Below are 115,343 nucleotides of genomic sequence, written 5' to 3' on the forward strand. Positions count from 1 at the left end.
ATCCTGTAGGAGCTGCCGAAGGCTGCGATCTTTTGATTTTGCTTTTAAAAGCTCAGATCAAAAGATCGTCCGATCGCGGCCCGAGCCTTCGGCAGCTCCTACACAAAGCGATCCTCCAGTGTTTCATTGCTGTAACACCCTGAAAAATAGTTGCTCTTGTCCCGCAATCTTCCTAAAGCCTGGCCGATACAGCTAACAGGCGCGCACATAACTTCCTAAAACAGTGACGCCGGACTGAGCCCGCCCCCCTCGGGCCAGTGATGACGCATGGACGCTCGTAGTTTCTATCTTTCGAGAGCTCAACTATGTCCCTGCGTAACCTGAATATCGCGCCCCGTGCCTTCCTCGGTTTTGCCTTTATCGCCTTGCTGGTGATCGTGCTCGGCGTGTTCGCCGTCAACCGTATGTCGATCATCCGGCAGGCGTCCGTCGAGATGGATTCGACGCAACTTCCCAGCGTGACGCAACTTGCCGTAGTGACAGAAAACGTCCTGCGTTTGCGGATTCTGTCGTTCCGCGTGCTGGTCAATCGCGAAGCGGCCGGGTTGCAGGAAGCGCAGACCCGCATCGGCGTTCTGGTCGACAAGGTTCGCGCCGCCCAGGCCCGTTACGCCGCACTGCCGGCAAGTCCGGAAGAGCGGGCGTTGTACCAGACCTTCGCGACCACGCTGGACAACTACCTGCAAGCGCAGAATCAGATGATGGAGCTGTCGCGCCAGGACAAGCTCGACGAGATGCGCAGCCTGATCAACACGCGGATCAAGGACGGCACCGACCAGATGGGCGAGCAGCTCAATAAACTGATCGTCATGAATGCTTCAGACGCGAAAACCGCGTCGATTCAGGCCGGCCAATATTATGACAGCGCCATCACCGGCATCATTATCGTCGCTGTTTTCGCAGCCTTTGCCACGGTGCTACTGGCCTGGTTGCTGACCCGCAGCATCGTCACGCCGCTGAACCGTGCCGTGCAGGCCGCGCAAACCATTGCTGACGGCAACCTCACCAAAGTCATCGAAGTCGATGGCAAGGACGAAGCGACGCAGTTGCTGCAGGCGCTCGCCACCATGCAGACCAACCTGCGCAAAACCATCGAGCAGATCGCCGGTTCCGCCACGCAACTGGGCGCTGCTGCCGAAGAACTCAGCGCGGTGACCGAAGAAGCCTCCCGTGGCTTGCAGCAGCAGAACAACGAAATCGAACAAGCCGCCACCGCCGTCAACGAGATGACCGCCGCCGTCGAAGAAGTGGCGCGCAACGCTGTGTCGACCTCGGAAGCCTCGAACCAGTCGACCCACGCCGCCCGCGAAGGCCGCGATCAAGTGGTGAAAACCGTCGACGCGATCCAGACCATGACCCACGACGTGCAGAACACCGCGCACATGATCGAAGGCCTCGCCGCACAGGGCCGTGACATCGGCAAGGTGCTCGACGTCATCCGCGCCATCGCCGAACAGACCAACCTGCTGGCGCTCAACGCGGCCATCGAAGCGGCGCGCGCCGGTGAGGCCGGACGTGGTTTTGCCGTGGTCGCGGACGAAGTGCGGGCATTGGCCCATCGCACCGCACAGTCGACTCAGGAAATCGAAAAAATGGTCGCCGGCATCCAGAATGGCACCGGTGAAGCCGTTTCCTCGATGCAGCAAAGCAACCAGCGCACCCAGACCACCCTGGAAATGGCCCGCGCCGCCGGTGTGGCGTTGGAGCAGATCACCCAGTCGATCCAGCAGATCAACGAGCGCAACCTGGTCATCGCCAGCGCCTCGGAAGAGCAGGCGCAAGTCTCGCGCGAGGTCGACCGCAACCTGGTCAACATCCGCGATCTGGCTACGCAATCGGCCGCCGGGGCCAATCAGACCAGCGCTGCGACCCATGAACTGTCGCGTCTGGCGGTTGATTTGAATGCGATGGTGGCGCGTTTTGTGATTTGAGATACGGTGAAGGCTGGAGACCGCGCAATCAGGAGACGTACATGCGCTATTCAGCCTTGACCCAACGAATCGCCGGAGAAGGAGCCGCCGCCTGGCAGATTCACGACCGAGCGCTGGAGTTGCGCGCCGAGGGTGTCGATATCCTGCTGCTGAGCATTGGCGATCCGGATTTCGATACACCTCTGCCAATTGTTCACGGCGCGATCGACAGCTTGTTGGCCGGCGATACCCATTATTCCGAAGTGCGCGGTCGTTTGGCGCTGCGCACGCTGATTGCCGAACGCCATCGTCGGCGCAGCGGGCAAGCGGTCGATGCCGACCACGTGATCGTCATGCCCGGTGCGCAATGCGCGGTGTATTCGGTGGCGCAATGCTTGCTGGATCCGGGCGATGAAGTGATCGTCGCCGAACCGATGTATGTCACCTACGAAGGCGTGTTTGGCGCTTGCGGCGCGACGGTGGTGCCGGTGCCGGTGCGCCCGGAAAACGGCTTTCGCGTCGACCCGGCCGATGTCGCTGCGCGCATCACCCCGAAAACCCGCGCCATGCTGTTGAACAGTCCGAACAATCCGTCTGGCGCGAGCCTGTCACTGCTGATCTGGCAAGAACTGGCGGCACTGTGCGTTCGCCATGATTTGTGGCTGATCAGCGACGAGGTTTACAGCGAGCTGCTCTATGAAGGTCAGCACGTCAGCCCGGCGAGTTTGCCGGGCATGGCCGAACGCACGGCGACCATCAACAGCCTGTCGAAATCCCACGCCATGACCGGGTGGCGCATCGGCTGGATGATCGGGCCGAAATCGCTGGCCGAGCATTTGGTCAATTTGTCGTTGAGCATGTTGTTCGGGTTGCCGGATTTTGTGCAGAAGGCCGCGCAGATAGCATTGGAAACCGATTTGCCGGAAGTGACGCAGATGCGCGAGGAATATCGCCTGCGTCGCGATCTGGTCTGCGAGCGTTTGCAGGGTTGTCCGGGGTTGTACCCGATTCGCCCGGATGGCGGCATGTTCGTGATGGTCGATGTGCGCCAGACCGGGCTCGGTGCCCAGGCGTTTGCCGAACAGTTGCTGGAGGGTTATGGCGTGTCGGTGCTGGCCGGTGAAGCGTTCGGGCCGAGTGCGGCGGGGCACATTCGGATTGGTCTGGTGCTGGACCGGGTGAAACTCGCGGATGCGTGTGCGCGGATTGCCTTGTGTGCGGCGCAGCTTCTGCAGGCGCGCAGTGCCTGATAGTTTTGCAGCGCCTTTAATGGCCTCTTCGCGAGCAGGCTCGCTCCCACATTGGTTTTGTGAACACTGAAGATCCAGGTGGGAGCGAGCCTGCTCGCGAAGGCGGCATTACAGCCACCGATTAATTCAGCCCTGCCATGCCGATGGATTCACCAGATTCGCCGGTTTCTCCCCAGCCAGCGCCGCCAACAGATTCTCCACCGCACACCGCGCCATCGCTTCCCGCGTCTCATGCGTCGCCGAACCCATGTGCGGCGTCGCCACCACATTATTCAGCTGCAACAACGGCGAATCATGATTCAGCGGCTCACGCTCAAACACATCCAGCCCCGCCGCACGAATCCGCTGATGACGCAGCGCATCAATCATCGCTGCTTCATCGACCACCTTGCCCCGCGAGATGTTGATGAAGATGCTTTCCGGACGCATCAGCGCAAATTGCTCGGCGCCAATCAAACCCTCGGTTTGCGCCGTCAATGGCAAGGTCAGGCAAATGAAATCAGCCTGCTGGAGCAGATCTTCAAGGCTGCGATATTGCGCATCGAATCGCGCCTCGACCGCCGGTTTGCGCGACTGGCTGTGATAGAGCACCGGCATTCCAAACCCGAAATGCCCACGCTGCGCCAGCGCTTCGCCGATGCGGCCCATGCCGATGATGCCCAGCGTCTTGCCGTGCACATCGGTGCCGAAATGCGCCGGGCCGATGTTGCGACTCCATTGGCCGCTGCGCACCATGTTCGCCAGTTCGACCACACGCCGCGCGGCGGCGAGGATCAGGGCGAAACCGGTGTCGGCGGTGGTTTCGGTGAGTACGTCCGGGGTGTTGCTCAAGAGGATCTTGCGTGGGCTCAGGTAATCGATGTCGTAGTTGTCGACACCTACCGAAACGCTAGCGATAGCTTCGAGTTGCGGCGCCAGATCAAGCAACGCGGCATCCAGCTTCAGGCTGGCGCCGAGTAAACCGTGGGCGCGGGGCAGGGCATCGCGCAGTTGCATCAGACCGTCGGCGTCGAGGCTGTTGATCAGCGTCACCTCGCATTGTTCTTGCAAACGCGCCATCAGCGCAGGCGAAAGTTTCTTGTACAACACGACCTGTTTTTTCATGGCAGAAGTCTCTTCAGGAATGCGCTGGCACGGCACGCGTGGCAACGGCTTTGGCGACGACGCGATCACTGGCGCCGGGCTTGAGAAAAATCGTCAGCACCACGGACAGCAGCAGCGCGCCACTCATCAACAGATACGAAGCGCCGGGCGAACCGGTGGAGCTGTTCAGATAACCGACCAGATACGAGCCGCCGAACGAGCCGAGCGCGCCCATGCTGTTGATCAGCGCCATGGCGCCACCGGCAACGTTGGCCGGGAGAATCTCCGGGACGATGGCAAAGAACGGCCCGTAAGGTGCGTACATGCAGGCGCCGGCAATCACCAGCAGTGTGTACGACCACCAGAAATGCTCAGCACCGAGTGCGTAAGAACCGTAAAACGCGATGGACGCGATCAGCAGCGGCGGCCAGACAAAGCGTTTGCGCTTTTGCAACTTGTCCGAACCCCACGACACCACGAGCATGCCGATCACCGCCGCCAGATACGGCAGCGCCGACAGCCAGCCGGCCTCGATCATGTCCATTTGCGCGCCGGCCTTGAGGATCGACGGCAGCCACAGCACAAAGCCGTAAACACCGATGCTCCAGCAGAAAAACTGCAGCGCGAGAATGATCACCTTCGGCGAACGGAACGCCTCGGCGTAGTTTTTCACCGCTTTCATGCCGACCTGTTCGGCGGCGAGCGCGCTCTCCAGATCCTGCTTTTCCTGGTCGTTGAGCCACTTGGCCTCGGACGGACGATCATCGGCCAGGCGCCACCAGATAAATGCCCACAGCACCGCCGGCAAACCTTCGATGATGAACATCCAGCGCCAACTGAAATGCTGCACCAGATAGCCCGAAACCACCGACATCCACAGCATCGTCACCGGGTTGCCGAGAATCAGAAAAGTGTTGGCCCGCGAGCGTTCGGCACGGGTGAACCAATGGCACAGATAGACCAGCATGGCGGGCATGACAGCGGCTTCGACCACGCCGAGCATGAAGCGAATGACGATCAGCCAATAGGCGTTGGAGACCACGCCGGTCAACGTGGCGAGACCGCCCCAGAGAATCAGGCTGACGAAAATCAGCTTCTTCACGCTGTGTTTTTGCGCGTAGATCGCACCCGGCACCTGGAAGAAAAAGTAACCGAGGAAGAACAGCGCGCCGAGCAGCGAAGAAAGGCCCGGGGTGATCATCAGGTCTTCGGCCATGCCCGATGCGGCGGCGAAGCCGTAGTTGGCGCGATCGAGATACGCCAGGCTGTAGGTGATGAACACGATCGGCATGATGTACCACCAGCGGCGGGTGGCGAGGGTTGCGGTTTTCATGGGTCTTGCTCCTGAGCTTGTTGTTTTTGTCGCAGCAGGTTCAAACAACTTCTCGTTCCCACGCTCTGCGTGGGAACGCCTCTAAGGACGCTCCGCGTCCTCTGTGACGCGGAGCGTCACGGTATGCATTCCCACGCTGGAGCGTGGGAACGATCGATCAAGTTCTGCCCGGGTCGGCAACCCCTCCATATCCCCGCGACTCTGCACCGCCCGACTGCCAATCCAGTTCGCCCGCTGCACTGCCTCGGCAAAACTCTGATGCTCGAGCAGGGCGCTGATCATCCCCACCGCAAAACCGTCACCGGCACCGACCGTGTCGACCACATTGGCCACCGGCACGCCGGCAACAAAACCCTGATCCAGTTGCGTGCGGTAGTAGGCGCCTTGCGGGCCAAGCTTGATCGCCACCGCTTCGGCACCTTGATCAAGATAAAACGCAGCAATGTCCGCAGGGTCTTCGAAACCAGTCAGCAAACGACCTTCACTCAACCCCGGCAACACCCAATGGGCGAGAGCGGCGAGGCGGTTGATCTCGCCGATCATTTCGCCCTCGCTGGCCCACAGGCTCGGGCGCAGATTGGGATCGAACGAGACGCTACGCCCGGCATTGCGCATGCGCGTCATCAGTTCGAAAGACATCTCCCGCGCCGAGGCCGAGAGCGCTGGAGGAATGCCGGTGGCGTGCAGATGCCGAGCACTCAGCAAACTGGCCGTGATCGACTGCGGCGACAGATGACTGGCCGCCGAACCGCGTCGGAAATACTCGACCTGCGGGTCGCTGCCATCGTCGTTGCGCGATTTGAACTGGAAACCGGTCGGGTGCTGTTTATCCACGTCAACGTGGCTGCAATCCAGACCTTCCTTGATCAAGGTCTCGACCACAAAGCGCCCGAGCGAATCATTGCCGACCCGGCTCAGCCACGCGACGTTGAAACCCAGACGCGACAGCCCGATCGCCACGTTGCTGTCAGCCCCGGCGATGCGTTTGTGAAAGTGTTCGACCGTTGCCAGATCACCGGTCTGCTCGGCGACCAGCATCGCCATGGTTTCGCCGAACGAAAGAATATCGATCTCAGACATGGGCAGGCTCCAGACGGGATCGGCCGAGGCGGGCGAGGGCGGCGACATGCTCGGTGGTCAGTTGCACCAGATCGTCACCCTGCAACGGGTATTCGGCCGCGCGCATAACGCCTTGGGCCATGTGTCGCAACAGTTGTTCCCACAGATGCAAATCGCTGACGGCGGGCGGCACCGCGACCAGTTTGCCGTCGGCGCGACGGGCCACGGCTTTACAGTGCACATAGCCGACATGCCGGCCGAGTAGGCGGGCGGCGCTGGTGGCGGACTGGTCCTGCCACTGCCAGTTGCCGATGTCGAAGGTCATCTTGATCGCCAGGTTGTGCTGCTCGACGGCGGCGAAGAAGCGCTGAAATGGCTCGATGCGCCCGCCCTGTAAAGTCTGGTCGTTTTCCACCAGCAACTGCACCGGGCTGTGTTTCAAACGTTCGGCCAAAGCTTGCAGATCATTGTTGTCGGTGAAGTAGCCGAGGGAGACTTTCAGCCATTTTGAACCGAACGCTTCGGCCTGTTTCAGCGCGGTGATCAACTCGGGGTTCGGCTGCGCCTGACCGGCCAGCCACAGTTCGGTGGGCGAGGAATAGATGCTTTGCAGGCCCTGCGCCTGAGTGGCCTCGGCCAGTTGTGCAGGGTCTTCTCGCGTCAGCAATTCTTCACGCCATTCGATGCGATTCGCCCCGGCGGTGGCCAGCACATCGATGAAGGATCCTTGACCGCGCTGGCGCACAAGCTCGGCACCGTAGCTGGACAGGCTGATGGAAACGTCGGGTTTATTCATTGTTATTGACCTCTGAAACCGGTTTCATTTTTGTTCAAAAAAATATCAGACCGTGATGTATTGTTTTTGCGGGCCCCTTCGCGAGCAGGCTCGCTCCCACATTTGGAACGCGGTCACCTGTGGGAGCGAGCCTGCTCGCGAAGGCGTCAGATCAAACACCACCAACCTCAAGGGTCGATCCACGCTCAACCAGCACCGGCGCAAAATCCACCACCCGCGCCACCTCCTCATCCCCACGCAAGCGCTTGAGCAGACACGCAAACGCCCGCGCGCCTATCTCTGCCGTCGGCTGAGCCAGCGCGGTAATCCCGCTGCCCACCAACGGATACCAATCCAGATCATCCAGGGCAATCAGCCCGACATCCTCGAACAACCGCGAGCCCATCGCCCGCAATGCCGTCGTGGCTGCCAACGCCGCCACGCCATTGGCGCAAAACAGCGCTTTCGGACCGTTGCCAGGAGTGTTTAAAAAGGTGCGAAGTTGGCTTTGCAGATCATCGCCGGTTTCCAGTACCGCCCCAGCCAAATCCGAACGCTGGGCAATCTGCGCCTGAAAACTGCTGACCCGCTCGATCCGCGAACTGGTGCCGTCATACGGTTCAGTCACCAACACCAGATCCCGATAGCCACGTTGCTGCAGATGCGTAAGCGCCATCTCGACAGCCTGCGGGTTGTTCAACCCAACCATGTCGCTGTCGAGACCGTCGACCTTGCGATCCACCAGCACCAGCGGCATCTCGCGGCGCAACTCGTGCAGTTCGTCACGGTGATGGCCCAGCGTGTTCACGATCAGCCCTTCGATGTTGTACGAGCGCAACAGCGCCAGATGCTGGCGTTCCTGCTCGTCATCGCGGTCGGTGTTGCACACCACCAGGCTATAGCCGTGGGCACGGCAGGCGGTTTCCACGCCGTGCATCACGGCAATCGAATAAGGGTTACGGATATCGGCCACCAGCATGCCGATCAGGCGGGTACGCCCGCGTTTCAGACCGCGAGCCATCTGGTTGGGGCGGTAGCCGAGTTCGCTGATGGCATGTTCGATGCGCAAGGCAATGGCATCGGAGAGCAGGGCGCGGTCATCGCCTATGAAACGCGAGACGCTGGCCTTGGACACGCCGGCGCGTTCGGCGACGTCGAGCATGGTCACGCGGCTGCGCTGGGCGGCGGAGAAGTCGTTCACGGTCTGAAACCTTGTTATTGGATTTATAGGTTCAATGTCTGCAAGCAGCGCTGAAACCGGTTTCAGGAAACACCAAAAACAAATCTTCCGTCAAGTGAATGATCACCTGTCAGCGACTGGCAGCCGACGGGCGGGGCTCCGTCAGCCGAACAAACCGGCAGCGATGTTGATCGAAAAGCCCAGAATCGCGGTGTTGAACACGAAGCCGATCAACGATTGCGCCAAGACGATTTTGCGGATGTCGCGGGTGGCCACGCCGACATCGGCAGTCTGCACGGCCACGCCGATGGTGAACGAGAAGTACAGGAAGTCCCAATAATTGGGAGTGGTCAGCCCTTCGGCGAAGCGCAGCGCCGGTTCCTTGCCATCCCAGGTGTAATACAACCTCGCGTAGTGCACGCAGAAAATCACCCCGATCAGCAGCCACGAACCAATCACCGTCAGCGCGGTGAAACCGTAATGCATGAGCTTGCGCGTAGTTTCCAGGTCCTTGCTGCCGGCCAGTTCGAAGGTGATGGTCGCCAGACTCGCCAGCGCAGCGATGCAGACCACGAACAGCACCAGCCCGGCGTTTTCGTCTTCGACTTCAGCGATGCGTTTGACGTCCGGAGCCTTGGCGCGCACGGTCAGCCAGAACATCAGGATCAGGTAAGTCCAGACGCCAGCGTTCCAGCCAATGAGGATTTTGCTGACGATGGAATCGGCGGGGACGAGGAGTCCGGTGGCGAGGCCGAGGAGGGCGGCGGCAGACAGGCGAGGGTGGGTGCGGGCGAGGAAGCGCATGGGGACTCGATGGGCCAAGGTGGTTCAGACACCTTAGCCCAGCGATGGCGGATATGACCACTGGCTCAAGTTTATGACGATCCATGTGGGAGCGAGCCTGCTCGCGAAGGCGTCCGGTCAGTCAACATTGATGTTGAATGTACCGACGCCTTCGCGAGCAGGCTCGCTCCCACAGTTTGGATCAGCGGGGTTTGGTGAAGCGTTGTACGAGTTTCATGACGACCACGAAGAACACGGGCACAAAGATCACCGCCAGCGTCGCGGTGATCATGCCGCCAATCACGCCAGTGCCGATCGCTTGCTGGCTCGCCGAGCTTGCGCCAGTGGCAATCGCGAGTGGCACCACACCGAGAATGAACGCCAGCGACGTCATCACAATCGGCCGCAGACGCAAACGTGCTGCCTGCAACGTCGCATCGATCAGATCGTGACCTTCGTCATACAGGCTCTTGGCGAACTCGATGATCAGGATCGCGTTCTTCGCCGACAGACCGATGATGGTGATCAGGCCGACCTTGAAGAACACATCGTTGGGCATGCCGCGCAACGTCACGGCCAGCACCGCGCCGAGCACGCCCAGCGGCACCACCAGCAACACCGAAGTCGGAATCGACCAACTCTCGTACAGCGCCGCCAGACACAGGAACACCACCAGCAACGACAGCCCAAGCAGGATCGGCGCCTGGTTGCCAGACAAGCGTTCCTGCAACGACAGCCCTGTCCATTCCTGACCCAGACCTTTCGGCCCCTGCGCTACCAGACGTTCGATTTCCGCCATGGCTTCACCGGTACTGTGCCCCGGTGATGGTTCGCCGGAAATCGCGATTGCCGGATAGCCGTTGTAACGGGTCAACTGCGCCGGGCCCTGAATCCAGTTGGCCTGCACGAACGCCGACAGTGGCACCATGTGCCCGGCGTTGTTGCGCACGTGCATTTTCAGCAGATCGGCGACCTGGCTGCGCTGATCACCTTCGGCTTGCACGACAACGCGCTGCATGCGCCCTTGATTGGGGAAATCGTTGATGTAGCTGGAGCCGACGGCAGTGGACAGCACATTGCCGATATCAGCAAACGACACGCCCAAGGCATTCGCCTGTTTACGGTCAACGATCAATTGCACTTGCGGCGCTTCGGCCAGCGCGCTTTCGCGCACGTTCATCAGCACCGGGCTTTTCTCGGCTGCCGCGAGCAGTTCGCTGCGCGCCTGCATCAGTGTTGCGTGGCCAAGGCCGCCGCGATCCTGCAAGCGGAACTCGAAACCGCTGGACGTACCGAGGCCATCCACGGGTGGTGGCAGCACCGAGAACGCCATGGCGTCCTTGATCTCGCTCAGCGCGATGTTGGCGCGATCGGCAATCGAGCTGGCGGAATCATCACTGCCACGCTGCGACCAGTCCTTCAGCGTCGAAAATGCCAACGCTGCGTTCTGGCCGCTGCCGGAGAAGCTGAAACCGAGAATCACCACACTGTCGCTGATCCCTGGCTCGCCGGCGTTATGCGCCTCCAGCTGTTCAGCCACGGCCACCGTCCGATTCTTGGTGGCGCCGGGCGGCAGTTGAATGTCGGTGATGGTGTAACCCTGATCTTCCACCGGCAGGAACGAGGAGGGCAGGCGCGCAAAGCACAGGCCCAGCCCGACCAGCAACACGACGTAAATCAGCAGGTAGCGGCCGCTGCGTTTCAGCGCATAGCCGACCCAGCCTTGATAACGATCGGTCAGGTGCTCGAAGCGACGGTTGAACCAGCCGAAGAACCCGGACTTCTCGTGATGCTCACCTTTGGCAATCGGCTTGAGCAATGTTGCGCACAATGCCGGCGTCAAGGTCAGCGCGAGGAATGCCGAGAACAGAATCGACGTGGCCATCGACAGCGAGAACTGCTGGTAAATCACCCCGACCGAGCCTTGCATGAACGCCATCGGAATAAACACCGCGACCAGCACCAGCGTGATGCCGATGATTGCGCCGGTGATTTGCGTCATCGCTTTGCGCGTGGCTTCCTTGGGCGACAAACCCTCGGTGGCCATGATCCGTTCGACGTTTTCCACCACCACGATGGCGTCGTCGACCAGAATGCCGATGGCCAATACCATGCCGAACATGGTCAGCACGTTGATCGAGAAACCCAGCGCGAGCATGGTCGCGAATGTGCCCATCAAGGCCACCGGCACCACTAGCGTCGGGATCAGCGTGTAGCGCACGTTCTGCAGGAACAGGAACATCACCGCAAACACCAGCAGCATCGCTTCGCCCAAGGTGTAAACCACTTTGGTGATGGAGACTTTGACGAATGGCGAGGTGTCGTACGGGATCTTGTATTCCACGCCCGCCGGGAAGTAGCGCGCCAGCTCATCCATCTTCGCCCGCACCAGCGTCGCGGTGTTCAGCGCATTGGCACCGGGCGATAGCTGCACGCCGACGGCGGTGGACGGCTTGCCGTTGAGGCGCGTGCCGAACTGGTATTCCTGACTGCCGATCTCGACCCGCGCGACGTCACCGATGCGCACGGTCGAGCCGTCGCGATTGGCTTTCAGCACGATGTCGGCGAACTCTTGCGGCGTCGACAACTGACCCTTTACCAGAATGGTCGCAGTGATTTCCTGGCTCGACGGATTGGGCAGGTCGCCGATGCTGCCGGCGGAGACCTGAGCGTTCTGCGCGACGATGGCTTCATTGACGTCAGCCGGTGTCAGGTTGAACGCGATCAGCTTCTGCGGATCGATCCAGATGCGCATGGCCCGTTCGGCGCCATACAACTGCGCCTTGCCGACACCGTCCAGACGCTTGATCTCGTTCATCACGTTGCGCGCCAGATAATCACTGAGCGCCACGTCATCGAGCTTGCCGTCACTGGACGTCAGGGTGATCAGCAACAGGAAACCGGACGAAACTTTTTCGACCTGCAAACCTTGCTGATTCACTGCCTGCGGCAGGCGCGACTCGACCACCTTGAGGCGGTTCTGCACGTCGACCTGCGCCAGTTCCGGGTTGGTGCCCGGCTGGAACGTGGCTTTGATCGTCGCGCTGCCGAGGCTGCTTTGCGATTCGAAGTACAGCAGGTGATCGGCGCCGTTAAGCTCTTCCTCGATCAGGCTGACCACGCTTTCATCGACGGTCTGCGCCGAGGCGCCCGGGTACACAGCGTAGATTTCGATCTGCGGCGGGGCGACGTCGGGGTATTGCGCCACCGGCAACTGCGGGATGGCCAGCGCACCGGCCAACAGGATGAACAACGCGACGACCCAGGCAAACACCGGGCGGTCGATAAAGAACTGCGGCATAGAAAAGCGTCCTGCTTACTGACCAGAGGTCTGGGCAAGTGGAAGAGGGGTGTCGTCGATCTGCACGGTTTCGCCGGGACGGGCGTGTTGCAGCCCTTCGATGACGATGCGGTCGCCGGGCTTGAGGCCGCCGGTGACGATCCAGCGATTGTTCTGCACCGCGCCCAGTTGCACCGGTTGCTCGGCGACGCGCATTTGCTCATCGATGGTCAGCACCTGAGCAATGCCGGCGCTGTCACGCTGTACGGCGCGTTGCGGCACGGTAATCCCGTTCTGAATGGTTGCCTGCTCCAGGCGCACGCGAATGAAACTGCCCGGCAGCAAGTCGAGATCCGGGTTGGGGAATTCGCTGCGCAGAATGATCTGGCCAGTGCCCGGGTCGACGGTGATGTCGCTGAAGAGCAATTTGCCCGGCAGCGGATACAGGCTGCCGTCATCCTGAATCAGTGTGGCTTTGACCTGATCCTGGCCGACTTCCTGCAGCTGACCGGAACGAAACGCACGGCGCAATTCGTTAAGTTCACGGGTCGACTGGGTGAGGTCGGCGTGAATCGGATTTAGCTGTTGAATCAGTGCCAGCGGCGTGGTTTCGTTTTGCCCGACCAGTGCGCCTTCGGTGACCAGTGCACGACCGACACGGCCGGAAATCGGCGCGGTGACGGTGGCATAACCCAGATTCAGTTTCGCCCGTTCGACGGCCGCCTTGTTGGCTGCAACGTCAGCGGCGGTCTGCCGGGCATTGGCGCGTGCGTTGTCATAGTCCTGACCGCTGATGGCTTTGTCGTCGATCAACTGGGCGTAACGCTGCTCTTGCAGTTTGGCCTGGAAGGCATTGGCTTCGGCCTTGCGCAGCGCGGCTTCGGCGCTGTCGAGGTCAGCCTTGAACGGCGCCGGGTCGATGCGGAACAGCACGTCGCCTTTTTTCACGTCGCTGCCTTCGCGGAAGGTGCGCTGCAAGACCACGCCGGCCACCCGTGCGCGTACTTCGGCGATGCGTGGCGCGGCGATGCGGCCGCTGAGTTCGCTGCTGATCGACAGGGGATGCGCTTCGATCGTCTCGATACGCACCGTGGCCGGTGGCGTCTGATCCTCTGCCTTCGAGGACGAATCACAGGCGCTCAGCGTCAGCGCCATCGCGATCAGGCCGAGCCCGGCCAGCAGTTTGTTCGACATGTACAACCCCCAATATTGATGTCCGCATCCTACGGGCAGACGCCGAGATTAGCGGTGAAGCTTTGTAGGCGCTGTGTGAAATTGTGTAAGGGTTTTGCTCAGGGATGGGCGAGGGCGTATATCCTTCAGGTCTTGAAATTTATTGCGACAGATAGATAGCTTTCGCGAGCAGGCTCGCTCCCACAGGGGATCGCATTCCAAGTGTGGGAGCGAGCCTGCTCGCGAATGGGCCTTATCGGTCGCCACAGCACTTTCTGGATCACCCCATGCCCAACATCCTCCTGGTCGAAGACGACACCGCCCTCGCCGAATTGATTTCCAGCTACCTGGAGCGCAACGGTTATTCCGTCAGCGTGATCGGCCGTGGCGACCATGTGCGCGAGCGGGCGCGAGTCAATCCGCCGGATCTGGTGATCCTCGACCTGATGCTGCCCGGCCTCGATGGCCTGCAAGTCTGCCGCTTGTTGCGCGCCGATTCAGCGACGCTGCCGATCCTGATGCTCACCGCCCGCGACGACAGCCACGATCAGGTGCTGGGCCTGGAAATGGGCGCTGACGATTACGTGACCAAACCGTGCGAGCCACGGGTCTTGCTGGCGCGAGTGCGTACCTTGTTGCGCCGCAGCAGCCTCGGCGAACCACTGACCGCCAATGACCGCATCCTCATGGGCAATCTGTGCATCGACCTGTCCGAGCGCACCGTGACCTGGCGCGATCAACCGGTCGAGCTGTCCAGCGGCGAGTACAACCTGCTCGTGGTCCTGGCCCGCCATGCCGGCGAAGTGTTGAGCCGCGACCAGATCCTGCAGCGCCTGCGCGGTATCGAATTCAACGGCACAGACCGTTCGGTGGACGTGGCGATTTCCAAGCTGCGCCGCAAGTTCGACGACCACGCCGGCGAAGCGCGCAAGATCAAGACCGTGTGGGGCAAGGGCTATCTGTTCAGCCGTTCCGAGTGGGAATGCTGAACTGATGTTTCGCATCCTGTTTCGCCTGTATCTGGTGACGATCGTCTCCTACAGCGCGGCGATTTATCTGGTGCCGGATCTGGTGGTCATGGCGTTTCGCGAGCGTTTCGTCACCTACAACCTCGACTATTCGCGCGGCCTGCAATCGCTGATCACCCGGCAGTTTCACGCGGTGCCGCAAGCGCAGTGGCCGGCGCTGGCGGCGTCGATGGACAAGGATTTCCAGCCGCTGCACATCGTTCTCGCGCGGATCGACGATGCCCAGTTCACCGCGATCGAGCAGGAGCGCCTACGGCGGGGTGAAAACGTCGTGCGCATTGGCGATTGGGGCTGGCGCACGCTGGCGGTGACGCCGCTGGACGACATCTCGGCCGTGCAAATGGTCGTGCCGCCGGACCCGATGGACGTCAATCTGTTGTACTGGAGCATCAACGTATTGGTCGGCGCCACGCTGCTCGCCTGCCTGCTGATGTGGTTGCGCCCGCACTGGCGTGATCTGGAACGGCTCAAAGGTACCGCCGAACGCTTCGGCAAGGGCCATTTGAGCGAACGCACGGAAATTGCCCCGAGTTCCAACATCGGCAGCCTTGCGAACGTCTTCGACACCATGGCCGGCGATATCGAAAATCTGCTCAATCAGCAACGTGACTTGCTCAATGCGGTCTCCCACGAGCTGCGCACACCGTTGACGCGGCTGGATTTCGGTCTGGCGCTGGCGCTCTCGGACGATTTGCCGGCTGCCAGTCGCGAGCGCTTGCTGGGACTGGTCGCGCATATCCGCGAACTCGATGAGTTGGTGTTGGAGCTGTTGTCATACAGTCGCTTGCAGAACCCGGCGCAAATGCCAGAGCAGGTCGAGGTATCGCTGGATGAGTTCATCGATAGCATTCTGGGCAGTGTCGATGAAGAGCTTGAGTCGCCGGAGATCGTCATCGACGTGTTGCTCCACGGTCAATTGGAGCGGTTTTCGCTCGATCCACGCCTGACCGCGCGGGCGATCCAGAATCTGCTGCGCAATGCCATGCGCTATTGCGAGAAACGCATTCAGATTGGCGTGCAGGTCAATGCCGAGGGCTGTGAGATCTGGGTCGATGATGACGGCATCGGGATTCCCGATGACGAGCGTGAGCGGATTTTCGAGCCTTTCTATCGACTGGATCGCAGCCGGGATCGGGCGACCGGCGGGTTTGGCCTGGGCCTGGCGATCAGCCGCCGTGCATTGGAGGCGCAGGGCGGCACGTTGACGGTTGAGTCTTCGCCGTTGGGCGGCGCGCGGTTTCGGCTGTGGTTGCCATCACTCGTCTGATCGAGTGTTGCCCAGCGCTGGCGATCCGATGAATGGTCGCAGTTTCGCTAAATACCTGTCAGATCTGACAGTTGCGGCTGCCAGTGCGGAGGTATCAGATGTCAAGGACAGGTTTCTTGTCCTTTTCAATCACGGATACCTGCACACCAAAGGACTGACTCATGGCCGCACCAACCCTCGAAAAGCCTGTGGTTCCAGGCATGAAGCAACCGGTTTCTACTCCTCAGGCTGCCGAGGTGGGATTGCCTCTGGCGCTGACGTATCTCTACCCCGAAGGCGTCAAAGTGGTCATTGACCCGCCGCCCACTGCGCAGGCGGACGACACACTGGTCCTGCGCCTGAACGGTGATGCAGTTGCCACTAAAGTCATCATGGCGGGCGAGGACAATCAGCATGCCAGTCTTTACGTGCGTGCAAAGCTTTGGCAAGACGGGCTCAACACGCTTGAGTACGGACTTGAGCGAGCCACTGTCGAGCTGGAAACCTCATATCCGGTGCGGATCTGGTTTCACAGCAAGCGCCCGGGCCTGGTGGATCGGTTTCCGGAGCAGGACGGGCACTCGGAATTGGCGCTGGAGATTGCGCAGTCGATTCGCGATGAAGGCGTGAATGCCAAGCGAGCCCGCGAGGGGGTCGAAGTCGCGTTGTTTTATCCATTGATGAGAGCGTTCGATACGCTGCTGCTCGATTGCAACGACGTAGTGTTGAGCCGTGTCGTGACCCAGGCTGAAGCGGACCTCGGTCAACCGCTGGTGATCACAATTGATGAGGCAACCTTTATCGCGGCGGGAGACAGCCCGGATTTTCGTGTGAGTTACACCGTGCTCGATTGTGTGGGCAATGGCCCGGATACGAACAGTCCAGACTCGGCGAGTCAGTTCCTTTACGTCAACCTCAAGGGCAATTGGTTCGAAGCGCCGATTATCAGCGAGGATCCCGCCGACGCCGAAGATGATCCGGATACCATTGACCTGCAAAAGCTCGATGGCAGGGCCGCCACTGCCCAGGTTTATGTATCTCGCAACTGGTTGAAAGGCGATGAGATCCAATTGCGCGCGCGCTTCCGTGATGCGAAGGGTAGCGAGGAGTCTTTGACACTGACCGAAACAGTGAAGAACACACCATTCATGTACTCGATTCCGGTGCCAAACAAGTATTTTGCTGATGCCGCGGGTGGCGCGGCAGTTTTTTATTTCACGCGGGTGAGTGGCGATATTTCACTGGATCGTTCAGAGGCGATCACCGTCAGTATTGTGGGGGCCGCGACATCAGACCTGCCGCCGCCGACATTGGTCGGCAGTGGCTACGAACTGGATCCGTTCGGTTTTGCAGAGGGCGTCTATGCGCGCGTCGAGTTTACGGATGCGCGCAAGGGCGATATGGCCAGGCTTGTGCTTGATGGCGTTCCAGGGCTTGGTTCGCCGCTTTTTCAACCGGTCAGGTTCAACAACAATCAACGTGCCAACTTCCTGATCAAACCGCAGGTGCTGGCGGCTAATCACGGTAAAACGCTGAAGCTGTCGTGGGAGTTGATACAGGCCGGAGGTACTCGAATGTCAGCCGTACGCAATGTCATCGTGCGGCGCATTGAACCCGCCGACAGGCGTCTGCCAAGCCCCGATATTCCTCAAAGTCTGGGTAATACGCTTGATCTGGGCGCATTTACTGGCCCCGGTCAGGCGACCTGCAAACCTTGGCCGGCAATGGCTGTCGGGCAATTGCGCTGGTTTCGCGTGTATGGCATCGGGCACGATAATTTGCCCTATGAAATTCCGATCGCCCGCGAAGCCCCGGTGACGGAGCCCGAAGTCAATGCCGGCCTGGACAATACCCTTCCTCGAGAACTGCTGCTGAAGTTCAAACCGGGCAGCATGCTATCGGTAGAGTTGATGGTTGCGTTTGCGGGGAACAAGGACGACAGCGACGCAGTGCTGTTCCAAAGGGTTGAGTACGAGGTTCTGAACCTGCCTGCCACGCTGTTGGAAGATTTCGCCCTTGCCCCGGCGCAAGCCGTGAAAAAGGGCGGTGTGATGGAAACCGCAAGCCTGCAGTTCACTTTCGTCTCAGGCGACGGTGAATGCGCAATCATGCCCCGTGACGAAATCGGTGAGTCGTTTGCGGGGCGGATTGACGGCCAGGTATTGAGCATTGGTCGCGATGCCTTCGGCACAGAACCGGTCGTGGTTGAGTTGGAACTCAAGAACGCCTGTACGCGAATCAGCTTCTGGCAGGTGAGTGTCAACTACGAGAACAGCGTTGTAGAGTATTTTTCTGCCGACAAGACATTGCTCGGCAGCAAGAAGCTGGGCTCGTCCTACGGCGTGCCGATGAGTGTGCTGTTTGCTGCGCCTGCAATCAAATCGATCAGGATCAACTGTCCCACTGCCGACTGGTTCTCCGTGGACCGCATCAAAGTTGATTACTGATCAGCCTCTGGGCCATGCCTTGCAGCAGTGATGGCGGGTTGTAACCGATCAGCACCAGGCTTTCGCCTTGACCGACGCGTTTGCGGGCAAGCACGCTCCCACAGGTTAGGTGGTTTTCACAAATTTCGTGTACGACACCAACATTGTGGGAGCGAGCCTGCTCGCGAAAGCGCTGGGTCAGTCGCCATCTTCTGCGCTCGGTGTACGCGATATCGAGACGGCGAAGGTCTGCAGCTTTCTTACGCTTTCAGTAGTTGTGAGCGCAGCAGTCCCGCATGCTGTTGCAGTTCCGGCGCAGAGTTACGTCCGATCAGCATCCACGCGTGCTCACGTTCAGTCCAATACACCACGTTCATCTCTCGACGACGCTCATGGGCCAACGGCTGACTGCCGCTGTTTGAGCGCGTGACACACAGCGCCAGTGGCCCGTGTTTCGCATCCAGATAAACGATCTGCGCAATGGGCACGCCGTCGTACTCAAGCATTTGTGCCCGTTTGAATTCGGCGCCCGGCAACTTCAAAGTGGCTGGCGAAAGATTCAGGCCAAGACGCGTATCGACCGTACGCAGTTGCGCTCGTTGGGAGGCGTCGTCGGTGGGCAGATGATCGAGCGTCTGCGGCACATACAGCGCCATGTAATCGCCCACCAGTGCGCGCCAGTTGTTCGATTGCGTGGCATGCCAGCCGAGGAATAACCGGTCGGCCAACACGCCACCGGCCAACAGCGCAGCGGCGGCGCCACCGATAAACCAGCGGCGATTGAAGCCCGGAGGCTGCGGCGCTGGAATGGCGTCCAGCCGCGCTTGCAGGCGATCCAGCGGTGCCTGTTGCGCCAGTTCGTCATAGGCGTTCTTGTACGGCAGGTTGCTGCGGCTGAGCCATTGCACGCGCAGACTGAGCAACGAGTCTTCGGCAATGGCGCTGTCGAGTTGATGGCGATATTCCTGCTCGAGTTCTCCGTCGAGGTAGGCGACCAGTTGCTCATCCGAAGGTGTGTTCATGAGCGGTCTCCTTCGGTGGGTTTCGGCACTGCCTGCAACGGCGGGTATTCGGCGAGTTTGAGGCGGGCGGTGGCCAGACGGCTCATCACCGTGCCGATCGGCACTTGCAGGATTTCGGCGACTTCGCGGTAGGACAAACCTTCGACATAGGCCAGATAGACGGTTTCGCGCTGGGTTTCGGGGAGCGCATCGACGCGGCGGATCACTTGCGCGGCCATCACGTGAGTCTGCGCGGCGTATTCACCATCGAACGCCAGTTGGCCATCGGCATCCACCTGGCCCGCGCCCTGACGCACGCGACGAGCGCGCACTTCGTTGAGCCAGATCGAATGCAGAATACTCAACAGCCAGCGATCCATGCGCGTGCCGGCCACATATTGAGCCGAACGTTCCAGCGCCCGCACACAGGTAGCCTGCACCAGATCCTCGGCCACATGCCGATTGCGCGACAGCAGCAAACCGTAACGCCACAAGCGCGCCAGATGCTGTCCGAGTTCTGCTCTGAATGGCTGATCGTTGACGATGATGGCGGCCCTTATAAGTGCTCAGGTTTTCGATGAATCGTTGATGGCTTCGGCCAGGTCCTGGTATTCCTCGCAAGACGTGCCGCAAATCGATTGGATCTGCTGCAACTGCTCCTGCGCCAGATCGACGCGACCTTTGATCACATAGGCCTCACCGAGGTATTCGCGCACTTGCGCGTACTGCGGATCGAGTCTCACCGATTGCAGGTAATAACCGATGCCCTCGTCAGTGCGCCCCAGTTTGCGCGTGGCGTAACCGCGATAGTTGAGAGCCTTGGCGGTGCTCGGTTGCTTCAGTGTGTCGAGCAGCGCCAGGGCTTCTTCGTAGCGACCGGCCTTGGCGAGGCGGTAGGCATAATCGGTACGGTCGGCATCCGAAAGAGCTTTGCTGACTTGCATCACACACTTCTGCGTTTTGCTGTCCCAGACCTGGCCTTTCGGGCATTCGGGCTTCTGCACTTCTTCTTCATCACCATTGGCCAAGGCCAACTGGCTGGCCATCGCCGCGACCAGCAGCAACGGGGCGGCGAACATAACGGAACGGATAGTCATGGGCAAGGCTCCACAGGGGCTTATGTTTCACTTTGAACACCACAGGGTGAATTTTTATTCATTGCTTTATCAGTGACTGTTCAAGTTCAGCGTAAATTCAAGCGCTATGCTCGGGAGCGTCTGCCGTCGATCCGATGTTTTGCCGTAAGGAGAGTTGCCATGACCGATCACGTCCATCATTCAGCCGCTGCCGGCTACAAAAGCGCTGCCGACACCTACGTCAAAGGGCGGCCGGACTATCCGCCGCAGGTCAGTGAGTGGTTGACTGCGACGCTGGGCCTGGATGGGCATAAAACGGTGATCGATCTGGGCGCCGGCACCGGCAAGTTCACCGGACGTCTGGTGGCGACGGGGGCGCAAGTGATCGCCGTTGAACCGGTGGCGCAGATGCTGGAAAAACTGTCTGACGCCTGGCCCGATGTGCTCGCGGTGAGCGGTACGGCGACCGACCTGCCGTTGCCGGACGCTTCAGTGGATGTGGTGATTTGCGCGCAGGCGTTTCACTGGTTCGCCAGTACCGAGGCGCTGAGCGAAATCGCTCGAGTACTCAAGCCGGGTGGCAAGTTGGGGCTGATCTGGAACTTGCGTGATACCGCAGTCAGTTGGGTGCCGAAACTGGATGCCATCGTGAACGCACTGGAAGGGGACACGCCGCGCTATTACACCGGCGCCTGGCGCACAGCATTTCCGCACCCGGCATTTGAGAAATTGCAGGTTGAACAGTTTCATCATGGTCATACCGGCTCACCGGAAGACGTGATCTTCAACCGCGTGCGCTCCATCAGTTTCATCGCCGCGCTGCCGGATGCGAAACGGGCGAAAGTCGATGAGCAGATTCGTGCGTTGATTGCCGCCGAGCCGGAACTGCGCGGCAGGGATGTGGTGACGGTGCCGTATGAAACCGCCGCGTTCATTGCCGTAAAAAAGGGCTGAATGCCACGACATTCCAGTGTAGGAGTGAGCCTGCTCGCGATAGCGGAGTGTCAGTCACCTCATCTTTGGCTGACACTCCGCTATCGCGAGCAGGCTCACTCCTACAGGGGTTTCAGGTGTTCATAGTATCTGGCTGCACTTTGCCACCGCCTTCTGTTTGCGCTCGCGAACCCCACGCACCACCAGATACAACAACGGCCCGATCGACACAAAAACCGCCGTCAGCAACAAATAAGGCACCACCGACCAGACCGACTGCCCACGCGATCGGGCATCCTTGACCATCCACACCCCGGCCAGTGTGGCCAGCAGATACAGGTCAATCACCACCTGCGCGGTGTCGGGCCGCGACATCAGGCTGATGCCAAAGTCGATCAACGACTGTTCGGCCTGGAGCATCACCGAAACGGTGTAACCGCTAAAAGCGAGCAAAGCCGCGAGGGGCAGGGCGATAGACATCATGCAATCCTTCCTTGGTGTGATGAGAGAGTCGCCAGACTAACGTCGCCACGCAAAATTGGCCATTGACTTGCCACTGGCGCGCAGGCTAATTTCCAGCCCATGACTTCGACTGTATCGCGTTGCCAGCCAATGATTATTACCGCCATTCCTCATTTGGCGGGCTAGCTCACGACTGCAGCACCCAACCCGCCCTAGAGGCGGGTTTTTACTTTCTGTCTCCGGGGTTCTGAAAAATGTCAGGAGACGACCATGCCGCACAGCCCCGACCAGCAAACCCTGCTTGAGCACTACGTGAAAAAGATCCTCGCCGCGCCGGTGTACGACCTCGCGGTGCGCACGCCTTTGCAAGCGGCGCCGGCGCTGTCGGAGGCGCTGGGCAACCGGATTCTGCTCAAGCGTGAAGACCTGCAACCGACGTTCTCCTTCAAGATCCGTGGTGCCTACAACAAACTGGTGCAATTCAGTGACGAGCAAAAGGCGCGCGGAGTAATCACCGCATCGGCCGGCAATCACGCGCAAGGTGTGGCGCTGGCAGCTCGCGAACTCGGGATTGCGGCGACCATCGTCATGCCGGCGACGACGCCGGAACTGAAAGTGCTGGGTGTGCGCAGTCGTGGCGCTGAAGCGCTACTGCACGGCGAGAGTTTCCCGTTCGCGCTGGCCCACGCGCTGCAACTGGCGGAACAGACTGGACGCACCTTCGTGTCTCCATTCGATGACCCGGAAGTGATCGCGGGGCAGGGCACCGTGGCGATGGAAATCCTTCGTCAGCATCAGGGCACACTGGATGCGATCTTCATCCCGGTGGGCGGTGGCGGTCTGATCGCCGGCATCGCGGCCTACGTCAAATACCTGCGCCCGGAAGTACGGATCATCGGCGTCGAATCAGAACACTCCGCGTGCCTGAAGGCTGCGCTGGAAGCCGATCAGCGTGTCGTGCTGCCCAATGTCGGTACGTTCGCCGATGGCGTGGCGGTAGCGCAGATCGGCGCGTTCGGGTTTGAGGTTTGCCGCTTTTGCGTCGACGAGGTAATCACCGTCAGCAACGACGACCTCTGCGCGGCGATCAAGAACATTTACGACGATACCCGCTCGATCACCGAGCCTTCCGGCGCCTTGGCCGTGGCCGGGATCAAGCAGTACGTAGCGCGAACCGGGGTGCGCGAGCAGACATTCGTGGCGATCGACTCGGGCGCCAATATCAACTTCGACAGCCTGCGCCATGTCGCCGAGCGCGCCGCGGTGTGCGGTGTCTCGGCATGATCAGGCTTACGGCAGCAAGGGGCGCAGGAAGCTGCGCTCGTAGCTGACGATAAACTTCTTCTCGACCAGGCTGGCCACCAGTGCGGTGCTCTCCGTATCGGTCAGCGCGATGTGCCGATAGCTTTCGTAATCCGTCAGCGACGGAAAACTGAACAGGCAATAAGCGATATTGTTCGCGCCTTCGGACGGCAGGAAGTAGCCGTGATGAGTGCCGCCCAAGCGCTCGACGATGCCGAGCCAGGCCTTGGCGTAGGCCTCGAACTCAGGCAATTGGTACGGATCAATGACATATCTGACGTGGCAAGTAATCAAGCAGCGAACTCCTTGTTCGGGTTATTCCTGCAGGGCTGTACCGACTTTGTCCGACGCCGACCAGATGCGATAGCGCACTTCGACCTCCGACGGTGCGTACACCACGACCGGCAACTTGCTGTTGTACCGCAGCATGAAGCCGTCACCGACGACAGGCACGAACGCGCGTTTCTTCTGGCTGCCGGGCGGGCAGGCCATCATCGTACTCATCGGCCCAATGACCTTTTCCAGTCGATAGAACGGATAACCCCAACCTTCAAGATTCTTCTCATCGAGAACACCGCCCAAACGCTGGCGGTTGCAGTCCACTTCCAAAGTTTTGCCGGCGAGGATTTCAACCTGGAAGTTCTCTTCCTGCTCTTGCTTGGGCAAGTGAATGACCTGACGGGTGAACCCGGCTTCAGCCTTCGGGTACGGCGCGACGTCTTCAAGCTTGGCGGCGTGGGCGAGTGTAGACAGGCAGGCGATGAACAAGCCGGTGGTCGCGTAGACGCGTAAAGAACCCATGGAAGCCTCCGTGCGGGTGTAGGGTGGATAACGGGCATTCTTACCGTCATGGGCCGTGATTGCAAACCAGCGTCGAGTTGCAAATTGCAGTACCCGTCGAGGCCATTCTTGCAATTTGCAAGTAGCCAAATACTGGCACCGCCGCCAAGTGCTTGATTTCATGAGGGTGAAAATGAACCGATGAAAGGCACGCTTTATGCGTCTTTTCAGTGCGGCGCACCGGCCTTGGGCGCCTACACTCCAATGGGCATTTCGCAGTACCACCGCTTGTCGCGCCAGGGAAACAGCGGGGACACACCCGTGCAGGGGCAGCAACGGTCAGCGTGAATACTTGATTGGCATCTCAAAGTAAGGAGAGGGTTTCGCCATGTTTCTGTCTGCCTTGGAACTACGCAATATCATTGAAAGCAGTTTTCTGCCAAAACGCTGCCAGTGCACGCTGTCGCCGGACTTGTCGATGACCGTCAAGGTTTTCGGCGATCACCAGACCGATCAGGTCGATCTGCTGGTCAGTGGCATCGACGCCAGCCATCTCAATGGCTGTCGTGAAATCAACGAACTGATCGCCGGGCTGCGATCCGATCTGAACCAGCAAACTGTGCAACATCACTACAGCCCACGCTCCAGAGTCGTCTAACGCACCGTTTCACCCAGTTCGACCGTCACGCGCCGGGCCTGCACAAAACCAAGGCCCAGCGCGAACTCGACCAGCACCGCGAGCAAAATCCCGGGGCCGGCATGACCGTTCAGCCATTCCGCAAAACCCAGCACCGCCAAACCAAAACAACCGACGATAAACCCGTTGCTCAGCGCATTGCGCCCCAGCGACGGCGGTGCATTGCGCACCAGATAAAACATCACCCCCAACGCCGCAAACAGCACCGCACTGCGCCGCGCGACAAACCCGGCACCTTCGGAGTACTCGATGCTCCAGATCGCCAGCAGGCTCTGCGGGAAAACGCCCCAGGCCAGCGCCAGCAAAAAACACAACGAACACGTGAAGCCCGACAACGTGCGAAACGACAACTGCATGGCGAATCCTTGCGGCAGTGAGGAGGGCTCCGAGCATAACCGCCGAAACACCCCACGCCTACCGCAAACCCGCAAATCAGACGTTTCTGTCAGTTCTGGAAGTTGCACGCGTCAGACAATTTCCGGTAGCTGATTTCCTCAGGCTTACCGGCGTTGTCGATGTACTTCATGTCGGCCGTCACCACTTTGCACGTTTGTGTTGGCGGCTCGGTCAACGACACCACTTTGGCCACATGCAGCGGCATGCCGTACTCATACGGCACGGCTTTGGACGTGGCAGAGGTGTCATTGGCCTGGGCCAGCGCGGCAAACGCGGTGCAGGCGAGGGCGGCGCTGAGCAATAAAGGACGAATGTTCATGAAAGGACTCCCGTGTGGCGGTTCTAGAGTTCGGCGTGATTCAGCCGAACCTGCCGCACTGGGCAACAGCCAGAATGGTTGAGGGCGTGCGGTTCAGTAGAGTTTTTGACCGCGGCGTTAAGGGATGGTTAACCAAGCTGAACGCCGGCTGTCAGGGAGTGGGGTGGTTTTCTCAGGAAGGTTTGGCGAATTCCTACAACGGCTGGTGCCTTGTCTGCTTTCGGCGGCTGGAGGGGGCGGTTATTGTCGGTTGCCGCTGCAAAATCAGTGGTTCGGGTTTGGTCACCTGAGAAAAGTTCATTGCATATGTGCCATCATTCGCACCGCTCGGATTTCTTGATCCGTGGAGTGCATTGCTATGGCGGCTGTGTGCAGGACGCCTTCGGGCGAGCTGAGTTTTGAACTGTTCTCGGTTGACCAAGCCTGTACACGGCCGCCTCCCACCGTTTGGTCACGGCTATGGCGGTTACCTTCTAATACAGTTGAGTAATCAGAATGCCAATAATTAAACTGCTACAAAACCGCTATCTCCCCCTCAGCAGCAACGTCACCGAAACCCCGACATTGCTCATCGACACCCAAGCCAACCCGAAAGACATCCTCGAAGCCGCCGTCCAGCGCATCCGCGCCGCCGCCGACCTGCTCGAAACCCTGCATTGCATGTGCTTCAAGCACGCCGACGTGCAGGACATTCCACACATCACCCATGCGCTGTACCTGCTGACGCAGGATGGCAATGATTTGCTGCAGGTGGCGCAGCAGCAGATGTTGAGTTGGAAGGCGCCGGTTTGATGAGAAATTGAAAGGACTCAGCCACGGGGCGGAGTGAGAAACGACCCGTGTTTCAGCGTGGTAAGGATTCCGTTGAGTGAGGACGCGGATCCAGCACCGTCGATGCCCACTCCAACTCGATACGATTGTTCGGCAGAAAATAGACATGCAACGTGTCATCGCCACGGTTGCGTGAAGGCAAGTGCACTTGCACTTCGTGTCTTTCGATCTTCATTCCCAGATCCTCTTGAGCTTTAGACATGCTCAGAACCCACGCAACCTTAGCGGTGTTGCCATTGATGCTCCAACAGCAGGTCACCCCTCCATTACCGCCCCAGTGACCATTTACCCAATAGCTGCCGATGGGACGATCAGTGTAATTGTGGGATGTAAGGGCAGCACCGGGCGTACGAACACGGTCATGAATTAGAGATGTCACAAAAGCGGCCAGCAGCACTGTCGCGCAGATCAATATCTTCGAGCGACTGGACATGGGCGTCTGACTGAATCGCATATTCTTACTGCGCCTCACTGTTTTCCGAAACAGCTTTGGTTGGTCGGGGTTCAAATGGGCTAAACAAGTCAGGACTCCATCCGAGCCGTACTTTATTACCCGGATCAAAGCGCACATGCAGGTACTGATCGTGTGGGCCACGCTGGGGAAGCGAAAGCTGAACTTCATGGCGCTCTTCTACCGCGCCCTGTATTTGCTGCTGTTTGGTCATGTCCAATATCCAAGTGACTTTGGCTGTGTCTCCCTCAAATTTGGAGCAGCACATTATTCCACCGCCGCCGTTGGCAAAAAGGTTCCCACCCCAAAATCCATTGACCCAGAAACTGAAAATCGGTCGCACCATGTGGTTTTCCGAAGTCATCATTGCACCTGGCGTGCGGAACAGTGCGAGGATTTTGGGGGTGGCGTAGCTAAGCAGCAATGCCAGTACAGCTAGGGCTATTCGTCTTCGTCGCCATGTGTGTTTCCGGCTGGCGTCCGCAGCAATATCTATCACGCGCATAAGGTCCAAAGCAGAGAGTTGTACTTATATTCTACGGCTGGATTCTGTTTTGAGAATGACAATGCCGATCAGTTAAGGACCGGTCGTACTCGGTTCAGAATCAAATGGGCTGATCAAGTTAGAACTCCATTTCAGCTCAACTGCGTTTCCGGGTAAAAAACGAACGTGCAGATAATCATCGCCTCGTGCTCGATGAGGTAGAGGCACGTTTAACTCGTGATATTCTTTCTGCACACCTTTCCTTAGCTGATCGCCAGTTCGGCCGAGAGTCCAGGTAACCCGAACCGATTTCCCTTCGATTTTCCTGCAACAAACAATCCCTCCGCCGCCCATTGCAGAAAGATTGCCACCCCCAAAATCATTTACTGAAAAGAAAGAAATTGGGCGATCCGTGTAATTCGATGACGTCAGCATGGCACCAGGAGTACGTAGTAGCTCCAGAATTTTCGGGGTGGCGTAGCAAAATAGTAAAGCCACCACACTAAGAACTATTTTTCGTCGTCGCCAGCTTTTTCTGAGGTGTGTATCTTTCAAAATATCGATCATGTAGCCTTCGGGTTCCTGGCTTGAGATCTAGAAACTTAGTATTTTAGATGACGCTTAATTATTTCTTGCTTGAATTTTTAATATTTCAACCATTTTATCTGCCAAGTTTCTCTGGAAAGAAGGAGAGCGGTGGGTGAGTGGTTTTCCATTCCTCAGCGACAGCTGTTGAGCTTTCTATCTGTTGAGATGTCATTTTGCTTCCAATTTCTTCGAGAGTATCTTGAACGAAATCTTGAATAGCGCCTCCACCATCCAGCTCTTTCAGCAAGCTAATCAGTGCATAACCTTTAACAAGGTCTAGGGTATAACCAACTTGGTCAGGCGCATGGGCAATGTAAGAGCCATAACTGCTAATTGCTTTTTGATCGCCCGTTTCAGCTGCTGCCTGAAGCCAATGGCGCACCCCTTCAAGATCGCCTTTCTTATACAGGATCTCAATGTATTCCATCATTGCTTTTGGGTTGCCGCCTTCAGAGGCAGCTTTCAGCCATTTGCTGATGGCCTCATCACGTTTTCCAGGTATAAGAAAAAATCCCTCACCTTGTCGATCACCGACGGCCATCCAATATTGCGCGAGCGCATAACCTGCGTTTGCAGATTTTTCCAACCAAGTACGATCGGAAGTTATTTCATACATTAAATACAAAGACTCAGGGGTGTCTGTGCTTGATGCTATTTTTTTAGCCTGAATCAACCAATCGGCGCTTGATTTTTTACTCGCGGGACAATTGGTCATTTTTCTGCAGAGGTCATCGTTTTGGCGGCCTAGCTGAATCATGGCAAATATAGAACCATTATTCGCAGCGGTTTCGTACCATTGCTGCGATTCAGCAGTCATGTACCGGCTTCGCTTTCGAAGTGCCTCGGCAAAGTAATACTGTGAATTCACATTTCCCGAATCGGCCTCTTTTTTTAGCTCGCGAATCGCCAAGTCTAATTTTAGCTGGTTGTATAACACCACTCCCAGGGTTGATTCATTTGTTTGCGAATGTGCTGAGCTGTTTGCAGAAAGAGCGGCGATCAGCATTACTATAATAATTCTAAATGCTCGCACTGCTATCAATAACCTAGCTTGTCAGGGTAAAACGAGAGAGGCGAATGGTTGGCCTTCCACGTTTTTGCGAGCTCTTTTGCTTTTTCTATTTGCTCTTTTGACATGTTTTTTTCTATGCCGGTTAATGTGTCATTGACGTCTCGTACTACATTGCCTCCACCATTAAGTTCCAGCAGATTTGACAGTAAAGCATATGATTTTATTGGGTCGAATGCGAAACCGTATTTTGAGTTTTCTTCGCCTATGTAGGATGCATATCCAAATACACCTTCTACGTAGCTCGAGTCAGCTGCTTTTTCGTTCCAGGTTCTGAACGAGGCTAAATCATTTCTTTCGATCATGATTGCGGCTAACCCCATCATTGCAAGTGGATAACCATTTTCAGCAGACGCCTTCATCCATCGTTCGATAGCTTGGTTGCGTCTCGAGGGTAGTAAAAATGAACCACTTCCTTCTTGGTACTTCGTCGCCAGACGGAACTGCGCAAATGCAAATCCGTTCTCTGCTGACTTCTCCAGCCAGTCATCATTGCCTGTCATTTCATATAATAGGTACATTGATTCGCTATCTCCCTGCGTTGCGCGTTGAATTGCAAGGCTTTTAGCTTTAATTACCCAGCTGCTAGGAGAGTCTTCACCTGGTGGACAGTTTTTCATGGTTGAACACAAGTCGTCTTCAATTCTCCCAAGGCGAATCATAGAGTAGATATTCCCCTTTTTTGCGGAGCTTTCGTATGCTTTTTTAGCTTCCGGAGTCATGTGGCGGTTATTTTTTCTTAACGCTTCGCCCAGATAGTAGAGCGCCTCGTCATCTCCGCCGTCAGCGGCGGTTTTCAAAAAATCGATCGCAGAAATGGCTTTGTATTGATTGTAGAGTTCAATGCCCTGGATTTTTGCCTGAAACTGTTCGTGCGTAAGAGCAGATGATTCGGTTGCTATTATAGTTAACAATGTTAACGCCGCAGTCATTAGTTTTATTGGTATCTTTGCTGAATTCATGGGTGGTTGTTTCTTCTCTGCGGAAGTAAGGGGGGCGGTTAGGCTTCGATTAAAATTCGGCGGTCCGCGCCTCCCTAAAGAAATACCAAAAAACCGGAGTCAGTCGCTAAGTTTTTCGGGGAAAAAAGAAATCGGTGGATGGGTGGCTTTCCACTCTTGCGCAACGATTTTTGACTGTTCAATTTGTTTTGGTGTCATTTTTTCAGCAATCTTTTCAATTTTACGGTCAACATAATCTTGCACTCCACCGCTGTCGCCGAGCTCCTTTAACAAAGAAAAAATAGCGTAGCCTTTAACTAGGTCCAGTGGGTAGCCAACTTTGTCGGGAGTATGTGAAATGTACGCTCCATAGTTGCTCAGAGCTGCTTGCTCGCCGGTTGCTGCGGCCACTTCAAGCCAGTGCCGAGTGCTCTCCATTTCTCCTTTTACATACAGTGTTTCTAGATATTCCATCATCGCTTTTGGGTTGCCACCCTCGGAAGAGAGAAGTAGCCATCTTCTTACTGACGCATCACGTCCTCCAGGAATGAAGAAGTAACCTTCACCTTGTCTTTCACTTACAGCCATCCAATATTGCGCGAGTGGATATCCTGCATTTGCAGATTTCTCTAGCCACTTATGATCCAAGGTGATTTCGTACATTAAATACAGAGATTCTGGATCGCCATCATTTGCCTTCGGCAAAGTGATTTTCTTGGCTTCCACGAACCACTCGGCTTGAGTTTTTTTAGACGGTGGGCAGTTTTCCATTATTGCGCAAAGATCGTTTTTTGCTCTGCCCAACTGAATCATTGCGTATATGGAGCCATTCATCGCCGCCGTTTCATACCAGTGCTGTGCTTCTGGCGTCATATATCGGTTGCGCTTTCTTAGCGCTTCGCCTAAGTAGTATTGCGACTCCACATTTCCAGATTGCGCTTCTTTTTCTAATGAGGGAAAGGCTGCGTCAAATTTTAACTGATTATATAACGCAATGCCTGCAGAAACTTCGCGCGCTGATTTTGACGCAAAAGCAGGCGTGGTACTTATTAAAAATGTTGCGACAAAGAAATACCTGAATAGCCTCATTGGCGTTAATATCCTAGCTTGTCAGGGAAAAACGAAAGAGGCGGGTGGTTGGCCTTACACGTTTTTGCGAGTTCTTTTGCTTTCCCTATCTGCTCTTTTGACAGGTTTTTTTCCACTTCTGGCAAAACATCGTTAACATTGTTTATTACGTTTCCACCACCATCAAGCTCTAGTAGATTTGATAGTAGCGCATATGACGTCACTGGGTCTGAGGTGAATCCGTATTTTGGTTCAACTTCGCCTATATAAGAAGCATAACCAAAAACCGCTGATACGTAGCCTGAATCAGCGGCTTTTTCATTCCAAGTTCTAAACGATGAAAAGTCGGCTTTTTCAAGCCTGACAGCGGCAAATCCCATCATAGCTGGAGGATAGCCATTCTCTGCAGACGCTTTCATCCACTTTTCGATTTCATCTGATCTTCTGGAGGGCAGTAGGAACACTCCGCCACCTTCTTGATATTTAGTCGCTAAACGAAATTGCGCCAATGCGAAACCTTTTTCTGCAGATTTTTCTAACCATTCATCGTTCCCTGTTATTTCCCATAACAAGTACATAGACTCAGCATTTCCATGAGATGCCTGATCAGTCGCAAGCTTCTTAGCTTCATTTATCCAGCCTTCAGGCGATTGCTCAGAGGGGGAACAATTTTTCATAGTTACGCACAAGTCTTGGTCCGCTCCTCCGAGCCGAATCATAGAATAAATATTGCCTTTTTTTGCTGACTCCTCGTAAGCCCTTTGTGCTTCCTGAGTCATGTATCTGTTATTTTTTCTTATTGATTCGCCTAAGTAATAGAGTGCCTCATCATCGCCACTATCAGCGGCGATCTTCAAAAACTCAATGGCAGAAATGGCTTTGTATTGATTGTATAGCTCGATGCCCTTTATTTTTGCCCGAGATTGTTCATGCGTAAGCGCGAATGACTGAGTTGACGCTAGGGCTAACAACATGATCGCAGTGGCCATCAGTTTCATTGGTGTTTCTGCCGAGTCTATGGAAGCTGGTTGCTTCGTCCGGGATGTTAAAGGGTGGTAGCCCACCACCATGAAATCCGGAGTGCGCCACCCTGAAAATACGAGACAATCGAATCAGTTACTCAGTTTGTCGGGGAAGAACGAAAGCGGCGGGTGAGTGGCTTGCCACTCCTGCGCGACAACTTTTGATTGTTCAATTTGTTCCGTTGTCATTTTTTCAGCAATGCTGTCTGATTTTTTTTCGACGAATCTTTTTATTCCTCCGCCTCCATCAAGATCTTTCAGCAGCGAGAAAAGCGCATAACCTTTAACTAGATCCAGGGGATAACCCAGCTTATCTGGTGTATGCGAAATATAAGCGCCATAACTGCTTACTGCTGCTTGGTAACCGGTGTCAACGGCTAATTCAAGCCAATGGTGAATATTCTCGGTGTCGCCTTCTCTATGTAAAATTTCCAAGTAATCCATCATGGCTTTTGGATATCCGCCTTCCGACGAAAGCAAAAGCCATTTTTTTACAGACGCATCGCGTTTTCCTGGAATCAAGAAGAAGCCTTCGCCCTGTCGTTCGCTGATCGCCATCCAGTACTGCGCAAGCGGGTATCCTGCGGTTGCGGATTTCTCTAACCAATCACGATTCAGAGTGATTTCATACATTAGATACAAGGATTCGGGATCGCCTTCCTGCGCCTTTGGTAGCGCTAATCCTTTAGCTTGTGCAAACCATTCTGCTTGGGTTTTCTTGAATGGAGGGCAGTTGCCAATCTTCTGACAAAAGTCATTTTTGTGTCGGCCCAGTTGAATCATTGCGTATATATTGTCTTTTTCTGCTGCCTTTTCATACCAATGTTGCGCTTCGGGTGCCATGTAGCGACTTTTTTTTCGAATGATTTCTGCTAAGTAATATTGAGAATCGGAATTCCCATCGTTGCTTTCAATTTGGAGTTGTTGAGTCGCTGCGTTTATTCTAAGTTGATTGTATAAGACCAACCCTGAAATTTTTTCGGGTTCGCTGTCTGTCGCTAGGCTTAGATCTACCCAAAAAAATATAACAATTAATAAAGGCCGCATAGAAAATTTAGACACTACTATTGCCTGCCTAGTTTTTCCGGGAAAAAGGAGAGTGGAGGATGTGCCGCTTTCCATTCTGAAGCGAATTTCTCGGCGCTCACAAGTTGTGCTGGAGTCATTTTCTCTGCAATCTCTGGAAGTACTTCATCTACATAAGATTGCATCCCTCCACCTTCATCTAGTTCCTTCAGAAGTGAGGTTATCGCATATCCTTTTACCACATCAAATTCGAATCCGAACCTTTCAGGAGCATGTGCTAAGTACGCGCCGTAACTGGTGACGCCGCTCTCATATCCGCGTTCGGCGGCGGTTCTAATCCAATGGCGAGCGGTTTCAAGATCACCACTATTTTCATGTAGATAAGCCGCATACTCCATCATCGCGCGGGGATTTCCACCTTCGGCCGATGCTTTCAACCAATTACCTACGGATGCGTTGCGCCTGCCCGGAAGGAAGAAACCTTCGCCTTGTCTATCGCCAATAGCCATCCAATATTGCGCTGTTGCATTTCCAGCAAGCGCTGATTTTTCCAACCAGCTACGATCTAACGTTATTTCATACATAACATACATCGCCTCAGCGTCACCGTGTTCAGCCCTAGGCTGCGCTAGATCACGTGCATTACGAAGCCAATCGACTGGAGCTTTAATAGAGTTTGGGCAATTGTTCATCCTTTTACATAGATCATCACCACTACGCCCTAACTGAATCATTGCGTAGTAGTTCCCTTGCTTTGCAGCAGCTTCATACCATTTTTGCGCTTCAGAGGTTATGTAGCGATTTCTCTTTCGTAAAGCTTCTGCTAAATAGTATTGTGCTTCATCATTTCCGGCTTCAGATGCGGATTTTAGATAAGGAATCGCTGATGAAATTTTAAGTTGGTTGTAAAGAACCACTCCCTTTTCTGCTGGAGAAGGTTGCACTTGGTTGTCGCTCGCTATTGCAATTGCTGGCACTAAAGCGATAAATGTAACGAAAAAACTTCTCAATAAGCTCATTTGTTATTAGCCTGTATTAGCGAGACGGCTCGACGTATGTGGCTCGGGGCGAAGAGGTATAGGTTCTGCCTTGAAAATTACTACGCTGGCAAGTTCCATCTAGATTTGCACCAAGTAGCTTCACGTGTTTTTTGTAATTTTCACGCATCCTGTCGTTTGCTGGGCTCATTAAGCTAAGTACGGGGGTGCTCATGAATCTATCTAAAATTAATCGATTACTGCAGTAATTTTGATTGGAGTCTTTAATTTCTACTCCGAAACCGTTCATGCGGATGCAGGCTCGTTCAAACTGCTTTTGCGCTTGACTAACGGTGTTTTGCTGCTGAGCATTTTTTGTAATCCAGTTAAGTATTCGCTCTATTGCTCGCTGTTGTATCAGATGTGACTCCGAGTCATTGTATTCGCGTTTTTTGCTTTTTAGTGTTTCGTTATCGCCGTTGTTTAGAGCGACTGTAAATGATTGTGGCGAGCTTGTAAGGGTCAGTAGTAAGGGGCCAAGTGCCTCTGGAATAGCATTTACGCACCACTCTTCTAACTCTCTCTGATCTGCGTATTCGATAATCGCATCCGCAATCGGACCTCCCTTGCCCCCACTAGTTAATGCTTCATACAAACTCATTACTACGTCTAAACGCATCATGTATGCCATGGACACGTTCAGACCAGCAGCGCCAAGTGTATTGAGCGCCGCGGCATACTCACTTGCGTCCTGCTCCATCCATTCGATTTTTCTGCCTTGCGCCTTATGCAACTCTTTGCGATACAGGTTGATGAGGTCAACGACTGCCTCATAGCCAACTTCGAATTTAAAGCTACCGTTAGCACCCGGACCCAGCACTACCGCGGCCTTCAGGTTCAGAATAAACCGCCCCTTATCCAGAGACACCTGCGCTGTTCCCTGAAAGCCCGCACCTAAGGCCACGCCAACGGAGCCGCTTAGCTTGGCTAACGTCAGCCATGGATTTGCGCTTTTCGCGTCTTTAGCGCTGCCAACGCCCATCGTTGGCGCGGTGCGCAGGGCGACGAGTTCCTTTGGCGGTGCCCAGTTCAGCGCTCCGGTGAGTTCGATGGCGGCTTGCAAGCCTCCAAACACATTGAAGCTGGCTTTTGCGCCGTTTTCGACTTGCACTTTGGCGAAGCGGCCGCCTCGCAGTTGGTCTGTGCTCTTGGAATCGGCGTAGGTGCCGGATTTCGATTTGTGTTCAAGATCGGGAGTAGGGCTGTCGTCACCGCTGTCGGCCTTGGCTTGCTTGGCGGCGGCGTGATCGGAGCGTTCTTCTTTTGCCGAAGCATCTTCACGCTGTGCGCGTTTTACCGGGCTCAGTGACGCCCCATACTTGACGTTGCCGAAGATCGGGCTCAACTCGACGCTGCCGGCTAGCAGCAACGATGCTCCGGCGTAGCCCCATGCCTTCACACCAAAGTGGAAGGAGAAGCGGCCGAAATTCATTTTTTGCGGGCTGCCGTCCAGGAAGTAATCAAGCGTTATTTCTTGAGCACTGGCTTTGGCAGGCATGTCGACTTTCATCAACTGAACTTCGCCACGGGCCAGGTCCAGGCTTAAGCCCATCTCGCCAGATATCTGGAAGCCCTCGGCGGCGGACATTTTCGGGCCTTCGAGCTTTACTTCGCCGTGAATGTTTGGCTGTGGAGGTGTCAGGCAACGGACCAATTGCGCCTGAGGGCTGGCATCAAAAAGTCTTACTTTGCCGCGCACACTTTTCTTGAACACCAGTTGCTGAAGGTGTTCGCCCCAGTTGGTCAGGGTCGCGTCGTCTTCCAGTTCAGTGACCTCATAGCCTTGCTTTTTCAAGTAAGCATAAAAGTCTTTGGCTTTGAACCAGCCTTTTCCATCGAAACAGTCGCCGACCTGATCGCTGAATTTTATTGCGCCCTGATCTAGAAGCCATTGGCGGAACGAGTTGATTTCGCTGTTTTTATCGGAGCCTTCGGTAGCGTCCGCGGGCAAACTTTCAGTTACCTTTTTTATTGAACCGACTGCTTTTTTTGAATCCTCTTTCAGGATCTTTTTTGCGTCTTTCAGGTTCGCCATGCTGAACCAGCCCAGGGGCGTACCCTTGGCATCCGAAAGACTGACTTCACGCAGCGGAAAGCCCGGTTTCACCATGCGGTCGACCGGTTTTGGCTGGAACTCTTCCGGGTCCCAAATCAGATAACGCGCAGGCTTGCTGTTGCTGACATTGCTTTGGGCTTTTGCTTGAAGGTCGTCTTTGGTCTTTTGCAGGCTATCCCATTTGGTCCGTTCCACATCAACCAGGCCCGCCGGCGCTTGGGCGTTCTGGCCTGTTGCCTCGATCCAGCGTTTGTATTTCTCTTGAAGCTGCGCTGTAACTTCCGCCTGCTCTTTCTCGGTATCCAGATACAGTTTGAACTGCTCGATACCGGAAGGAAGGCCGTCACTGATCAAAGCGAATTCTGGAAGTGCAATGCCGTATTCAGACGCTTTGATAATGGATTCAGTGTAAGCATGGTAATCAAGCGCATCGGCGTTTTTGTGGAGCGTCAAGACATACCCGACCAGATCGGCGGTGCAGTCATTCATGCCGCTGCAGATGTTTTCGTAACTTTTCTTCTTTTCCGCCAAAGCTTTGGCCACGTCCTCCAGCGGAACCTGCTTGAAGTCTTTGTTGCCGAGGAATTTTTTGCGAGCCTCCAGATAAGCTTGCACGCGTGCGCGCGCTTCAATCGCCTCCTTGGAGTACAGCGAGCCGCTTTCGTAGGTGTAGCCTTCCAGCTTCGCAGCCGCTACCGCTTCTTTTTTCAGCGCATGCCATTCGGCCCTCCGCTTGTAAAAGTCGGCATAGGCTTTGTGGACGTCCTGGTCAGTAGCCAGGTCTGCCGTTAGACGGTCCATGCGCGATTGCGCGGTGTCCTCTTGTGGAGACTGTGCAGGAGCCGCTGCCGGTTTGTTTCCGTTAACTTCGTTTTGCCTCTTTTTGGCGGTGGCGGGATCGATTTCGATCTCATCCCCCATCGCTTCAAACTCTTCCATCCGCGTACGCTTCTCGCCCGTGAGGAAGTTGCTCAACTTGGGCTCAAGGAAGTATTCCAGTAAACCAGATTCCTGCAGCCCGTTCAGGCGTGCATCACGTGGTTTGCTGGGGGCAATCATTTTATCCAGCGCGAACATCGATTCTTTGATGGCAGACTTTGCCCGCTCAGGGAGCAGCCAGAACTCTTGCTCCTCAGTGGCATAAATCGCGCTGGCAAACTTTTTAGAACACGGAGGTGCGTGGGGTTTGAAGGTCTTTGAACTCTGATCAGGAGCGTCCTTGACCGGATCCAGTTCAACCAGATCCTCAGCGGAGCACTGAGTGGGCGCTTCCGGGGCTGCCTGCGCAGGCGCTTGCGACGCGGCGGGCGGCTGAGCGGTAGGCGTGGCGGCCGCTTGAGCGCTTTTGGGGACGCTCAGGTTCCAGCCGACTTTGACGTTGTCCGGATTGGTGATGAAGGGGTTGAGCTGGCGAAGTTGCGCCACGGTGCTGTTGTAGCGCGAAGCGATCTGGCCCAGGGTTTCGCCGGGCATGACGGCGTGATTCGTGATTTCCATGGTGATTCCGTTCTGTTGTCGCGTCGCCCTAACGTTGGGCGACGGCGGCTGATTCCAGGAGCCGATCTACTTTGATAAACGACTCGTCCTTAGATTGCAGGATCGCCATGATCTCAGGCTGTGTTTCGAATAGCGGGCCGTTCACGGCGTGGCCAAGCTTGAGCAGGTGATCACCGTCATAAATATTGCTTTTGAGCAGCAGGTCGAGGTTGTCAGCGATATCGTTCAGGCGCTCATCGTCTGGTTCTTCAAACGCTGCGTATTCCTCATCAATCCAATAAACCCATCCCAGGCGCGCTTGAACTTGCGCGGCTGCCTCGGGAAGGTTGAACGCCGCTTTGTCACCAAGCCACGTCGATTCCTCGTTGGCTTTCCAGGCCAACCATGGACCGCGCTGCTGACCGAAATGTATCGGCGCAGGGCAGTAGATGGCGTTCCAGCAACCCAGCAACTGATCGAAGGTTTTCCCAGCTGTATAAGTCAGCGCTGCCCACAGACTCGGTTTGTGAAAGCTCAACAAGCTCTGCCCACCGGAACCGTCATTGGCTCTGAGCAACCAGCGCGCATGAGCCAATGCTTGTTCAGGATCAGGTGTTGAGATCGCTATTCCCGAAAAGCGTTCCTCACAAAGTTTTGCCGCTACGTTTGCCACTTTGCTGCCCCGAGGAGCCACCAGCCACAACGGGCCATCAGGAATCTCTGCGAAGTCAGTGCCGAAAAACAGCCCTTGGGAAACCACCGGTTCGCCTACTCGGTAGAGTTGACTCAATGCTTCTGGCTGGAGTCCCTGGTCGATGATGAAACAGAGCGACTCGCTCGCGGCCGGCAGGTCAGAAAAGTTGTAGCGAGGCTCTGCGAGCAGAGCGCTCAGCGCTTTTACATGCATGTGCAATCCTTACGGCTGCAAGCGCCGTTACTCTGTTTTCCGCACAACGGTGTGATGCCAGACTCATTCAGACGGGCGGGGAGTGGTGCTTTACCAGCCTTGTCCGCATCCGCTACTTTCATCGGTCCCGGCAGCAATGGTGCCGCAGGCGTCCCAACCCCAGGCGAGCCGCCGGTATTGATCTTTACCTCCGCGCCGCTGATGGTCACACCACCTGCATCCACCTTCACAAAACTCCCACCAGCCTTGGCCGTGAGCTCCATTGCGCCTTCGACCACAACCTTCTGGCCGGCGTAGTAATGGATTTCTGACCCGGCCTCAACAAACTGCGCAGTCCCCACCTTCAGATGCTGCGTCACACCCACCGTCAAGTGATCATCCGCACGCATCTCGCTGATGCGATCCAGATGCGTAATCCGGTGCTCTTCAACCTTGAACTCACTGAGCGTGTTGGCTTCAACGGTGTCATGCCGCTCATTGCCGACGCGAATCTTCTGGTCGTGCTCGATGTTTTCGTCCCAGTCGCGCTGGGCGTGGATGTAGATCTGCTCGGCGCCTTTCTTGTCTTCGATGCGGAATTCGTTGTAACCCTTGCCACCCGGTGAACTCAGGGTTTTGAAGGTGCTGCGGGTCTTGTTGGCCGGCAGGTCGTAGGGGACGACGTTTTCCTTGTGGTACAGGCAACCGGTGACCAGTGGCTGATCGGGATCGCCTTCGAGGAAGGTGACGAGGACTTCCATGCCGATGCGCGGGATGGCGATGCCGCCGTACGCTGCGCCGGCCCAGCCGCTGGCGACGCGCATCCAGCAGGTGGTTTTGTCGTTGGATTGCCCGTCGCGGTCCCAGTGGAATTGCACTTTGATCCGGCCGTACTGGTCGCAGTGGATTTCTTCGCCTGCGGGGCCGGTGACGACGGCGGTCTGGCTGCCGAGGACTTGCGGTTTCGGGTGTTCAAGGGCAGGGCGGTAGTGCGCGTCCCAGGGTGTGGCGAGGAAGCTGTTGCGGTAGCCCTGGTGGAAATCGCTTTTGTTGTCGGTGACGTCGCTGGTGACGTTTTCGCCGAGTACTTGCGGTTGTTTGCCTTCGTGGAAGACTTCCAGCAGCAGCCACAGGTCGTTCCATTCGGCGCGCGGATGTTCGGCCAGCGTCAGAAAATGGCCGCTGGTGAGGGTTGGTTCGTCACCTTTGCCTTCGGCGAGTTTGTAGTCGCTGCGATGGCGTTCGAGGGCGCGGGTGGAGAGGAACTTGCCGCGCTCGCGGGTGGTGAAGCGGCCGGGGTAGTCGTAGTCCTCGAGGTCCGGGGCGAACTCGGTTTTCACCGCGCCTTCGGGAAGGATCTTTGGTTTCTCAAAGTCGTAATCGCGGCGGCTGACGCGGGTGGTGCGGGTTTCCAGGCGCAGGTTGAAACGCTTGATCACCGGTTTGTCGGCGGCCATGCCGGAGTCTTGCTGGTAGCTGACCGGTTTCAGCTTGCGGAAAACGGTCTGGTCGTCGCCGAACACCAGTTTGTGGCCGCTGCTGCTGTGCTGGAAGTGAAAGTGAATACCTTCTTCTTCGCACAGGCGCTGGATGAAATGCAGATCAGATTCGTCGTACTGCACGCAGTATTCGCGTTCCGGGTACTCGGCGCCGAGCTGGAAGCTGTAGGCGTCGGCGAGGATGCCGCGATCCTCCAGCACCTGGGCGATGATCTTCGGCACGGTCAGTTGCTGGAAAATCTGCTGATCGTGGTTGTGCCGCAGGTAGGCCAGTTGTGGCACCAGGCTGAGGCTGTAACGGGTCAGGGTCTTACCGGAGTCGCCTTGCTCGATGCGATAGACCAGACCGTGGATCTTGCCTTCGCCGGTCGGGCCGAAAGTCAGGACGCCGGGCTTGTGCAACAGCTCTTCGAGTTTGAGGTCGGGGCGGGCGCTGACGAGTTCGAGGTCGAAACGGAACGGTTGGTTGAGGGCTTCGCGACCGGTGAAGCTGAGGACTTGCAGGTCGGCGTTGGCGCCTTCAAGCGTGAGGGGGATGTGGGTAGCGTTGGCGTCCAGCATGCCTTGAATTCCGTCCGTTGAATAAGCAGGGGACGGATGATGGAGGATTAAGCGGCCTCGTTCAAGGCACAAAAGCCGTAGGTCTGGCTGGTTTGCGGTATAGGGAAAACCCTTAGATGGGGTGTTTGGCCCAATGAAACCGGGCGGTTTGTGCGAATCGGTGCTCACTGCCGGCAACTTTTCCCACGACCCTGAGTAGAAGAATCATCAGTCAGATTCAGACTAAAGTCGCCTGTAGCACGTCAAAGCCATCTGCCATCATTGCCGCTCACCCCTGCGTGTTCACTTTCTCCTGGTTCAATTCGACCCGGGACGGGAGCTATTTTTCTGGCTTGTTGCGCGATTGCGCAAACGCTGCATTGTTGGAGTTTTTCATGCGTCCCCCATTTCCCCTCATCACCCCGCGCCAGTCGTTTGGCTTCGGAGCCGTTGTGCTGTGCGCAGGTTTTACCGCACAGGTTCAGGCCAGCGGATTCTTTGAAGACACCACCGCGAAAATCGAATCGCGCACGGTGTACTTCAACCGCGATTTCCGTGATGGGAGCACCTCGAACGCTCAGGGCGCCTCCAAGCGTGAAGAGTCGGCACAGGGCTTTATTCTCAACCTGCAATCGGGCTACACCGAAGGCACCGTGGGTTTTGGTATCGATGCGCTGGGCATGCTCGGCTTTCAACTCGATTCCAGCCCGGACCGCAGCAACAGCGGCTTGCTGCCTTCCAGCGGCAACGATCCGCGCGGCTCGAAAAGCCAGTACGCGAAAATGGGCCTGACCGCCAAAGTGAAGGTTTCGGACACGGTGCTGAAGTACGGCGCACTGATGCCTGATCTGCCGTTGCTGAAATACAACGACGGTCGATTGCTGCCGACGATGTTCAACGGCGCCATGCTGACCTCTAAAGAGCTGAAAGACCTGACCTTCATGGCCGCGCGTCTGGACAAGTACACCGCGCGTGATTCCACCGATTCGCAAGACATCCGCGTGCACTGCAAGAACAAGCGCTACGCCTGCAACACCACCGCCGACCATTTCGACATGTACGGCTTCGATTACAAGATCAACGATCGCCTGACCGCGCAGTATCACTACGCCGAACTGGAAGACATTTATCGTCAGCACTTTGTCGGGCTGTTGGGTAATCAACCGTTAGCTGGCGGTGTACTTAAAGCGGATCTGCGTGTGCTGAAAAGTGCCGACAGCGGTGATGCCAAGGCCGGTTCCATCGATAACCGCGCGTTGAGCGGCATGTTGTCGTATGCGCACAGCGGTCACACGTTCAGCGCCGGTTGGCAGCGCATGAACGGCGACAACTCGATGCCGTACCTCGATGGCAGCAATCCGTATCTGGTCAACTACGTGCAGGTCAACGACTTCGCCGCTGCGCAGGAACGTTCGTGGCAGTTGCGTTATGACTATGACTTCAAGGCCATTGGTATTAATGGTTTGAGCTTCCTGACCCGTTATGTGAACGGTGACCACATCAAGGTGTTGGGCAGTGATCAGGAAGGCAAGGAGTGGGAACGTGACAGCGAGTTGAAGTATGTGATTCAGACGGGCACGTTCAAGGATGTGAGTCTGCGTTTGAGGAATGCTACGTATCGCACCAATTATGAGAAGTTTGCCCGGGATGTGGATGAGACACGGTTGATTGTGAGTTATAGCTTTTCGGTGTTGTAAGGCGTGGAGTTGTAGCGTCTGATCGACTGCTTTCGCGAGCAGGCTCGCTCCCACATGGGTTCAATGCCGGACACAACATCTGTGTTCACTGAAGATCTATTGTGGGAGCGAGCCTGCTCGCGAAGGCGTCCTTACAACCAATGCCAGAACCGGCTCCAGAACCCCCGATTCAAATCCTCCTTGCACCCGGCATACTGCCGCGCATACACATCCGAACGGTTCTGCACTTTGCGCGCTGTCGGCATCAGCCAGGCTTTGCTCGCGTAGGTCTTGTTGCGGAAGCCGCCCCAGCCTTCGTGGTAGTTGAGGTACTGGTTATAGGCGTCGTACTTGTAGACGCCGTTGATCGAATAGGTTTTGTCCATGTACCAGCCGACAAAGTCGATGGCGTCGTCGAAGTCTTCGCGATCGGCGCCGCTGCGGCCGGTGCTTTTCTGGTAATCGGCCCAGACTTCATCCTTGGCTTGCGCATAACCCGAGGCGGTCGAGACGCGGCCCCACGGGATCACCCACAGCAGGTATTTGCGCGGGGTCTTGGCGTCGTAGCGGTAGCCGGATTCCTGATACATGATCGCGAAGGGCACCTGAATCGGTACGCCCCAGCGTTTTTGCGTGACTTGCGCAGCGTCGTACCAGTCGCTTTTTTCGCGGAAGATTTCGCAGATGTCTTCCGGCGAACGGGGCGGCGAGGTGCCGCACCCGCTCAGTAGCGTTGCCAGTGTCAGTAGTCCAAGCGTCTGCCTGTAATTCAAAAGCCGTTATCCCGTCGTGCGCAAAAAGGCCAACAGTCTACGCGCTCAGCTCAATTGATGACGATAGGGCAGATCCGGACCGGTCTTGCTGCAGGTCAGCGCGGCGGCTTGCACAGCGAACTTGAGCATGGCGTCGATCTGCTCGCGAGCGAGTTGCTGCACGCCTTCGACCGAATCCAGACCGTGCTCGGTCAGCCAGGTGATCAGCGCGGCCTGGAAGGTGTCACCGGCGCCAACGGTATCGGCGATCTTCACTGAGGCCGCCGGCACCGACCAGTTGCCATGCTGGCGGCTGAACACACTGGCGCCGTCGCCGCCACGGGTGAGGAAGACGATCTGGCAGCGATGTTCGAGCCAGCCTTCGATCACGCGTTGCGGGTCCTGTTCGGGGTAGAGCAGGCTCAGGTCTTCGTCGCTGACCTTGATCAGATCGGCCAGTGGCACCAGCGTCGCGATGCGTTCGCGCCACAGGTCGATGTTCGGCTCGGGATTAAGGCGCACGTTCGGGTCGAGGGTGATCAGGCGTTTGCCGCTTTCGCGCTGTACCAATGTCAGCAAGGTGTCGCCGATCGGCTGCACCACCAGCGAGAAGGAGCCGATGTGCAAGCCGCGCACCTCAGGGCCCAACACCGGCAGATGCGCAAGACTCAGTTGCCGATCGGCACAGCCTTCACCACGAAAGCTGTAGTGCGGCGAGCCATTGGCACCGACGGCGACCATGGCCAGCGTGGTCGGCGCGGCGAAATCCACCAGATAGTCCGGGCGCACACCTTCATCCTGCAGCACTTGCTGCAAGCGGCGGCCAAGGTAGTCGGTGGACAGTCCGCCAAACAAGGCCGAGTCCACGCCCAAACGGCGCAAACCGACGGCGACGTTGAACGGCGAGCCGCCGGCAATCGCCTTGAAATTCACTTTCGAAGCCAGACCGCTGGCGTCGTCTTCGCTGAAGAAATCAAACAGGGCTTCGCCACACACCAAATACATAATTGTTTGCTCTTTATAGGGTTGCGACATGCTGTTGATAGCGTTCATAAGCGTGTTGGAACGCCGCGACGTTGGCGGCAATCGGCAGGGTTTCACTGCTGGAATCGAGTTTCACGCAGCGCTGGCACAGGTCGGCGAGGCTGTCTTCGTGGCCGTTCGACCAGGATTTGCACCACGCCGCTTGAATCGCTGCGCCAAGGGCGGCGGCTTCACTTTGTTCGGTGCAGATCACCGGGGTGTTCATGATGTCGGCGACGATCTGCCGCCATACCGCGCTTTTCGAACCGCCGCCGATCAGGCAAATGCTGCGGCTTTGTAAACCATTCTGGCGGAGCAAATCCAGTCCGTAGCGCAAACCGAAGGTGGTGCCTTCGACGGCGGCGCGGCACAGATTGGCCTGAGTCAGGTTGTCCAGCGTCAAGCCGTGCAGGCTGCCGGTGGCGTGGGGCAGGGCGGGCACCCGTTCACCGTTGAGGAATGGCAGCATGCTCACGCCGTCGGCGCCGATGGGTGATTGCGCGACGAGGCGGTTGAATTGCTCCAGGTCCAGATTGAACAACTCGCGAATCGCGCCGGTGGCGTTGGTCAGGTTCATGGTGCAGATCAGCGGCAACCATCCGCCGCTGGACGAGCAGAACGTCGCGACCGAGGCGTCCGGGCTGACTTTCGTCACCTCGGAATAGGCGTACACCGTGCCGGAGGAGCCGAGGCTCATGGTGATCGCGCCGGGCTGAATATTGCCGGTGCCGATGGCGCCCATCATGTTGTCGCCGCCACCGCTGGAGACCTGCGCATTGGGGTTGATGCCGAGGTGTTCGGCAATCGCCGGGAGGATGGTGCCGACAGATTGATGCGCATCGATCAGCTCAGGCAGTGCGGCTTGCAGGCGCCCGCTGGCGTCGATGTCACGCAGCAGTTGCAAGTCCCACTGGCGGGTGCGCACGTTGAAATAGCCGGTGCCGGAAGCGTCGCCGTACTCACTGCACGCGCGGCCGGTGAGCCAGAAGTTCAGGTAGTCGTGGGGTAGCAGAATGCGTGCGATGCGTGAGAACACCACGGGGTGCTGTTCTTTGGTCCAGAGCAGTTTCGACACCGTGTAGCCCGGTGCGATGACCACGCCGAGGCGTTCCAGTGAGCCTTTTTCACCGCCCAGATGAGTGAGCAGACGGTCGTTCTCGGCGCTGGTTTCGGTGTCGCACCAGAGCTTGGCCGGACGAAGCACTTCACCTTGGTCGTCGAGCAGGACCAGACCGTGTTGCTGGCCCGAGACGCCGATGCCGAGGATCGACTGGCCATCGACATCCGCCGCCTGCAGTGCGCGGCGGGTGGCGAGGGTGAAGGCTTCCAGCCATTGCTGGGTGTCTTGCTCGCGACGGCCGTTGGCGCCGCTGATCATCGTGTGTGCGGCGGCGCCCTGGCCGAGGACTTGACCGCTGGCGGCGTCGAGGATGATGGCTTTGGTGCCTTGGGTGCCGCAGTCGATGCCTAGGAACAGTTGTTGTGTTGTCATGTGTGAACCCGTTGGGTTGCGGTGAAGATCAAGAGCTTACCCCCTCACCCCAGCCCTCTCCCCCAAGGGGGCGAGGGGGAAAGGGAGCCGATCGGGGGGCTGTTCAAAAGCTGAGTTCGACTCCGGTTCTCTCAAACCAGGGCTGTTCAAATCCTGAGTTCGACTCCGGACGTTCAGGTCGATGTAACTTGCACAAACCACTCGGTCAGTTCCCTCTCCCTCCGGGAGAGGGCTAGGGTGAGGGGCTTTTCAATCCAGAATCCGCTGCAAAGTCCGTGTCACACCCTCTTCGCGCAAGCTGTCGCAGCACCATTCAAACGCCGCCACAAACTCCGCCGAACGCGGTATCGCCGTGCCGAAAATCTCTTCAACCGCCAACAACCGCTGCGTAATTAAAGCATCGTCCGCCACCAACGCCTGACAAAACGTCGCGCGCGGATCCGGGATCGAATAGCTATCGCCATTCTCATCCACCCCCTTCAAATACAACGCCCATGCAGCGACCACCAGAGCCGCACGCTTGGTCTCCTGCCCATCAGCAATCAAGCGATTGATCGTCGGGATGGTGAACTTGGGAAACTTCGACGAACCGTCCGAGCACACCCGCTCCAGCTGATCGGCAATCGCCTGATTGGAAAACCGCGCCACCAATGTGTTTTTGTAATCCGTCAGATCAATGCCAGGCACCGACGCCAGTTGCGGGGTCACGTCCAGGTCCATATAAGCGCGCATGTAGCGCACGAACAGCGGGTCGTTCATGGTCTCGTGCACAAACCGGTAGCCCTTCAAAAAGCCCAGATACGTCAGCGCCAGGTGGCTGCCGTTGAGCAATTTGATCTTCATTTCTTCGTAGGGCGAAACATCATTGGTGAACTGCACGCCAACCTTTTCCCAGGCCGGGCGACCGTTGCCGAATTTGTCTTCCAGTACCCACTGCACAAACGGTTCGCAGACCACCGGCCAAGCATCGTCGACGCCGTGTTTGTCGGCCAGTTGCAAACGGTGCGCGGTGCTGGTCATGGGGGTGATGCGGTCGACCATGGCGTTGGGGAAACTGACGTTGGCGTCGATCCAGCTGCACAGATTGCTGTTGCGCAACGTGGCAAATGCCAGCAGCGCTTTGCGGGTCACGGCGCCGTTGTGCGGCAGGTTATCGCAAGACATTACGGTAAACGCCGGAATGCCCGCTGCCCGGCGCTTTTCCAGGGCTGCACACAAGAAGCCGAACACGGTTTTCGGGTCGTCTGGGTGGGCCAGGTCGTGTTGAATCTGTGGCAGGTGCGCCATGAATTCGCCGTTGCTGTCGTCGATGCAGTAACCGCCCTCTGTGATGGTCAGCGAGACGATGCGGATTTGCGGGTCGGCGAGTTTGTCGATCAACGCCTGGGCGCCGTCCTCGGCCAGCAGCATGTCGCGAATCGCGCCGATCACGCGGACTTCGGTGTCGTCGCTGTCGCCGAGTTCGAACAGGGTGAACAGGTAATCCTGCTCCTTGAGGTCGTCGCGTGCGCGGCGGTCCTCAGTGCGCAGGCCGACGCCGCAAATCGCCCAGTCAAGCGCTTCGCCGGTGTTCATCAGGGCATCGGTGTAATACGCCTGATGCGCGCGATGAAAGCCGCCGACGCCGATGTGGACGATGCCCTGGCGCGTGTCGCTAAGGTTGTAGGCCGGCAATTGCACTTCGGCGGCCAGACGATGGAGGTTCTGTTGGTTGAGTTTCATCGGGAATTCTCGAAATCAGGCCGCAGCGCGCAGCGGACGGGTCAACGCGACACCTTCGGCATCGAATAAATGGCAATGAGCAGCATCGAGGTGCAGGCTCAGTTGTTCGCCGTAACGGCTGGCCAGATCACCGCGCACGCGCATGGTCAGGGCTTCGCCGGCGTTGGTGGTGACGTGGCAGAAGGTGTCGCTGCCCAGGCGTTCGCTGACGTCGGCAGTGACTTGCAGGCTGCAGTCGCCCGGTTGCGCCAGTTCCAGATGTTCCGGGCGAATGCCGAGGGTTACGGCGCTGCCGACACTGAGGTTGGCAGCATTGAAGGGCAGGGTGATGCGCGTGCCGGCGTCCAGCGACACTTCGCAGCTCTGGCCGTCGACGCGGGCGATCTTGCCTTTGAGGAAGCCCATTTTCGGCGTGCCGAGGAACCCCGCGACGAAGAGGTTCGCCGGGTTGTGATACAGGTCCAGTGGCGAGCCGACCTGTTCGATCTTGCCGCCATTGAGTACCACGACTTTGTCGGCCATGGTCATCGCTTCGACCTGATCGTGGGTCACATAGATCATCGTCGCTTGCAGGTCTTTGTGCAGGCGCAGCAGTTCCAGGCGCATCTGCACGCGCAGTGCGGCGTCGAGGTTGGACAGCGGTTCGTCGAAGAGGAAGATTTTCGGATTGCGCACGATCGCGCGGCCGATGGCGACGCGCTGGCGCTGGCCGCCGGAGAGCTGTTTCGGCTTGCGCTCAAGCATCGGCCCGAGTTCGAGAATGCGCGCCGCTTCGCCGACTTTCTTCTCGACTTCGGCTTTCGGTACGCCGGCCAGATCGAGGGCGAAGGACATGTTTTTCTTCACGGTCATGTGCGGGTACAGCGCGTAGGTCTGGAACACCATCGCCAGATCGCGCTTGGCCGGGCTGACTTCGGTGATGTCACGGCCATCGAGTTCGATGGTGCCGTCGCTGACTTCTTCCAGACCGGCAATCAGCCGCAGCAGGGTGGATTTGCCGCAGCCCGACGGGCCGACGAAGACCACGAATTCCTTGTCGTTCACTTCAAGGTCGATGCCTTTGATGATGGAGAAGCCTTCGAAGCCTTTTTGCAGATTCTTGATTTTCAGGTTGGCCATGATGATGGGCCTCCGCAATTTATTATTGGGTTAAACCAGATCGGCTTTTCTGTGGGAGCGAGCCTGCTCGCGAAGGGGCCGTGTCAGTTGCCATCAGGGTTGAATGACACACCGCTTTCGCGAGCAGGCTCGCTCCCACAGGGAATCGCATTAGATTGAGGATGTTCATTTCACGGCGCCGAAGGAGAGGCCGCGTACCAGTTGTTTCTGGCTGATCCAGCCGAAGATCAGAATCGGCGCACACGCCAGGGTCGACACCGCCGACAACTTGGCCCAGAACAACCCCTCAGGACTTGAGTACGAAGCAATCAAAGCGGTCAGTGGCGCGGCTTTCGACGAGGTCAGGTTCAGCGACCAGAACGCCTCGTTCCAGCACAGGATCAGCGACAGCAGCACGGTCGAGGCAAGGCCACCCTTGGCGATCGGCAGCAGCACGCGGACCATTTCCTGCCACAACGTGGCGCCGTCGAGGCGGGCGGCTTCGAGGATGTCTTTGGGGATGTCCTTGAAGTAGGTGTAAACCATCCAGACCACGATCGGCAGGTTGATCAGCGTGTAGATCACGATCAGTGCGATGCGCGTGTCGAGCAGGCCGAAGCTTTTCGCCAGCAGGTAGATCGGCATCAGCACGCCCACCGGTGGCAGCATCTTGGTCGAGAGCATCCACAGCAGCGTGCCTTTGGTGCGCTGGGTTTCGTAGAACGCCATCGAGTACGCCGCCGGTACCGCGATCAACAGACACAAAGCGGTGGCGCTGAAGGAAATCAACACCGAGTTCCAGGCGAAACTGAAGTAATCGCTGCGCTCATTGATGTGCAGGTAGTTCTCCAGTGTCGGCGTGAAGATGAACTGCGGCGGCGTGGCGAAGGCATCGATTTCGGTTTTGAAACTGGTCATCACCATCCACAAGATCGGGAAGAAAATCACGATCGCGATGGCCCAGGCCAGGGTGCCGAGCAGCAGGCTTTGCAGCCGGCGGGATTGTTGAAGAGTCATGGCAGGCCTCAGGCTTTGTCAGTCAAGTTTTTGCCGATCATCCGCACCAGAATGATCGCGGCGATGTTGGCGATGACCACGGCAATCAAGCCACCCGCCGAAGCCATGCCGACGTCGAACTGCACCAGCGCCTGGTTGTAGATCAGGTAGGCGAGGTTAGTCGAGGCGTAGCCGGGGCCGCCGTTGGTGGTGGTGAAAATCTCGGCGAACACCGACAGCAGGAAGATCGTTTCGATCATCACCACCACGGCAATCGGCCGTGCCAGATGCGGCAGGGTCAGGTGCCAGAAGATCGCGATCGGCCCGGCACCGTCGAGGCGCGCGGCTTCTTTTTGTTCCTGGTCGAGGGACTGCATCGCGGTCATCAGAATCAGGATGGCGAATGGCAGCCATTGCCACGAGACAATGATGATGATCGACAGCAACGGGTAGTGCGCGAGCCAGTCCACCGGTTGCGCGCCGAACAGCTTCCAGATGTAGGCGAGGATCCCCGAGACCGGATGGAAGATCAGGTTCTTCCAGATCAGCGCACCGACCGTGGGCATGATGAAGAACGGCGAGATCAGCATGACCCGCACGATGCCGCGACCGAGGAATTCACTGGCCTCCAGCAATGCGCTGATCAACACGCCCAACACCACACTGATCAGCAATACGCTACCGACCAGCAACAGCGTGTTGGTGGCGCCGGGCATGAACCCCGAGTCGGTCAGGAAATAGCTGAAGTTCTCAAGCCCGACGAATTCGTTTTCGCCGGGGTACAGCAGGTTGTAGCGGATCATCGAGAAGTAGATGGTCATGCCCAGCGGCACGATCATCCACAGCAGCAACAGGGCCACCGAAGGGCTGACCAGAAACCAGCCGGGATTGCGTACGCGGACCTTGCGCGCAGGTTGCGACAGGTCGAGGTGGGCTTTGGCAGTTGAAGTATTCATGGCGATCACAACCGAGTCATACAGACCTATGGAGATCTAATGCAGGAGTGAGCCTGCTCGCGATGGCGGTGTGTCAGTCACCGTCTGTTTCAGATTGAAAACCGCCATCGCGAGCAGGCTCACTCCTACAAAAGGCAGGAGCGAGCTTTGCGGGTTACTTGGGATAACCAGCGCGCTTCATCTCGCGTTCAGTGGTTTGCTGCGCGGCAGCCAGGGCTTGATCCACCGTGGTCTGGCCGATCAGCGCCGCTGAGAACAGCTTGCCCACCTGGGTGCCCACGGCCTGGAATTCAGGAATGGTCACCAGTTGAATGCCGATATAAGGCACTGGTTTCAGCGTCGGTTTGCCCGGATCGGCCGCTTTCAGCGATTCCAGCGTGACCTTGGCGAACGGCGCCGCGCTCATGTAAGCGTCGCTGTAGGTCGAGGCGCGAGTGCCCGGCGGTACGTTGGCGATGCCGTCGGTCTTGGCGACCAGCTCGCCGTACTCTTTGGAGGTCGCCCAGGCGCTGAATTCTTTGGCGGCGTCCTTGGCTTTGGAACTGGTCGGAATCGCCAGCGCCCATGAGTACAGCCAGGCCGAGCCTTTGTCGGTCACTTGATGCGGTGCGAAGGTGAAGCCGACGTGATCGGCGACCTTGCTCTGGGTCTTGTCGGTGACGAACGAACCGGCGACGCTGGCATCGACCCACATTGCGCATTTGCCGCTGTTGAACAGCGCGAGGTTTTCGTTGAAACCGTTGCTGGAGGCGCCCGGCGGGCCGGATTTCTTCATGGTGTCGACGTAGAAATTCAGCGCGTTTTTCCACTCGGGGCCACTGAATTCCGGTTTCCACTGCTCATCGAACCAGCGCGCGCCGTAAGCATTGGCGACGGTGGTGATCAGCGCCATGTTCTCGCCCCAACCGGCCTTGCCGCGCAGGCAGATGCCGTACTGCTCTTTGTCCTTGTTGGTGAGTTTTTCGGCGAAGCCGGCGATCTGCTCCCAGGTCGGCCGCTCGGGCATGGTCAGGCCGGCATCCTTGAACAGGTCGGTGCGGTAATAAGTGATCGAGCTTTCTGCGTAGAACGGCAGGGCGTACAGCGAACCCTTGACTGACAGGCCTTCACGCACCGACGGGAATACGTCGTCGAGGGCGTAACTGGCCGGCAGATCCTTCATCGGTTCCAGCCAACCCTTTGCGCCCCACAGTGCCGCTTCGTACATGCCGATGGTCAATACGTCGAACTGACCGCCCTGAGTGGCGATGTCGGTGGTCAGGCGTTGGCGCAGAACGTTTTCTTCCAGCACCACCCAATTGAGCTTGATGTCCGGATGCTCGGTCTCGAAGGTTTTCGAGAGCTTTTGCATGCGGATCATGTCGCTGTTGTTGACGGTGGCGATGGTCAGGGTCTGGGCGCCAAGGCTGACGCTGCTGAGGGTCATGCAGGTGAGGGCAAGCAGAGCTTTTGCAGTGGGTTGCATCGTGCACTCCTTTTCTGCACCCAAAGGGTTACAGAAGGACAGTTATTGTTTTTGTGTCTTCCGACGACTGGAAGAATGTGCACTGATTACAGCCTTCAATCGCAGGGCTGACAAATCATCCCTAGCACTTTTATCGATACTTTTTTGCACTGGGCTTTTGTGGGGGCAACGCAGGGCAGGGCTTTGCAGCGGGGAAACGCTATCGAATCCGTACAGGTTTCCGGAGTGGCATCGCAACTTGTAGGAGTGAGCCTGCTCGCGATAGCGGAGTGTCAACCAACATATCTGCAAGCTGTCACACCGCTATCGCGAGCAGGCTCACTCCTACATGGATCAATGGTGTCAGTGGTGGTTTTGCTCGGTCAGGCGCTGCACCGCGAGCCGGCGGTAATGCGACGGCGTCATGCCCTTGAGCTGCTGAAAGCGCCGATTGAAATTGGAAATGTTGTTGAAGCCGGATTCAAAGCAAACCTCGGTCACCGGTTTATCACCGTCGGCCAGCAGCTCGCAGGACTTGCTGATACGCAGGCGATTGACGAACTCGATGAAATTGCGCCCGGTGGCCTGTTTGAACACCCGGCTGAAATAGGTCGGCGTCATGCCCAGGTGCTCGGCGACTTCCTCCAGCGAAATGTCCCGGGCGTAGTGACTGAAGATGTAATCGACCGCCCGGTTGGTGCGATCAATATTGTGCTCGTCGGCCAGTTGCGGGGTGTTGGCGCCGGACAACAACTGGAAATCATCGCTGGCCGCGAGCAGTTCCATCAGGATGAAAAAGTGCCCGAGTCGAGTGATGCCTTTGCTGTCGGCGATGCGTTGCATCAGCGTCATGGCCTGGCCAATAGTGCGTTTGCAGCGAAACTCGATGCCGTACTGCGCGCGCTCCAGCAACGGCGCCAGGGTCTTCAGTTCGGCAAACACCTGGTGGCCACTTTCGAACAACTCGTCGGTGAAGTTGACCAGCATGTCGCGCTTTTCTACCACCTCGTCTTCCGCCACCTGACTGATCCAGTTGTGCGGCAGGTTGGGGCCGGTCAGGAACAAGGTCTCGGGGTGAAAGTTGCCGATATAGTCGCCGATGAATACCTTGCCGGAGCTGGCGACGATCAGGTGCAGTTCGTATTCCTTGTGAAAATGCCAGCGCACCAGCGGGCACGGAAAGCCATGCTGGCGGTAGATGATGGACAACCCGTTGTGGTCATCCATCAACTCGTATGAAGGGTCGGTCAAGCGCGCGGTTCGGGTCATGGCGAGCTACTTTTTTGTTATCGCCTGCCGATCATGCCTCGTTTCTCGGGACTTGCGCCAGCTTCACTCAAGCGGTCTGCTCGCGGACGCTGCTTCTGGACTTCTCGATGGCTTTTTCCAGATTGGCCATCTGGCAAAAACGTACAATCTTCGAGTTTTTTATAAAGTCGAAATTGATGATGTTGCACTTTTTAGCCCAGTCGGATCGGGTCGGGTCAAACCAGTTGTCGAGTTCTTCCAGAATTCGCTTAGGACCGCCGCCTAGCGAAAAACTGGTCGCCGACAGCGACCACGGGCGAAGTGTGCTGATGGGCGTGCTCAATACTTTTGTGATGTACACCTGCAGCTCGAGCGGAGTGACAAACCTTTGGTCTATCCACTTGTGGTGGATTTTTCCAAGAATCCGGTGGTCCTCGGTTTCCCAGGTCATGGAGGCTGCCACCATGATTCTCTGCAACGGGCTGATCGCCTTGAGCTGGCCTAGAGTCAGGTGCAGATTGCGGGTAGGGATCATCCGTTCACCCAGATGCTCCAGCATCAATGCCTGAAATTCCGAATGATCGAAGGCGACCTTGTCTTCTCCCAGTTCATGAAAGTCCAGAATGATGAATTCATCGATGTTTCTTTCATAGAAAGCTTTTACGTCACGGACAAGATCTGCAAGCGTACGGGAAGAACGGTAACCGCCATGATGGAAACTGAACCTGGCGAGGCCTTGCGCTTTATTGTCAGACGTCAGGCGTATATCGAGCGCACGGGCGCCGCGATTCAATTGTGAATAAAAGGATACGTCCTGACAGGCAACCCAGTTTTTACCGGGTATCAGCGCATAACCCGCTTCCCAGTCGCAGCCAGCATTATGGGCACCCGGCAAGCTCAGTTCGAAAAGCGACAAGTTGTCGATTTGCGGCGAATCAGCCATCCATTGATGAGGCTGGAAGTTATCAATATTGTTCATGTTGTACATCCTGCGATTGAAGGCGAAAGTTATAGAAGTTGCGCGCGCAGGATGTTTATAACGGTTGTCGGGTGATCGGCAAAGTTGGCTTTTAATGCAAGTCGTGTAGTAACAGTTATTTATATGTCTGGTGGCTGTTGAGGCTGCCTGTTTTTAACTTCGATCCATTGCGCCATGTACTGAGTACTTTTGTGCGAGTGATGACGGAGCATGCTGCCAATGAAGTTCCTGGCCCTCAGCTTTTGTAAGTTTTGTTGGCAATAACGCAGTTTCTCTATCAGTGCCAGACCATGCACTGACTGCGGGTAGCGTTGATTCAGCAGCGTGTATCCCGCCATGCGGGCTTCCTGCCAACGAGCCTCGTCCTTGTAAAGCGCAACGGCACTGTTGGCAAACTCGATTGCGCTGCTCGTCACAGCGCCGGGCCACGCGTGATCGCCGTGCATGGCTTCTGCTCCGATCGGTGTCGTAACGCTGGGCGTGCCACACAACATGGCGTCGACCAGTTTGCCCTTGATACCGGCACCAAAACGCAACGGCGCCAGGCAAACCCGCGCGGCGGACATGACCTGCAACGCATCTTCGGCCCAGTTCATGATATGGAAACCTTCGCCGGCGTTATGCAGCGCGGTGGCTTTGGGCGGCGTGTAGGCGCCGTAAATATGCAGTTGTGCCTGCGGCAACTGTTGGCGAATCAACGGCCAGACCGTGGTTTTCATCCACAACACGGCATCCCAGTTAGGTGCGTGGCGGAAATTGCCGATACTCAAGAAGTGCGCCCGCTCTGCAAAGTTTGCAGGTGCGGCCGCAGGCGGGTCGATCATCAACGGGCACCAGTGCAGCAATTGCCGGGGCAAACCGAACTGTTCGATCAACAATTCGATTTCCACTTCGGAGATCATCAGGTTCAGATCGCAACGATACAGCGCGGCAATTTCACGCTTGGCCAGATCGGTCTCGGCCATCAACTCGAACTCGTCGCGCAGGGCCGGAGCAAATACATCACTGAAGTCATTCTGGTCAGGATTGACCTTGAGGCGCGACTTGAGCCGCTGGTGACGAGCGTGGCGCAGGCTCTGCAGGTCTGAAGTTTCCAGCACACGCAGTGCCTGCGGGCAGTGTTTTTCCACCCGCCAGCCGAACTGCTCTTCCATCATGAATTGGTCGAACAGCACGATATCCGGCGCCAGTTCAGTGATGAATGCATCGAAACTGCTGTTGTTGAGTTCGATCGGTACCTCACGGATACCGAGCGCGGCAAGATCTGCCTTGTGTTCGCCGGGGCCGGCCGGACTGCTGAAGGTGATGTCCCAACCTTGTTGCACAAAGGTCTCGAGGATCTGCATGACATGGCCGCTGGCCGCTGAAGAACGCGGCTCGGGCCAGACGTAACCGATGACCAGGACTTTGGTGATGCAGGACGGGGTCATGGGGCAGATCCTTTAAAACAGGTGAGAAAAAAGGGCGCAATTAAACCACAGCAATAATGCTCGGATGAGCCCTGTTTCTCTTCAAATCGGTTTGGCCAGGTTAAGTAGTAGCGGTCCCTGGATAAAATCACCGGGGGCCGTGTGTTTTAGTGCATGTTCCATGGTCGAGAGGTTGAATTGAAATGCTGCCGGCGCTGTCCTCTGCTGGTCCAGTAGCGAGACAGCCAGAGCATAGGACTCTGCATTCAAGAGTGGAGGATGATCTTGAACCACTGTCGGCAGTTCGTCCTTGATTCGCTTGAATTCCTGGTACTCCTTGCGTTTGGCAAAACGAAAATGGGGGTTGCTCAGATTTTCAGGGTTGGCCTTGTGGGCGTCCCTGGCAAACTCAAGCAATCCGACGGCGTCGAATTCTGCGGGCGTTACGCCGGCAAGAACTTCGCCGTAGTACAGGTCCAGTGTTCCCGGTGCTCCGTGCGACATTTCATGGACGAGGACATCTCCAATACTGCCATCGTCATACTTGGACACTTGGTAGAACTCATCGAGATTATCCGGGTAGATCGCCAGAAACTGGCCCGCGGGCTTATCGACTTTAACGCCTGCTACTATTCCCGCTTTCCAGTTTTTGTAAGTGTCGACACGCAGTGCCGCGAGCACTTTCGGCTCATGCGGCCGGAACACCATATTGGTGACATCCACGAAGTCAAGGTCCTTGCGCATTGAGCGCAAGTTGTTGGTGATGTATTCGATGGCTTCGTTGGAGTCCGTACCAAATACATGCTTGAGCAGCGAGCGTACCTGGTAGTCGTCCTCGCGTATGTTCGTGAGCATGTCGATCGTGTTGTCCAGTTTGCTCTTGGCGTGGGGAATGGCTTTGGTCAGATATCCCCGCGTGTAACTGAAGGGTTTGGAACGCACGAACAATCGTTTCAACGGCGAGAGATTCCCCATATTGAGAAATTTCAGGCGCGGCCCCCACGCTCCGCCAACTTTTAGATTGAGTGCGTGCCACCGCTTGTAGCGTTCCAGTACGGCAATATCAATGACCTGACCTGCACCGTCAGCCCCGCGCCAGGTTGCCTGGCGTATATCGGTGAGCCGCTCGACTTTGATCAAGTCATGGGCCTGTGCTCCATTGATAAGTTTGCGCAATTGCGCATTGGCGGTTCTCGCGGCACTCAGACCGTTTTCACCCACGAAGAGCAGGCCACGTCCCGCGAGTCGCAGCCCCTTGCGTGCGAGTGTCGGCAGCCCATCCAGGGGATTGATCAATGACACGGCTACACGGGCCACCGCCCTGGAAATGCTCAATACTTTGAGCGTGGTTGATCCGGTCTTGGCGACGATACCTGCCACTGTCGAACCCAGGCCAATCAACAATCCGATGACCGACAGACCATCCAGTACACATCCCCCGATTCCTTCGGATACCCGGTCAGTGCGTCCTGAACGTATGTCTTCAATACACTGCTTGAACGGGACGATCACGTTGATTGCCAGGCGTTCAATGGTTTCTTTTGTACTGCGCCATTCTTCCAGTTCTGTCTGTACATTCAGCGAGGCGTACAACTCGGCACGGCTGGCCACGGGATGGTTGGTCAATATGCATTCGGCGATGTCATTGACCTGCCGGGAAAAGAACAGAGAAACCGGGCGAATGTCGGTGACATCCGGATTCAGGTACCAGAGCTTTTCCACCACCACGCAAGATGTCACGCCATTTCGGGGCTCGCTGCCCTCGCGGTAGGCGGCGAAATCTAGCGGCCAGTCCTGAGCCTGGTTTTTTGTCTGGAAATCGTACTGGCTGCCGGTGTAGGAGAGTGTCGGGCGAGCGTCGATAATTTGCCTGCTTTGCAATAAATCAACCAAATCGGAGCGTTCGCGACACAGGCCGCGCAAGGTGAAGAATTCATAGGTGCGCAGTGCATTGCCATTTTTGCAGCACAGAATGATGCCGTAGCGACCTTTCGCTTCATCGCGCGCGAATTGGGTTTCTTCCTGCGGGTTAAGCGGATTGACTTCAGTCCTGACGGTGTAAAGCGTCAAGTGGCCGTGGGTCAGTGCATGGCGATCACGCTCCGGCATGTTCGAAATAGCCATTTTTATGACCGAGGACATTCCTTCGCGTACGTCTTGGTAATAGTTTTCAAAGGCTTGATTGAACAGTACCTCAGGCGAACCGAGTTCGGATAAGCGCTCAAATGCTGTAGCGGGTGGGTTGAAATGACTTTGTCGCTGGAAATTGTCCGTCAACTTTCCATCTTTGACCAGGTCGCCAGACAGGTAGAGATCCAGTATCGAAAAGCGTAATCGCAGCAGTTTGTTTATCGAGTACTCGCTGTTATCGGTAACGCTTAGCAGCACATCATAAAATTCGCTGAGAATGCCGACCGGATGTGCGGCCTTCAGGCTCTCAAGCCAGCTGCGGTCTTTAAAGCTGTTCAGGTATTTCAGGGAAAACGCTTTCTTTTCGATATAGCTGCCTTCGGGCATCACTTTGTGCAGTGCCTCAAGGGCCGTTTTTCTGCGATCGGGTGGCGCTCGTGACAGGCCCGTTTCAGATTGGCTGAGTGCCTCCATGTACCGCGAAAAATACGATGTCGCTTTAACCAGCGCGAGCTTGTCGTAGTCTCTGTTGGCTCGGTAGTCGATCACGCCATTGAGTACCGCCCAGTTGATCGTCGGGGCAAATCCAGCCGTCTCGTGCTGTTCAATTTGCTCGGGAGAGCGCGGGGCCAGATCGGCAAACGCCTTGATCTGTGCGTACGTCATCAATCGGGATGATCCCGGCGAGGCGTATTCGATCAACGCCACAGACTGAACAATGACGACCCAGCCGGGCTTCTCCAGAGTCAGTTCGGCCGGAATGTCTGGAATCAGAAATTCAGCGGCAGCGCCGGCCAGAAACAGGTGCGCTGCCAGTGGCGCGCAGTCTGGTTCAATCAAGCCTTCGGTAACCAGATGCTGCTCCAGGTTTTCCCGCACTTGTGCGGCATGGAGAGTCGCATTGGCAGGTTGATACAGGTCGTAACGGGTGAGAATCGGCTGGTTGGTCCGCGCTTCGATGTCGATGATCAGTGCAGCCATGAGCATTTCGCGCAGCTGATTGGCGCGCACTTGCTGGTCGTCCGGCTCCAGGTGCCAGTCGAGGCGTTCATGGAGTTTTCGGCCCAGGTCGCTGGCAATGCCATGGCCCAGGCAGTCATCCAGGATACTGTCCGCGTGTTTGCGTTTATCGGCAGCGGAGCCCCGATTGAAATCTGCGCGGGACAGTTGCTGCAGCAGAGTGGTCTTGCCTTGGGTCGCTTCCTGAATGACTTGGGTGATGATTTCGCGCTTGGCACGCGATAAATGAAACGGTGAATCCGCATCACTGTTGAGGAGTTCGTGATAGTCGCCGCAGGCGGGTGGGGCGGGAAGTTCGAAATTCAGATAGGCAATCAGCTGTTTGATGTCACCGATGGTCTGCGGCAGACTCAAGCCTTCAAAGGCCAGCCATTGTTCAATGCCGATGACGTATCCCGAATACACATAACCGCCGGTTAACTTCGCAAACTCTGCCAGCATCGCCGTCTGGTCGTCACCCTCAATGGGCAGTTCATGTCTGGTGTGTTTAAAGACTCCGAAAACATTTGCCTTGTCGTCGACACCGATTCGAGCATTGGCCGGAAAACCATGGGCCTTGCAAAGAGACGAGAATTCTTCGGTTTCAATTATCCTTTGCAATGCATTGCGTGCCGGCTCATAGACATCATCCAATGTGCTACCGGCAACGTAGGGGATAAACAGATTCTGCAGGCTTAACCTGGCAGTGTTCGGCAGGGACGCAGTTGCGCTGTACTGCCCGGCTGTAAATTCGGGGTTTGAACGCAAAACGGCGGAATTTAACGCTAGGGCGATATCCGCTCTTTCCTGTTTGTCTAAAATCGTGCGATCGACGAATGAAGTGTTATTGATTACTGCGGGGCGCATGCCTTCTATCCTGAGTCGGGTGAGCTTCAAGGGCCTTTAGTGATAGCGCTGGGTTGTCAGGCACCAGAGACTAAAGAATTGACTCAGGATAGAACTGCGGTGATGCGTGATTACAGCGTGGGTACGTTGCAAATTGTGCTTGGATATAACAAGTTGCTTCGGTCGTTAGTTCGGCGGTTAACCTTTCAATATGTCTTTTACCTTGTCGCGCAGTTGATCGATCGAGAACGGCTTGCCGATAACGTGCATGCCCGCCGGAACATCAATTGATTCTGCGTAACCACTTGCAAACAAAATCGGCAGGGCGGGGCGCAGTTTGCGTGCTTCGGTGGCCAGTTCGCGGCCATCCATGCCCGGCAGACCGACGTCGGTCATCATCAGGTCAATGTGTTTGGTGGCGTCCTTGAGAACCTGCAGAGCCTGTTCGCTGCCGTCAGCTTCGAGCACCTTGAACTCCAGCTCCTCGAGCACATCGACAATCAGCATGCGCACGATGTTGTCGTCTTCTACGACCAGGATGGTGGAGGTGGGGGTAGACATATTAAGGCTCTCGAAAGTCAGTTCAGGGTCGCCGGTCGATCAAAAGTGCCGGGCTCTTTCATCAGTAAGTGGCGCAGTGCCACAAGTTCCCCGGCCGACACAAAAAAAGCATAGCCGCAGACGGGGCCGCAAGGATAACTGTTCGGGCCCGCAAACACGCCGGCGAGTGTAGGAATTTGCTGCCAAAAGTGTGAGAAAAATGGATCCATGCCGCCGTTTTGGGGCAAACTGCCTGTTTTTCAACAGTTCGACAAGGCTGCCCCATGTCCTCTCCGTCTACGGTTGATGAGCAACGGTTTCGTAAACTCCTGAGTCGCAACATCAGTCTGCCTTTGGGCGTCGGTGTGCTCAGTGCCGTGTTCTTCGTCTCGCTGATCACTTATCTGCTGTCGGTGATCCAGTGGGTGGAGCACACCGACCGGGTGATCAATAACGCCAATGAAGCGGTAAAGCTCACCGTGGATCTGGAAACCGGCATGCGCGGCTTCCTGCTCAGCGGCGACGAACACTTCCTCGATCCGTATGAAACCGCCAAGCCGCGCATTGCCGTGGCGCTTAACACCTTGCTCGAACTGACCGCCGACAACCCGGTGCAAACCGATCGCTTGCGCCGTCTGCAAGCCTTGCAGATTGAATGGGCCAATTACGCGCAGTCGATGATCGATCTGCAGCGTTCCAGCGGCGATTATCGGGGCGCGGTCAAGGCCGGACGCGGCAAGCGCCTGACGGACGAAATCCGCAAGCAATTCGAAGATGTCATCGAAACGGAACAGGTCCTGCGCACCACGCGCAATGAAGACGTACGCCGCACGACGATCTGGAGCATCAGCCTGTACTTGCTGTTCATCGCCGGTATCAGTGGCTTGCTCGCCTATATTGGCCGGCGCGATCTGGTCAACCTGTCGACCAACTACAGCGCCAACATGGCCGCACAGCAAGCCAGTGCCGAGCGCCTGGAGCAACAGGCGTGGTTGCGCAATGGTCAGACCGAACTGGCCGAGCAGGTACTGGGGCAACTGACGCTGAATCTGTTGGGGCGCAATATTCTGCAGTTCTGCGCGCAATACCTGGGTACCGCCGTGGCCGCGCTGTATGTGCGTGAAGAGCACGGCGGCCTCAAACGTGTTGCCACCTATGGTTTCTCCCGTGAGCAGGAAGAGCAGGAACAGTCGATCTACAGCGGCGAAGGCATCGTCGGCCAAGTGGCGCAGCAGGCGCGGTTGATTCGTCTGGATTCAGTGCCGGCCGATTACTTCAAGGTCAGTTCCGGCCTGGGTGAAGGCTTGCCGCACAGTGTGATGGTCGTGCCGACCAGTGATGACGACCGCGTCAACGGGGTGATCGAACTGGGTTTCCTGCGCCCGCTGACGGATCGTGATATCGAACTGCTGGAACTGATCGCCGGCAACATCGGCACCTCCATCGAGGCTGCGCGCTACCGTCAGCGTCTGCAGGAAGTGCTGGCCGAAACCCAGCAGCTCAACGAAGAGTTGCAGGTACAGCAGGAAGAGTTGAAAACCGCCAACGAAGAGCTGGAAGAGCAGTCGCGGATTCTCAAGGAATCCCAGGCGCATCTGGAAACCCAGCAAGTCGAACTGGAACAGACCAACGAGCAGCTCGCCGAACAGGCGCAGACCCTGGCCGAGCAACGCGATGCCATGGACCTGAAAAACACCGAACTGAATCAGGCTCAGGTACAGCTCGAAGAACGCGCCGAAGAGTTGCAGCGCTCGAGCAAGTACAAGTCCGAATTCCTCGCCAACATGTCCCACGAACTGCGCACGCCGCTGAACAGTTCGCTGATTCTGGCCAAGCTGCTGGCGGAAAACCCGCAGGAAAACCTCAGCGCCGAGCAGGTCAAGTTTGCCGAGTCGATCTACTCCGCCGGCAACGATCTGCTCAACCTGATCAACGACATTCTGGACATCTCCAAGGTCGAAGCAGGCAAGCTTGAAGTGATTGCGGAGAACACCAGTGTCGCGCGTCTGGCCGATGGTCTGCGCAATGTCTTCGAGCCCTTGGCAGCAGACAAACAGCTGACCTTCAGTGTCGATTTGCAGCCTGGCGCCCCGGGCATGCTGTACACCGACCGCCAGCGTCTGGAGCAGGTGATCAAAAACCTGTTGTCCAACGCCATCAAATTCACCGAAAAGGGCACTGTCAGCCTGACCATCGCCGGTCAGCCGGAAGACCGGATTGCGTTTATCGTGCGCGATTCGGGGATCGGTATTGCCGCCGATCAGCAGGAAAGCATTTTCGAAGCCTTCCGCCAAGCCGACGGCACCACCAACCGCAAATACGGCGGCACCGGTCTGGGCCTGTCGATTTCGCGGGATCTGGCGACCTTGCTCGGCGGTTCGATCAGTGTCAGCAGCGCGCCGGGGCAGGGCAGTGTGTTCACACTGGTGCTGCCACAGCAGTTCGACGAGTCTAGCGACGTACCATTTGCGCCGTTGACCTTTACCCCGCCAGCCACGATGGTTAGCGCGCCACTGGCACCGGTGGTTTCGCCGTTGGCGCCGGTGCACATTCCGCGCTTTGCCGATGATCGCAACAAGGCGCCATTCGCCACGCGTTGCATTCTGGTGGTGGAAGACGAGCCGAACTTTGCGCACATCCTCTACGATCTGGCGCACGAACTCGGTTATCAGTGTCTGGTGGCCCACGGCGCGGACGAGGGTTATGACCTGGCCAAGGAGTTCGTCCCGGATGCAATCCTGCTCGACATGCGCCTGCCGGACCACTCTGGCCTGACCGTATTGCAACGCCTGAAAGAACACGCCGAAACCCGGCACATTCCGGTGCATGTGATTTCCGTCGAAGACCGTGTTGAAGCGGCCATGCACATGGGCGCGATCGGTTATGCCGTCAAACCGACCACCCGCGAAGAGCTCAAGGACGTGTTTGCCCGTCTCGAAGCCAAGCTGACGCAAAAGGTCAAACGCGTGCTGCTGGTTGAAGATGACGATCTGCAGCGTGAAAGCATCGCGCGGCTGATCGGCGACGAAGACATCGAAATCACCGCCGTCGGTCTTGCGCAGGACGCTTTGGAGCTGCTGCGCACGACGATCTACGACTGCATGGTCATCGACCTGAAATTGCCGGACATGCTTGGCAATGACCTGCTCAAGCGCATGTCTACCGAGGATATTTGCTCGTTCCCGCCGGTCATTGTCTACACCGGGCGCAATCTGACTCGTGATGAAGAGGCTGAGCTGCGCAAGTATTCGCGCTCGATCATTATCAAGGGGGCACGTTCGCCAGAGCGCTTGCTGGACGAGGTCACACTCTTTCTGCACAAAGTCGAATCGCAGTTGTCCCATGAACGGCAGAAGATGCTCAAGACCGCGCGCAGCCGCGACAAGGTCTTCGAGGGTCGCAAGGTGCTGCTGGTGGACGACGATGTGCGCAACATTTTCGCCCTCACCAGCGCGCTGGAGACCAAAGGTGCAGTCGTGGTCATCGGCCGGAACGGGCGTGAGGCGATTGAAAGACTCAATGAAGTCGAGGACATCGATCTGGTGTTGATGGACGTGATGATGCCGGAAATGGACGGTTTTGAAGCCACCATTGAAATCCGCAAGGATCCGCGCTGGCGCAAACTGCCGATCATCGCGGTGACGGCCAAGGCCATGAAGGACGATCAGGAGCGCTGCCTGCAGGCGGGCGCCAATGATTACCTCGCCAAGCCCATCGACCTGGATCGTCTGTTCTCGCTGATTCGCGTGTGGTTACCGAAGATGGAACGCATTTAGTGGAACGTAGTAGTCCAGCCGAACGAAACAGCGAAATTGAGCTGCGCTTGTTGATCGAGGCGATTTACCTCAAGTACAGCTACGATTTTCGCGATTACTCCGGCGCTTCGATCAAGCGCCGGGTGCAGCACGCGCTCAGCCAGTTCGAATGCGCGACTATTTCCGCCTTGCAGGAAAAAGTCCTGCATGACCCGACAGCGTTCATGCAGTTGCTGCAATTGCTGACGATCCCGGTCAGCGAGATGTTTCGCGATCCGTCGCACTTCCTTGCCATTCGCAGGGAAGTGGTGCCGTTGCTGCGCACCTATCCGTCGATCAAGATCTGGATCGCCGGGTGCAGCACGGGCGAGGAGGTCTATTCGATGGCGATTCTGCTGCGCGAAGAAGGCCTGCTCGATCGCACGATCATCTATGCCACTGACATCAACCCGCGCTCGCTGGACAAGGCCAAGCAGGGGATTTTCTCCATGGAGAATGTTCGCGCGTACACCGCCAACTATCAGCAGGCCGGTGGTCAGCGATCGTTTGCCGACTACTACACGGCAGCGTACGGTTACGCGATTTTCGACAAGAGCCTGTGCGAAAACGTGACCTTCGCCGACCACAGTCTGGCGACCGACAGTGTGTTCTCCGAAACCCAATTGATTTCCTGCCGCAACGTGCTGATCTACTTCAACAAGAAGCTTCAGGATCGAGCGTTCGGGCTGTTCCATGAATCGCTTTGCCATCGCGGTTTTCTGGTGCTCGGCAGCAAAGAGACGCTGGATTTTTCCAGCTATGCCAACCAGTTCGAAGCGCTGGTGAAACAAGAACGGATCTACCGCAAAAAATGAACGAGGCCGTGGATTTACCTCGCGTCGAGGCGATTGTGGTCGGTGCTTCCGCCGGTGGCGTTGAGGCGCTGTTGAGTCTGCTCGTGCCGCTGCGCCGAGGCTATGCATTGCCGATCATTGTTGTTCTGCATCTGCCTGAAGAGCGTCGCAGTCAGTTGGCCGAGGTCTTCGCCCGGCGCGTGGAACTGCCGGTGCACGAGGCTGCCGACAAGCAGGACATCGTTGCCGGCAACGTGTATTTCGCCACGCCGGGTTATCACCTGTCGGTGGAGCAGGATCGCAGCCTTTCGCTGAGTCTTGAGGAACGCGTGCACTATTCCCGGCCTTCGATTGACTACCTGTTTGAATCGGCCGCGGACGCGTACGGTGCATCACTGGCCGCTGTCCTGCTGACCGGTGCCAATCACGATGGCGCGCGCGGGCTGGCCGAAGTCAAACGTTGCGGCGGCTTGACCATTGTCCAGGATCCCGAAGAGGCGCAAGTCGCCACCATGCCGCTGGCTGCACTGAAAATTCAGCAGCCGGATCATGTCCTACCCATTCACGGCATCGGCCGTCTGCTTGTCGAGCTGGAACGAATCGCATGCTGAGTAATATCCAAGCCAAACTGCTGATCGTCGACGATCTGCCGGAGAACCTGCTGGCACTCGAAGCGCTGATCAAGCGTGAAGACCGTACTGTCTACAAAGCGTTGTCGGCGGATGAAGCGCTGTCGTTGCTGCTGCAACACGAATTTGCCATGGCCATTCTCGACGTACAGATGCCGGGCATGAACGGCTTCGAGCTCGCCGAGTTGATGCGCGGTACCGAGAAAACCAAGAACATCCCGATCATTTTTGTCAGCGCCGCTGGCCGTGAACTGAACTACGCGTTCAAGGGCTACGAAAGCGGGGCGGTGGACTTTCTGCACAAACCGCTGGATATCCATGCGGTGAAGAGCAAGGTCAATGTCTTCGTCGACCTGTATCGCCAGAGCAAGGCAATGAAGCAACAGGTCGAAGCGTTGGAGCAGGCCCGTCGCGAACAGGAAGCGTTGTTGCAACAACTGCAAAGCACCCAGTTGGAGCTGGAGCAGGCGGTGCGTATGCGCGATGACTTCATGTCGATCGTTGCCCACGAAGTGCGCACACCGCTCAATGGTCTGATTCTGGAAACCCAACTGCGCAAGATGCACCTGGCTCGGGACAACGCTGCGGCGTTCACCCTCGACAAGATGCACGCCATGGTCGACCGCGATGAGCGGCAGATCAAAAGCCTGATTCGCCTGATCGAAGACATGCTCGACGTGTCGCGCATTCGCACCGGCAAACTGTCGATCCGGCCGAGCCGTTTCGATCTGGTGCAATTGGTCAGCAACCTGCTGCAAAACTTCGCGCAACAGATTGAAGCTGCCGAAACTGAGGTGTCGTTTACCGCGCCAGCCCCGGTGGAAGGTAACTGGGACGAATTCCGTATCGAGCAGGTGGTGACCAATTTGCTCACCAACGCCCTGCGCTATGGCGGTCGGAGCCCGATTCAGGTGCGAGTTTACCGTGAGGGCGATGAAGCACGGGTCGAGGTGCAGGACCGTGGCATCGGCATCAGCCAAGAGAACCAGAAGCGTATTTTCCAACAGTTCGAACGGGTTTCCGCCAAGACGGTAGTGGCCGGGCTCGGGCTGGGTCTGTTCATTTCCGAACAGATCATCGCCGCCCATGGCGGCTCCATCGTCGTCGAGAGTGAAATCAACGAAGGCGCCCTGTTTCGCGTTTGTCTGCCAATTCAGGAAAACGGCACATCCGACGCAACCTCTGATTGACCGTACGGTCGTATCAGCAGCTATTGACCGAACAAAGGCTTCCCATGAGCGTAGATGCACAAGATGTAGTACTCGTCGTCGAGGACGAACCGGTTATCTTGATGGTCCTGACGGATTACCTGTCAGGGCAGGGGTATCGCGTGTTGCAGGCGGAAAACGGCGAGCAGGCGTTCGAGATTCTTGCGAGCAAGCCGCATCTGGACATGTTGATCACCGATTTCCGTCTGCCGGGCGGGATCTCTGGCGTGCAGATCGCCGAACCTGCGGTAAAACTGCGACCTGATCTGAAAGTGATTTTCATCAGCGGTTATCCGCAGGAAATCCGCGAAACGGGCAGCCCGATCACGCGCAAGGCGCCGATCCTGGAAAAGCCGTTCGACTTGGATGTGTTGCAGGAAAAGATTCAGGAATTGCTTGCCTGATATCCGTGTAGGAGCTGCCGAAGGCTGCGATCTTTTGATTTTGTTTTTTACGAACAACATCAAAAGATCGCAGCCTTCGGCAGCTCCTACAGTTTCAGCGTTTCAGCTTTTGATCATCTCCCGCACCTTGGCGGTCAGCAGATCGAACGTGAACGGTTTGGTGATCATCTGCATTCCCGAATCGAGGAACCCGCCACGCACTGCCGCGTGCTCGGCGTATCCGGTGATGAACAAGACCTTCAAGCCAGGCCGATATTGACGGCCAACCTCGGCCAGTTGCCGGCCGTTCATGCCCGGCAGGCCGACATCACTGATCAGCAGGTCGATGCGCTGTGTCGAGTTCAGAATCGGCACGGCGCTGTCGGCATCCCAGGCTTCAACAAAGGCATAACCCAATTCACCGAGCACCGCACAGACCAGCACGCGCACGGCCGGGTCGTCCTCGACGATCAGCACGGTTTCGCCGTCCAGCGCATCCGGAGCCTGTTGAATGTCTGTGTCGGGACTTTCCAGTTCTTCACCGCGAAAACGTGGAAGGTAGAGCCTGACCGTGGTGCCCTCATCGATTTCACTGTCGATCGAGACATGGCCACGTGACTGCTTGCTGAACCCGTAGATCATCGAAAGGCCGAGGCCCGTGCCCTGGCCAATCGGTTTGGTGGTGAAAAACGGATCGAACGCACGGTTGATGACACTCTGCGGCATGCCGCTGCCGTTGTCGGTGACACTGAGCATCACGTAATCACCGGGTTCGAGATTGCTGTAGGCCTCGGTGAATTCGCGCTTGAGCACCTGATTGCTGGTCTCGACCACCAGTTTGCCGCCGTCGGGCATGGCGTCGCGGGCATTGATGACCAGGTTGAGCAGGGCGCTTTCCAGCTGATTGGGGTCAGCCTCGGCGACCCACAGCTTGTCGTTGAGGCGCATGTCCAGTTGAATGCTTTCGTTGAGGCTGCGTTGCAGCAGTTCACCCATGGACAGCACCAGGGTGTTCATCTGCACGGCTTTTGAGTCGAGCGATTGCCGGCGCGAAAACGCCAGCAGACGGTGGGTCAGGCTCGCAGCACGGTTGGCCGACGTCACACCCAGATCGATCAGGCTGTCGAGGTCGTCCAGACGCCCACGGGCCAGGCGCCGACGCAGCAACTCGAGGCTGCCGATGATGCCGGTCAGCATGTTGTTGAAGTCGTGGGCGATACCGCCAGTGAGCTGGCCGACCGCTTCCATTTTCTGCGACTGACGCAGGGCTTCTTCGTTGTGCCGCAGTTGCGCGGTGCGCTCTTCGACCTGCTGCTCAAGGGTTTCCAGCGTCGACTGCAAACGCCGTTCGCTTTCACTGAGATCGACCAGCCGATCGCGGGCTTCGTATTGTCGTCGTCGGCCACGCAGGGCGGCGGACACCATACTGACCAGTGTTGCGGGATGAAACGGGCGTTCAAGGAAGGTCACGTTGCCGAGCAGATCGCTCAGGCGCGAGGAGGGGCCTTGTTCCTGACCGCCGTGGTGGGTCAGCAGCACAATCGGCAGATCCGACCAGGCGGGTTGCTGTTCCAGATGCAGGAACAGCGCTTCCAGTTCCGGCCCGCGCAACGCTTCGGCGGCGACCAGCACCAGACCTGCACCCAGTTCCAGTTCGGTACACAGCGATCCCAGACCGGGGGTGACCAGCCCTTCGTAACCGGCTTCGTTGAGGATCATCAGCGCAATCTGGCTGTCGCGACCCACGGGCGCCAGAATCAGCGCCCGTTCGGCCAGCGGCACTTGAACCGTCACAAGTGCTCTTCCTGCAACAGCGGGTTACTCGCGCCGAGGTAGGTGGGCACGCCACGCAGTACGCCCTGAAAGGCTTCCAGCGGTTCACCGATGGTCATGCCTTGGGTGGAAATGCGGTATTCACGAATGGTCGATTCGTGGCTGCCGGTGCGTTTCTTGATGATCGAGATCGCGCGGCGGACTTTGCCCAGTGCTTCGAAGTAGCGCAACAGAATCACCGTGTCAGCCAGATAAGTAATGTCGACCGGCGCTTGCATGTCGCCGACCAGACCATGCTGGGCGACGGTCATGAATGTCGCCGCGCCTTTGCGGTTGAGGTACAGCAGCAGCTCGTGCATGTGCAGCACCAGCGCGTTTTCTTCCGGCATGGCGGCCTGATAGCCGTTGATGCTGTCGATGACCACGGTTTTGATTTGACCTTCATCGACGCAACGCCGCACGCGATGGGAGAACTCGCCCGGCGACAGCTCCGCGGCGTCGACCTGTTCGATCAGCAGATTACCGGTAGCCTGCAGCGCCTTGAGGTCGATGCCGATGTTTTTCATACGCTCGAACAGCAGGCCGAGTTCTTCATCGAAGATAAACAGCGCGGCTTTTTCCCCGCGTAGTACGGCAGCGGCGGCGAAGATCATCGAGATCAGCGATTTACCGGTACCGGCAGGGCCGAGAATCAGCGTACTGGAGCCAGTCTCGATGCCGCCGCCGAGCAGCGCGTCCATTTCCGGGATGCCGCTGGACAGCTGCAAACGCGCATAGTCGCCGCGATGTTCGGCCGCTACCAGACGTGGGAACACATGCACGCCATCGCCCATGATGGTGAAGTCATGGAAACCGCCGCGATATTTCTGGCCACGGTACTTGACCACTCGCACGCGTCGGCGCTCGGCACCGTAGTTGGGCGTCAGCTCCTCAAGGCGAATCACCCCGTGAGCGACACTGTGCACGGTTTTATCGAGGGACTCGGTGGTGAGGTCGTCGAGCAGCAGTACCGTGGCGTTGTAACGCACGAAGTAATGCTTGATGGCCAGGATCTGCCGGCGATAGCGCAAAGAGCTTTGCGCCAGCAAACGGATTTCCGACAGGCTGTCGAGTACCACACGCGTGGGCTTGAAGCGTTCGACCGCTTCGAAAATCTGCTTGGTGGCTTCGCCCAGTTCCAGGTCAGAGGAATACAGCAGGCTCTGCTGGTGTTCAGCATTGAGCAGGCTTTCCGGGGGCGTCAGCTCGAAGATCTTGATGTTGTCATCCAGCGTCCAGCCGTGGGACAACGCCCCTTGCCTTAGTTCGCGCTCGGTTTCCGAGAGCGTGATGTACAACGAGCGTTCGCCGGCTTTCGCGCCAGCAAGGAGAAAATGCAAAGCGACCGTGGTTTTGCCGGTTCCGGGTTCACCCTCCAGCAGGAAAACATGACCGCGAGACAAGCCACCGGCCAGGATGTCGTCCAGACCTACAATGCCGGTAGCGGCTTTCGCACTGATCAACTCGTTAGAAGTAGACAAAAAATGCCCTCTCATGACTAGGGGAAGCGAGGCCGTCGACTGAATCGAGTGGCCTGATTAACTTGACCCTTTGGCGTGATGGCAGTTCCGAAATTCCTTGCGAGATGTGTCGAGAGAGCTGTCGAAAATGGGTCAGAGGCCTTGTTGCAGCGCCGGATCATCTGGATTGAGCTGCTCTAGCTGAGCCAACAGAATCTGCACATTCTGCAGTTGGCCGCTTTCTTTCCAGTAATTGATCAGCAAGACCCGCGCCTTGCGGTCGGCGGGGTGACGCTGGACGATTTCCTGCAACTGCTTCTGCGCCGCTTCCAGTTCTTCGGCGCTGTGCAGGGTGGTGGCGAGGTCGTAGCGGTAATCCTTGTTGTCGGGCTCAAGCTCGACGGCTTTGGACAAGCCGAGCAGGGCGTATTCGCGCTGATCGTGATGCAACAGCCACAAACCCAAGGCATGTTGCAGATAGGCCGAATCTGGTTGTGCCTTGAGTTGCTGGCCCAGCAATTGCCGGGCGGCATCGCTTTGGCCCTGGCGGTCGAGGACATCGATCTGCATCACCAGTGCCTGCAGATTGCCGGGTTCCAGGCGCAGGGTATTGTCGAGTGCGACCTGGGCCTCTTTGAGTTCAGCGTTGTGGATATGCAGGCGAGCCAGTTGTGCATAGTTGGCGGCGCTTTCGGGCTGTGCCTTGAGGGTCTGTTCCCAGCCATCAATCGCTTGTTGCAGCGGTGCGAAATACAGACCCAGTTCATCCGGCGTCAAGCCGAGCAGGGCGTTGATCGCGGCAAAACGCACGGTTTGATCTTCATCTTCCAGCATCGGCCCGAGCAACAGGCTGCGCTGCCCGCCCGGCACCAGTCCCACCACGCTTTTGATCGCCGCCAGCCGCACGGCGGGGGATTCGTTCTGCAGGTCGGTGTCGGCCAGCTTCAATGCCTGTGGACTCGGGTAGTTAGGCAGCTCGCCATGCAGCCACACGCGGCGCTTGACCGAGATGTCCGGCCGGCCCAGTTGTTGATACAACTGCCGCGCCGCGCCCGGCTCACCCGTGCGCGCGGCATTCAACGCTTCGCTGTAGCCGTGTTTAATCGCGTCGGGAATGACCGGGGAGGTGCTGCGCACGGACAACCAGGCCACGATGATGACAAGCACAAGGCCCAGGCTGATAAACAGGTAGCGGCGAGACTGAGGCATGCAGGTTTCCGAAACAGGCGTACTTGAGCAGAGCGGCAAGCTTCGGTCAGCTCGGCCCACGAGTCAAACCCTGTGCATGCGAATCGCCCTACACGCTGCGTCGACTCTGTTACCCGTCAGGCTTTCGATGCAGTGTCTACGCTTGCAGAAGTCGTTGCGATGAGTGTACCCATGCAAGCCCTGGTCAATTATTTCAAGGCGGTGATCCATCCGGGTCAGGCCGTCCTGCTGTTTGCCCTGCGAACCATTGTGGCAGGGTTGCTGACATTGTATCTGGCGTTTCTGTTCGACCTCGATCAGCCCAAGTGGTCGATCATGGCGGTGGTCATTGTCAGCCAGCCGCTGGCCGGGATGGCGCTGGCGCGCAGTTTCGGTCAGGTGATCGGCACGACCCTCGGGGCGGCGGTGGCGGTGTTGATCATGGCGATCTTTCCTCAGGCACCGCTGCCATTCATTACCACCCTGGCGCTCTGGCTGGCGCTGTGCACGGCAGGTGGCACGTTGCTGCGCTACACCAGTTCGCAGGCGTTTGTACTCAGCGGATACACCGCTGTGGTGGTGGCATTGCTGGCGATTCCGGATCAGGACGGCACATTCCTGCTGGCGGTTACCCGCGTCACCGAAACCTTGCTGGCCGTGGCATGCGTGTGTGTGGTCAGTCTGCTGACGGCCCGCCCGCAAGCCGTGGCCAAGGGTTATTTCGCCAAGGTCGATCAGGTCATCAAACTCGCTGCCAGTCACGCTGCGGCGGTGCTTCGTACCGAAGAAAGCGAGGCTGACTTCCAGCGCCGGCAAATGCAGCTGCTCGGTGAAATCAGTGCACTTGAGGGCTTGCGGCGGCATTTGTATTTCGATGCGCCGCGTTTGCGCAGCGCCAACAACCTGGTGCTGTTGCTCGGCAATCAGTTGATGTTGCTCACCTCGCGGCTGACGGCGTTGCGGCATCAGCGGCAATTGCTTACCGAGCGCTGGGAAGGCGAGCTGCCACTGGAAGTCCAGCGGCTGCGCGCCGAAGAGCTCGCGGTTCTTGATCAATTGGCGGAGCAGGGACGTTCGGTATCGGCCGATGCGCGTCATCGTTTCATCACTCTGCAGAAGCAATTCGATGACCTGGCCTATGAGGCCGAACAATTGACCGAGGACATGAGTGCCACGCTGCGTTCCCTGGCGTGGGCGTTGCGCTGGGAGCAGGCGCGGCTGCTGCAGCAGCTCGAACAGATCCTTGAGTTGAGCGATGCCATTCAGGAGGGGCGAGAAGCCAGTTGCCTCTATCGCGGTCAGGCGAGCCCGCTGCACCTGGATTTCACGCTGGCGTCGATGAACGCCATCCGCGCCTTCACTGCGTTGCTGGTAGCGGGGCTGATCTGGATCGAAACCGCGTGGGACGGCGCGCGGGGCGGGATGATTCTGGTGGGCATCCTCTGCTCGCTGATGGCGACGTTTCCGCGACCATTGCTGGCGGCGCAGAGCTACGCACGGGGGTTGGGATTGGCGTTGCTGGTGTCGGCGCTTTATCAGTTCATGCTGGTGCCCTCGATCAGTGACTTCGAACCGTTGGCGCTGATGATCGCGCCGTTGTTGTATGTCATCGCGGTGGGACTGGCCAGCCCTGCGACGGCCGGCATCGGCATGGGGCTGGGCTTGTCGAGCTTCCTGATGATCGGTCCGCAGAATGTCGGTACCGGGCAGAACACCGCCATTCAATGGTTCGAGTTTGCCGGCGCCTATGTCAGCGCGGCGATGCTGGCGTTGATCGTCTACGCATGGGTTTTTCCGTTCCGCCCGGCGCTGCGCATTCGTCGTTTGTACAACGAAGCGCGCGAACAGGTGTATGCCTTGAGCAAGTTGCCGGCCACCGATGAACAGCAATTTGCCTTTGAAAGCCGCATGGTCGACCGCTTGACCAGCATGCTCGGTCTGCTGCCGGCGGCGAACAGCCGCGCCATGCAGCAACTGTATGAAATAAGCCTGGCATGCGTAGCACTGGGTGTAGCGATGCATCAATTGCGACAACAGGCACAGAACAACGCGCTGCTGACGGACACCTTCACTCAGCGCCTGGCTTCGGCCCTGCGCAAGACCGGGCGTTTTGTGGCCGGGCGGCAGGACGTTCAACTGGCCCCCTTGCTCGACACACTGCACGTATTGGGCGATGAACTGGACGAGTTGCACGTCGCCAGTCATGAGCATGTCTGGTCGCTGTTCCGTATGCGCGTGGCCTTGTTGATCGTCGTGTCATTTCTGCAGCGCCATGGTGAAACCCTCCAGCGTTCTGTCCCGGAAGGAGAAACAGCCCTTGCCCATTGATTTCGAGATCGGCGGCGTCTACCTGCCGCCCATTGCCCAGGCGTTATTGTTGGCCATACCGATATTCATGGTGCTGGACTGGGGGTTGCGGCGCTTGGGCGTACTGCGACTGGTCTGGCATGAAGCGCTGTTCGAAGGCGCCTTGTATGCCTGCGTCTGTGCCACGCTGATTTTGCTGATGGGAGCCTGAGCCTTGAAAGTGTTACTCACTCGCTTGATAACGTTGTCGGTGGTGTTGCTGGCGATCGTGCTTGGCTGGTTTGCCTGGGAGCATTACACCCGCGCACCGTGGACTCGCGATGCCCGGGTGAGGGCGGATGTGGTGACGTTGTCGGCGGATGTCTCCGGGCGCATTGTCAGCCTCGCGGTGCAGGACAACCAGCATGTCGACAAGGGCCAACTGCTGATGGAGATCGACCCGGCGCGTTACCGCCTGGCAGTGGAGCACTCGCGCCGCGAGGTGGAAGTGGCCAAGGCAACGCTAGGTCAGTCGCAAGCGGCGATCGTTGCCAGCGAAGCCTTGCTCAAACAGCGGCAAAGTGAAGAGCGTCGGCGGCGTACGCTCAAGCAGGGGTTCGCGATTTCCGGGGAGGAATGGGAGAAATCCAGTACCGACGTGGCGGTGGCTCAGGCCGACCTGTTACGCAACCAGGCGAATCTCGGCCTGGCCGAGGCCAACGTACAACTGGCGATTGCCGCGTTGACCCAGGCCGAACTGGATTTGCAGCGCACTCGCGTCGAGTCACCGGTCAGTGGCTATGTCACTAACCTGCTGACTCGCGAAGGTGACTACGCGGTGAGCGGCGGGGCTTTATTGGCACTGGTCGACAGTGACTCGTTCTACATCAGTGGTTACTTCGAAGAAACCAAATTGCCGCGAATTACAGAGGGCGATCAGGTGCGCGTGCAATTGATGAGTGGGGAGACCTTCGGCGGCAGGGTGCAGAGCATCGCCTTCGCCATCGCCGACCGGGAGAACGCGCCGGGCAGCCGGTTACTGGCCAACATCAACCCGAGCTACACCTGGGTAAAACTGGCCCAGCGGGTGCCGGTGCGGATCGAGATTGATGGCGACTACGCCGGCAAGAACCGCCTGCGTGCGGGTACCACGGCCACCGTCACCGTGCTGGAAAACCGCCATTCTGAAGAACACCGTTAACTCTGTGGGAGCGAGCCTGCTCGCGAAAGCATTGGATCAGCCCTGATGGTGTCGCCTGACACACCGCATTCGCGAGCAGGCTCGCTCCCACAAGATCTCATTGATCAAAAAGCATAAAAAAACCCCGCGACCGAATGATACGCGGGGCAAAAAATTTGGTTGGTTGCGGCCAACCAAAGGAGCTCTTTAACAATCGATTACTTGCTGGCCACTGTCTCCGGTTGCCAGCCACCGCCAAGGGCTTTGTAGATCGCGACGATGCCGCGATACAGGTCGACTTCGGCCTGGGCCTGGCTGTCTTCGGCGTTCAGGCGCTCACGCTGGGCGTCGAGCAACACAAGGAAGTCGGTCGTACCTTCGCGATAGCGGATTTCCGCCAGGTCGGCAGCCTTGCGGCTCGATTCGCTCTGACGGATCAGCGAGATCAAGCGTTGCTGACGTTTGCCGTAATCACTGAAAGCGTTTTCCGATTCTTCCAGGGCCAGCAGCACTTGTTGCTCGTAGGTCGCCAAGGCGCCTTCGGCATCGGCATCGGCGCCACGCAAACGGGCGCGCACGCTGCCAAGATCAAATGCTGCCCAAGTGATGCTCGGGCCGAGTGCCCAGGCGTTGGCCGCCGAGGAACCAATCTGCGAACCACGCCCGGCCGTCCAGCCGAGGAAGCCGCTGAGGCTGACCCGTGGGAACAGATCGGCTTTCGCCACGCCGATGCGCGCGGTGGCCGAAGCCAGTTGGCGTTCAGCGCTGAGGATGTCCGGACGACGTTGCAACAGTTCACCCGGATCACCGATTGGCAGAGCCTTGGCAATCGCCGGCAAGTCTTTAGGACTCAGATCGACGGTCAGCTTGTCCGGACGCTCGCCCAAGAGGGTAGCGATACGGTTTTTCTGGCGAACCTGTTCTGCCTGCAATTGCGGCACGCTGGCTTCGACCGAGGCCAGACGCGCATCGGCGCGTTCGACATCGAGCTGATCGCCAACGCCTGCGTCACGCAGGCTGATGGTGATTTTGCGCGACTCCTGCTGGTTGTTCAGGTTGGCCACGGCGATCTTCTCGCGCAGCTGAGCGCCACGCAGTTGACCGTAAGCGTCGACCAGTTCGGCAATCATGGTGACTTGCAGTTGATACAGGTCGGCTTCCGCAGCTTGCTGATCGGCGTCGCTGGCTTCCAGGTTGCGCTGGATGCGGCCGAACAGGTCCAGCTCCCAGGCCATGTCCAGACCGAGGTCATAGCGTTCGCTATTGACCCGGTTGGTGGTCTGGCCGGGGATTTGCCCCTTGGCCAGATCACTGCTGGCGCGGCTGGTGATGGTCGGCATCGCATCGTTGCTGGCGTCGTCGCGGATCGCCCGGGCGGCTTTCCAGCGGGCGAACGCCACGCGCAGTTCACGGTTGCCTTGCAGCGACTGGGTCACCAACTGGTTGAGGGTTGGATCGTCGAATTGCTGCCACCAGATGCCTTCGAATTTCGAACGGTCGAAGTTCTTTTGCCCGGCGGCGCCGTCGGTGGCGGCCGTGATATTGGCCGCCTCCGTGGCTGGGGTCTTGTAGTCGGGGCCGACAGCGCAGGCGCTGAGGGCCAGCACCAGCAGACTCGGCAGGAAGACTTTCAGACTCATTGTTGCGCCTCCAGTTTCAGAGCTTTGGCCGCTTTGCGGGCTTCGCCGCGTTCGACAAAGTTACGGATCAGTACGTAGAACACTGGCGTCAGCAACAGACCGAAGAAGGTCACCCCGAGCATCCCGGAGAACACCGCCACACCCATGGCGTGACGCATCTCGGCACCGGCACCGCTGGAGAACACCAGTGGCACCACACCCATGATGAACGCGAAAGAGGTCATCAGGATCGGCCGCAGACGCAGACGGCAGGCTTCCAGTACCGCGGCGAGCGGGTCGAGGCCTTCTTCCTGTTTGTCCTTGGCGAACTCGACGATCAGAATCGCGTTCTTACACGCCAGTCCGACCAGTACGATCAAGCCGATCTGGGTGAAGATGTTGTTGTCACCGCCCGAGATGATCACCCCGGTAATGGCCGACAGCAGGGTCATCGGTACGATCAGGATCACCGCCAGTGGCAGGCTCCAGCTTTCGTATTGAGCGGCCAGTACCAGGAACGCCAGCAATACGCAGAGCGGGAACACGAACAGCGCGGTGTTGCCGGACAGAATCTGCTGGTAGGTCAGGTCGGTCCACTCGTAGGTCATGCCGTTCGGCAGTTCATCTTTCAGCAGTTTCTCGATGGCTTTTTCCGCCTGGCCGGAGCTGTAGCCCGGGGCAGCCGCGCCGTTGATTTCTGCGGTGATGAAGCCGTTGTAGTGCATCACGCGATCCGGGCCCGAGGTGTCGCTGACCTTGATGAAGGTCGCCAGCGGGATCATTTCGCCTTTGTTGTTGCGGACTTTCAGCTGGCCGATCTGGTCGGATTCGAGGCGGAACTGCTGTTCGGCCTGAACGTTGACCTGATAGGTACGCCCGAAGCGGTTGAAGTCGTTGGCATACAGCGAACCCAAGTAGATCTGCAGGGTGTCGAAGATGTCGCTGACGGCCACGCCGTGGGTCTTGGCTTTTTCACGGTCGATGGCGGCATCGACCTGCGGCACGTTCACGGTGTAGCTGGTGAACAGGCCAGCCAGTTCCGGCACGCTGTGGCTCTTGTTGATGATGTTCATGGTTTCTTTGTACAGCTCGTCGTAGCCCAGGTTGCCCCGGTCTTCGATTTGCAGACGGAAACCACCAATGGTGCCCAGACCTTGTACTGGCGGTGGCGGGAAGATCGCCATGTACGCCTCTTGAATGTTCGCGTACTGGCCGTTCAAGGCACCGGCAATCGCACCGGCGGACATGCTCGGGTCTTTACGTTCGTCGAACGGTTTCAGGGTCACGAAGACGATGCCAGCGTTCGGGCTGTTGGTGAAGCCGTTGATCGACAGGCCCGGGAACGCTACGGCGCTTTCCACGCCTGGCTGTTTCAGTGCCAGGTCGGACATGCGCTTGATCACTTCTTCGGTGCGATCCAGGCTCGAAGCATCCGGCAGTTGTGCGAAGGCCACCAGGTATTGCTTGTCCTGGCCGGGTACGAAACCGGTCGGCGTGCTGGAGAAACCGAAGAAGGTCAGCACCATCAGGCCTGCGTACAACAGCAGGGCGATGCCGCTGCTACGGATAACCCGGCGCACGGTGCCGACGTAGCCATGGCTGGCACGATCGAAGAAACGGTTGAACGGACGGAACAGCCAGCCACCGAAGATCTTGTCGAGCACTTTGGAGAAGCGGTCTTTCGGTGCGTCGTGGCTTTTCAGCAATACAGCGGCCAGTGCTGGCGATAGGGTCAGCGAGTTGAACGCCGAGATCACCGTCGAAATGGCGATGGTCAGTGCGAATTGCTTATAGAACTGCCCGGTGAGACCGGAGATGAAGGCCGCCGGAATGAACACCGCACACAGCACCAGCGCCGTGGCAACGATCGGGCCGGTCACTTCACGCATCGCCCGTTTGGTGGCTTCGACCGGTGTCAGTCCGAGTTCGATGTTCCGTTCGACGTTCTCCACCACCACGATGGCGTCGTCCACCACGATACCGATCGCCAGTACCAGGCCGAAAAGCGACAGCGCATTGAGCGAGAAGCCGAACAGGTGCATCACCGCAAACGTACCGATCAACGATACCGGTACCGCCACCAACGGAATGATCGAGGCGCGCCAGGTTTGCAGGAACAGGATCACCACCAGTACCACGAGGATCAGTGCTTCGAAGAGGGTGTGAACCACCGCCTCGATCGAGCCGCGCACGAAAATCGTCGGGTCATAGACGATGCTGTAGTCCATGCCTTGCGGGAAGTTTTTCTTCAGCTCGTCCATCTTGCCGCGAACATCGTTAGAGATGTCGATGGCATTGGAGCCTGGACGCTGGAAGATCGGGATGGCCACCGCCGGCTGGTTGTCCAGCAACGAACGTAGCGCATATTGGCTGGAGCCCAGTTCAACGCGAGCGATGTCCTTGAGGCGAGTGATTTCACCGTTGTCGCCTGCGCGAATGACGATGTTCTCGAATTCTTCCTCGCTGACCAGTCGGCCCTGAGTGTTGACCGACAGCTGGAAGCTCTGGGCATTCGGGGCAGGGGGCGCACCCAATTGACCGGCCGCGACCTGACGGTTCTGCTCACGAATGGCGGTGACGACATCGGTTGCAGTCAGATTGCGCGAAGCGGTCTTGTTCGGATCGAGCCAGACACGCAGCGAGTAATCGCCCATACCGAACAGCTGCACGTCACCGACACCGTTCAGACGAGCCAGCTCATCCTTGATGTTGAGGATCGCGTAGTTGGACAGGTAGAGCATGTCGTAGCGCTTGTCCGGCGAGGTCAAGTGCACAACCATGGTCAGGTCGGGCGAAGCCTTGTCGACGGTGATACCGATGCGCGTCACTTCCTCGGGAAGTTTCGGCTCGGTACGAGTCACCCGGTTTTGCACCTGCACCTGCGCATTGTCCAGGTCAGTGCCCAGAGCGAAAGTGATGGTCAGGGTGATCTTGCCGTCGGCGGTCGACTGCGAGGACATGTACAGCATGTTCTCGACGCCGGTGATGGCCTGCTCCAGCGGAGCGGCCACGGTTTCACCGATGACTTTAGGGTTAGCGCCCGGGAAGTTGGCACGCACCACCACGGTCGGTGGCACGACTTCCGGGTATTCGCTGATCGGTAGCTGGAACAGCGAGATCGCACCGGCGATCAGGATCAACAGCGACAGCACCGCTGCGAAGATCGGCCGTGAAATGAAGAATTGGGAAAAATTCATCGGAGTTGTCGTCCCTTAACCGCGTGGGGTCGTAGCAGCCAGCTTCACAACCGAACCGGACGCACCTTTGGCAGGGGCGACTTTGGGCAGGTTGCTGGCTTCCAGCGCTTGACGTTGTTGAGCGAGTGCCGCGATGGTCTGTTCGCTGGCCATCGGCACCACTTCTGGGGTGACCGGCGAGCCAGGACGAACCCGTTGCAGACCCTTGACGATGATCGTGTCGTCCTTGTTCAGGCCGGTGCGAACGATGCGCAAGCCTTCGATTTTCGGACCCAGTTCGACGGCGCGATACACGGTTTTGTTGTCCGCATCCATCACCAGCACGAATTTCTTGCCCAGGTCGGTACCAACCGCTTCGTCGTTGATCAGCATGGCGTTGTAGGTGCCGCTGCCGACCAGTTTCAGGCGTGCGTAGAGGCCCGGGGTGTAGGTGCCATCGCGGTTGTCGAACACCGCGCGACCCCGGATGGTGCCGGTTTTCGGGTTGACCTGGTTGTCGACGAAGTTCATCTGGCCGAGGTGCGGGTTGCCGTCTTCGTTGGACAGGCCCATGTAAACCGGAGTAGTCGCACCGCGCTGACCGTTGCGGGCCAGTTGGGTGTATTTGAGGAATACACGCTCATCAGCGTCGAAGTAGGCGTAGACGCGGTCGGTGGAAACCACACTGGTCAACGGCGTGGTATCGGCGGTCACCAGGTTGCCGGCGGTGATCTCGGCACGGCTGACGCGGCCACTGATCGGTGCGGTGACGCGGGTAAAGCTCAGGTTCAGTTTGGCCAGGTCCAGTTGCGCTTGCAGGGCACCGACGGCGGCGCGGGCTTCTTGAGCGGCGCTGGTGCGCGAGTCGGCCAGTTCGGCGGAAATGGCGTTGCTGGCACGCAGACGTTCACCGCGACCGGCTTCGTTTTCGCTGCGGGTGGCGTTGGCGCGGGATTGGGCGACCAGTGCTTCGAGGCGGCGCACCTCAGCCTGGAACGGGCGCGGGTCAATCTGGAACAGCAGGTCGCCTTTCTTGACCAGTGCGCCTTCGGTGAAAGCCACCTCGTCAATCTGGCCGGAGACCCGTGGACGGATTTCAACGGTTTCTGGCGCTTCGAGGCGCCCGGTGAATTCGTCCCACTCGTTGACCGGTTGTTCCAGCACCTTGGCCACGCTGACTTTCGCAGCGGGCATAGTGGCGGCAGTCTCCGGAGTCTTGCCGCAGGCGCTCATCACCAGTACGGCCAACATGGCCACCGGGAAGCGCAAATGTTTGAGTGACTGTTCCATGGATGCATCCGCCAATGTATTGAAGATGGGCGGATGATGCTCGGCGGGGTGTGATGGCACGAATCGAATGAAGCAAAGGTAACTATCATTCGGAATGATATAAGAGCCGAACGAGCCCTCTAGCATGCACCTTTCGTTAGGTGGCTATCAATCTCTCTGAAGGCAACTCTGTGTTGCCCAGTGTGCAAAAGTCTGGGGCGAGGCTGCGCGGCGGGGATTATGCGCGGATTAAAAATGCCGAACCCGCCATGGCGGCGGGTTCGGCAATGCGGTCAGAGTTTCGGCAACTGACCGATGCGGCCAATCATTTCCGTGACGATCTGCAGATCCAGCTGGAATTGCTCCACAGTCTTGAACTCGCCATCGGTGTGACCGGTGTACTTCACGTTCGGCATGGCCAGACCGAATTGCACGCCGTTTGGCAGTTCATGCACCGAGGTAGCGCCAGCGGAGGTGCCGAACTCGTGTTTCATACCGAGGTTTTCTGTCGATACCGCCAACAACGCCTTGACCCATTCGCCCTCAGGATTGCGGTACATCGGCTCCGCAATCGAGTAGTCGAACGCAACCGCTACGTGGGATTTCTTGCTCCACGCCGCCAGTTTCTCAGCGATTTCAGCCTTGAGTTTTTCCGGCGACTTGCCCTTCGGCACGCGCAGGTTGACCGCGAGTTTGAAGGCCTTTTCGTCCATGCCGACGTAGGTCAGCGACGTTGTTAGCGGCCCCATGAAGGCATCGGAGAAACCGACATTCAGCTTGTTGCCCAGGTAATCCAGACCCCAGTTGTCGGTAGCGTAACGCGCGGCGTCGGTGATGTGGTTGTGCTTGAACGCGACTTTGCCATCAAGGCTATTGATAAAGACCAGCATCCGCGCGACCGGGTTGACCCCGGATTCTGGCTCGGAGGAGTGCGCAGATACGCCAGTCACGGTCAGTTTGACGTCTTTGCCGTCGACCTTGGCGCTCACCTGGAAATCGCCGCCATTGCGCTTGGCAAACTCATCACCGGCCTTTTGCAGACTGGCAGCCAGCTCCGCAGGCTTGTCGGTGACCAGCGTGGCGACCGACGCCGATGGAATCTGGTTGGTCGCCAGGCCACCGGTCATCGAGGTGATCTCCGCACCTTTGCCTTCACCTTTGCGCTTGGCAAAGTTGGCCATGACGGTGCCGTAGCCTTTCTCGGCAATCACCACCGGGTAACCACCATCCAGCGCCAGGTTGTAGTTCGGCGTCGGATTGCGTTCGAAATAGTAGGGAATCGCGTCGCCCGTGGTTTCTTCGGTGGTGTCGACCAGCAGCTTGAAGTTGCGCACCAGCGGCAGTTTTTCTTCCTTGATGACTTTCATGGCGTAGAGCGTGACCACGATACCGTTCTTGTCATCCTCGGTGCCGCGACCATACATGCGGTCACCGATCCGGGTGATCTTGAACGGGTCGAGGCGGGTGCCATCCTTGAGCACCCAGTTTTCCGGCGTCACCGGTACCACGTCGGCGTGCGCATGAATGCCGACGACTTCATCGCCACTGCCGTCGAGGGAAATCTCGTACACACGGTTGTCGATGTTGCGGAATTTCAGATTGAATGACTCGGCAAGACTTTTGATCTTTGCCGCGATCTTGATGAATTCCGGGTTGTCATGCTGTTCGACACCGTCCTTGCGATACGTCGGGATCTCGACCAGTTCGCGCAGGGTTTCGGTGGCGGCAGCGCTGTATTTCGCGCGTGTGTAGATACCCAACAGACGATAGATTTCGTTCTGCTGCTCGGCCGTCAGGCTCTTGTTATCGAGGTAAGCGCCAATAGCCGGGCCGATGTCGGCGGTTTTCGCCAGATCGCTCTTGCCCAGGCTGCCGAGGAACTGGCGGAAGTCTGTGGCTTTGTCGGCGCTGTAAGTCTTGAGAATTTCAGCGCTCTGCTGCGGGGTGATATTGGCTTGTGCGGGCGCCGTGAACACGGCAAGACCGGCCAGCATCAAGGTGGTGGCAGCCAGTTTTTTGAAAGGGACATTCATTACGAAGGGCATTCCTTTGCAGGGCAGTGAGTTAGGCGTGTCTCAACGCTGAGACACATACACTTACAACCTAACACCGTGGTAGAGCCTTACGGGAGTCCTGAAAGGGGATGTGTCGCACAAAAATGCAAAAGAGGCGCACAAATGAAAAAGCCCGGGGACGGTTCCCGGGCTTTTTTATCGGTGCAATCAACTGACGACCAGAGCTTCGCCAATTCCCTGCGCCAGGCTCAGCAAAGGGCGGTTATCTGAAGATCTGTTCAATCATGATCCTGGCCGGGATGAATAACGTGTTCGTGTAATAGGCCTCATACCCATAGGCAGTTATGCGAACTTTGCATGGGATTGAAGCTTGCGATGTCAGCAACGGTTTGATGGCGTCGTAGTCATTCAAGTCGCGTTGGGTGCCATCCGCATTGGTGTAGTAAAAGATCAGATCGGAGGAAAACTTGTAATTGGGCTCGGCCTGACTGCTTGCAGTCACCCGTCCCTCGGCTTTTATCGTGATTGAATGCTCGGATGAGAATTCCGGGTCTCGATTGAGAGAGCAGATCAGAGTCGGCGTGAGCTGATGGGCGTTTTCGTAGTCATTGAACGCGCGCTCCAGGTCCACAGTGGAACTGAAGTGCGCCGTGAACAGATTGTCAGGGCCCAAGCCGAATGACGATAACGTGAGGTCGGCGGGCGGGATGCTCGCCGTTTTTACGCAACCGCCGCAGAGAAGAACGCCAAGGTAAATGACCGTGCGGAATCTGTTCATTGGCCGAAGATACCGTTGATTGAAGCAAAAATCAGATCGCAGGCGGACTTCGTCCCTTGCACCGGCTTTATAAACAGCCACTCAGCAGAAGCATGGTGTTTATCAATGGTTTTATTGCTGATTGGATCTGCCTCGATAATCGAAGTGACGTTTAGAGTGAGTTTGGTTCTATCATGAGCTGGCCTTCATGCATGCACCTTTCTGATCACTCGCTGGATACTGCTCTTATGAGAGACCTGCCGCCCACCGCGACCCTGCGCGCCTTTGAAGCTGCAACCCGGCACTTGACCTTTACGTCGGCCGCACAGGAGCTACATGTGACTCAAAGCGCGGTCAGTCACCAGCTCAAGCATCTTGAGGCCCTTTGGGGGGTGCAGTTGTTTGAACGTGGCAAGGCGTTACGCCTCACAGCAGCGGGGGCTGCGCTGGCGCCCATCGTGCGCGAATTTTTCATCAGCCTGGAGGCGACTTTGGGGGATTTGCGCGAGCAAAAAGACAGAGTTCGACTCAGCGTCAGCACCACTTATTCTTTCGCTCTCAAATGGCTGCTGCCACGCTTGCCGCGTCTCTCTCGTCAGCACCCCGAGCTGCTGGTCTCGCTGGACACCACGGACAAAATAATCCACTTCTCTCACGGCCAGGCTGATGTTGCGATCAGGCTAGGCAAGGGCAATTACCCCGGTCTGCATTCGGAGTTCCTTTTTGGGGAGCAGGTATTTCCTGTGGCCAGCCCCGAACTGCTGCGGCGCGATGGGACACCACAGAGCCCCGCAGAGTTGTTGCATTTCCCGCTGCTGACGCGGGATGGTGCCGAACTGGTGCCAAAATGGGAGGTATGGTTTCAAGCCGTCGGGCTGGCCTATTTGCCGCTCAAGGAGAGCGTCAGATTTGGCGACACCAACATGACGGTCGAGGCAGCCTTGCTCGGCCATGGCGTTGCATTGGTGCGCAGCGGGCATGTCGAGAACGAAATCAGCGATGGCCGTTTGGTGCGGTTGTTTGATGTGCCATTCCCATCACCGCTGGCGTACTACTTCGTCTGCCCCAAGGGCATCGAAGCGCAACCGCACATCGCCAGCTTTCGCCAATGGTTGGTCAGTGAGGCGCTGAAGTCCAACGACCGGATGGGTGAGTCATGAGTATACGTTCATGCTGCGATGAGGAGGCTTCGCTTTAGTCCCGGTGCCGCATTGCCTAAAGTGGCGCATGCCTATTCATATCATCTTCCTCGTGCTTTTCGCCGCGCTCCTGCATGCCAGCTGGAATGCGCTGCTGCGTAGCGGTGCCGATCGGTTGTGGTCGATGACAGTGATGTGCATTGCCATCGCCATCACCAGTGTTGTCGCCGCAGTGTTCATGGATCCCCCCGCGATTGAGAGCTGGGGCTATGCGGTGCTGTCGGGGTTGCTGCATGTCGGCTACAACCTGTTTCTGGTGCGCAGTTACCGGGTCGGCGACCTGGGGCAGACCTATCCGATCTCACGTGGATCGTCGCCGGTGCTGATTACCTTGGGGGCCGCCGTATTTGCTGGAGAAAGCATCACGCCTGACGTGTTACTCGGTATTGCGCTGGTGTCAGGCGGGATTATGTCGCTGGCTTTCAGAGGGCGCAGTCTGTCGGTTCCCAGCCTGCCTTATGCGCTGGGAACGGGCGGCTTTATCGCAGCCTACAGCGTGGTCGACGGCATCGGCGCCAGGCTCTCCGGCGCGCCGCTTGCCTACACGGTGTGGATGTGTGCGCTGTGGGGCGTACTGATGCCAGTGATCTACATCGGCCTACGCGACACCCGCAGCTTGTTCTCCGTCCGGCCCGGAACAGTGACCGCGTTGGTCGGCGGGCTGGTCTCTTTGCTCGCCTATGGAATGGTCATCTACGCCATGAACGAAGCGCCCTTGGGCGCGGTATCGGCATTGCGCGAAACCAGCGTGCTGTTTGCGGCGTTGATCGGCTATGTGTTTCTCGGCGAGACGCTCACCGCGCGCCGGATACTGGCATGCGTAGTGATCGCCAGCGGCACCCTCATCATTGGCTGATACAGCCCAACGGCTCCGGAGTCATGTTTCATGGTCAACGTCTCGCAGGCACCGCTGATTCTAATCACGGGTGGAAGTCGTGGAGTGGGGGCAGCCACCGCGCGGCTGGCCGCCGCAAGAGGTTATGACGTGGCGATCAGCTACGTTGCCAACGAGTCCGCGGCGCTGGCCGTGGCTGCGGATGTAGAAGCATTGGGGCGCCGGGCGTTGACGATGCGGGCCGACAGTGCGGACCCCCAACAGGTGGCCGATTTGTTCGCGGCCATCGACCGCACGTTCGGACGCATCGACGTCCTGGTCAATAACGCCGGGATGCTGGCGCCTCAGTCACGCCTGGAGGACCTCGGCTTCGAGCGGATGCAGCGCATCTTTGCGGTCAATGCCATTGGGCCAATACTCTGTGCCCAACAGGCGGTGAAGCGTATGTCTTACCGCCACAACGGCCCGGGCGGTGTGGTGATCAATGTCTCTTCGGCTTCGGCGCGCCTCGGCAGCCCCAACGAGTACGTCGACTATGCGGCGTCAAAGGGCGCCTTGGAGACGTTCACCATTGGCTTTGCAAAAGAGGTGGCTCGGGAAGGCATACGCGTCAACTGTATTCGCCCCGGACATATCTATACCGACATGCATGCCAGTGGCGGTGAGCCGGGGCGGGTGGATCGTGTCAAGGATTCGATCCCGATGGGGCGGGGCGGACAGCCTGAGGAAGTGGCACGCGCGATTCTATGGTTGGCGAGCGCGGAGGCATCCTTCGTTACCGGTACATTCCTCGATGTAACGGGAGGTAAATGATTCCGTGGCAGGGATCATCGACTAGCTGCGTTCGGCTTGCCTCACCTTGCGACTCAATCCAGGTGTCTTGCCCGTAATGCGCTTGAATGCACGACTGAAAGCGGCCTGGGAGGTATAGCCCAAACGCTGCGCCACTTCTTCAATCGATAGCCTTTCGAGGGTCAGCCACTGGCTTGCAAGCCGCATCCGCAGTTCGGTGACATAGCGTAGCGGGGCCATGCCAATCGTCGTCTGGAAGCGATCCGCGAAGACCGAGCGTGAGGTATTGCAGTGCTCTGCCAACTGCGCAACAGTCCAGTCGCGGCCCGGTTGTTGGTGGAGCGCAAGCAGTGCACCGGCCAAGCGGGGATCGCGCAAGGCGGCGACCAGGCCAGAGGCATTGCCGCAGGCGCACTCGACCCAGCCGCGAACGACCATGGCCGCCACCACGTCGGCCAGCCGCGCGAGGATACCGGCGAAGCCGACGCGGGCGGCGCTGACCTCTCGTTCCATGGTGGTCAGGATCGGCACGAGCCCGGGGTAACGCTGGCCGCCGGCATCGATCAGCATCAGTCCCGGCATCAGCCGGCCAAGGCCATGGATACTGCCCAGCTCAAACTCCATACAAGCACTGAACAGAATAGTGCTCGGAGTGGCGCTGGCATCGGTTCCGGTATCCACCGCGCTGACGGTTTCACCCAAGGGCGCGCCGTCTAGATGATCGATGTCCTGGACAGGCGCGCCCTGATGGGAAAACAGTTGATGGGCTGCGCCATGGGAAATAAACACGGCGTTGCCGGCAGACAGCGCGTACGTAGTTCCGTCCTCCATCCGCAACACCGCATTGCCGACGGCCACGAAGTGGAACCAGGCGTGCCCAGGTTTTTCAGCAAAGCCCAAACCGAAAGCTGGACCCGTTTGGATGCGCCGGTATTCAACGCCACGCAGACGCATGCCGCGCAACAGTTCGTTGATGAGGTCCGAGGAAAGAGCAAACTGATCTGCAGGCATAGTTCAGGTGTTTTGGTCAAAAAGTAGAGATTATGGATCATAGATCATCCAAGTTTCGGCGCCTAGACTCCGGGCTCGCCATGAATATCGGAAGATCCGTGCAATGACTGACTGTGTATGTAACACCGTAGCCGACCGCCATTGCGGCGTCGGCGCGGACGTAGAGCCTGCAACCCCCGCGTGGATGGCCGTATTTTCGTTGGCAATGGGTGTGTTCGGGTTACTGACCGCTGAGTACCTTCCGGCCAGTTTGTTGACGCTGATGGCTACCGACCTGGGAGTGTCTGAAGCGCTGGCTGGCCAGGCGGTAACGGTAACCGCCGTGGTGGCGTTGTTCGCTGGCTTGTTGGTGCCAGGCCTGACCCGCGGCATCGACCGACGCTGGGTGTTGTTGGGTTTTTCGACGTTGATGGTCGCCTCCAATCTGTTGGTCGCCGTTTCCTCCAGCTTCGCGGTGCTGTTAGTGATGCGCATCTTGCTGGGCATTGCCCTTGGCGGGTTCTGGAGCATGGCGGCGGCGGTAGCGATGCGCTTGGTGCCGAGTGCCTTGTTGCCCCGGGCGCTGTCGATCATTTTCAGCGGCATCGCCATCGGCACGGTAGTGGCAGTGCCGCTGGGCAGCTATCTGGGTGGGCTGTATGGCTGGCGCAGCGCGTTCTTCGCCGCGGCGGCGGTAGGCATGGTGACCTTGGCTTTCCAGGCGTTCACTCTGCCGCGTCTTGCGCCGCGCCGGCCGGCACGCCTGCGCACTGTGCTCGAGGTGTTGCGGCGCCCAGGCATCGCCATGGGGATGTTCGGTTGTGTGCTGGTGCACAGCGGCCATTTCGCGATGTTTACGTATGTTCGGCCATTCCTTGAAGGGACTACCGGCATCGGCGCGCAAGGGTTGTCACTGATGCTGCTGGGGTTCGGTGTGGCGAACTTCGTCGGCACGCTATTGGCCGGCAGGCTGCTGGAGCACCACCCGCTGGCCACTCTGGTGCTGATGCCCGCGCTGGTCGGCGTTGCAGCACTGGCGTTGGTGCTGTTGCCGGCCTCGGTACTGGGGCAAGCGGTACTGCTGGCAGTCTGGGGCATGGCCTTTGGTGGTGTGCCGGTGGCGTGGTCGAACTGGGTCGCCAGCGCGGTACCTGATCAGGCGGAAAGCGCCGGAGGCATGGTAGTGGCCTCTGTGCAGTCAGCCATCGCCACGGGCGCCGCCGCTGGCGGTGCAATGTTCAGCCTCGGTGGCAGCGCAGGCGTATTCGTAGCGGCAGCCGTGCTGATGCTGCTGGCGGCGTTGCTGATTGCCCTGCGTGTCCGCGTCCCTTCTGCCCATGGCGTTCACCAGGCCAAGTCCGTGCTGCACCTTTGATCCGGCTTGCCAAACCGCCTCGATCCGTCCGTAACCAGGGACGCAGCCGTGTTATCGAGCTGCAAGTGGGGCGAACCGATCCTGTTCCGTTACTGAACTCCCACGCCGCTAATGGGCCAGTTGGATCGGGTCCAACTGGCGCAGAAGCCGGATCCCGAAATCTGGCAGGGTTGGGTCAGTGAAGCGGCGGCCAGGAAAATCGATGCGACGTTTTGGAAGATTTTCCAAGGCAGGGAAGCCTTTCTTTAATCGCAGATAGATTGCGCTGAGTTTGCCGATGTTCGCCGTTCTAAAGTGCGCACCGTCGCGGTCGATAACTCAGAGTACGCATGGGCTCTATCTCCTCATAACAACACATGCGACGTTCACTGCTAGCGTTTCCCCTTGCCAAAACTATAAATATCCGCAGGTGAAGTCATGAATATCAAGCAGAAGCTGACCTGGGCGTTCGCAGCTATCGCGTGCGTCCCGGTCATCTTGGTCGCCGTTTTGGTAGTGCTGAATTTGCGAGAGGGGGCTCAGGCCAATTTTCTCGACAGCAGCGGTCGTGAGATCCGCCAGATCGACAATGGCATGAAGCAGTTTTTCGACGGCATAAGCCAAAACGTCGACTATATAGCCAAGGACCCGCGCGTTGTCGCGGCCAAAGAACTCAAGAGCTACGCGGGTGCCGAAGCCGCGCAAATTCCACTTACTCAGGCCAACAAAGAGCTGCTGGCGATATTTGAGCAGTTCGCCAAAAGTCATCCGAGTACTGCTTACCTGTCCCTGGGTCTGAGCGACGGCGGATACGCCAGTTGGCCGGACGACACCAAGTTGAACAACTACGATCCGCGCGTCCGTCCCTGGTATAAGGCGGCCATCGCCACGCCAGGCGCCACTGTGCGCACGGGTGCCTACTATTGGGCGCCGGACGATGTGACGCTGATCGGCACCGTGCGTACTGTCGCCGACGCCGCCGGGAATATCCTGGGAGTGGTTGGCCTTGATGTATCGCTTAAACAGCTCACTGAACTGGTGCGCAACATCAAGCTGGGCGATAGCGGCTACCTGATGCTGGTGGAAGACAACGGTAACGTGCTGGTAGACGCCAGCGACGCGAAGCACAACTTCAAACCTCTGGCCGACCTGGGTCCCAACTACGCCGAACTAGCCAAGGGAGGCGACGGCGTGACCCAAATCCAGATTGATGGCGTGGCCTACATGGCCAACGTGGTCAGTTCCAAAGACCTGGGCTGGCGCTTTATCGGCCTGATCAAGCGTGATGAAGTGATGGCCGACGTCAGCCGGCTGACCTGGTTGATCGCCGCCATTGCAGCGGCATTGGCGTTGGTGTTCGCGATAGTAGGCGCCAGCTTTGCCAGCGTCATCGTGCGTCCGATTCGCGGCGTGGCCGACGGCCTGCAAGAAATCGCCGAAGGAGAAGGCGACCTGACGCGCCAACTCCAGGTGCAGGGCAAGGACGAAACCGCCAGCCTGGCGGGCTGGTTCAACCAGTTCCTGAGCATGATTGCACAATTGGTGCAACGCATAGGCAGCGCCTCATCTGACCTGCAGACCGCGGCCGCCGAGACTAGCGAAGTGGCCAACAACATGAACCAGGCTGCAGGTCGCCAGCGTGAGGCCGTGGAGTTGGTGAGCACCGCGTTCAACGAAATGGTCGCTACTGCCAACGAAGTTGCACGTTCGTGCAGTGCTGCCGCGTCGAGTGCCGACGAAGGCTACCGCGACGTACATGACGGCCAGCAGCACATCGGCGAAGCCACCGGCAGCGTGCTCAAGCTCAGCGAAGACCTGCAAAAGTCGACCCAGACCATGCAGTTGCTGGAGCAGGACAGCCAGAACATCAACACCATTCTCGACACCATCCGCTCGATTGCCGAGCAGACCAACTTGCTAGCGCTTAATGCGGCGATTGAAGCGGCGCGCGCAGGTGACCAAGGCCGAGGTTTCGCCGTAGTCGCCGACGAAGTCCGCGCCCTGGCTCGCAGGACAGCCGACTCCACCGGCGAGATCGACAGCTTGCTGGGCAATCTCGCCCGCCGCACCCAAGAGGTCACGCAGCAGATGCAAGGCAGCCTGCAAGTGTCCCACGCCAGTGTGGAACGCATTCAGCAGGCGCGTGACAGCTTCGACAAGATCCGTGGCTCGGTGGACTCGATCCGCGACCAGAATACCCAGATCGCCACAGCCGCTGAGGAGCAGCACCAGGTGGCCGAAGAGATCAATCGCCACATCGCGCAGATCCATGCCGATGCCCAACTGGTCGAAGGCTTTGCTCAGTCGTCACAGGCTGGCTCGGGTCGATTGATAGACATTTCCGGTCAGCTCAAAGGCCTGGTGGGTCGTTTCAAATATTAGTATCCCGACCCGAATGAAAACGGTGAGCACTCACCGTTTTTACTCGGCCGACATACGCGGTTTTATTGCTTCTACCGTTGCGCTGAAAGCCTCAGGCCGGTCTATCGAATAGCAGAGAGTCCTGGCCCTAGAGACTATCCGGATCCCCAAAAAACATTTTGACTTGGCTCTAGGACGATATTTTCAGGCGGAAAAATATCAAATATGCCCCCAGTTTTGCCCCCAATCGCATTGAGTGTGCGAGTGATCTTGAATTGTGACCTGCGACTGACTCCAGTATGGCAGTACCTGGTATTCGGTGCGCCTTCGCGTTCTTTTGGCACGCAAGCTAAAGCGGCGCTCCCGAGCAACGCGATAAGCGTGAGCGGGGATCTTTATTTGATCAGAAACATGCTGGTTTTTATGTTTGCCTCTCAGTCAATTTTGATTGTTTCGTGAAATATTTCTGCATATAGCCGAGCGACGGTAGGTGTAAGGTTGTGCACTGACGGAATCAGAAAATTGGAGTGGGGTGCGAGTTGCTTTGCGTAGATAACTTCGTACACCCTGCGCACGATTCCTGGCTCTGCTTCCTCTTGGTCGAAGCCAGGCATTATTCCTACGGCTTTGTAACCCGCATGCTCCAATGCTTGTTGCATATACGGAGCGCGGGTTGTCGCCATACCATAGATCAAGCCGGCGCCCATGAACCTTCCCATTTTTTCTCCGAGGTCTTGGGCAGCTACGGCCAGTTTGGTTTGTCTATGATGTTTGGCTACCGCGCCCACTCGCCCGAAGATGACATCAGCGCCGTCAATTTTTTCCCACGTTGCTATCGCGACGATTTCATGATTCTGGCGGACCACGATAGCGAACATTCCCCGCTCTAGGTCGTTTTCGAGCACTACGTTGTCTTCATAAAATTGCTGGTTCACAAAAGGGCTCCCTAACCCCACCCTTATGGAGGGGAACCACGTCTGGAAAAAAATTATCGCTACATCGATCTCCTCGCGTTTCAGGTAATCCCATGTGTAGCCAGAGGGTAAAACAGTGAAACTGCGAATTTGATCGATCGTTGGCCATTTCATGCGGTTCTGCTCGTCTTGATTGTCTAATTGCCTTCAGGAATCGGTCGGAGAAGGGGCTTATTCAGTCGCGTCTCTATCGAGTTGTCTGCGATCTATCGGCAATTCCAGGGCGTCTAGTGGAGGTAGGCGGCGGGTTAGACGGCGGTATTTTCAGGTTTGAGGACAGCGCCCTTGCATAATCCTGGGGCATGCCTGGCCGCAAATTGTCTGTGGCGGTCGACCACTTCACCGATGACAAACTGCATCAGCTTCTGGACGAAGGCCGTATCGAGTTTGGCCTCTTGGGCGAGGGCTGTCAGGCGTTCGTATTGAAGCAGCTCTCTGTTCTTGTCTACCGCAGGCAATTGATGTCGGGCTTTAAGCAAACCGACCTCATCAGTACAGCGGAATCGTTCAGCAAGCATGTGGATGAGCGCGGCGTCGATATTGTCGATGGTTTGTCTGAATGCAGAGAGTTGACGCGTGATGTCGGAATTTTCCATGGATAACCTCGTGGCAGTTGTTCTATGGGGCTTGTCTGTACCCATCCTTGGTCCCTTCATGATTGGACGGAGAGCCTGAGCCGGCGCTTTACGCGGGATCGGGCATGCTCAACGATTTCTCCAGCCACTGCGTGACTACCTTGAAAGCCGAATCTGAATTGCGTTCATAAATCAATCCGTGGCCGTTGCCGTGAATACCGAGCGCCGGTAGATCCAGGTGGTGAATGTTGGCACCGGCATTTCGCAGGAAAGGGACGATGGTGGATGCGTAAGCAGCAAACGCTGATGTCTCACCTGTCACCAGCGCTACCGGAACGCCCTGCAACCCGGGAATTTTCAGGGTTGATGGTTCTGCTGTGCGGACTTGCTCCGCCGTCTTGCGAGGCGGATCAAAAGTCAAAGGAGCGGCGGTCAGTCCCCATTCGAGGCTACCTATACCCGGCGTGTGGCCAAATACCGGCCCCATAGGTTCCACCGCCACAATCCCTGCGATCAGGTCGGGTCGACGATCGGCGACCAACCAGCCACTGGGCCCGGAAGCGGAATGCGTAACGATGATGGCCTTACCGATTCTGTCGAGCAGTTCGGCCAGTCGATCCGCGTCCAGGTTCTGCGAAGTTCCGAGGTCGGCCGGCATAGGACCGTAGGCTGCAATGAAGGCGTCAAACGCTGCTTCGTCATCCAGCTCAAACGGCCATTGTGTTTCTCCGCCTCCCTCTGGGAAGTAAACTTCGCGGGCGCGCTCATAGGAAAACGCTGGACCCATCGGTCCCATGATGTCGGGGTGATACGGCGATCGCCCGTGGCCGGGTCTGTCGACGCGAAAGACTACGAAGCCTGCTTCGACGAACCGCTGGGCCCAGCCCGGGCGACCATCGGGTGTATCCAGCCATTCAGTGCCTTGCAGCGTGCCTCCATGCACCAGCACTACAGGATAGGGTTGAGTGATGTGCTCGGGGGACTCCCAGGCTACGTACATCGGACCTTTCTGAAAGCTTTTACCGTTCTGGGTAACGCGGGCTCCGGTCACCCAGAAGTTGCCACGCCGCGTACGTTTTATCGGTGCGCTTCGCCAGGGTTGCTGGGCATGATCGGTTGATTGGGTAACTATCTGCGTAGCGAAAACCGACCAGTCCTTGTGCCCATCTCCTCGGGCTACTGCGGATGTCATTTTCGATCGCACGGCATCGGCTGCAGGCAGTTCCAGGCGCTTGAGACGTGCCGCATCAATAGCCAGATTTATATCCTTGAGGCCAAGAGACAGTTTGAAACCCGGTTCAAAACGTCTGTGCACGATGTTCTGCCCATAGCGCTGGTAACCAGGGCCGGTGAACAGAGTCTGGGTCATGAGGTTGAGGAACATCGAGGGGCTCAGTCCATGGCGTTGAACAAGTTCTGTTGCTTCGCCCAGCGACTGGATGGCTTGAGTGATCATCATGTTGCCGGCGATTTTCGCGATACACGCCAGTTCAGGTTGATCGCCCAAATACCAGGTCTTTTTCCCGAGTAGGTCAAACAGCGGTTGGACCCTCGAGACAGCTACCTGCGATCCGGCCGCAAGGATATTCAACTCGCCATTTGCCGCCACGGCAGGCACACCGAAAACCGGCGCCGCGATCAATTCAATGCCGATTGCATCATGTATGCCCTGCAACTCCACCATGATCGAAGGCGACAAAGTCGACATCACGATATGCACGCAAGCCCTGTCTGCGTTTTCCAGGGCTGCGCTGGACAGCAGCACCTCCCTGACGGCGGCATCATCGGCAAGCATGTTGATGACGACCTCTTGCTGAAATGCCGAGGACGGTGATTCGAGAACGCTTACTCCCTCAAGATCCATCATCGCAGCGTGACTACGGTTCCATGCCGATACGTGATGGCCGGCCCGGATGAGCAACGGAATGATCGCTCTGGCCATGCTTCCCACACCGATAAAGCCAATCTTCATGTTCAATCCCCCGGTTGGTGTTTCGACGAAGGTGTATGCAGCGAAGTATGTCGGGCCTGGGATTGCTACGGCAGTGCCATTGCTGCACTCTCAATGTTCATTTTTGTACGGGGTAAAGCATGGACTGGAGTGATGTGCGGGTCTTTCTTGCGATTGCCCGCAGCGGGTCATTGGGCGCTGCCGCCAAGCTATTGGGTGTTAGCCATCCGACCGTGGGGCGGCGCTTGCAGGTGTTTGAGCAGTCCAGTGGCCAGCCCATTTTCCTGCGTACCACCCAAGGTCTGGTACTGACTGACAGCGGAGAGAAGCTGCTCAGCCTGGCGCAGGAAATGGAGCAAAGTGCGTTGGGCATCGAAAGGCGCCTGGCGGGGGACAGCGCGCAGCCGGAAGGCGTGTTGCGTATTTCCTGCGCTGACTGGTTCGCCTGTTATGTGCTGGCTCCGGTGCTGGCCGAACTGGGGCGACGTTATCCGTTGATCGTGCCTGAGGTGATTGCCGGACATCGATTGTTCGACCTGGCTCGTCGCGACGCCGATATCGCGTTTCGAATTGTCCCTTTCACCGAACCCGATATCGTGCACCGCAAGCTGATCGCCCTGAGCTATGGGTTATACACGGCCGTCGGATCTGCTGATCCGGAGCCACAGGGCGAAGGGGGTGGTTTGATTACCATGAGTGTTGCCCAGTCTCATTATCCCGATGTGCAGTGGCTGCAGCAGCGTTACCCTCTGGCGCGTACCGTGTTTACCAGTAGCAGCCGCACAGTCCAGGCGCAAATGTGTGCGCAGGGGCAGGGCGTCGCGGTATTGCCCCGCGCTTTGGGCGACCAGTTGACGGCGCTGCGTCTGATCGATTCAGATGAACCGCCACCAGGCCGCGACATTTGGATGGGCTACCACCAGGACATGCGCCAGATGGACAGTCTGCGCGCGCTTGCCGACCTGGCCTCCGTCATGATCGGCACTCAGGCAGGCGGTTGATTCACTCTGCCGGCTGCATGGCCGCCGTTTGCAGCTCTGCAGCAGATTGGCGCGCCAGACTCAGGCTCAGTCCTGCGCCTACGGCCAGACAGGCAGCGATGCACAGTATGGCGACGGTGAAGGCGTGGGTGATGGCCGCCGCGTCCGTGTCCTTGCCCAGAAGCGTGTAAAAAATTCCACCGATGATCGCCACGCTCAGTGCCGTGCTGATTTGCAGGGTGGAACTGGTGATGCCCGCAATCATGCCGGAATACGCCGGTGCCACGCGTCCAGTGATCATGCGCATCAATGTCGGAAGGGCCAGTCCTTGTCCGAAGCCGATCAGAAAGAGAATCACGGCAAGGGACAGCGCAGAGGGCGTGACGGCCGTCGGTGTGTGCGCCACGAGCCAGGCCAATAGCACGAACCCCAGCACTTCGAGTGCCATTCCGAAGGGATTCACATAAGACCCCAGCAAACGCCGGAATAGATGGGTGGCGAGCGGCCCCAGCAAGAAACCAGCGCCGAATGGCAGAAAGACCAGACCTGCACTGAGCGGGCTCGTATGCAGCGCTCCCTGTAAATAGATGGAAAACAGCAGGAAGAACACGCCGATCGCGTAAAAAGTCAGCGCCACCAGCAATGCCCGGCCCAGCCCGGGCGCACGCAGTGCAGCAGGGTTCAGCAACGGCGCGCCTTGCGCTTGATACAAGCGGGCTTCGTAGCGCCAGAACAGCCAGGCCAGCAGTGGCACCGCCGCCAGCGACAGCCAGGCCCACCACGGCCAGCCCGCTTCACGTCCCTCGATCAGTGGAACGATCAGCGCCGCAAGCGTCACCATCGACAACAGCGTTCCACCCAGATCCAGCTTGCTGGTCTGGGGTGCGCGGGTTTCCTTGACCACGGGGATGGCGATCAGAATGACCAGCAACGCAATCGGTAGATTTACCAGAAATATCGACCGCCAGCCCAGGTTCATCAGGTTGAGCGAGATCAGAACCCCGCCAAGTGCCTGGCCGACTACCGACGCCAAACCAAACACCGCACCGTACAGGCTCAACGCCAAGGGTTTTTCCGACTCAGGGAATATCGCCTGCACTGAAGCGAGTGCCTGCGGCGCCATGACAGCGGCCGTCACGCCTTGCAGCGAGCGTCCGGCGATCAACACCCAGGGTGACTCGGCGACACCGCAGATCAGTGAGGCGACGGCAAAGCCAATCAGGCCAACGAAGAACATTCTCATGCGGCCAAAGATGTCGCCAAGCCTTCCGCCGGTGATCAGTGTCACGGCATACAGCGCCGCGTAAGAAGAGATGATCAACTGTTCGGCAGAGGAGGCCGTGCCCAGCGATTGCTGAATCGAAGGCAGCGCTACGTTCACGATGAAGAAATCCAGCGGCGGCAAGAATGCACCGACCAACAGGATGGCGAACATCAGCCAGCGCCGCTGTTCCGGAAGGGCTACTATTTTCTCAGGCATAAGGTCTCCTTTCTGAAACCCTTCGGCTCCAGAATATTTTCGATTGCGAGTCATGCTTTGAATAAGCTGACTTCAATCTAAACGATCAAACCCTGGCTGACGCCTCACATAAATGAACGGCCAATGTTCATTTATGGCAGTGCCGCTGCGCCCCTGCCTCCTCGCAAAATGGCCGCACTGTGGTTGCAGTCGAGCCACACAACCGAAATCGAGGAGTCAGTTATGTCAGGTAAATTCGCTGATCAGGTCGCAGTCGTCACCGGCGCGTCCACCGGGATCGGATTTGCGATTGCACAGGGTTTGATTGCCGAGGGCGCCAGGCGCGTTTACATCACCGGGCGTTCTGCAGCCACGCTGGAGGCTGCGGTGGCCAAGCTTGGCGACAGGGCGGTCGCGGTCATTTCCGATGTCGCGCGCCAGGTTGATCTGGACGAGCTCAAGGCGACGATTGAGGCGCACGACGATCAACTGGACTCAGTGTTTGCCAATGCGGGTATTTGTGAAAAGAACCCGCTGGGCGAGACCACCGAGGCCGCCTATTTCAACATGTTCGACATCAACGTAAAGGGAGTCTTTTTTACTGTACAGACGTTGATGCCATTGTTGAAGAATGGCGCTTCGATCGTACTGACGGCCTCTATCTGTTCCAGCAATGGCATGGAAGGACTGAGCCTCTACAACGCCTCCAAAGCCGCGGTACGTTCCTTTGCCAGGACGTGGGCCAACGAACTCAAAGTTCGCAAGATCAGAGCGAATGTCCTGAGCCCTGGCTTCACCCGCACACCGCTGATGGATAACGGCTTGAAGATGAGCGAAAGCGACGTCGCCGCGCTGCGTCAGCACGTCGAGCAGATCACGCCATTGGGGTACATGGCCGAGCCTGAGGAAATCGCCTCGTCGGCGCTGTTTCTTGCGTCTGCCGATGCGAAATATGTCAACGGTGTGGAGTTGATGGTCGACGGCGGCCTGTCGCAGATCTGACCACGTGCTCAACCGTAGCGCAGCCCTCGCGCAGGGCTGCCTTCCTCGCTTATGCGCAGCCCCTGCAGGAAACCTCATCATGAACAATGAACAACTGACAGCCCGACTGGACGCCCTGGAAAGTCGCGCCGCCATCGAGTCGCTGATCAGCGCCTACGCCAATGCTTTCGACCGCATCGACGCCTCGCTTCTTAGCTCAATCTGGCACGAAGAGTCGACACTGGATCTACCGGGTTTTGGCCAGGCTGGAAACCGTGACGAAATCCTGGCGATGGCGCAAAACAGCTGGCGCCAGATGCCCCATATGCACCACTGGATGGCCAACCCGCTGATTGAAATCGAGGGTGACAGCGCAGTGGGCACGGTAGCTGCGGATTGCCTGTTTCATGACATTGAAAAAGGCCCGGTGCAAGTCAGCGGTCTTTACCACGACAGGTTTGAACGGCGGGACGGAAAGTGGGCGTTCCTGTCACGTCGTTTTGAACTGCACTTCCTGACGCCGTTAAAAGATTGGGTACCCGCAGCGGGCGAAGAACAGTTTGCAGCGGTCGGGCAGCTCAAGGGAACGACAGCGAAAAACGAATAGTCCCGGCCCTTGGCTGTTCGACACCCACGTGGCCGCCATGCAGTTGCATGATGGCCACGACAATGGCGAGGCCAAGCCCGTAGGAGTCGGAATTCTGGTGCCGAGACGCATCGCCACGGTAAAAGCGGTCGAAGAGTTTGCCCAGGGTTTCGTCGCCCAGCACCGGCCCTTGGTTCTCCACTTCAATCCGGGCACCTCCGTGGGTTTCCAATACCCGTATCAGAATCTCGGTGCCCTCGTAAGCGTAGCGAACAGCGTTCGCCACCAGGTTGCTCAACGCTCTGCGCAGCAGCAAGGGGTCAGCGAGCACGATACCATCGCCCGTTATTTGGAAGCTCATTCGCCGCTCTTCAGCCAAGCCCTCAAAATACTCAGCGATGCGCTGTGATTCGTCATGCAGCGACAGTTGCTGGCGCTCCACTACGGCTTGCGCTTCATCGGCGCGCGCCAGAAACAGAATGCTTTCGACGATGCGCGAGATCCGTTCGAGTTCTTCAAGGTTCGAAGCGATCAGCGCTTGATATTCGTCCTCGCTACGGCGTTGGCGTAGGGCAACCTGACAATGTCCCATCAACGACCCGACCGGCGTGCGGATTTCATGGGCAAGGTCGGCGGAAAATTGCGTCAGTCGCTGATAACCCTGGGCAAGACGATCAAGCATCGCGTTATAGGCGTCACTCAGCTGTTGCAATTCAACCGGCGTATCGGCGCTGTCCATGCGGCTGTGCAGACGCTCAGGCGTTATGGCTGCGGCATGGGCGGCCATTTTGCGCAGCGGACGCAGCCCGCGACGCAATAACAGATAACCCAGCAACGCGGTTGCCAGAAAGGCAAGGGCCACGGCCAGGTAGATGCGCTCGCGATACGCTGCAAGCATCGCCATTTCCTTGCCCATAAGGTGGGCGGCCGTCAATCGGACTACACGGCCACCCGACGTCGTGACTACGGAGGCGGCGCGCAGCCTTGTTCCCGAGTCGGTCACGCCGCTGCGCAGATCACTGACGCTCAGCTTTGTGTCCTGGCCGATCACCGGCAGTTCAGGCAACGTGACGTTGAGTGGATTGACCTGGATGACCGGTGGCTGCCCCGGCTCTTCAATGATGAAGATGTCGTCTTCGCTGTCGAGCATGTTCTTGAAAATCTGCGGGCTGTCGCGCAGCTTTTCGATGGCGAGTTCGTAATGCAGGAGCTTGCGAAAATGCTCCAGACGGCCCATCACCGCGTGATCGCTGTAGATCAATACCGAGGCTTTCATCGTCTGATACAGATAGAAGCCCGCGCCGGCCACGGCCAGCATCGCGACCATGGCAAACGCCACGGTCGATCGCAGCGTCAGCGAGGGTTGGCGTCGGGACCGCATGGCCTCACCTCGCAGACATAGCCGATACCGCGAATGGTATGGATCAGCTTGATCGGGTAGGGCTGGTCGACCTTGTTGCGCAGGCGCTTGACAGCGACGTCCACCACGTTGGTATCGCTGTCGAAATTCATGTCCCAGACTTCCGAAGCGATTTGTGTCCTAGACAACACATCGCCGGCTCGACGGAGAAACAGATGGAGCAGGGCGAACTCCTTGTTGGTCAGCACGATCACCTGTTGTTGGCGGGTCACGCGGCGCCGGACCAGATCCAGTTCGAGATCGGCAAGGTGGAAATGGTCGGCTTCGCGCACGACACCGCGGCGCAGAATAGTGCGGATGCGCAACAGCAGTTCGGTAAACGAAAAAGGTTTGATCAGGTAATCATCGGCGCCCAGTTCCAGACCGCGAATGCGGTCTTGCAACTGGTCGCGCGCGGTAAGGAACAGCACGGGTACGTCTTGTCTGGCGCGCAACAGCTCGATGATCTGAAACCCGTCAATCCCGGGCAACATCACGTCCAGCACGATCAGGTCATAGGTCGTATGCAAGGCCATGTGCAGGCCGTCAGCGCCATGCTGGGTCCAGTCGACGTTGTAACCGGACTCACCGAGCCCCTTTTTCAGGTACTCACCTGTTTTGGTGTCATCTTCGATCAGCAGGATATGCATCGTCAGGCGCGCTCGGGTTTCTTCATGACGGGGTTAAGTCCGCGACATCGGTATCTCGGCTGTGCAGTGTAACGGGATGAGCGGGCGCAGTCGGTTACATTTCTGTCATACATGGTCAGGGTTGGCGAATGACAAAAATGTCATTCGACGGTCATCGTGACGTCCCGGTCTGCGGTCGAGGATGGCGACACATCAACCCATGAGGAATCGTCGCCATGCAACTCAAAAACGCCCTGTCTACCACGTTCGGTTTGGTGATGCTCAGCGCTGCCGTCATTGCCACCGCCGCCGACATGCCGGTCATCAAACCACTGCGCGGTACGGTGGAAAGCGTCAGCAACAACACGCTGACCTTCACTGTCCGCTCTGGCGCCCAGCAGACGATCGGACTGACTGACAAGACCGGTATCAGCCGGGTATCGAAGGCCAATATCGACTCGATCAAATCCGACAGCTTCATCGGCTCGGCGGCCATCCCGCAGGCCAACGGAACCTTGAAGGCGCTTGAGGTCACGGTATTCGACGCCAGGCTCAAGGGCAGCGGCGAAGGTCATTACGGTTGGCAGAACGCAGACGGCAGCACTGGCACCATGACCAACGGCACCGTTGGCAAACTGTCTAAAACCGACGGCCGCACGTTGACCGTCAACTACCAGGGCGGCGAGAAGCAGATCGTCGTACCGGATGATGTGCCCATCGCCTATGTCGAGCCCGGCAAGGCCGATGAACTGGTCAAAGGCACCAAAATTGTCGTGTTCCCCGCTGCAGATGGCACCGCACGCGGCATTGCAGTCGGCAAGGATGGCTTCCAGCCACCGATGTAATCATCTGAGAAAGCTTGAGCGTTGCCGTCTGGCAACGCTCCGCTACACGGAAGGCTTGCAAGGGGAAACACGTGAGACAGAAAAAGCTGCATCCCTGGCCGGTTCGCCTCACCCACTGGCTCAACGCTGCCTGCATGGTCTGCATGTTCATGAGCGGCTGGGCCATTTACAACGCCTCGCCACTGTTCGGCTTCAGATTTGCGGCGGCGCTGACCGTGGGCGGTTGGCTGGGCGGGGCACTTGCCTGGCATTTTGCGTTCATGTGGCTGCTGCTGATCAACGGTGCGATCTATGTGCTGTACGGGTTCGTCAGTCGCCATTTCAAACGTGAGCTGCTGCCCATCGGCATTGCCGCATTGAAGCATGATCTGACCGATGCCTTGCGCTTTCGGCTGGTGCATGAAAAGGGTGTCTATAACGCAGTACAGCGCCTGATGTACTGGATCGTTCTGGCGGCAGGTGTACTGATCGTGATCTCGGGTGTAGCGATCTGGAAACCGGTTCAACTTCAAGAGCTGGTCGCGTTACTGGGCGGCTATGACGTTGCTCGTTACGTACATTTTGCGGCCATGGCGATGATTGCAGCGTTTGTGGTGATTCACCTGGTCTTGGTGATTCTGGTACCAAAAACCCTGGTGCCAATGATCACGGGTGGAGTGCGGACGCCTGATAACGAGAAAAATGGGTCATGACTGAATTTACAAAAACAACGCGTCAGCGCATCAGGCTTGAACCTGCGCAACAGCTAGAACTGGAGAACATTCAGCGCCGGCATTTCCTTCGTGCCGGCTTGACCGTGGGCGCGATGTCGATGTTGACCGGTTGCAACCTGCAGGACGGCGATCAGGTCGACAAGGTTCTTTGGGCCATGTCGCGTTGGAACGATCGGGTCCAGGCCTGGCTGTTCAGCGGACATAAACTGGCGCCGACCTTCACCAGCGCGCAGATCACCACGCCATTTCCGTTCAACGCATTCTATGGTCAGGACGATATCCCTGAAGTGGACTTGGCAAGTTACTCGCTGGCTGTCTCCGGCCGGGTCACGGACAAGGCACCCTGGACACTCGAAAGCTTACGCAAGCTGCCGCAACGTAGCGATATAACCCGTTTGATCTGTGTTGAAGGCTGGAGCGCCATCGGGCAATGGGGAGGCGTACCGCTCAAAACCTTCCTGGAACACATCGGGGCCGACACTACGGCGAAATTTGTCGGTTTCAAATGTGCTGATCGTTATTACTCCAGTCTGGACATGCCAACAGCCTTGCACCCACAAACACTGCTGGCACTGGATTACGCTGACGTTGCATTGCCGCCCGAGTACGGCTATCCCCTCAGGGTTCGAGTACCCACCAAGCTGGGCTTCAAAAACCCCAAGCATGTTGTCGAGATTTTCGTAAGCAACGACAACCCGGGCGGGTATTGGGAAGACCAGGGATACAACTGGTTCAGCGGGATCTGATGAGGCAAAAACCAAAACAATAGACATTCGATTTGCCAACTGCTTCCGACGCGTACGACCGAATCAGTTTTCTATTGGATGCGCGTTCGCTCCCCATCTCATTCGCGCGACTAGTCACTCTTGACCCCAATGGTCAGGCAGGTCGAGGTGGCGCAGTTGCGTTCTGGTAGTGCATAGCAATGCCAGGAGCATCGGAGTTAGTGATGACATCAGTCTGGTATGAGGTGCTTTATGACCGGTATTTCTGCCGTACCGCCAGGTCCAACCGTGTTGCCGACATCAGAAAACAAAATGCGAGCTCCTACCAATGGAGCGGATTTCCGCTCCCACTTGCAGGCTCAGTCCAGGTCACATGTGCAGCAGCCGGATACAACGAGCGCACACGTGCTATCGGACTCGACCACGACCTTGTCACGCCGACCGGAGATGGACGCAATGCTTCAAATGTTGGCATGGCGCAAGCGTACGGTGAGCGCTCCGAGCAGACCAGGTCGATCAGTGCCAGGTACGCGAGCCAGTGGCCTAGATATTGCGGACTTCAACTTCCCCGTTCGAGGCGTTTTGGCTAGCAGTGTGATCACCCAACAGAGCTGCCTGAATGAAGCGGGTAGGCCGCTCTACTTGAAGTCTTTTGATGACCGGACCGAGTGTGGCGAAGAAAGCGAACTCTCCTCTGACATTATCTTCGGAGGCGGGCTGAATGCCTTCGCGATCGCAGTGGCTCTGTCCGCAACAACCTTCACCTGGATACCGATTGAGATTGTTCGAGCGCCACTACGATCGCCCAATATTCGGATTTTGCGCCGTCGCAAGTCTTCTTCAGCCGAGAGCCATCTTTTCGACCAGTCAGATTCAGAGAAAGGGGAACGGACGGCTCTCGATAGTTCTTTCGTCGCGGGCTAGGATTTCCAGGGGCAATGCAGCTACGGCGATTTCGATAGGTCTCTGATTATCCTACCCCATCGGAGGAAGCAGGCGGCTGGTCGACTGTTCAGATTCCGCGTAAGTGTGCGCCTGATACCTGCCGGATTTGATTGATCAATGACGCGTGACCCGAGTGGACGCCGCTCTGGCGCCTGGGTCAGCTTTCGTATCCGTTTATATTTTGGGCTCCACAACCATGACTGATCGTCAGATTATTGTTCCAGATGGCATGAGATTGCTCTTCGAGCAGGCTGGTTATGCACCCGCTGTAAAGGTAGGAAAAACGCTTTATTGCGCTGGTCAGGTAGGCCGGACGCCGGAATTATCAGTTATCGAAGACCCTGAGCAGCAGTTTTTGGCGGCATGGGAGAATCTTCGGCTCGTCTTGGAAGCCGGTGGCTGCGAATTTAAAGATATTGTCGAAATGACAACTTTTCACGTCGATATGCACAGCCACATGCCCATTTTCAGACGCGTGAAAGATGAAGTGTTTCCTAGGGGCACTTGTGCATGGACATGCATAGGTGTCGGTGAACTGGCTCGCCCCGGCCTTCTCGTGGAGATCAAATGCGTCGCTGTAGAGCGATAATTTATCTGCTAGGCACCAGCCTGCCCGACGAAGCCTAGAGACTGTCAGGATCGCCGAAAAACATTTTGACTAGGCTCTAGGACGGTATTTTCAGGCGGAAAAAATTCAAATGTGCCCCCAGTTTTGCCCCCAGTGCATCAGGTTCGCGAGTGGCGATCTCCGGCAGAGCCAGATGGATTCAGATGGCTTTCAGTTCATAAGTGAGGAGAGGGGGGCTCACATTGCCTACCTCTCAGTCGGGAATTACCAGCGACGTCGGATAGAGCTGTCTACGGTGCTGCGAATCTTTCAGTCCGACGCTGATTGATCTGCGAACATCTGGATACTTATACAGCCATTGCGCAACCTCCGACGATTTGCACCAAAAATTGTCTCCGTTGTTGTTTACCGCTCCCGTCAATCACGCTAACTTGCGGTAACACTGGCAGAGTGCCGCTATCGGTCATCCCTGACCAGATCTTACTCGCGCGCACAGCTGCTCAGCTGGTGCCTACCCTTAATCAGGGCGGGATCATTGATCGCGCGCAGCAACCGCAAGAGGATTCTGCGGTTTAATGTTTGTAGGAAGTGTTATGGATGGCGTGAGCTTCAAGCAGGTAGATCAGTATGCCCTGTGTTGTGTCGAGAATTTTTCTGATGAGCTTAAGCTCGCGCTGAGGGAAAACCTCACCCGTATCTGCCATGGTGCTGATCAGGCCAGCAAGGACAGGGCGATCTACAAATACCCTGCGACGATTAAGCACTTCTGGAACGAGCGCTATTCCAAGAAAACTTGGGAAACCCGGATTGGTATGCTGGGTGAGCTCCTGTCTCACGTCATCATTCTGAAGCTCTTCCCCAACTTCGATGTGGTCTCCCCGTTCTTCAATATGGAAGAGAAGAGTATCCGGAAGGGCTTCGATCTCCTCCTATACGAGACCTCAACCAACAACGTCTGGATCACCGAGGTCAAGTCGGGCGGCAGAGGGGCGGACAAGACTTCTTGCTCGGCCACAAGTGCTCAATTGCGTTTGGCTCGGGATGACCTTAAGAGGCGTTTGGCTGAGCCGGAGCTCAATCACTGGCTCAATGCGATAAATGCCGCGAAAAATGCGATCCACAACAAAGCTAATTACCGGGACTCGGTTATTGAGATCTTGGAGATGGAAGGTGATTTGGCTGAAGAAGACGGGGCGATTGCTTCGGACAACAATGTGTTTCTGGTCTCTGCCCTGTTCAGCGAAGTGTCCCAGGCTATCGCCGAAAATACCGTGTCAAATTTCACCACCAAGCTGGTAGCTGAAGCTGTGTTCAAAACGGTGTGGGTGCTGTCCCTCCACAAAGGCACCATGGAAAAGCTGGAAGAGTTTTTGAGGCAGGAGGCGGAGCAGTAGCATGGAAGAGCTGACTATCAGGAAACTGGGCAACACCAAGTTCAAGGATCTGTATTTCCAACTTCTCAAGGGAGACGAACTGGGTAACACAGAGATTGTGAAACTTTTGGCGATTGCCGTGCTGCTCCTTAACCACAAGACCCTCGAAATTCGACGTCTCGGCTACCGCATTATCCTGTTTTACGGTAACGCTTCGGGTCAGTACCAGGCGCTGTACGATGTAGCACTCAACAGTGGTCTTCACCCTGTCTCAGCAGTAATCAGCAGCTACTTTTCCGAGGATGATCACCGCAGCGAGTCGTTCATCCGAAACATCGTGGGCAGCTACATCGATACCTTCCGTGATCAAGGCATCGTGCTGACTGAGCAACAGGATGCCCTGCGGACATTTGTTCAGTCGGAGTACCGTAAGTCGTCAGTCGTGGTTGCTCCGACCAGTTACGGTAAATCTGAGCTCATCATCCAATCGGTGAGGGAAAATCCAGGGCAGCGGATCCTGATCCTTGTGCCTTCTAAGGCTCTGCTGGCCCAGACGAAAAAGCGGTTGATCTACGCGGACATTGAGGGGTTGGGCAAGGTGGTGACCCATCCCGAGATGTATTCGGTTGAGCGAAAGAACAGGGCATTTGTCCTGACCCAGGAGCGGCTCAACAGGCTCTTGAACGAGAACGCCAGGCTGAGCTTCGATATGGTCTTCGTCGACGAGGCCCACAACCTGCTGCAGAGCGACCGCAGAAATGAGTTACTGGCCGCCATGCTGTGCATCCTGGGGGCTCGTAATCCGGAAACATCATTCAAGTTCCTGACTCCCTTCCTATGCGATGAACTCAACGTCCGTGTGCGCTTCCTGGACATGATCCCGAGCGGATTCAAGATCGACGAGTACATCAAGTCTGAGCGCTTCTACATCAGGGATTTTAGGGGAGGGAGGGGCCAGACGAAGCTCAAGCTCTATGACCATTTCCTGAATGACTGGATGGAGTTCGATCGGAGGTATGCAAACTGCTTCGAGCTCATCAAAGGCGAAGCACTGTCCAAAAACATTGTTTACGGCAACAGGAAGAAAAGCATTGAGTCATTTGCGGTTGAACTGGCAGCCGTGCTGCCGCCCGTAGATTGTCCGCTGATCCAGACGGCCTGTGCCGAGCTAGGAGAGCTTTTTGACCGACGCTACAAACTGATCGGCTGCCTGCGCAAAGGGGTTATGTACCACCATGGTTCGATCCCTGACACCATCCGTCTTTACTTGGAGAACCTCTTCAGTAGCTCCAAGCAGATGAGGTTTCTGGTCTGCAACTCCACGCTTCTGGAAGGGGTGAACCTGCCGATCGAACGACTCTTCGTTTTTGATTTTTTCAAAGGGAAGCAAAAGCTGACGCCATCTCAATTCAAGAACCTGGTCGGACGCGTCAATCGGTTCAGTGAGGTCTTTGCGCCTGGAGCTAAGGCTGCGTTGAGAAAGCTGGAGTCCAGCATCTACCTGTTGGGCGTAAATGGCTACACACGCGAAAATGCAGCGCTTGAGACCTTCTACGATAAATCCGTCAACGTCTCAAAGGTGGTCAAGGACACTGTCAGCAACGTTCTGCTTGAAGCCACCAAGATCATCGATGGGAAGGTGTCGGTTCTCTACGACGACGCCGTGGCTCGTCTAGAGAATCTGCATCCTGGCGTGGTTAAAGATCGAGAGTGTCGTTACGTTACCACTCAGGTGGGCAAGCTCCTCATCGCGAATAGTGTCAGTGAAATTGACGTGTTCTCAGAGGAGCAGGCTATTGAAGGGAAGATCAGGCGAGGCATCGAGGCGAACGGCGTCATCACTACCGTTGACAGGCTGATGCTTGCGATCTCCAAATCGTTCGTCGATCACTTCGACGACAGCCGAGAGTACAGCGACCTGGTGCGTCTCAAGCAAGAGCCTGCCCGGAATTTCTACGCCATGATCCTGGATTGGAAGCTGAAGAAACTCAGCGTCAAGCAGACGATCCGACAGACGCTCGCGTACTGGAAAAAGCTGGTCGAGACTAGCCATAGCGATCACGTATTCGTGGGTAAATGGGGTGATACCAAATATCGCGACAGCAAGTACGAGAACTGGGTAAGAATCTCCCAAAAGGATGACGGCGAGCGTATTAACCTGGCAATCGTCCGTCTCAAGGACGAGGACGATTTCTTCGACAACAAGATTTTCAAGTTCGTCGAGGTGCTGAATGGGGTAGGAGCCCTGGATCCAGGGTTCTACAAACTCATCAAATACGGTACCGCGGATGACACCAAGATCAAGCTCATCCGCGATGGCTACAGCCATGGCTTGGCGGATCTGATGCTCGAACGGTACCCCGAAACCGTGCGTGCGACGCTCGGCGGCGAGATCGAAGTAAGCCCTCGCCTAGTCAACATGATGATCAACAACGAGGAAAGCGATCTGCTGATTTTTGAAGCCAAGATGAACCTCAAACCCATCTGATTGAGGATCTTAGAAGCGCCTACGAAGTCGATCAGGATAAACGATAAATTCTCCGTATGCCGGAAGCTGCGGACAGCGAAACTATTGGCCCTACCATACGAACTTGGCTCCCCCGCGAGCTCAGAAATCAAGCTGTCATCTGGCCATTATTGTTACCTACCAAGGATGGGAGGGTAGGCACCCTAAATGGGCGCTCACTCCATCTGATGATCCGATGGCAAGCAAGGAGAATCGCAGTGAGATCCCAGGTCAGAATCATCAACTCGACGCAGTTACAAAACGCGAACCCGAGTCTTGCAGATCCAGTCGGGTACCGCAAAAGCGGGCTCAGTTTGAATCACATCATTGGCTGTCCACTCGACTGCAGCTACTGCGTTCGTCACCTTTATGGAAATTTCGATCAGCGCACGCCGCAGGCGCTGATGAGCGATGAAGAAGCCTTCCAGCGATTTATCAATCACAGGTATTTCCAGCCTCATATCACACCTATTCAGTTGTTCAACGGGCGACCGACCCGATGCTCCCCGAGGTCAAAAATCATACCCACAATCTACTGCGTATGCTTGATGAGGCTGGCCAAGCTCGCTAACCACACGGCAAAACGCCTTCAAGCTGAAACGGGTGGTGTGGTCGATATCTGTGATCCCTTCAAGGGCGATTGGGTGTTGCGCAACACGGATGTATCTGAGGTGTGGGGTGTCGGTCGCCGCATGAAAATGCACTTGGACGCACTGGGCGTTAAAACCGCCATGGACCTGGCCAAGGCTGATCCTCGGATGCTGCGCACGAAATTCAGTGTTGTCATCGAGAAGACGGCCAGGGAGTTGGCTGGAACGCCTTGCCTTGAATTGGATGAGCCTGCTCCACCGAAGCAGGAAATCTGCTGTAGCCGAATGTTCGGGAAGCGCCTCACCGAGTTGACTCCGATCAAGGAGGCGGTGGCGACCTACATGATGCGCGCGTCGGAGAAGCTTCGTGCCCAGGGCTCAGTGTGCAAGAAAATCCGCGTCAGCTTCCGTACGGGTATGTTCAATACTGAGGAAGCCAAGTTCGCCAATGGGGTAGTGGTGGACCTGCCTTACCCCACCGACGATGTTAGGTTGCTGACCAAGGCAGCGTTGGATGCGCTTGAACGTGTGTATCGGCCAGGTTTTAAGTACAGCAAGGTCGAGGTCATGCTTCTCAACCTTTGTCAGCCAGGCGAGTACACGGATGATTTGTTTGCGGTCTCACAGCCGTCAGAGGCGACCAATGTGATGGCTGTGTTGGATAAGATTAATGAGCGGTGGAGAAGGGGAACGCTACGTGCGGCAAGCGTGTCGAGCAGTCCTGATTGGGCGACGCGGGGTGAGATGATGAACCAGAGTCATACGACGCGGCTGGATCAACTGTGGACGGTAGGCCGGATATAGGAAATCAGGCAAGAAAAGGCTCTTTGCCGGCGTGAGGAGATACGCCTCAAGCTTGCAAAGAGCCTGTTCCATGCCGCAACCTATTTTGCCGTTGCGCCTGCACCATGATGAGAGGTCGCTAACGGTACCGATACGTTCTAACGGTTACTCCGATTAAGGATTCACTCGGCCGCAGCCTGGATAGATTTAATCAGCACCGACGTAGCCTCATCTTTCGGTTCGACCGATGTAGCAATTTCAGCCGCGGATTGTTTCTGTTTCTCATCGGCAAGGGGAACCGTCTGACTAAGGACCACTAGCAGGTTACGTTGGCCGTCTTCGCTTGATTCTGGAAACTGTTGAATGACCAAAGGAATAGCACGCGGATCCTTTAAGTTGACTAGGACATTGGTTGCGTAGGATCGTACGGTGCCGTCGTCACTTGCGGACGCCTTGGTCAGAGCCTTCAAATCGTCTTCTTCAACAACTGCTTTCAGTGCTCCGCTTTGGCCAGCATTTGATTGAGCAATTTCATTGAGCGAGACAAGCGCACCAAGCTTTGTTCGATAGGAGCTGTCAGTGCTCTGTACTTTGGTTAACAGGGGTCTTGCAGCGGGCATTCCTTTTTTTCCGAGCTCAGAGCGGGCATCGCGCCTCACATAGGTACTGTCGGAGTTCAAATTATTGATTAACTCATCAACCGTTGGAGTTTCCTCTTCCGCATAAGCCGTTTGCAACAGCGACCAAGACGAACCATCAATAGCGGGTATTACTTCAACGACAACGCCTGTACTGGTCCCACTGGGGCATGGGCCAACCTTGGCAATTAATTTATTGGTCTCGTCGTTTAGGCTTGCATCCTGGGAGTTGTAACGCCATTGAAGGGTATCTCCTGATCCTAGATATGGTCTTAATAAAGCAGCATCAATGCAGCTAAATATTTGTTCTCTATCACCAATGTTGACGATGAGAGCCAGTTTTTTGCGAACAATGTCCTTGTCGAAAACTACAAAGTCATAACTGGTTTTTAATCGGGACCCAAAAAAATCATTGTCGCCCTCGAAAACCATCGTAGCCTCTCTAGTGTCCCCCTCTATTTTTATACGTAGGTAACGTCCGTCCATGCGGTCCAAAATTATAAAGAATATGACGACTGCGAGTGCCGCACACCCGATGATCGTCATTGATTGGCCCGGTAGGGTGACGCTGGCCTTAGAACCAAAAGCACCAAGAATTATTCCTAGCCCCGTACAGAACATGAAAATTTTTAATGTGAAGTTCCCAAGGTGCATTACTTCGAAAAAGGTGCCTGTTCCAATCATAATCAACCCCATAACTAGGGCTGAGTAAAAAATAGGGCCTGTCTCAACTGACCGCTTATCGGACTCTAACTTGTCGTTCATGGCTGCTCCGGATTGCTGATTGTAAGTGAGTCACCACTAGACTCAACAACCCAATGAGTGCATGTGCTTAAAGTGGTGGTTGGATCAACGCTAGTCGGCACTTAGACACTTGTCCAGCAATGGCGGAAGTGAGGGTGCTGTGCCGAAGTTTTTCATTTTTATAACATTTGTCTAGCTAATTGGCCATGCTAGAAAAGTGCATTGTTATGCTTTCTTCTTGAAAAGGGTGCAGGTTTTCAATTTTAATTTTTGCTGCCATCGAGGGGCTGTCCCTTACACAGTTGGGAGCACACAGCGTCTAGATGGGTACTTTTGGCTCGCGAAATTGTCATGGCTCAAAGTCCATCTAATATTCGACATGTTTCGTTACAAATGCAGAGGGTGGCGCTGGTAACGCGATGTCCAAATAATTGCATTTTGCTACTTCTGTGCTGTTCTAGGAGGACTGCACGCGCGGCTCAGCTTTGTCGCGCAAGGATCACCTTTGATCACAGAGCTGTTAGAGCCTCTGGTTGAGGTTTAGGAGCAAGGATGGCCCAGTCCAAAAAAATCAAGGTCATGCTTTCGAGTCGTTGCAACGACCGTTTCCCCATTGATAGCGATCACACCCTTAGCTCAATTCGAGAGCAGCTCAAGCGCGAGATTGAAGGTACAAAGCTGTTCGGCAAGCAAGTGTTTGAAGTCTGGATCAATGAAGACGCTCCTCCCGCCGATGCTATGGACGATAGCTGGGATACATGTCTACAGGCTGTTCGTGATTGCGATGTGATGCTTGTGTTGTCCAATGGCAATGCAGGTTGGGCCAAGCGTGCTGGCGACATTGGCATTTGCCACGCTGAATACATGGAAGGCCTAGCCACCACCCGCGGCAAGGTGCGCCTTATTGCTATGCCGAATATTCCGGTGGATGAAGGGCAGGACGCAGAGACTGCACGCAATAAACTGTTCCAGGATTTTGTCTCGCTGCAGACGCCTTTTCGAGGCGGTACTGTTTCCACTGTCGAGCAATTGCGCACTCGGGTGCATGAAGCGCTTCTTGATGCTCTGGTTGTGCTCACCCAGCGAGGTGTTACGGCAGCGGCCTCTACGCGTTTTGACATGGGGCAGGCGCTGGACTGGACCCGTCTCGATTTCCGTCAGCGCAAACGCGCCATGGAATCCGTTCTGTTGAGAGCGCTTACCGGGACAGATGCACCTTCAAGCGAGACTGCCGTCGTTGTTCCCATTGCCGGCGCGAAAGTCGCGGTTCTGGTTCACGCCATCCCGGCCGCATTCACTGTTGCTGCTGCGCGCGAGCTTGTCGGTAAACCCTTCTTACGAGATCACCTTCATGCGGATGCTTTGAAAACCGCAGTTGGGCCATTGCATCTGATTGCCTGTCATCGAGGTGCAACAGAGACGCAGGCGACCGCGTTACTAGGCTTCGCCGATGCCACTGTGGTCAGTGGTTCCTTCGGCATCTTCGTCGCGGACGATGTACAGAAAGTGCAATTTGCGTTCCTGGCAAATTGTCGTGATGAATCACAAACCCGCCATGCCCTTCAACGATTCATGGAGTGGCTGGATCAAACCGGCGAGGCTGACATCTTGGCGAGGAGGGCCGCTTCGCGCGCCAAAATCGTCAGGGTAATCGCTGCTGAATATCAGGGGAGATATTAAGGATGGCCAAGTCGCTTTTCACCGTGGGGCCAGTGCTTTCGTTTCGAGGAATCAGTGCTGGGAAATGGAGGGTCACTGCGTTGATCGGTATTACCACTGGTTCGCCGGTACCCCAACTCTCTATCGAAGGGAAAGCATGCCCAGTACCTGTGGTTCTGTTGGCGGGGCGCAAGGAAACCATCCTTCGTTATGACCTGAGCTGCGCTCTCCAGAAAGAGGAGCGGGTCGTAGAGTTTGGTTTGGTGGGGGAAAATTTTAGATGGAAGTTCTCTGTGCCCGGGAAAGACTATGCGCCCAGGATGGCGTATGTCTCATGCAATGGCTTTTCGGATCCGGCTGCAATGCGCAAGTTGGCCAAACCTCAAAATGCTGTTTGGGCAGATCTAATCGAAAATCATGACAGTGAACTGCGTCCCAATAGTTTTGAGCTGGACAAAGAACAGCTTTGGCACGAAAGCCGAATCCATGACAAACATCTGAAGCGCTTCCACTTGCTGCTAATGGGTGGGGATCAGATCTACTTCGACTCGATTTGGGAGGATGTCAAACCTCTCAAGCATTGGGTCGGGTTGTCGCGTAAGGACCAGCTGAAATTCAAGGTAAATGCTGCGCTTGAGCAGGAGATCGAGTCGTATTATTTCGAGCTCTATGCCAAGCGCTGGTTACCGGACACGCGTCGCGACTGGGGCAAGGGTTTGCCGAACCTGGATGCGGCCGATGCCATGTCGCGTATACCAACGGTGATGATGTGGGATGACCACGACATCTTCGATGGCTGGGGCTCCTACAGTCCTGAGATGCAGCACTGCTCGGTGTTCCAAGTGTTGATACGTTGTGCTCGCCAGGCGTTTTGGGTCTTTCAGCTTCAGCACGCACTCGAGGATTTGCCACCCTTGCTGGCGCAGCAACAGCGGGTGAATATTTCAAAACAGGATCCGCAGTTTGAGCCGATCGAATGGAGTGTGGAACTCGCGGGCGATCCATTGGCGCTGCCGTTTCTCGATCAGCAGCCGGGGTTCAGTTTTGCTCATCACATAGGACCTGTGTCCTTGTATGTGGGGGATTTACGTACGGAGCGCTCTCGCACTCAGGTACTTGGTGAGAGAAGCTGGAAGGCGATGCAGGACTGGCTCGACACGCTTCGCGATGGCAAGCCGGCTCACCCAGGTAGCAAGTGTCAGCATTTGATTTTCATGTCATCTGTGCCTGTGGCACATCCTAAGTTGTCGTTGGCTGAGGGGTTGCTTGATACGTTTGGTCAGGATCAGGTGCTCGACAGCAATGCCGATGATTTGAAGGATCATTGGTCTCACGGAGATCATGAAGGTGAACGCAAACGGCTTCTTGAAACGCTAACACGCGTTGCGGAGAAAAAGTTTCTACGCGTATCGATCGCCTCTGGGGATGTGCATGTCGCGGCCTGGGGCAGTTGTTATCGCAGGGATATTGCTCCGACCTCCAACTGGGCGCAGGTTCAACAGTTCACCTCTTCCGGTGTGGTTCATCCCTCGCTGATAGGGGTATCGGAATGGCTTTTCCTCCAGCTGTTGAACCAGACTGCCAGTAAGATTCAGTCGATTGATGTACAGCATTGCGTTGAAATGATGCTTTTTCCGGGATCTAACCGTTACATGATGCCCGCCAGGAACTGGCTGGCGTTCGAGTTGGATGTGGGGGAAGGGAAGGGGTGTAAGTTGTGGGCGACGTGGCGGTGTGAGACAGACTCGGGTTTCTCGAACCATTTGCAGGCGGTGCAGCCGTTTCAAGAGTGAAGGGAGCAACGGGCCTGATGGTTTGAAGTGGTTGGGGCATTCCGGATGTTCGTTGCAGTTTTCTAGATTGGCTGTTTCAGTTTTCTAGTGCACGCCTTAATAGTTTTCGATTTGGGTTCCTAGCTGGTAGGACGCTTTCGTTGCGTGCGGATAACCGCAGGTTTCGGCCAGAAGTGGACATTGGTCAGAGGGCCTGTGCACCCAACTAAATTACCTGGCGTGTCTAGGAAATTGGAAGCGACTCATTCAGTGTTAAAAAACTATCTTCAGGGAGCTGAGTGATATGCATATTGAGACCGTTTGGGTACGTAATTTCCGTCGTCTGAAGGACACTCGTATTGATCTGGCGTCCGATATTTCAATATTTGTCGGGGCCAACAACAGCGGTAAAACATCTGCGGCGCACGCTTTGCAGCTTTTTACCTCAGCTTCGAAGGATCGATTTACCCTCCATGATTTCAGCTCAGAATGCTGGGATGCCATCAACGCTTTCGGAGATGGGGCGGACGGAGTCGAACTGCCAACCATCTCCCTCGACATCTGGTTTTGCGTCACGCCAGCCGATCTGCATCGAGTTGTAGATCTGCTACCTAGCCTAGAGTGGCAAGGTGCCCGGGTTGGTATTCGAGTGGAACTCGCAGCAACAGATGCCGGCCTGCTGAGAAGCAGTTTCCAAGAAGCACGGGCCGGCGCGCGGCGTGCTCAGTTGCAGCCAGCAGGGGAAGGCGTGGCATCAGCCATTGCGCAAGACGGGTACAACCCGCGACCGCGTGACCTTTGTGACTTCATTGCAGACACCGTGGGTGACAGGCTAAGGCGTGATTTCGAATTGCGGTACTACATACTCGATAGCGCCGGATTTGACGCTGGTTTTAAACAGCTTGATGGTTACGTGCCTCTACGCCTGCTTCCTGATAAGGGTCGTAGCGGCAGGGATGTACTGGGTAGCTTGGTAAAGGTCGACTGTTTGCATGCCCAGCGTCACCTGTCCGACTCCAATGCTGGATCTCGATCCGAAGATCTCTCCCGTTGTTTGAGTCGTTTCTATGA

At 57.1% G+C, this 115,343-nt stretch carries 92 protein-coding genes and 3 pseudogenes (1 of these 95 only partly in view); 38 read left to right on the forward strand and 57 right to left on the reverse strand.

Going from position 1 to position 115,343, the window contains the following annotated elements; translation table 11 throughout:
* Positions 1–305: 305 nt before the first annotated feature.
* Both QOM10_RS13395 and QOM10_RS13400 read left to right on the forward strand, forming a co-directional pair.
* Positions 306–1,931 (forward strand): methyl-accepting chemotaxis protein, encoded by a 1,626-nt coding sequence (locus QOM10_RS13395; protein ID WP_316918243.1) that lies wholly within the window; start codon positions 306–308, stop codon positions 1,929–1,931.
* A 41-nt stretch (positions 1,932–1,972) separates the two neighbouring features.
* The gene (locus QOM10_RS13400) at positions 1,973–3,160 is read left to right on the forward strand and encodes a pyridoxal phosphate-dependent aminotransferase (RefSeq protein WP_316918244.1); all 1,188 of its coding nucleotides are present in this window, start codon (positions 1,973–1,975) and stop codon (positions 3,158–3,160) included.
* A gap of 126 nt (positions 3,161–3,286) precedes the next feature.
* Here the strand turns inward: QOM10_RS13400 and QOM10_RS13405 are convergent, their stop codons facing one another.
* The 8 genes from QOM10_RS13405 to QOM10_RS13440 form a co-directional block, all read right to left on the reverse strand.
* Complete coding sequence (locus QOM10_RS13405; protein WP_127927220.1) at positions 3,287–4,264, reverse strand: 2-hydroxyacid dehydrogenase; 978 nt, start codon at positions 4,262–4,264, stop codon at positions 3,287–3,289.
* Positions 4,265–4,277: 13 nt separating this feature from the next.
* The gene (locus tag QOM10_RS13410; protein WP_316918245.1) at positions 4,278–5,576 is read right to left on the reverse strand and encodes an MFS transporter; all 1,299 of its coding nucleotides are present in this window, start codon (positions 5,574–5,576) and stop codon (positions 4,278–4,280) included.
* 81 nt (positions 5,577–5,657) lie between these two features.
* Positions 5,658–6,656 carry a sugar kinase gene (locus QOM10_RS13415; protein ID WP_316918246.1) on the reverse strand — a complete coding sequence of 333 codons (999 nt, stop codon included), beginning with the start codon at positions 6,654–6,656 and terminating at the stop codon, positions 5,658–5,660.
* Positions 6,649–7,431 (reverse strand): TIM barrel protein, encoded by a 783-nt coding sequence (locus QOM10_RS13420; RefSeq protein WP_316918247.1) that lies wholly within the window; start codon positions 7,429–7,431, stop codon positions 6,649–6,651. The genes QOM10_RS13415 and QOM10_RS13420 overlap by 8 nt, the downstream gene beginning before the upstream one ends.
* 151 nt (positions 7,432–7,582) lie before the next feature.
* Complete coding sequence (locus tag QOM10_RS13425; protein WP_127927227.1) at positions 7,583–8,611, reverse strand: LacI family DNA-binding transcriptional regulator; 1,029 nt, start codon at positions 8,609–8,611, stop codon at positions 7,583–7,585.
* A gap of 141 nt (positions 8,612–8,752) precedes the next feature.
* Positions 8,753–9,394 (reverse strand): DUF1345 domain-containing protein, encoded by a 642-nt coding sequence (locus QOM10_RS13430; protein ID WP_034154234.1) that lies wholly within the window; start codon positions 9,392–9,394, stop codon positions 8,753–8,755.
* Positions 9,395–9,575: 181 nt separating this feature from the next.
* Positions 9,576–12,674, reverse strand: coding sequence for an efflux RND transporter permease subunit (locus tag QOM10_RS13435; protein ID WP_150752087.1), 3,099 nt, complete (start codon positions 12,672–12,674; stop codon positions 9,576–9,578).
* Between the two features lie 15 nt (positions 12,675–12,689).
* Positions 12,690–13,847 carry an efflux RND transporter periplasmic adaptor subunit gene (locus QOM10_RS13440; RefSeq protein WP_316918248.1) on the reverse strand — a complete coding sequence of 386 codons (1,158 nt, stop codon included), beginning with the start codon at positions 13,845–13,847 and terminating at the stop codon, positions 12,690–12,692.
* Between the two features lie 266 nt (positions 13,848–14,113).
* Between QOM10_RS13440 and QOM10_RS13445 the strand changes: the two genes are divergently transcribed.
* The 3 genes from QOM10_RS13445 to QOM10_RS13455 all read left to right on the forward strand — a co-directional run bounded on the left by QOM10_RS13445 (position 14,114) and on the right by QOM10_RS13455 (position 18,547).
* A complete protein-coding gene (locus QOM10_RS13445) occupies positions 14,114–14,815 on the forward strand; it encodes a response regulator transcription factor (RefSeq protein ID WP_007912171.1) in 702 nt (233 codons plus the stop codon).
* A gap of 4 nt (positions 14,816–14,819) precedes the next feature.
* Positions 14,820–16,121 carry an ATP-binding protein gene (locus tag QOM10_RS13450; protein ID WP_316918249.1) on the forward strand — a complete coding sequence of 434 codons (1,302 nt, stop codon included), beginning with the start codon at positions 14,820–14,822 and terminating at the stop codon, positions 16,119–16,121.
* Positions 16,122–16,282: 161 nt separating this feature from the next.
* Positions 16,283–18,547: a hypothetical protein gene (locus tag QOM10_RS13455; protein WP_316918250.1), complete on the forward strand. Its 2,265-nt coding sequence runs from the start codon at positions 16,283–16,285 to the stop codon at positions 18,545–18,547.
* Positions 18,548–18,786: 239 nt separating this feature from the next.
* On the opposite strand, the gene QOM10_RS13460 is transcribed toward QOM10_RS13455, so the two are convergent.
* The 3 genes from QOM10_RS13460 to QOM10_RS13470 form a co-directional block, all read right to left on the reverse strand.
* Positions 18,787–19,548: an anti-sigma factor family protein gene (locus QOM10_RS13460; protein ID WP_160039790.1), complete on the reverse strand. Its 762-nt coding sequence runs from the start codon at positions 19,546–19,548 to the stop codon at positions 18,787–18,789.
* Complete coding sequence (locus QOM10_RS13465; protein WP_160042518.1) at positions 19,545–20,030, reverse strand: sigma-70 family RNA polymerase sigma factor; 486 nt, start codon at positions 20,028–20,030, stop codon at positions 19,545–19,547. Before QOM10_RS13465 ends, QOM10_RS13460 begins: the two co-directional genes overlap by 4 nt.
* 63 nt (positions 20,031–20,093) lie before the next feature.
* Positions 20,094–20,624: a tetratricopeptide repeat protein gene (locus QOM10_RS13470; protein WP_150775568.1), complete on the reverse strand. Its 531-nt coding sequence runs from the start codon at positions 20,622–20,624 to the stop codon at positions 20,094–20,096.
* A gap of 159 nt (positions 20,625–20,783) precedes the next feature.
* Here QOM10_RS13470 and QOM10_RS13475 point away from each other — a divergent pair, with 159 nt between their 5' ends.
* On the forward strand, positions 20,784–21,557 hold the full coding sequence (locus QOM10_RS13475; RefSeq protein WP_316918251.1) for a methyltransferase domain-containing protein: 774 nt from the start codon (positions 20,784–20,786) through the stop codon (positions 21,555–21,557).
* Positions 21,558–21,677: 120 nt separating this feature from the next.
* Here QOM10_RS13475 and QOM10_RS13480 read toward each other — a convergent pair whose 3' ends face one another.
* Positions 21,678–22,019, reverse strand: a complete 342-nt coding sequence (locus QOM10_RS13480; RefSeq protein ID WP_316918252.1) for a DUF2834 domain-containing protein — start codon at positions 22,017–22,019, stop codon at positions 21,678–21,680.
* A 249-nt stretch (positions 22,020–22,268) separates the two neighbouring features.
* Between QOM10_RS13480 and ilvA the strand changes: the two are divergent.
* Positions 22,269–23,258 (forward strand): annotated as a pseudogene (gene ilvA / locus QOM10_RS13485) (threonine ammonia-lyase, biosynthetic); the annotation flags it as partial.
* 30 nt (positions 23,259–23,288) lie between these two features.
* On the opposite strand, the gene QOM10_RS13490 reads toward ilvA, so the two are convergent.
* Together QOM10_RS13490 and eco are read right to left on the reverse strand one after the other, a co-directional pair.
* Positions 23,289–23,594 carry an NIPSNAP family protein gene (locus QOM10_RS13490; protein ID WP_095120900.1) on the reverse strand — a complete coding sequence of 102 codons (306 nt, stop codon included), beginning with the start codon at positions 23,592–23,594 and terminating at the stop codon, positions 23,289–23,291.
* 21 nt (positions 23,595–23,615) lie between these two features.
* Positions 23,616–24,101, reverse strand: a complete 486-nt coding sequence (gene eco, locus QOM10_RS13495) for a serine protease inhibitor ecotin (RefSeq protein WP_095120899.1) — start codon at positions 24,099–24,101, stop codon at positions 23,616–23,618.
* Positions 24,102–24,468: 367 nt separating this feature from the next.
* Here eco and QOM10_RS13500 point away from each other — a divergent pair, with 367 nt between their 5' ends.
* The gene (locus QOM10_RS13500) at positions 24,469–24,738 is read left to right on the forward strand and encodes a DUF1652 domain-containing protein (protein WP_007912157.1); all 270 of its coding nucleotides are present in this window, start codon (positions 24,469–24,471) and stop codon (positions 24,736–24,738) included.
* On the opposite strand, the gene QOM10_RS13505 is transcribed toward QOM10_RS13500, so the two are convergent.
* The gene (locus QOM10_RS13505; protein WP_186621487.1) at positions 24,735–25,133 is read right to left on the reverse strand and encodes a hypothetical protein; all 399 of its coding nucleotides are present in this window, start codon (positions 25,131–25,133) and stop codon (positions 24,735–24,737) included. The two genes, QOM10_RS13500 and QOM10_RS13505, sit on opposite strands and share 4 nt — an antisense overlap.
* Before the next feature lie 89 nt (positions 25,134–25,222).
* A complete protein-coding gene (locus QOM10_RS13510; protein WP_127927250.1) occupies positions 25,223–25,492 on the reverse strand; it encodes a DUF2790 domain-containing protein in 270 nt (89 codons plus the stop codon).
* 14 nt (positions 25,493–25,506) lie between these two features.
* On the opposite strand from QOM10_RS13510, the gene QOM10_RS13515 reads away from it, so the two are divergent.
* Together QOM10_RS13515 and QOM10_RS13520 are read left to right on the forward strand one after the other, a co-directional pair.
* The gene (locus QOM10_RS13515; RefSeq protein WP_316918254.1) at positions 25,507–25,782 is read left to right on the forward strand and encodes a hypothetical protein; all 276 of its coding nucleotides are present in this window, start codon (positions 25,507–25,509) and stop codon (positions 25,780–25,782) included.
* A 205-nt stretch (positions 25,783–25,987) separates the two neighbouring features.
* Positions 25,988–26,284: a hypothetical protein gene (locus QOM10_RS13520; protein WP_316918255.1), complete on the forward strand. Its 297-nt coding sequence runs from the start codon at positions 25,988–25,990 to the stop codon at positions 26,282–26,284.
* A gap of 52 nt (positions 26,285–26,336) precedes the next feature.
* Here the strand turns inward: QOM10_RS13520 and QOM10_RS13525 are convergent, their stop codons facing one another.
* The 12 genes from QOM10_RS13525 to QOM10_RS13580 form a co-directional block, all read right to left on the reverse strand.
* Positions 26,337–26,894, reverse strand: coding sequence for a DUF3304 domain-containing protein (locus tag QOM10_RS13525; RefSeq protein ID WP_316918256.1), 558 nt, complete (start codon positions 26,892–26,894; stop codon positions 26,337–26,339).
* Positions 26,782–27,273, reverse strand: coding sequence for a DUF3304 domain-containing protein (locus tag QOM10_RS13530; RefSeq protein ID WP_316918257.1), 492 nt, complete (start codon positions 27,271–27,273; stop codon positions 26,782–26,784). The genes QOM10_RS13525 and QOM10_RS13530 overlap by 113 nt, the downstream gene beginning before the upstream one ends.
* A 78-nt stretch (positions 27,274–27,351) precedes the next feature.
* Complete coding sequence (locus QOM10_RS13535) at positions 27,352–27,825, reverse strand: DUF3304 domain-containing protein (protein WP_080762028.1); 474 nt, start codon at positions 27,823–27,825, stop codon at positions 27,352–27,354.
* Positions 27,826–27,919: 94 nt separating this feature from the next.
* Entirely contained in the window at positions 27,920–28,852 is a 933-nt protein-coding gene (locus tag QOM10_RS13540; RefSeq protein WP_150775561.1) for a tetratricopeptide repeat protein, read from the reverse strand.
* 32 nt (positions 28,853–28,884) lie between these two features.
* The gene (locus tag QOM10_RS13545; RefSeq protein ID WP_316918258.1) at positions 28,885–29,877 is read right to left on the reverse strand and encodes a sel1 repeat family protein; all 993 of its coding nucleotides are present in this window, start codon (positions 29,875–29,877) and stop codon (positions 28,885–28,887) included.
* Between the two features lie 99 nt (positions 29,878–29,976).
* Positions 29,977–30,945, reverse strand: a complete 969-nt coding sequence (locus QOM10_RS13550) for a tetratricopeptide repeat protein (RefSeq protein ID WP_150775560.1) — start codon at positions 30,943–30,945, stop codon at positions 29,977–29,979.
* Between the two features lie 5 nt (positions 30,946–30,950).
* Positions 30,951–31,922 carry a tetratricopeptide repeat protein gene (locus QOM10_RS13555; protein WP_224794634.1) on the reverse strand — a complete coding sequence of 324 codons (972 nt, stop codon included), beginning with the start codon at positions 31,920–31,922 and terminating at the stop codon, positions 30,951–30,953.
* A gap of 114 nt (positions 31,923–32,036) precedes the next feature.
* Positions 32,037–33,008, reverse strand: a complete 972-nt coding sequence (locus QOM10_RS13560) for a tetratricopeptide repeat protein (RefSeq protein WP_224794633.1) — start codon at positions 33,006–33,008, stop codon at positions 32,037–32,039.
* A gap of 2 nt (positions 33,009–33,010) precedes the next feature.
* Positions 33,011–33,991, reverse strand: a complete 981-nt coding sequence (locus QOM10_RS13565) for a tetratricopeptide repeat protein (protein ID WP_150775559.1) — start codon at positions 33,989–33,991, stop codon at positions 33,011–33,013.
* A 16-nt stretch (positions 33,992–34,007) separates the two neighbouring features.
* Entirely contained in the window at positions 34,008–37,562 is a 3,555-nt protein-coding gene (locus QOM10_RS13570) for a LysM domain-containing protein (RefSeq protein WP_316918259.1), read from the reverse strand.
* A 28-nt stretch (positions 37,563–37,590) separates the two neighbouring features.
* Positions 37,591–38,448 (reverse strand): DUF4123 domain-containing protein, encoded by an 858-nt coding sequence (locus QOM10_RS13575; RefSeq protein ID WP_316918260.1) that lies wholly within the window; start codon positions 38,446–38,448, stop codon positions 37,591–37,593.
* Positions 38,439–40,487: a type VI secretion system tip protein VgrG gene (locus QOM10_RS13580; protein ID WP_316918261.1), complete on the reverse strand. Its 2,049-nt coding sequence runs from the start codon at positions 40,485–40,487 to the stop codon at positions 38,439–38,441. Before QOM10_RS13580 ends, QOM10_RS13575 begins: the two co-directional genes overlap by 10 nt.
* Positions 40,488–40,861: 374 nt before the next feature.
* On the opposite strand from QOM10_RS13580, the gene QOM10_RS13585 reads away from it, so the two are divergent.
* Positions 40,862–42,163: an OprD family porin gene (locus QOM10_RS13585; RefSeq protein WP_316918262.1), complete on the forward strand. Its 1,302-nt coding sequence runs from the start codon at positions 40,862–40,864 to the stop codon at positions 42,161–42,163.
* Positions 42,164–42,294: 131 nt separating this feature from the next.
* Here the strand turns inward: QOM10_RS13585 and QOM10_RS13590 are convergent, their stop codons facing one another.
* The 13 genes from QOM10_RS13590 to QOM10_RS13650 form a co-directional block, all read right to left on the reverse strand.
* The gene (locus QOM10_RS13590) at positions 42,295–42,915 is read right to left on the reverse strand and encodes a hypothetical protein (protein ID WP_007912129.1); all 621 of its coding nucleotides are present in this window, start codon (positions 42,913–42,915) and stop codon (positions 42,295–42,297) included.
* Between the two features lie 45 nt (positions 42,916–42,960).
* On the reverse strand, positions 42,961–43,899 hold the full coding sequence (locus QOM10_RS13595; RefSeq protein WP_316918263.1) for a carbohydrate kinase: 939 nt from the start codon (positions 43,897–43,899) through the stop codon (positions 42,961–42,963).
* Between the two features lie 13 nt (positions 43,900–43,912).
* Positions 43,913–45,409 carry a xylulokinase gene (xylB, locus tag QOM10_RS13600; protein ID WP_316918264.1) on the reverse strand — a complete coding sequence of 499 codons (1,497 nt, stop codon included), beginning with the start codon at positions 45,407–45,409 and terminating at the stop codon, positions 43,913–43,915.
* Positions 45,410–45,658: 249 nt separating this feature from the next.
* Positions 45,659–47,131, reverse strand: coding sequence for a mannitol dehydrogenase family protein (locus QOM10_RS13605; RefSeq protein ID WP_316918265.1), 1,473 nt, complete (start codon positions 47,129–47,131; stop codon positions 45,659–45,661).
* 15 nt (positions 47,132–47,146) lie between these two features.
* Entirely contained in the window at positions 47,147–48,250 is a 1,104-nt protein-coding gene (locus QOM10_RS13610; RefSeq protein WP_150751530.1) for an ABC transporter ATP-binding protein, read from the reverse strand.
* A gap of 165 nt (positions 48,251–48,415) precedes the next feature.
* Complete coding sequence (locus QOM10_RS13615; RefSeq protein WP_127927274.1) at positions 48,416–49,246, reverse strand: carbohydrate ABC transporter permease; 831 nt, start codon at positions 49,244–49,246, stop codon at positions 48,416–48,418.
* 8 nt (positions 49,247–49,254) lie between these two features.
* Complete coding sequence (locus QOM10_RS13620) at positions 49,255–50,181, reverse strand: carbohydrate ABC transporter permease (protein WP_095121016.1); 927 nt, start codon at positions 50,179–50,181, stop codon at positions 49,255–49,257.
* Positions 50,182–50,335: 154 nt separating this feature from the next.
* Positions 50,336–51,646, reverse strand: coding sequence for an ABC transporter substrate-binding protein (locus tag QOM10_RS13625; RefSeq protein WP_150751529.1), 1,311 nt, complete (start codon positions 51,644–51,646; stop codon positions 50,336–50,338).
* Between the two features lie 342 nt (positions 51,647–51,988).
* Positions 51,989–52,894: an AraC family transcriptional regulator gene (locus tag QOM10_RS13630; protein ID WP_316918266.1), complete on the reverse strand. Its 906-nt coding sequence runs from the start codon at positions 52,892–52,894 to the stop codon at positions 51,989–51,991.
* 67 nt (positions 52,895–52,961) lie between these two features.
* Positions 52,962–53,852 carry a phospholipase gene (locus QOM10_RS13635; RefSeq protein ID WP_316918267.1) on the reverse strand — a complete coding sequence of 297 codons (891 nt, stop codon included), beginning with the start codon at positions 53,850–53,852 and terminating at the stop codon, positions 52,962–52,964.
* A gap of 119 nt (positions 53,853–53,971) precedes the next feature.
* Positions 53,972–55,282 carry a glycosyltransferase gene (locus QOM10_RS13640; protein WP_316918268.1) on the reverse strand — a complete coding sequence of 437 codons (1,311 nt, stop codon included), beginning with the start codon at positions 55,280–55,282 and terminating at the stop codon, positions 53,972–53,974.
* Between the two features lie 81 nt (positions 55,283–55,363).
* Positions 55,364–59,257, reverse strand: a complete 3,894-nt coding sequence (locus QOM10_RS13645) for a hypothetical protein (protein ID WP_316918269.1) — start codon at positions 59,255–59,257, stop codon at positions 55,364–55,366.
* Positions 59,258–59,434: 177 nt separating this feature from the next.
* On the reverse strand, positions 59,435–59,797 hold the full coding sequence (locus tag QOM10_RS13650; RefSeq protein ID WP_316918270.1) for a response regulator: 363 nt from the start codon (positions 59,795–59,797) through the stop codon (positions 59,435–59,437).
* A 263-nt stretch (positions 59,798–60,060) separates the two neighbouring features.
* Between QOM10_RS13650 and QOM10_RS13655 the strand changes: the two genes are divergently transcribed.
* Genes QOM10_RS13655 through QOM10_RS13675 form a run of 5 tightly spaced genes read left to right on the forward strand, consistent with a single transcriptional unit; the run spans position 60,061 to position 66,605 of the window.
* Entirely contained in the window at positions 60,061–63,552 is a 3,492-nt protein-coding gene (locus tag QOM10_RS13655) for a response regulator (protein ID WP_316918271.1), read from the forward strand.
* Complete coding sequence (locus tag QOM10_RS13660) at positions 63,552–64,385, forward strand: CheR family methyltransferase (protein WP_127927288.1); 834 nt, start codon at positions 63,552–63,554, stop codon at positions 64,383–64,385. Before QOM10_RS13655 ends, QOM10_RS13660 begins: the two co-directional genes overlap by 1 nt.
* Positions 64,382–64,975, forward strand: a complete 594-nt coding sequence (locus QOM10_RS13665) for a chemotaxis protein CheB (RefSeq protein ID WP_127927289.1) — start codon at positions 64,382–64,384, stop codon at positions 64,973–64,975. Before QOM10_RS13660 ends, QOM10_RS13665 begins: the two co-directional genes overlap by 4 nt.
* On the forward strand, positions 64,969–66,183 hold the full coding sequence (locus tag QOM10_RS13670) for a hybrid sensor histidine kinase/response regulator (RefSeq protein ID WP_316918272.1): 1,215 nt from the start codon (positions 64,969–64,971) through the stop codon (positions 66,181–66,183). Before QOM10_RS13665 ends, QOM10_RS13670 begins: the two co-directional genes overlap by 7 nt.
* A gap of 44 nt (positions 66,184–66,227) precedes the next feature.
* Positions 66,228–66,605 (forward strand): response regulator, encoded by a 378-nt coding sequence (locus QOM10_RS13675; RefSeq protein ID WP_003225116.1) that lies wholly within the window; start codon positions 66,228–66,230, stop codon positions 66,603–66,605.
* A 102-nt stretch (positions 66,606–66,707) separates the two neighbouring features.
* Here the strand turns inward: QOM10_RS13675 and QOM10_RS13680 are convergent, their stop codons facing one another.
* From QOM10_RS13680 to QOM10_RS13690, 3 genes are all read right to left on the reverse strand, one after another.
* Complete coding sequence (locus tag QOM10_RS13680) at positions 66,708–68,378, reverse strand: ATP-binding protein (protein WP_127927293.1); 1,671 nt, start codon at positions 68,376–68,378, stop codon at positions 66,708–66,710.
* Complete coding sequence (locus tag QOM10_RS13685; protein ID WP_038367629.1) at positions 68,375–69,877, reverse strand: ATPase domain-containing protein; 1,503 nt, start codon at positions 69,875–69,877, stop codon at positions 68,375–68,377. The genes QOM10_RS13680 and QOM10_RS13685 overlap by 4 nt, the downstream gene beginning before the upstream one ends.
* Before the next feature lie 132 nt (positions 69,878–70,009).
* Positions 70,010–71,065, reverse strand: coding sequence for a tetratricopeptide repeat protein (locus tag QOM10_RS13690; protein ID WP_127927298.1), 1,056 nt, complete (start codon positions 71,063–71,065; stop codon positions 70,010–70,012).
* Between the two features lie 171 nt (positions 71,066–71,236).
* Here QOM10_RS13690 and QOM10_RS13695 point away from each other — a divergent pair, with 171 nt between their 5' ends.
* From QOM10_RS13695 to QOM10_RS13705, 3 genes are read left to right on the forward strand one after another with little or no spacing between them, the layout of a single operon-like run.
* Entirely contained in the window at positions 71,237–73,372 is a 2,136-nt protein-coding gene (locus QOM10_RS13695) for an FUSC family protein (protein WP_316918273.1), read from the forward strand.
* Positions 73,362–73,562, forward strand: a complete 201-nt coding sequence (locus QOM10_RS13700) for a DUF1656 domain-containing protein (protein WP_016987298.1) — start codon at positions 73,362–73,364, stop codon at positions 73,560–73,562. Before QOM10_RS13695 ends, QOM10_RS13700 begins: the two co-directional genes overlap by 11 nt.
* Before the next feature lie 3 nt (positions 73,563–73,565).
* Complete coding sequence (locus QOM10_RS13705; protein WP_150774307.1) at positions 73,566–74,531, forward strand: HlyD family secretion protein; 966 nt, start codon at positions 73,566–73,568, stop codon at positions 74,529–74,531.
* A gap of 197 nt (positions 74,532–74,728) precedes the next feature.
* Here the strand turns inward: QOM10_RS13705 and QOM10_RS13710 are convergent, their stop codons facing one another.
* From QOM10_RS13710 to QOM10_RS13730, 5 genes are all read right to left on the reverse strand, one after another.
* On the reverse strand, positions 74,729–76,150 hold the full coding sequence (locus QOM10_RS13710; protein WP_123449714.1) for an efflux transporter outer membrane subunit: 1,422 nt from the start codon (positions 76,148–76,150) through the stop codon (positions 74,729–74,731).
* Positions 76,147–79,326, reverse strand: a complete 3,180-nt coding sequence (locus tag QOM10_RS13715; protein ID WP_150774309.1) for an efflux RND transporter permease subunit — start codon at positions 79,324–79,326, stop codon at positions 76,147–76,149. The genes QOM10_RS13710 and QOM10_RS13715 overlap by 4 nt, the downstream gene beginning before the upstream one ends.
* A 15-nt stretch (positions 79,327–79,341) precedes the next feature.
* Positions 79,342–80,595, reverse strand: a complete 1,254-nt coding sequence (gene mexE / locus QOM10_RS13720; protein ID WP_316918274.1) for a multidrug efflux RND transporter periplasmic adaptor subunit MexE — start codon at positions 80,593–80,595, stop codon at positions 79,342–79,344.
* A 272-nt stretch (positions 80,596–80,867) separates the two neighbouring features.
* Positions 80,868–82,607, reverse strand: a complete 1,740-nt coding sequence (locus tag QOM10_RS13725) for a dipeptidase (protein WP_316918275.1) — start codon at positions 82,605–82,607, stop codon at positions 80,868–80,870.
* Between the two features lie 244 nt (positions 82,608–82,851).
* Positions 82,852–83,367 (reverse strand): hypothetical protein, encoded by a 516-nt coding sequence (locus QOM10_RS13730; protein WP_316918276.1) that lies wholly within the window; start codon positions 83,365–83,367, stop codon positions 82,852–82,854.
* A 227-nt stretch (positions 83,368–83,594) separates the two neighbouring features.
* On the opposite strand from QOM10_RS13730, the gene gcvA reads away from it, so the two are divergent.
* The 3 genes from gcvA to QOM10_RS13745 all read left to right on the forward strand — a co-directional run bounded on the left by gcvA (position 83,595) and on the right by QOM10_RS13745 (position 86,193).
* Positions 83,595–84,506, forward strand: a complete 912-nt coding sequence (gene gcvA, locus QOM10_RS13735; RefSeq protein ID WP_316918277.1) for a transcriptional regulator GcvA — start codon at positions 83,595–83,597, stop codon at positions 84,504–84,506.
* Positions 84,507–84,573: 67 nt separating this feature from the next.
* Positions 84,574–85,401, forward strand: a complete 828-nt coding sequence (locus QOM10_RS13740; protein WP_316918278.1) for a DMT family transporter — start codon at positions 84,574–84,576, stop codon at positions 85,399–85,401.
* Between the two features lie 30 nt (positions 85,402–85,431).
* Complete coding sequence (locus QOM10_RS13745; protein WP_316918279.1) at positions 85,432–86,193, forward strand: SDR family oxidoreductase; 762 nt, start codon at positions 85,432–85,434, stop codon at positions 86,191–86,193.
* 21 nt (positions 86,194–86,214) lie between these two features.
* On the opposite strand, the gene QOM10_RS13750 is transcribed toward QOM10_RS13745, so the two are convergent.
* On the reverse strand, positions 86,215–87,183 hold the full coding sequence (locus QOM10_RS13750; RefSeq protein ID WP_316918280.1) for an AraC family transcriptional regulator: 969 nt from the start codon (positions 87,181–87,183) through the stop codon (positions 86,215–86,217).
* Positions 87,184–87,286: 103 nt separating this feature from the next.
* Between QOM10_RS13750 and QOM10_RS13755 the strand changes: the two genes are divergently transcribed.
* The 3 genes and pseudogenes from QOM10_RS13755 to QOM10_RS31275 all read left to right on the forward strand — a co-directional run.
* A complete protein-coding gene (locus QOM10_RS13755; protein WP_127927324.1) occupies positions 87,287–88,537 on the forward strand; it encodes an MFS transporter in 1,251 nt (416 codons plus the stop codon).
* Between the two features lie 417 nt (positions 88,538–88,954).
* A pseudogene (locus QOM10_RS31270) lies at positions 88,955–90,034 on the forward strand (cache domain-containing protein); the annotation flags it as partial.
* A 327-nt stretch (positions 90,035–90,361) separates the two neighbouring features.
* A pseudogene (locus QOM10_RS31275) lies at positions 90,362–90,898 on the forward strand (methyl-accepting chemotaxis protein); the annotation flags it as partial.
* 413 nt (positions 90,899–91,311) lie between these two features.
* On the opposite strand, the gene QOM10_RS13770 reads toward QOM10_RS31275, so the two are convergent.
* The 3 genes from QOM10_RS13770 to QOM10_RS13780 form a co-directional block, all read right to left on the reverse strand.
* Positions 91,312–91,965 (reverse strand): hypothetical protein, encoded by a 654-nt coding sequence (locus QOM10_RS13770; protein WP_030138700.1) that lies wholly within the window; start codon positions 91,963–91,965, stop codon positions 91,312–91,314.
* 134 nt (positions 91,966–92,099) lie between these two features.
* Positions 92,100–92,447: a chorismate mutase gene (locus QOM10_RS13775; protein ID WP_051065908.1), complete on the reverse strand. Its 348-nt coding sequence runs from the start codon at positions 92,445–92,447 to the stop codon at positions 92,100–92,102.
* Between the two features lie 88 nt (positions 92,448–92,535).
* The gene (locus QOM10_RS13780) at positions 92,536–94,398 is read right to left on the reverse strand and encodes an NAD(P)-binding domain-containing protein (RefSeq protein ID WP_236010356.1); all 1,863 of its coding nucleotides are present in this window, start codon (positions 94,396–94,398) and stop codon (positions 92,536–92,538) included.
* Positions 94,399–94,517: 119 nt separating this feature from the next.
* On the opposite strand from QOM10_RS13780, the gene QOM10_RS13785 reads away from it, so the two are divergent.
* On the forward strand, positions 94,518–95,378 hold the full coding sequence (locus QOM10_RS13785; protein WP_223025857.1) for a LysR family transcriptional regulator: 861 nt from the start codon (positions 94,518–94,520) through the stop codon (positions 95,376–95,378).
* 1 nt (position 95,379) lies between these two features.
* On the opposite strand, the gene QOM10_RS13790 is transcribed toward QOM10_RS13785, so the two are convergent.
* Entirely contained in the window at positions 95,380–96,891 is a 1,512-nt protein-coding gene (locus tag QOM10_RS13790) for an MFS transporter (RefSeq protein WP_316918281.1), read from the reverse strand.
* A 168-nt stretch (positions 96,892–97,059) separates the two neighbouring features.
* Here QOM10_RS13790 and QOM10_RS13795 point away from each other — a divergent pair, with 168 nt between their 5' ends.
* Both QOM10_RS13795 and QOM10_RS13800 read left to right on the forward strand, forming a co-directional pair.
* The gene (locus tag QOM10_RS13795) at positions 97,060–97,818 is read left to right on the forward strand and encodes an SDR family oxidoreductase (RefSeq protein ID WP_116255015.1); all 759 of its coding nucleotides are present in this window, start codon (positions 97,060–97,062) and stop codon (positions 97,816–97,818) included.
* A gap of 79 nt (positions 97,819–97,897) precedes the next feature.
* Entirely contained in the window at positions 97,898–98,404 is a 507-nt protein-coding gene (locus QOM10_RS13800; RefSeq protein ID WP_223025855.1) for a nuclear transport factor 2 family protein, read from the forward strand.
* Here QOM10_RS13800 and QOM10_RS13805 read toward each other — a convergent pair.
* Both QOM10_RS13805 and QOM10_RS13810 read right to left on the reverse strand, forming a co-directional pair.
* Entirely contained in the window at positions 98,376–99,764 is a 1,389-nt protein-coding gene (locus tag QOM10_RS13805; protein WP_116254813.1) for a heavy metal sensor histidine kinase, read from the reverse strand. The two genes, QOM10_RS13800 and QOM10_RS13805, sit on opposite strands and share 29 nt — an antisense overlap.
* Complete coding sequence (locus QOM10_RS13810) at positions 99,737–100,432, reverse strand: heavy metal response regulator transcription factor (RefSeq protein ID WP_039760267.1); 696 nt, start codon at positions 100,430–100,432, stop codon at positions 99,737–99,739. The genes QOM10_RS13805 and QOM10_RS13810 overlap by 28 nt, the downstream gene beginning before the upstream one ends.
* A 215-nt stretch (positions 100,433–100,647) precedes the next feature.
* Here QOM10_RS13810 and QOM10_RS13815 point away from each other — a divergent pair, with 215 nt between their 5' ends.
* The 7 genes from QOM10_RS13815 to QOM10_RS13845 all read left to right on the forward strand — a co-directional run bounded on the left by QOM10_RS13815 (position 100,648) and on the right by QOM10_RS13845 (position 109,480).
* A complete protein-coding gene (locus QOM10_RS13815) occupies positions 100,648–101,256 on the forward strand; it encodes a hypothetical protein (protein ID WP_042609816.1) in 609 nt (202 codons plus the stop codon).
* Positions 101,257–101,327: 71 nt separating this feature from the next.
* Positions 101,328–101,948, forward strand: a complete 621-nt coding sequence (locus QOM10_RS13820; RefSeq protein ID WP_116254812.1) for a cytochrome b/b6 domain-containing protein — start codon at positions 101,328–101,330, stop codon at positions 101,946–101,948.
* The gene (locus tag QOM10_RS13825) at positions 101,945–102,715 is read left to right on the forward strand and encodes a molybdopterin-dependent oxidoreductase (RefSeq protein WP_223025854.1); all 771 of its coding nucleotides are present in this window, start codon (positions 101,945–101,947) and stop codon (positions 102,713–102,715) included. Before QOM10_RS13820 ends, QOM10_RS13825 begins: the two co-directional genes overlap by 4 nt.
* A 1,120-nt stretch (positions 102,716–103,835) precedes the next feature.
* Complete coding sequence (locus QOM10_RS13830) at positions 103,836–104,228, forward strand: RidA family protein (protein WP_316918282.1); 393 nt, start codon at positions 103,836–103,838, stop codon at positions 104,226–104,228.
* Between the two features lie 572 nt (positions 104,229–104,800).
* On the forward strand, positions 104,801–105,601 hold the full coding sequence (locus QOM10_RS13835; RefSeq protein ID WP_179596212.1) for a hypothetical protein: 801 nt from the start codon (positions 104,801–104,803) through the stop codon (positions 105,599–105,601).
* 1 nt (position 105,602) lies between these two features.
* Positions 105,603–108,068 carry a DEAD/DEAH box helicase gene (locus tag QOM10_RS13840; RefSeq protein WP_223025853.1) on the forward strand — a complete coding sequence of 822 codons (2,466 nt, stop codon included), beginning with the start codon at positions 105,603–105,605 and terminating at the stop codon, positions 108,066–108,068.
* A gap of 236 nt (positions 108,069–108,304) precedes the next feature.
* Positions 108,305–109,480 carry a DUF4113 domain-containing protein gene (locus QOM10_RS13845; RefSeq protein WP_316918283.1) on the forward strand — a complete coding sequence of 392 codons (1,176 nt, stop codon included), beginning with the start codon at positions 108,305–108,307 and terminating at the stop codon, positions 109,478–109,480.
* A 161-nt stretch (positions 109,481–109,641) separates the two neighbouring features.
* Here QOM10_RS13845 and QOM10_RS13850 read toward each other — a convergent pair whose 3' ends face one another.
* Positions 109,642–110,862 carry a hypothetical protein gene (locus QOM10_RS13850; protein WP_316918284.1) on the reverse strand — a complete coding sequence of 407 codons (1,221 nt, stop codon included), beginning with the start codon at positions 110,860–110,862 and terminating at the stop codon, positions 109,642–109,644.
* A gap of 531 nt (positions 110,863–111,393) precedes the next feature.
* Here QOM10_RS13850 and QOM10_RS13855 point away from each other — a divergent pair.
* The 3 genes from QOM10_RS13855 to QOM10_RS13865 all read left to right on the forward strand — a co-directional run.
* Positions 111,394–112,521 carry a DUF4062 domain-containing protein gene (locus tag QOM10_RS13855; protein WP_316918285.1) on the forward strand — a complete coding sequence of 376 codons (1,128 nt, stop codon included), beginning with the start codon at positions 111,394–111,396 and terminating at the stop codon, positions 112,519–112,521.
* 2 nt (positions 112,522–112,523) lie between these two features.
* On the forward strand, positions 112,524–114,293 hold the full coding sequence (locus QOM10_RS13860; RefSeq protein WP_316918286.1) for an alkaline phosphatase family protein: 1,770 nt from the start codon (positions 112,524–112,526) through the stop codon (positions 114,291–114,293).
* A gap of 283 nt (positions 114,294–114,576) precedes the next feature.
* A protein-coding gene (locus QOM10_RS13865) for an ATP-dependent endonuclease (protein WP_316918287.1) crosses the window boundary here: on the forward strand, positions 114,577–115,343 show its 5' portion. The gene runs 1,555 nt beyond the window's last position; 767 of the gene's 2,322 nt are visible here — the first part of the coding sequence; it begins with the start codon at positions 114,577–114,579; its stop codon lies off the right edge, out of view.

Origin of the sequence: Pseudomonas sp. P108, assembly GCF_032613195.1 — a bacterium.
In the GTDB taxonomy this organism is placed as follows: domain Bacteria; phylum Pseudomonadota; class Gammaproteobacteria; order Pseudomonadales; family Pseudomonadaceae; genus Aquipseudomonas.

Coding starts and splice junctions, on each gene's coding strand:
- QOM10_RS13855 (WP_316918285.1), top strand. CDS start 111,394: ATGGCCCAGTCCAAAAAAATCAAGGTCATGCTTTCGAGTCGTTGCAAC.
- QOM10_RS13400 (WP_316918244.1), top strand. CDS start 1,973: ATGCGCTATTCAGCCTTGACCCAACGAATCGCCGGAGAAGGAGCCGCC.
- QOM10_RS13410 (WP_316918245.1), bottom strand. CDS start 5,576: ATGAAAACCGCAACCCTCGCCACCCGCCGCTGGTGGTACATCATGCCG.
- QOM10_RS13795 (WP_116255015.1), top strand. CDS start 97,060: ATGTCAGGTAAATTCGCTGATCAGGTCGCAGTCGTCACCGGCGCGTCC.
- gcvA (WP_316918277.1), top strand. CDS start 83,595: ATGAGAGACCTGCCGCCCACCGCGACCCTGCGCGCCTTTGAAGCTGCA.
- QOM10_RS13710 (WP_123449714.1), bottom strand. CDS start 76,150: ATGAGTCTGAAAGTCTTCCTGCCGAGTCTGCTGGTGCTGGCCCTCAGC.
- QOM10_RS13585 (WP_316918262.1), top strand. CDS start 40,862: ATGCGTCCCCCATTTCCCCTCATCACCCCGCGCCAGTCGTTTGGCTTC.
- QOM10_RS13835 (WP_179596212.1), top strand. CDS start 104,801: ATGGATGGCGTGAGCTTCAAGCAGGTAGATCAGTATGCCCTGTGTTGT.
- QOM10_RS13580 (WP_316918261.1), bottom strand. CDS start 40,487: ATGCTGGACGCCAACGCTACCCACATCCCCCTCACGCTTGAAGGCGCC.
- QOM10_RS13650 (WP_316918270.1), bottom strand. CDS start 59,797: ATGTCTACCCCCACCTCCACCATCCTGGTCGTAGAAGACGACAACATC.
- QOM10_RS13810 (WP_039760267.1), bottom strand. CDS start 100,432: ATGCATATCCTGCTGATCGAAGATGACACCAAAACAGGTGAGTACCTG.
- QOM10_RS13480 (WP_316918252.1), bottom strand. CDS start 22,019: ATGATGTCTATCGCCCTGCCCCTCGCGGCTTTGCTCGCTTTTAGCGGT.
- QOM10_RS13620 (WP_095121016.1), bottom strand. CDS start 50,181: ATGAATACTTCAACTGCCAAAGCCCACCTCGACCTGTCGCAACCTGCG.
- QOM10_RS13540 (WP_150775561.1), bottom strand. CDS start 28,852: ATGCTGATCGCCGCTCTTTCTGCAAACAGCTCAGCACATTCGCAAACA.
- QOM10_RS13610 (WP_150751530.1), bottom strand. CDS start 48,250: ATGGCCAACCTGAAAATCAAGAATCTGCAAAAAGGCTTCGAAGGCTTC.
- QOM10_RS13550 (WP_150775560.1), bottom strand. CDS start 30,945: ATGAGGCTATTCAGGTATTTCTTTGTCGCAACATTTTTAATAAGTACC.
- QOM10_RS13645 (WP_316918269.1), bottom strand. CDS start 59,257: ATGCGCCCCGCAGTAATCAATAACACTTCATTCGTCGATCGCACGATT.
- QOM10_RS13510 (WP_127927250.1), bottom strand. CDS start 25,492: ATGAACATTCGTCCTTTATTGCTCAGCGCCGCCCTCGCCTGCACCGCG.
- QOM10_RS13690 (WP_127927298.1), bottom strand. CDS start 71,065: ATGCCTCAGTCTCGCCGCTACCTGTTTATCAGCCTGGGCCTTGTGCTT.
- eco (WP_095120899.1), bottom strand. CDS start 24,101: ATGGGTTCTTTACGCGTCTACGCGACCACCGGCTTGTTCATCGCCTGC.
- QOM10_RS13605 (WP_316918265.1), bottom strand. CDS start 47,131: ATGAAACTCAACCAACAGAACCTCCATCGTCTGGCCGCCGAAGTGCAA.
- QOM10_RS13595 (WP_316918263.1), bottom strand. CDS start 43,899: ATGTATTTGGTGTGTGGCGAAGCCCTGTTTGATTTCTTCAGCGAAGAC.
- QOM10_RS13750 (WP_316918280.1), bottom strand. CDS start 87,183: ATGCCTGCAGATCAGTTTGCTCTTTCCTCGGACCTCATCAACGAACTG.
- QOM10_RS13575 (WP_316918260.1), bottom strand. CDS start 38,448: ATGCATGTAAAAGCGCTGAGCGCTCTGCTCGCAGAGCCTCGCTACAAC.
- QOM10_RS13745 (WP_316918279.1), top strand. CDS start 85,432: ATGGTCAACGTCTCGCAGGCACCGCTGATTCTAATCACGGGTGGAAGT.
- QOM10_RS13695 (WP_316918273.1), top strand. CDS start 71,237: ATGCAAGCCCTGGTCAATTATTTCAAGGCGGTGATCCATCCGGGTCAG.
- QOM10_RS13625 (WP_150751529.1), bottom strand. CDS start 51,646: ATGCAACCCACTGCAAAAGCTCTGCTTGCCCTCACCTGCATGACCCTC.
- QOM10_RS13405 (WP_127927220.1), bottom strand. CDS start 4,264: ATGAAAAAACAGGTCGTGTTGTACAAGAAACTTTCGCCTGCGCTGATG.
- QOM10_RS13770 (WP_030138700.1), bottom strand. CDS start 91,965: ATGAAATGGCCAACGATCGATCAAATTCGCAGTTTCACTGTTTTACCC.
- QOM10_RS13860 (WP_316918286.1), top strand. CDS start 112,524: ATGGCCAAGTCGCTTTTCACCGTGGGGCCAGTGCTTTCGTTTCGAGGA.
- QOM10_RS13545 (WP_316918258.1), bottom strand. CDS start 29,877: ATGAATTCAGCAAAGATACCAATAAAACTAATGACTGCGGCGTTAACA.
- QOM10_RS13430 (WP_034154234.1), bottom strand. CDS start 9,394: ATGCGCTTCCTCGCCCGCACCCACCCTCGCCTGTCTGCCGCCGCCCTC.
- mexE (WP_316918274.1), bottom strand. CDS start 80,595: ATGGAACAGTCACTCAAACATTTGCGCTTCCCGGTGGCCATGTTGGCC.
- QOM10_RS13470 (WP_150775568.1), bottom strand. CDS start 20,624: ATGACTATCCGTTCCGTTATGTTCGCCGCCCCGTTGCTGCTGGTCGCG.
- QOM10_RS13730 (WP_316918276.1), bottom strand. CDS start 83,367: ATGAACAGATTCCGCACGGTCATTTACCTTGGCGTTCTTCTCTGCGGC.
- QOM10_RS13630 (WP_316918266.1), bottom strand. CDS start 52,894: ATGACCCGAACCGCGCGCTTGACCGACCCTTCATACGAGTTGATGGAT.
- QOM10_RS13475 (WP_316918251.1), top strand. CDS start 20,784: ATGACCGATCACGTCCATCATTCAGCCGCTGCCGGCTACAAAAGCGCT.
- QOM10_RS13780 (WP_236010356.1), bottom strand. CDS start 94,398: ATGAAGATTGGCTTTATCGGTGTGGGAAGCATGGCCAGAGCGATCATT.
- xylB (WP_316918264.1), bottom strand. CDS start 45,409: ATGACAACACAACAACTGTTCCTAGGCATCGACTGCGGCACCCAAGGC.
- QOM10_RS13830 (WP_316918282.1), top strand. CDS start 103,836: ATGACTGATCGTCAGATTATTGTTCCAGATGGCATGAGATTGCTCTTC.
- QOM10_RS13635 (WP_316918267.1), bottom strand. CDS start 53,852: ATGAACAATATTGATAACTTCCAGCCTCATCAATGGATGGCTGATTCG.
- QOM10_RS13800 (WP_223025855.1), top strand. CDS start 97,898: ATGAACAATGAACAACTGACAGCCCGACTGGACGCCCTGGAAAGTCGC.
- QOM10_RS13395 (WP_316918243.1), top strand. CDS start 306: ATGTCCCTGCGTAACCTGAATATCGCGCCCCGTGCCTTCCTCGGTTTT.
- QOM10_RS13615 (WP_127927274.1), bottom strand. CDS start 49,246: ATGACTCTTCAACAATCCCGCCGGCTGCAAAGCCTGCTGCTCGGCACC.
- QOM10_RS13805 (WP_116254813.1), bottom strand. CDS start 99,764: ATGCGGTCCCGACGCCAACCCTCGCTGACGCTGCGATCGACCGTGGCG.
- QOM10_RS13450 (WP_316918249.1), top strand. CDS start 14,820: ATGTTTCGCATCCTGTTTCGCCTGTATCTGGTGACGATCGTCTCCTAC.
- QOM10_RS13670 (WP_316918272.1), top strand. CDS start 64,969: ATGCTGAGTAATATCCAAGCCAAACTGCTGATCGTCGACGATCTGCCG.
- QOM10_RS13850 (WP_316918284.1), bottom strand. CDS start 110,862: ATGAACGACAAGTTAGAGTCCGATAAGCGGTCAGTTGAGACAGGCCCT.
- QOM10_RS13640 (WP_316918268.1), bottom strand. CDS start 55,282: ATGACCCCGTCCTGCATCACCAAAGTCCTGGTCATCGGTTACGTCTGG.
- QOM10_RS13535 (WP_080762028.1), bottom strand. CDS start 27,825: ATGATCGATATTTTGAAAGATACACACCTCAGAAAAAGCTGGCGACGA.
- QOM10_RS13655 (WP_316918271.1), top strand. CDS start 60,061: ATGTCCTCTCCGTCTACGGTTGATGAGCAACGGTTTCGTAAACTCCTG.
- QOM10_RS13775 (WP_051065908.1), bottom strand. CDS start 92,447: ATGGAAAATTCCGACATCACGCGTCAACTCTCTGCATTCAGACAAACC.
- QOM10_RS13755 (WP_127927324.1), top strand. CDS start 87,287: ATGACTGACTGTGTATGTAACACCGTAGCCGACCGCCATTGCGGCGTC.
- QOM10_RS13675 (WP_003225116.1), top strand. CDS start 66,228: ATGAGCGTAGATGCACAAGATGTAGTACTCGTCGTCGAGGACGAACCG.
- QOM10_RS13455 (WP_316918250.1), top strand. CDS start 16,283: ATGGCCGCACCAACCCTCGAAAAGCCTGTGGTTCCAGGCATGAAGCAA.
- QOM10_RS13445 (WP_007912171.1), top strand. CDS start 14,114: ATGCCCAACATCCTCCTGGTCGAAGACGACACCGCCCTCGCCGAATTG.
- QOM10_RS13520 (WP_316918255.1), top strand. CDS start 25,988: ATGCCAATAATTAAACTGCTACAAAACCGCTATCTCCCCCTCAGCAGC.
- QOM10_RS13840 (WP_223025853.1), top strand. CDS start 105,603: ATGGAAGAGCTGACTATCAGGAAACTGGGCAACACCAAGTTCAAGGAT.
- QOM10_RS13815 (WP_042609816.1), top strand. CDS start 100,648: ATGCAACTCAAAAACGCCCTGTCTACCACGTTCGGTTTGGTGATGCTC.
- QOM10_RS13525 (WP_316918256.1), bottom strand. CDS start 26,894: ATGTGCGCTTTGATCCGGGTAATAAAGTACGGCTCGGATGGAGTCCTG.
- QOM10_RS13555 (WP_224794634.1), bottom strand. CDS start 31,922: ATGAAACTGATGGCCACTGCGATCATGTTGTTAGCCCTAGCGTCAACT.
- QOM10_RS13500 (WP_007912157.1), top strand. CDS start 24,469: ATGTTTCTGTCTGCCTTGGAACTACGCAATATCATTGAAAGCAGTTTT.
- QOM10_RS13460 (WP_160039790.1), bottom strand. CDS start 19,548: ATGAACACACCTTCGGATGAGCAACTGGTCGCCTACCTCGACGGAGAA.
- QOM10_RS13570 (WP_316918259.1), bottom strand. CDS start 37,562: ATGGAAATCACGAATCACGCCGTCATGCCCGGCGAAACCCTGGGCCAG.
- QOM10_RS13740 (WP_316918278.1), top strand. CDS start 84,574: ATGCCTATTCATATCATCTTCCTCGTGCTTTTCGCCGCGCTCCTGCAT.
- QOM10_RS13420 (WP_316918247.1), bottom strand. CDS start 7,431: ATGAATAAACCCGACGTTTCCATCAGCCTGTCCAGCTACGGTGCCGAG.
- QOM10_RS13440 (WP_316918248.1), bottom strand. CDS start 13,847: ATGTCGAACAAACTGCTGGCCGGGCTCGGCCTGATCGCGATGGCGCTG.
- QOM10_RS13790 (WP_316918281.1), bottom strand. CDS start 96,891: ATGACTCGCAATCGAAAATATTCTGGAGCCGAAGGGTTTCAGAAAGGA.
- QOM10_RS13565 (WP_150775559.1), bottom strand. CDS start 33,991: ATGAGCTTATTGAGAAGTTTTTTCGTTACATTTATCGCTTTAGTGCCA.
- QOM10_RS13715 (WP_150774309.1), bottom strand. CDS start 79,326: ATGAATTTTTCCCAATTCTTCATTTCACGGCCGATCTTCGCAGCGGTG.
- QOM10_RS13825 (WP_223025854.1), top strand. CDS start 101,945: ATGACTGAATTTACAAAAACAACGCGTCAGCGCATCAGGCTTGAACCT.
- QOM10_RS13435 (WP_150752087.1), bottom strand. CDS start 12,674: ATGCCGCAGTTCTTTATCGACCGCCCGGTGTTTGCCTGGGTCGTCGCG.
- QOM10_RS13725 (WP_316918275.1), bottom strand. CDS start 82,607: ATGAATGTCCCTTTCAAAAAACTGGCTGCCACCACCTTGATGCTGGCC.
- QOM10_RS13505 (WP_186621487.1), bottom strand. CDS start 25,133: ATGCAGTTGTCGTTTCGCACGTTGTCGGGCTTCACGTGTTCGTTGTGT.
- QOM10_RS13415 (WP_316918246.1), bottom strand. CDS start 6,656: ATGTCTGAGATCGATATTCTTTCGTTCGGCGAAACCATGGCGATGCTG.
- QOM10_RS13665 (WP_127927289.1), top strand. CDS start 64,382: ATGAACGAGGCCGTGGATTTACCTCGCGTCGAGGCGATTGTGGTCGGT.
- QOM10_RS13785 (WP_223025857.1), top strand. CDS start 94,518: ATGGACTGGAGTGATGTGCGGGTCTTTCTTGCGATTGCCCGCAGCGGG.